The sequence below is a fragment of the Roseateles saccharophilus genome, assembly GCF_031458095.1.
Lineage (GTDB): Bacteria > Pseudomonadota > Gammaproteobacteria > Burkholderiales > Burkholderiaceae_C > Pelomonas > Pelomonas saccharophila_A.
The window spans coordinates 559291-669295 of record NZ_JAVDXU010000002.1 but is presented as its reverse complement, the minus strand read 5'-3'; the positions used below and the strand labels follow the sequence as shown (position 1 = coordinate 669295).

108 protein-coding genes and 1 riboswitch (1 of these 109 cut by a window edge) are annotated in these 110005 nt (G+C 69.1%); of the genes, 52 read left to right on the top strand and 56 right to left on the bottom strand.

Translation table 11 applies throughout. The features are described from left to right. The first annotated feature begins 127 nt into the window (after positions 1-127). The 4 genes from J2X20_RS15725 (at position 128) to J2X20_RS15710 (ending at position 5148) form a co-directional block, all read left to right on the top strand. Positions 128-1012 carry an AraC family transcriptional regulator gene (locus J2X20_RS15725; RefSeq protein ID WP_310266433.1) on the top strand — a complete coding sequence of 295 codons (885 nt, stop codon included), beginning with the start codon at positions 128-130 and terminating at the stop codon, positions 1010-1012. A 71-nt stretch (positions 1013-1083) separates the two neighbouring features. After that, entirely contained in the window at positions 1084-1506 is a 423-nt protein-coding gene (locus J2X20_RS15720; protein WP_310266432.1) for a CopG family transcriptional regulator, read from the top strand. A gap of 26 nt (positions 1507-1532) precedes the next feature. Continuing rightward, positions 1533-2588, top strand: coding sequence for an extracellular catalytic domain type 1 short-chain-length polyhydroxyalkanoate depolymerase (locus J2X20_RS15715; RefSeq protein WP_310266431.1), 1056 nt, complete (start codon positions 1533-1535; stop codon positions 2586-2588). Between the two features lie 160 nt (positions 2589-2748). Then, positions 2749-5148: a catalase gene (locus J2X20_RS15710; protein ID WP_310266430.1), complete on the top strand. Its 2400-nt coding sequence runs from the start codon at positions 2749-2751 to the stop codon at positions 5146-5148. 120 nt (positions 5149-5268) lie between these two features. Here J2X20_RS15710 and J2X20_RS15705 read toward each other — a convergent pair whose 3' ends face one another. From J2X20_RS15705 to J2X20_RS15690, 4 genes are all read right to left on the bottom strand, one after another. After that, positions 5269-5796, bottom strand: coding sequence for a hypothetical protein (locus tag J2X20_RS15705; RefSeq protein ID WP_310266428.1), 528 nt, complete (start codon positions 5794-5796; stop codon positions 5269-5271). A 78-nt stretch (positions 5797-5874) separates the two neighbouring features. Beyond that, complete coding sequence (locus tag J2X20_RS15700; RefSeq protein WP_409034166.1) at positions 5875-6438, bottom strand: low affinity iron permease family protein; 564 nt, start codon at positions 6436-6438, stop codon at positions 5875-5877. 98 nt (positions 6439-6536) lie between these two features. Continuing rightward, positions 6537-7136 (bottom strand): DNA-3-methyladenine glycosylase, encoded by a 600-nt coding sequence (locus J2X20_RS15695; protein ID WP_310266426.1) that lies wholly within the window; start codon positions 7134-7136, stop codon positions 6537-6539. Between the two features lie 72 nt (positions 7137-7208). Next, entirely contained in the window at positions 7209-7760 is a 552-nt protein-coding gene (locus tag J2X20_RS15690; RefSeq protein WP_310266424.1) for a hemerythrin domain-containing protein, read from the bottom strand. A 329-nt stretch (positions 7761-8089) separates the two neighbouring features. On the opposite strand from J2X20_RS15690, the gene J2X20_RS15685 reads away from it, so the two are divergent. From J2X20_RS15685 to J2X20_RS15670, 4 genes are all read left to right on the top strand, one after another. Next, the gene (locus J2X20_RS15685; RefSeq protein WP_310266422.1) at positions 8090-8824 is read left to right on the top strand and encodes a YciI family protein; all 735 of its coding nucleotides are present in this window, start codon (positions 8090-8092) and stop codon (positions 8822-8824) included. An 89-nt stretch (positions 8825-8913) separates the two neighbouring features. Continuing rightward, positions 8914-9558, top strand: a complete 645-nt coding sequence (locus tag J2X20_RS15680; protein ID WP_310266420.1) for an MBL fold metallo-hydrolase — start codon at positions 8914-8916, stop codon at positions 9556-9558. Positions 9559-9675: 117 nt separating this feature from the next. After that, a complete protein-coding gene (locus J2X20_RS15675) occupies positions 9676-10353 on the top strand; it encodes a helix-turn-helix transcriptional regulator (RefSeq protein ID WP_310266417.1) in 678 nt (225 codons plus the stop codon). Between the two features lie 263 nt (positions 10354-10616). After that, positions 10617-11249, top strand: a complete 633-nt coding sequence (locus tag J2X20_RS15670) for a Crp/Fnr family transcriptional regulator (protein WP_310266414.1) — start codon at positions 10617-10619, stop codon at positions 11247-11249. 91 nt (positions 11250-11340) lie between these two features. Here J2X20_RS15670 and J2X20_RS15665 read toward each other — a convergent pair whose 3' ends face one another. Further along, positions 11341-12309 (bottom strand): M48 family metallopeptidase, encoded by a 969-nt coding sequence (locus tag J2X20_RS15665; RefSeq protein ID WP_310266413.1) that lies wholly within the window; start codon positions 12307-12309, stop codon positions 11341-11343. A 71-nt stretch (positions 12310-12380) separates the two neighbouring features. On the opposite strand from J2X20_RS15665, the gene J2X20_RS15660 reads away from it, so the two are divergent. Then, positions 12381-12857: a flavin reductase family protein gene (locus J2X20_RS15660; RefSeq protein ID WP_310266410.1), complete on the top strand. Its 477-nt coding sequence runs from the start codon at positions 12381-12383 to the stop codon at positions 12855-12857. 75 nt (positions 12858-12932) lie between these two features. Next, positions 12933-13379 carry an SRPBCC family protein gene (locus tag J2X20_RS15655; protein WP_310267851.1) on the top strand — a complete coding sequence of 149 codons (447 nt, stop codon included), beginning with the start codon at positions 12933-12935 and terminating at the stop codon, positions 13377-13379. A 134-nt stretch (positions 13380-13513) separates the two neighbouring features. On the opposite strand, the gene J2X20_RS15650 is transcribed toward J2X20_RS15655, so the two are convergent. The 4 genes from J2X20_RS15650 to J2X20_RS15635 form a co-directional block, all read right to left on the bottom strand. Continuing rightward, the gene (locus tag J2X20_RS15650) at positions 13514-14350 is read right to left on the bottom strand and encodes a hypothetical protein (protein WP_310266408.1); all 837 of its coding nucleotides are present in this window, start codon (positions 14348-14350) and stop codon (positions 13514-13516) included. A gap of 94 nt (positions 14351-14444) precedes the next feature. Beyond that, positions 14445-14536: riboswitch (cyclic di-GMP riboswitch) on the bottom strand. A 131-nt stretch (positions 14537-14667) separates the two neighbouring features. After that, positions 14668-16125 (bottom strand): hypothetical protein, encoded by a 1458-nt coding sequence (locus J2X20_RS15645; protein WP_310266405.1) that lies wholly within the window; start codon positions 16123-16125, stop codon positions 14668-14670. Beyond that, the gene (locus tag J2X20_RS15640; RefSeq protein WP_310266400.1) at positions 16122-17009 is read right to left on the bottom strand and encodes an ABC transporter ATP-binding protein; all 888 of its coding nucleotides are present in this window, start codon (positions 17007-17009) and stop codon (positions 16122-16124) included. The genes J2X20_RS15645 and J2X20_RS15640 overlap by 4 nt, the downstream gene beginning before the upstream one ends. Then, entirely contained in the window at positions 17006-17401 is a 396-nt protein-coding gene (locus J2X20_RS15635; protein ID WP_310266397.1) for a GntR family transcriptional regulator, read from the bottom strand. Before J2X20_RS15635 ends, J2X20_RS15640 begins: the two co-directional genes overlap by 4 nt. A gap of 229 nt (positions 17402-17630) precedes the next feature. Here J2X20_RS15635 and J2X20_RS15630 point away from each other — a divergent pair, with 229 nt between their 5' ends. The 5 genes from J2X20_RS15630 to J2X20_RS15610 all read left to right on the top strand — a co-directional run bounded on the left by J2X20_RS15630 (position 17631) and on the right by J2X20_RS15610 (position 21522). After that, entirely contained in the window at positions 17631-17840 is a 210-nt protein-coding gene (locus J2X20_RS15630; protein ID WP_310266395.1) for a hypothetical protein, read from the top strand. 145 nt (positions 17841-17985) lie between these two features. Then, the gene (locus J2X20_RS15625; RefSeq protein ID WP_310266392.1) at positions 17986-20082 is read left to right on the top strand and encodes a TonB-dependent receptor plug domain-containing protein; all 2097 of its coding nucleotides are present in this window, start codon (positions 17986-17988) and stop codon (positions 20080-20082) included. A 68-nt stretch (positions 20083-20150) separates the two neighbouring features. After that, the gene (locus J2X20_RS15620; protein WP_310266391.1) at positions 20151-20564 is read left to right on the top strand and encodes a copper chaperone PCu(A)C; all 414 of its coding nucleotides are present in this window, start codon (positions 20151-20153) and stop codon (positions 20562-20564) included. Beyond that, positions 20564-20950 carry a DUF1801 domain-containing protein gene (locus J2X20_RS15615; protein WP_310266388.1) on the top strand — a complete coding sequence of 129 codons (387 nt, stop codon included), beginning with the start codon at positions 20564-20566 and terminating at the stop codon, positions 20948-20950. Before J2X20_RS15620 ends, J2X20_RS15615 begins: the two co-directional genes overlap by 1 nt. A gap of 71 nt (positions 20951-21021) precedes the next feature. Next, entirely contained in the window at positions 21022-21522 is a 501-nt protein-coding gene (locus J2X20_RS15610; RefSeq protein WP_310266386.1) for an EF-hand domain-containing protein, read from the top strand. A gap of 3 nt (positions 21523-21525) precedes the next feature. Here J2X20_RS15610 and J2X20_RS15605 read toward each other — a convergent pair whose 3' ends face one another. The 7 genes from J2X20_RS15605 to J2X20_RS15575 all read right to left on the bottom strand — a co-directional run bounded on the left by J2X20_RS15605 (position 21526) and on the right by J2X20_RS15575 (position 29838). Then, positions 21526-22422, bottom strand: a complete 897-nt coding sequence (locus J2X20_RS15605) for an alpha/beta fold hydrolase (RefSeq protein ID WP_310266384.1) — start codon at positions 22420-22422, stop codon at positions 21526-21528. 7 nt (positions 22423-22429) lie between these two features. Next, a complete protein-coding gene (locus tag J2X20_RS15600; protein WP_310266380.1) occupies positions 22430-23026 on the bottom strand; it encodes an ATP-dependent Clp protease proteolytic subunit in 597 nt (198 codons plus the stop codon). A 95-nt stretch (positions 23027-23121) separates the two neighbouring features. Further along, on the bottom strand, positions 23122-23958 hold the full coding sequence (locus J2X20_RS15595; RefSeq protein ID WP_310266377.1) for an esterase/lipase family protein: 837 nt from the start codon (positions 23956-23958) through the stop codon (positions 23122-23124). 130 nt (positions 23959-24088) lie between these two features. Next, positions 24089-25708 carry a wax ester/triacylglycerol synthase family O-acyltransferase gene (locus tag J2X20_RS15590; RefSeq protein WP_310266375.1) on the bottom strand — a complete coding sequence of 540 codons (1620 nt, stop codon included), beginning with the start codon at positions 25706-25708 and terminating at the stop codon, positions 24089-24091. Positions 25709-25802: 94 nt separating this feature from the next. Further along, positions 25803-26132 carry a PspC domain-containing protein gene (locus J2X20_RS15585; protein WP_310266374.1) on the bottom strand — a complete coding sequence of 110 codons (330 nt, stop codon included), beginning with the start codon at positions 26130-26132 and terminating at the stop codon, positions 25803-25805. Positions 26133-26236: 104 nt separating this feature from the next. Continuing rightward, positions 26237-28033, bottom strand: a complete 1797-nt coding sequence (locus tag J2X20_RS15580; protein WP_310266372.1) for an ABC transporter substrate-binding protein — start codon at positions 28031-28033, stop codon at positions 26237-26239. 8 nt (positions 28034-28041) lie between these two features. Beyond that, the gene (locus J2X20_RS15575) at positions 28042-29838 is read right to left on the bottom strand and encodes an ABC transporter substrate-binding protein (RefSeq protein WP_310266370.1); all 1797 of its coding nucleotides are present in this window, start codon (positions 29836-29838) and stop codon (positions 28042-28044) included. A gap of 142 nt (positions 29839-29980) precedes the next feature. Between J2X20_RS15575 and J2X20_RS15570 the strand changes: the two genes are divergently transcribed. The 9 genes from J2X20_RS15570 (at position 29981) to gshA (ending at position 43137) form a co-directional block, all read left to right on the top strand. Beyond that, complete coding sequence (locus J2X20_RS15570; RefSeq protein WP_310266368.1) at positions 29981-30919, top strand: ABC transporter permease; 939 nt, start codon at positions 29981-29983, stop codon at positions 30917-30919. Continuing rightward, complete coding sequence (locus J2X20_RS15565) at positions 30916-31971, top strand: ABC transporter permease (RefSeq protein WP_310266367.1); 1056 nt, start codon at positions 30916-30918, stop codon at positions 31969-31971. The genes J2X20_RS15570 and J2X20_RS15565 overlap by 4 nt, the downstream gene beginning before the upstream one ends. Then, positions 31968-33671, top strand: a complete 1704-nt coding sequence (locus J2X20_RS15560) for an ABC transporter ATP-binding protein (RefSeq protein WP_310266364.1) — start codon at positions 31968-31970, stop codon at positions 33669-33671. Before J2X20_RS15565 ends, J2X20_RS15560 begins: the two co-directional genes overlap by 4 nt. A gap of 123 nt (positions 33672-33794) precedes the next feature. Then, entirely contained in the window at positions 33795-35894 is a 2100-nt protein-coding gene (locus J2X20_RS15555) for a diguanylate cyclase (RefSeq protein WP_310266361.1), read from the top strand. Next, positions 35891-37924, top strand: coding sequence for a GGDEF domain-containing protein (locus J2X20_RS15550; RefSeq protein ID WP_310266360.1), 2034 nt, complete (start codon positions 35891-35893; stop codon positions 37922-37924). The genes J2X20_RS15555 and J2X20_RS15550 overlap by 4 nt, the downstream gene beginning before the upstream one ends. Positions 37925-37932: 8 nt before the next feature. Next, positions 37933-38925: a Bug family tripartite tricarboxylate transporter substrate binding protein gene (locus tag J2X20_RS15545; protein ID WP_310266358.1), complete on the top strand. Its 993-nt coding sequence runs from the start codon at positions 37933-37935 to the stop codon at positions 38923-38925. Positions 38926-38943: 18 nt separating this feature from the next. Beyond that, complete coding sequence (locus J2X20_RS15540; RefSeq protein ID WP_310266356.1) at positions 38944-39930, top strand: Bug family tripartite tricarboxylate transporter substrate binding protein; 987 nt, start codon at positions 38944-38946, stop codon at positions 39928-39930. Continuing rightward, entirely contained in the window at positions 39930-41597 is a 1668-nt protein-coding gene (locus tag J2X20_RS15535) for a SulP family inorganic anion transporter (RefSeq protein ID WP_310266352.1), read from the top strand. Before J2X20_RS15540 ends, J2X20_RS15535 begins: the two co-directional genes overlap by 1 nt. Positions 41598-41643: 46 nt before the next feature. Next, on the top strand, positions 41644-43137 hold the full coding sequence (gene gshA / locus J2X20_RS15530) for a glutamate--cysteine ligase (RefSeq protein WP_310266349.1): 1494 nt from the start codon (positions 41644-41646) through the stop codon (positions 43135-43137). Here the strand turns inward: gshA and J2X20_RS15525 are convergent. Next, a complete protein-coding gene (locus J2X20_RS15525; protein ID WP_310266346.1) occupies positions 43134-45290 on the bottom strand; it encodes a putative bifunctional diguanylate cyclase/phosphodiesterase in 2157 nt (718 codons plus the stop codon). The two genes, gshA and J2X20_RS15525, sit on opposite strands and share 4 nt — an antisense overlap. 427 nt (positions 45291-45717) lie before the next feature. On the opposite strand from J2X20_RS15525, the gene J2X20_RS15520 reads away from it, so the two are divergent. Beyond that, the gene (locus J2X20_RS15520) at positions 45718-46383 is read left to right on the top strand and encodes a YecA/YgfB family protein (RefSeq protein ID WP_310266342.1); all 666 of its coding nucleotides are present in this window, start codon (positions 45718-45720) and stop codon (positions 46381-46383) included. Here the strand turns inward: J2X20_RS15520 and J2X20_RS15515 are convergent. After that, positions 46307-47596 (bottom strand): Hsp70 family protein, encoded by a 1290-nt coding sequence (locus tag J2X20_RS15515; RefSeq protein WP_310266340.1) that lies wholly within the window; start codon positions 47594-47596, stop codon positions 46307-46309. The two genes, J2X20_RS15520 and J2X20_RS15515, sit on opposite strands and share 77 nt — an antisense overlap. Positions 47597-47690: 94 nt before the next feature. Between J2X20_RS15515 and prsT the strand changes: the two genes are divergently transcribed. Continuing rightward, positions 47691-50477: an XrtA/PEP-CTERM system TPR-repeat protein PrsT gene (gene prsT, locus J2X20_RS15510; protein WP_310266337.1), complete on the top strand. Its 2787-nt coding sequence runs from the start codon at positions 47691-47693 to the stop codon at positions 50475-50477. Positions 50478-50695: 218 nt separating this feature from the next. Here the strand turns inward: prsT and J2X20_RS15505 are convergent, their stop codons facing one another. Continuing rightward, a complete protein-coding gene (locus tag J2X20_RS15505; protein WP_310266336.1) occupies positions 50696-51964 on the bottom strand; it encodes a D-amino acid dehydrogenase in 1269 nt (422 codons plus the stop codon). Positions 51965-51981: 17 nt separating this feature from the next. Next, positions 51982-52620, bottom strand: coding sequence for a LysE/ArgO family amino acid transporter (locus J2X20_RS15500; protein ID WP_310266333.1), 639 nt, complete (start codon positions 52618-52620; stop codon positions 51982-51984). Positions 52621-52693: 73 nt separating this feature from the next. Here J2X20_RS15500 and J2X20_RS15495 point away from each other — a divergent pair, with 73 nt between their 5' ends. After that, on the top strand, positions 52694-53599 hold the full coding sequence (locus J2X20_RS15495) for a LysR family transcriptional regulator ArgP (RefSeq protein ID WP_310266330.1): 906 nt from the start codon (positions 52694-52696) through the stop codon (positions 53597-53599). Here the strand turns inward: J2X20_RS15495 and J2X20_RS15490 are convergent, their stop codons facing one another. Next, a complete protein-coding gene (locus J2X20_RS15490; RefSeq protein ID WP_310266329.1) occupies positions 53600-53773 on the bottom strand; it encodes a hypothetical protein in 174 nt (57 codons plus the stop codon). Between the two features lie 295 nt (positions 53774-54068). Here J2X20_RS15490 and J2X20_RS15485 point away from each other — a divergent pair, with 295 nt between their 5' ends. Then, a complete protein-coding gene (locus J2X20_RS15485) occupies positions 54069-54293 on the top strand; it encodes a hypothetical protein (RefSeq protein WP_310266326.1) in 225 nt (74 codons plus the stop codon). Here the strand turns inward: J2X20_RS15485 and pssA are convergent. From pssA to ypfJ, 6 genes are all read right to left on the bottom strand, one after another. Further along, positions 54290-54907 carry a CDP-diacylglycerol--serine O-phosphatidyltransferase gene (gene pssA / locus J2X20_RS15480; protein WP_310266323.1) on the bottom strand — a complete coding sequence of 206 codons (618 nt, stop codon included), beginning with the start codon at positions 54905-54907 and terminating at the stop codon, positions 54290-54292. The genes J2X20_RS15485 and pssA overlap by 4 nt on opposite strands. Positions 54908-54919: 12 nt before the next feature. Then, positions 54920-56035, bottom strand: coding sequence for a nucleotidyltransferase domain-containing protein (locus J2X20_RS15475; protein ID WP_310266321.1), 1116 nt, complete (start codon positions 56033-56035; stop codon positions 54920-54922). Beyond that, positions 56032-56937: an HprK-related kinase A gene (locus J2X20_RS15470; RefSeq protein WP_310266318.1), complete on the bottom strand. Its 906-nt coding sequence runs from the start codon at positions 56935-56937 to the stop codon at positions 56032-56034. The genes J2X20_RS15475 and J2X20_RS15470 overlap by 4 nt, the downstream gene beginning before the upstream one ends. After that, positions 56931-57206 (bottom strand): hypothetical protein, encoded by a 276-nt coding sequence (locus J2X20_RS15465; protein WP_310266315.1) that lies wholly within the window; start codon positions 57204-57206, stop codon positions 56931-56933. The genes J2X20_RS15470 and J2X20_RS15465 overlap by 7 nt, the downstream gene beginning before the upstream one ends. A 69-nt stretch (positions 57207-57275) precedes the next feature. Next, positions 57276-57977 (bottom strand): hypothetical protein, encoded by a 702-nt coding sequence (locus tag J2X20_RS15460; protein ID WP_310266313.1) that lies wholly within the window; start codon positions 57975-57977, stop codon positions 57276-57278. 173 nt (positions 57978-58150) lie between these two features. Further along, positions 58151-59023, bottom strand: coding sequence for a KPN_02809 family neutral zinc metallopeptidase (gene ypfJ, locus J2X20_RS15455; RefSeq protein WP_310266311.1), 873 nt, complete (start codon positions 59021-59023; stop codon positions 58151-58153). A gap of 130 nt (positions 59024-59153) precedes the next feature. On the opposite strand from ypfJ, the gene J2X20_RS15450 reads away from it, so the two are divergent. Together J2X20_RS15450 and J2X20_RS15445 are read left to right on the top strand one after the other, a co-directional pair. Further along, the gene (locus J2X20_RS15450; protein WP_310266308.1) at positions 59154-59948 is read left to right on the top strand and encodes a head GIN domain-containing protein; all 795 of its coding nucleotides are present in this window, start codon (positions 59154-59156) and stop codon (positions 59946-59948) included. A 24-nt stretch (positions 59949-59972) separates the two neighbouring features. Further along, entirely contained in the window at positions 59973-60614 is a 642-nt protein-coding gene (locus J2X20_RS15445) for a hypothetical protein (protein WP_310266305.1), read from the top strand. Here the strand turns inward: J2X20_RS15445 and J2X20_RS15440 are convergent. Beyond that, positions 60604-62256 (bottom strand): alkaline phosphatase family protein, encoded by a 1653-nt coding sequence (locus J2X20_RS15440; RefSeq protein ID WP_310266302.1) that lies wholly within the window; start codon positions 62254-62256, stop codon positions 60604-60606. The genes J2X20_RS15445 and J2X20_RS15440 overlap by 11 nt on opposite strands. A 61-nt stretch (positions 62257-62317) precedes the next feature. Here J2X20_RS15440 and J2X20_RS15435 point away from each other — a divergent pair, with 61 nt between their 5' ends. From J2X20_RS15435 to J2X20_RS15425, 3 genes are all read left to right on the top strand, one after another. Beyond that, complete coding sequence (locus tag J2X20_RS15435) at positions 62318-63808, top strand: hypothetical protein (RefSeq protein WP_310266300.1); 1491 nt, start codon at positions 62318-62320, stop codon at positions 63806-63808. Further along, positions 63805-64566: an enoyl-CoA hydratase/isomerase family protein gene (locus J2X20_RS15430; RefSeq protein ID WP_310266299.1), complete on the top strand. Its 762-nt coding sequence runs from the start codon at positions 63805-63807 to the stop codon at positions 64564-64566. Before J2X20_RS15435 ends, J2X20_RS15430 begins: the two co-directional genes overlap by 4 nt. A gap of 95 nt (positions 64567-64661) precedes the next feature. Beyond that, a complete protein-coding gene (locus J2X20_RS15425) occupies positions 64662-64898 on the top strand; it encodes a hypothetical protein (RefSeq protein ID WP_056266878.1) in 237 nt (78 codons plus the stop codon). Between the two features lie 80 nt (positions 64899-64978). Here J2X20_RS15425 and J2X20_RS15420 read toward each other — a convergent pair whose 3' ends face one another. Next, positions 64979-65539 carry a thymidine kinase gene (locus J2X20_RS15420; protein WP_310266295.1) on the bottom strand — a complete coding sequence of 187 codons (561 nt, stop codon included), beginning with the start codon at positions 65537-65539 and terminating at the stop codon, positions 64979-64981. Positions 65540-65707: 168 nt separating this feature from the next. On the opposite strand from J2X20_RS15420, the gene J2X20_RS15415 reads away from it, so the two are divergent. The 3 genes from J2X20_RS15415 to J2X20_RS15405 all read left to right on the top strand — a co-directional run bounded on the left by J2X20_RS15415 (position 65708) and on the right by J2X20_RS15405 (position 67169). Next, a complete protein-coding gene (locus J2X20_RS15415) occupies positions 65708-65911 on the top strand; it encodes a hypothetical protein (protein ID WP_056266871.1) in 204 nt (67 codons plus the stop codon). 110 nt (positions 65912-66021) lie between these two features. Next, positions 66022-66498 (top strand): MarR family winged helix-turn-helix transcriptional regulator, encoded by a 477-nt coding sequence (locus J2X20_RS15410; protein WP_310266292.1) that lies wholly within the window; start codon positions 66022-66024, stop codon positions 66496-66498. Continuing rightward, positions 66495-67169, top strand: a complete 675-nt coding sequence (locus tag J2X20_RS15405; RefSeq protein WP_310266290.1) for a GNAT family N-acetyltransferase — start codon at positions 66495-66497, stop codon at positions 67167-67169. The genes J2X20_RS15410 and J2X20_RS15405 overlap by 4 nt, the downstream gene beginning before the upstream one ends. Here the strand turns inward: J2X20_RS15405 and J2X20_RS15400 are convergent. The 4 genes from J2X20_RS15400 to J2X20_RS15385 form a co-directional block, all read right to left on the bottom strand. Continuing rightward, positions 67150-68535 (bottom strand): efflux transporter outer membrane subunit, encoded by a 1386-nt coding sequence (locus tag J2X20_RS15400; protein WP_310266289.1) that lies wholly within the window; start codon positions 68533-68535, stop codon positions 67150-67152. The genes J2X20_RS15405 and J2X20_RS15400 overlap by 20 nt on opposite strands. A gap of 2 nt (positions 68536-68537) precedes the next feature. Beyond that, a complete protein-coding gene (locus J2X20_RS15395; RefSeq protein WP_310266288.1) occupies positions 68538-71762 on the bottom strand; it encodes an efflux RND transporter permease subunit in 3225 nt (1074 codons plus the stop codon). Between the two features lie 75 nt (positions 71763-71837). Then, positions 71838-73046, bottom strand: a complete 1209-nt coding sequence (locus J2X20_RS15390; protein ID WP_310266286.1) for an efflux RND transporter periplasmic adaptor subunit — start codon at positions 73044-73046, stop codon at positions 71838-71840. A gap of 23 nt (positions 73047-73069) precedes the next feature. After that, positions 73070-73855: an alpha/beta hydrolase fold domain-containing protein gene (locus J2X20_RS15385; RefSeq protein WP_310266285.1), complete on the bottom strand. Its 786-nt coding sequence runs from the start codon at positions 73853-73855 to the stop codon at positions 73070-73072. An 83-nt stretch (positions 73856-73938) separates the two neighbouring features. Here J2X20_RS15385 and J2X20_RS15380 point away from each other — a divergent pair, with 83 nt between their 5' ends. Next, positions 73939-74874, top strand: a complete 936-nt coding sequence (locus J2X20_RS15380) for a LysR family transcriptional regulator (protein ID WP_310266283.1) — start codon at positions 73939-73941, stop codon at positions 74872-74874. On the opposite strand, the gene J2X20_RS15375 is transcribed toward J2X20_RS15380, so the two are convergent. The 8 genes from J2X20_RS15375 to trpE all read right to left on the bottom strand — a co-directional run bounded on the left by J2X20_RS15375 (position 74875) and on the right by trpE (position 81301). Next, positions 74875-75027 carry a hypothetical protein gene (locus J2X20_RS15375; protein WP_310266282.1) on the bottom strand — a complete coding sequence of 51 codons (153 nt, stop codon included), beginning with the start codon at positions 75025-75027 and terminating at the stop codon, positions 74875-74877. 144 nt (positions 75028-75171) lie between these two features. Beyond that, complete coding sequence (locus J2X20_RS15370) at positions 75172-75858, bottom strand: uracil-DNA glycosylase (RefSeq protein ID WP_310266281.1); 687 nt, start codon at positions 75856-75858, stop codon at positions 75172-75174. Next, complete coding sequence (gene trpC / locus J2X20_RS15365; protein WP_310266280.1) at positions 75855-76646, bottom strand: indole-3-glycerol phosphate synthase TrpC; 792 nt, start codon at positions 76644-76646, stop codon at positions 75855-75857. The genes J2X20_RS15370 and trpC overlap by 4 nt, the downstream gene beginning before the upstream one ends. Further along, complete coding sequence (gene trpD, locus J2X20_RS15360; protein ID WP_310266279.1) at positions 76646-77680, bottom strand: anthranilate phosphoribosyltransferase; 1035 nt, start codon at positions 77678-77680, stop codon at positions 76646-76648. The genes trpC and trpD overlap by 1 nt, the downstream gene beginning before the upstream one ends. A gap of 1 nt (position 77681) precedes the next feature. Next, on the bottom strand, positions 77682-78182 hold the full coding sequence (locus tag J2X20_RS15355; RefSeq protein ID WP_310266278.1) for a DinB family protein: 501 nt from the start codon (positions 78180-78182) through the stop codon (positions 77682-77684). A gap of 2 nt (positions 78183-78184) precedes the next feature. Beyond that, entirely contained in the window at positions 78185-79231 is a 1047-nt protein-coding gene (ltaE, locus tag J2X20_RS15350; protein ID WP_310266276.1) for a low-specificity L-threonine aldolase, read from the bottom strand. Beyond that, entirely contained in the window at positions 79228-79812 is a 585-nt protein-coding gene (locus J2X20_RS15345) for an anthranilate synthase component II (RefSeq protein ID WP_310266275.1), read from the bottom strand. Before J2X20_RS15345 ends, ltaE begins: the two co-directional genes overlap by 4 nt. Before the next feature lies 1 nt (position 79813). After that, a complete protein-coding gene (gene trpE / locus J2X20_RS15340; protein WP_310266273.1) occupies positions 79814-81301 on the bottom strand; it encodes an anthranilate synthase component I in 1488 nt (495 codons plus the stop codon). A 274-nt stretch (positions 81302-81575) separates the two neighbouring features. Between trpE and J2X20_RS15335 the strand changes: the two genes are divergently transcribed. Next, on the top strand, positions 81576-82184 hold the full coding sequence (locus J2X20_RS15335) for a chalcone isomerase family protein (protein ID WP_310266271.1): 609 nt from the start codon (positions 81576-81578) through the stop codon (positions 82182-82184). Positions 82185-82344: 160 nt separating this feature from the next. Here the strand turns inward: J2X20_RS15335 and gph are convergent, their stop codons facing one another. From gph to J2X20_RS15320, 3 genes are all read right to left on the bottom strand, one after another. Further along, positions 82345-83052 carry a phosphoglycolate phosphatase gene (gene gph / locus J2X20_RS15330; RefSeq protein WP_310266269.1) on the bottom strand — a complete coding sequence of 236 codons (708 nt, stop codon included), beginning with the start codon at positions 83050-83052 and terminating at the stop codon, positions 82345-82347. Between the two features lie 36 nt (positions 83053-83088). Then, positions 83089-84702, bottom strand: a complete 1614-nt coding sequence (locus J2X20_RS15325) for a DUF3455 domain-containing protein (protein WP_310266268.1) — start codon at positions 84700-84702, stop codon at positions 83089-83091. A gap of 72 nt (positions 84703-84774) precedes the next feature. Beyond that, positions 84775-85602: a class I SAM-dependent methyltransferase gene (locus J2X20_RS15320; protein WP_310266267.1), complete on the bottom strand. Its 828-nt coding sequence runs from the start codon at positions 85600-85602 to the stop codon at positions 84775-84777. 138 nt (positions 85603-85740) lie between these two features. Here J2X20_RS15320 and J2X20_RS15315 point away from each other — a divergent pair, with 138 nt between their 5' ends. Then, on the top strand, positions 85741-86751 hold the full coding sequence (locus tag J2X20_RS15315; RefSeq protein WP_310266266.1) for an AraC family transcriptional regulator: 1011 nt from the start codon (positions 85741-85743) through the stop codon (positions 86749-86751). On the opposite strand, the gene alaC is transcribed toward J2X20_RS15315, so the two are convergent. Then, positions 86748-87968 carry an alanine transaminase gene (gene alaC / locus J2X20_RS15310; RefSeq protein ID WP_310266264.1) on the bottom strand — a complete coding sequence of 407 codons (1221 nt, stop codon included), beginning with the start codon at positions 87966-87968 and terminating at the stop codon, positions 86748-86750. The two genes, J2X20_RS15315 and alaC, sit on opposite strands and share 4 nt — an antisense overlap. Before the next feature lie 91 nt (positions 87969-88059). Between alaC and J2X20_RS15305 the strand changes: the two genes are divergently transcribed. The 5 genes from J2X20_RS15305 (at position 88060) to J2X20_RS15285 (ending at position 95004) form a co-directional block, all read left to right on the top strand. Further along, positions 88060-88725, top strand: a complete 666-nt coding sequence (locus J2X20_RS15305) for an alpha/beta hydrolase family protein (protein ID WP_310266262.1) — start codon at positions 88060-88062, stop codon at positions 88723-88725. A gap of 46 nt (positions 88726-88771) precedes the next feature. Beyond that, the gene (locus tag J2X20_RS15300) at positions 88772-89680 is read left to right on the top strand and encodes a carbohydrate kinase family protein (RefSeq protein ID WP_310266260.1); all 909 of its coding nucleotides are present in this window, start codon (positions 88772-88774) and stop codon (positions 89678-89680) included. Positions 89681-89686: 6 nt separating this feature from the next. After that, the gene (locus tag J2X20_RS15295) at positions 89687-90595 is read left to right on the top strand and encodes a pseudouridine-5'-phosphate glycosidase (protein WP_310266258.1); all 909 of its coding nucleotides are present in this window, start codon (positions 89687-89689) and stop codon (positions 90593-90595) included. Positions 90596-90712: 117 nt separating this feature from the next. Next, positions 90713-91912 (top strand): efflux RND transporter periplasmic adaptor subunit, encoded by a 1200-nt coding sequence (locus tag J2X20_RS15290; protein WP_310266257.1) that lies wholly within the window; start codon positions 90713-90715, stop codon positions 91910-91912. Further along, a complete protein-coding gene (locus tag J2X20_RS15285; protein ID WP_310266255.1) occupies positions 91909-95004 on the top strand; it encodes an efflux RND transporter permease subunit in 3096 nt (1031 codons plus the stop codon). The genes J2X20_RS15290 and J2X20_RS15285 overlap by 4 nt, the downstream gene beginning before the upstream one ends. On the opposite strand, the gene J2X20_RS15280 is transcribed toward J2X20_RS15285, so the two are convergent. The 4 genes from J2X20_RS15280 to J2X20_RS15265 form a co-directional block, all read right to left on the bottom strand. After that, positions 95005-95478, bottom strand: a complete 474-nt coding sequence (locus tag J2X20_RS15280) for a low molecular weight protein-tyrosine-phosphatase (protein ID WP_310266252.1) — start codon at positions 95476-95478, stop codon at positions 95005-95007. A 2-nt stretch (positions 95479-95480) separates the two neighbouring features. Next, positions 95481-96173 (bottom strand): ribulose-phosphate 3-epimerase, encoded by a 693-nt coding sequence (gene rpe, locus J2X20_RS15275; protein ID WP_310266250.1) that lies wholly within the window; start codon positions 96171-96173, stop codon positions 95481-95483. A 48-nt stretch (positions 96174-96221) separates the two neighbouring features. Further along, on the bottom strand, positions 96222-96839 hold the full coding sequence (locus tag J2X20_RS15270) for a DNA-3-methyladenine glycosylase I (RefSeq protein ID WP_310266249.1): 618 nt from the start codon (positions 96837-96839) through the stop codon (positions 96222-96224). Between the two features lie 187 nt (positions 96840-97026). Further along, entirely contained in the window at positions 97027-97773 is a 747-nt protein-coding gene (locus J2X20_RS15265) for a substrate-binding periplasmic protein (protein WP_310266247.1), read from the bottom strand. 61 nt (positions 97774-97834) lie between these two features. Here J2X20_RS15265 and apaG point away from each other — a divergent pair, with 61 nt between their 5' ends. The 4 genes from apaG (at position 97835) to J2X20_RS15245 (ending at position 102420) form a co-directional block, all read left to right on the top strand. Continuing rightward, positions 97835-98209, top strand: a complete 375-nt coding sequence (apaG, locus tag J2X20_RS15260) for a Co2+/Mg2+ efflux protein ApaG (RefSeq protein ID WP_310266246.1) — start codon at positions 97835-97837, stop codon at positions 98207-98209. Then, positions 98206-100158, top strand: a complete 1953-nt coding sequence (locus J2X20_RS15255) for a site-specific recombinase (protein WP_310266244.1) — start codon at positions 98206-98208, stop codon at positions 100156-100158. The genes apaG and J2X20_RS15255 overlap by 4 nt, the downstream gene beginning before the upstream one ends. Before the next feature lie 196 nt (positions 100159-100354). Next, entirely contained in the window at positions 100355-101368 is a 1014-nt protein-coding gene (gene mltA / locus J2X20_RS15250) for a murein transglycosylase A (protein WP_310266242.1), read from the top strand. Positions 101369-101433: 65 nt separating this feature from the next. Further along, positions 101434-102420, top strand: a complete 987-nt coding sequence (locus tag J2X20_RS15245; protein WP_310266240.1) for a HEAT repeat domain-containing protein — start codon at positions 101434-101436, stop codon at positions 102418-102420. Positions 102421-102445: 25 nt separating this feature from the next. Here the strand turns inward: J2X20_RS15245 and J2X20_RS15240 are convergent, their stop codons facing one another. Further along, on the bottom strand, positions 102446-102727 hold the full coding sequence (locus tag J2X20_RS15240) for a DUF427 domain-containing protein (RefSeq protein WP_310266237.1): 282 nt from the start codon (positions 102725-102727) through the stop codon (positions 102446-102448). A 24-nt stretch (positions 102728-102751) separates the two neighbouring features. On the opposite strand from J2X20_RS15240, the gene J2X20_RS15235 reads away from it, so the two are divergent. Genes J2X20_RS15235 through J2X20_RS15225 form a run of 3 tightly spaced genes read left to right on the top strand, consistent with a single transcriptional unit; the run spans position 102752 to position 103846 of the window. Continuing rightward, a complete protein-coding gene (locus J2X20_RS15235; RefSeq protein WP_310266234.1) occupies positions 102752-102991 on the top strand; it encodes a hypothetical protein in 240 nt (79 codons plus the stop codon). After that, positions 102988-103626 (top strand): glutathione S-transferase family protein, encoded by a 639-nt coding sequence (locus J2X20_RS15230; RefSeq protein WP_310266232.1) that lies wholly within the window; start codon positions 102988-102990, stop codon positions 103624-103626. Before J2X20_RS15235 ends, J2X20_RS15230 begins: the two co-directional genes overlap by 4 nt. 1 nt (position 103627) lies before the next feature. Next, positions 103628-103846, top strand: coding sequence for a DUF7661 family protein (locus tag J2X20_RS15225; protein ID WP_310266229.1), 219 nt, complete (start codon positions 103628-103630; stop codon positions 103844-103846). On the opposite strand, the gene J2X20_RS15220 is transcribed toward J2X20_RS15225, so the two are convergent. The 4 genes from J2X20_RS15220 to J2X20_RS15205 form a co-directional block, all read right to left on the bottom strand. Beyond that, positions 103843-105555, bottom strand: coding sequence for an NAD(P)/FAD-dependent oxidoreductase (locus tag J2X20_RS15220; RefSeq protein ID WP_310266227.1), 1713 nt, complete (start codon positions 105553-105555; stop codon positions 103843-103845). The genes J2X20_RS15225 and J2X20_RS15220 overlap by 4 nt on opposite strands. A gap of 83 nt (positions 105556-105638) precedes the next feature. After that, complete coding sequence (locus J2X20_RS15215; RefSeq protein WP_310266225.1) at positions 105639-105803, bottom strand: hypothetical protein; 165 nt, start codon at positions 105801-105803, stop codon at positions 105639-105641. 68 nt (positions 105804-105871) lie between these two features. Then, positions 105872-107980, bottom strand: coding sequence for a putative bifunctional diguanylate cyclase/phosphodiesterase (locus tag J2X20_RS15210; protein ID WP_310266223.1), 2109 nt, complete (start codon positions 107978-107980; stop codon positions 105872-105874). Between the two features lie 22 nt (positions 107981-108002). Further along, positions 108003-108371, bottom strand: coding sequence for a methylglyoxal synthase (locus J2X20_RS15205; RefSeq protein ID WP_310266220.1), 369 nt, complete (start codon positions 108369-108371; stop codon positions 108003-108005). Between the two features lie 192 nt (positions 108372-108563). On the opposite strand from J2X20_RS15205, the gene J2X20_RS15200 reads away from it, so the two are divergent. Continuing rightward, positions 108564-109358, top strand: coding sequence for an isocitrate lyase/PEP mutase family protein (locus tag J2X20_RS15200; protein ID WP_310266217.1), 795 nt, complete (start codon positions 108564-108566; stop codon positions 109356-109358). Here the strand turns inward: J2X20_RS15200 and J2X20_RS15195 are convergent. Both J2X20_RS15195 and J2X20_RS15190 read right to left on the bottom strand, forming a co-directional pair. Continuing rightward, complete coding sequence (locus J2X20_RS15195; protein ID WP_310266216.1) at positions 109349-109972, bottom strand: hypothetical protein; 624 nt, start codon at positions 109970-109972, stop codon at positions 109349-109351. The genes J2X20_RS15200 and J2X20_RS15195 overlap by 10 nt on opposite strands. 11 nt (positions 109973-109983) lie before the next feature. Next, on the bottom strand, positions 109984-110005 hold the 3' end of the coding sequence (locus J2X20_RS15190) for an EamA family transporter (protein WP_476453986.1). Its footprint extends 878 nt past the window's final position; only the last 22 of its 900 coding nucleotides appear in the window; its start codon lies beyond the right edge, outside the window; the stop codon is at positions 109984-109986.

Here is a 110005-nt window from a genome sequence, read left to right as displayed (position 1 = left end):
CAGGCCCGGATATGCGACCCAGGGCCGATAGCCCAAAACCACCAGGCTCTTGCACGATTCAGTCATTTCGGACGAGTTCAAGCCGCAAGCCCTTGAGCCGGCCGGGCGCCGCAGTTACGGTGGCGGCATGAGCTCAGTTGAAGAATTGCAGGGCCTGATCAAGCGCCACGCCGCGCCCGCGGGCGAGCGCGGCCCGGGCTGCATGTTTGCGGTGTCGGCAGACGCCCCCACCGAGATCCAGCACCATGTGCTGGAGCCGACCTTCGTCGTGGTGGCCCAGGGCGCCAAGCGCGCCATGCTGGGCGACGAGGTGTTCGAGTACCGCCAGGGCCAGTTCCTCGTCGTGACCGTGGACCTGCCCATCGCCGGCTGCGTCATCCAGGCCAGCCCCGAGCTGCCCTATCTCGCCGCGGGCCTGAAGCTGCAGCCGGCGACGGTCTCCTCGCTGCTGCTGGAGATGGACCCAGCCGACGTGGCGGCGTCCGAGCCGGCGGGCTTCGCGGTCAGCGATGCGCCCGAGGCCCTGCTGGACACCGTGGTGCGCATGCTGAGGCTGAAGGACTCGCCGCGCGACGCCGCCGTGCTGGGCCCGCTGGTGGAGCGCGAGCTCGTGTGGCGGCTGCTGCACAGCGCGCAGGGTGCCATGGTGAGGCAGATCGGCCTGGCCGACAGCCGGCTGTCGCAGATCGGGCGGGCCATCCGCTTCATCCGCGACCACCACGCCGAGGCCATCTCCATTCCCATGCTGGCCGACATGGTGGCCATGAGCGAGTCGTCCTTCCACCGCCATTTCCGCGGCGCGACGACGATGAGTCCGCTGCAATACCAGAAGCTGATCCGGCTGCAGGAGGCGCGGGCACGCGTGATGGCCGACGCGGGCGACGTGGCCGCCATCGGCTACAGCGTCGGCTACGACAGCCCCTCGCAGTTCAGCCGCGAGTACAGCCGCCTGTTTGGCGCCCCGCCGGGGCGGGACAAGCTGCGCTTGGGCCAGCGGGCGGTGGGGGCCTGAGCGAAAGCGCGGCGCGTCTTGTTTACAAAATAAGGTTAGTGGAATCCAAGTGGATGCCGCATGATGGCGACATGCCAGCCACGCCCTTGCTCTCGCCGAAGACGGCCAAGCCCGTCGATGAAAAGCTGACCCTCAATATCGGCTGCGTCGACCTGGGCCAGATCGACCTGCTGGTGCAGGAAGGCTTCTATGCCAATCGCAGCGACCTGATACGCACGGCGATTCGCAACCAGATCGCGACCCACGCCGACGTGGTGCGCCAGGTCGTCACCCGCAAGAGCATCGTGCTGGGCATCCAGCAGTTCAGTGCGGCGGACCTGGAGCAGGTGCGCGATGCGGGCCAGAAGCTGCAGATCCGCGTGCTGGGCCTGGCCGTCATCGCGCCCGAGGTCACGCCCGAACTGGCACTGGCCAGCATCGAATCGCTGACTGTGCTCGGCGCCCTCCATGCAAGTCCCGCCGTGAAGTCGGCCCTCGTCGGGCGGCTGCTGTAGCAACGCCTCGGCTCCTGAAAGCTTTCATGCATCCCCAGTTCGGTCAGTTGATGGCGGAGGCGACCGCGCTCACACGCGCCGGTGACCTCCCGGCCGCCATGGCAGCCATCACCGCGGCGCTCAACGGCAGCCCCGTCGCGGCAGAGCGCGTCCAGGAAGCGCCGGGCCACAACGTCATCGACGTGGTCGCTCGTGTCGTCGAAGAAGCCGTGGCGCCACCAGTCGCCCGACCTGCGACAGCCCCGCAAGGCGAGCGCTTCCTTACCGGCCACTACGCCCATCACGCCGGCAAGCGCGACTACCGCCTTTTCATTCCTGCCACCCGCCACGACAAGCCGCGCGCCCTGGTCCTGATGCTGCATGGCTGCACGCAGAGCCCTGATGACTTCGCCCGGGGCACGCGCATGAACGCGCTGGGGGCCGAGCACAACACGCTGGTGCTCTACCCGGCGCAGACGCGCCATGCCAATTCCCAGGGTTGCTGGAACTGGTTCAAGCACAACCACCAGGGCCGCAACCGCGGCGAGCCGGCCCTGCTCGCCGACATGACGCGGCACATCGCCGAAAGCCACGGTGTCGACCCCGGGCACATCTATGTTGCCGGCCTGTCCGCGGGTGGGGCGATGGCCGCGATCCTGGCGACGACCCATCCTGACGTCTTTGCCGCGGCCGGTGTCCACTCCGGGCTGCCTGCGGGCGCGGCCCGCGATCTGCCGGGTGCGCTGGCGGCGATGCAGGGCCAAGCCGGCAGCGGCCTTGCCGGCACGGCCAAGTCCGAAGTGCGCATGATCGTCTTCCATGGCGATGCCGATGCGACGGTCCACCCCAGCAATGGCGAACGGGTGGTGGCCGCCCATGGCGGCACCGCGGTCAGCGTCGAGGAGCAGCACGGATTGCAGCACGGCAACCGCACCTGCACGCGGCGCCTGCACAAGGACGCCCAGGGCCAGGTCGTGACCGAGCAATGGCGGCTGCATGGCGCCGGCCATGCCTGGTCGGGCGGCGACCCGTCGGGGTCCTACACCGACGCCCGCGGTCCCGACGCCAGCGCGGAGATGATGCGGTTCTTCCTGCAAACCTGACCCATCCAGCGCCGCTTTGGCCGGACATCGGCGTCCACACCTACTCGACAGCCTCGAAAAGCTCTGCCTCGGGCCGCTGGCCCGGCAGCGCTGACCCCCTATCTCCACGCCGCGGGCATGCCGTCTGCCAGGGTGAGTTCCACCCTGAATCGAGACTCCCATGCCCAGTTCCCGCAAGACGCCCCCCGCCGCCAAGTCGGCCGCCCGCAACACCGACAGTGGGCCCGCCAACCCCGTCACGCCCGGCGACGACGCAGCCACTCGGAAGATGGCGCAGACCGGCGACCTGGCGGCCGCCATGCCCTTCAACGCCAACAAGGCCGCCGAGCATGGGCAGGACAACGGCCTCAACCCGCCGGCCGGTGCCCAGGTACCCCCGCCCTCGCGCCTGCCCACCGGCAGCACGCTGTCTGAAGTCAACGCGTCGGCCAAGACCGGGGGCGTGGCGGCCGATGGCAGCAATCCGGGCAACGGCCCGCTGGACCGCGTACGCGTGGACAGCGGCGGCCAGCGGCTCACCACCAACCAGGGCGTGCCGATTGCCGACAACCAGAACTCGCTGAAGTCCGGCCTGCGCGGCCCCGCGCTGCTGGAAGACTTCATCCTGCGCGACAAGCTCACCCACTTCGACCATGAGCGCATCCCGGAGCGCATCGTGCATGCGCGCGGCTCGGCCGCCCACGGCTTCTTCGAGTGCTACGACGCCGTGCCTCAGCTCACCAAGGCGGCGCCCTTCAAACAAGCCGGCAAGATCACACCGGTGTTCGTGCGCTTCTCCACCGTGGCGGGCGAGCGCGGCTCCAAGGATACGGCGCGCGACGTGCGCGGCTTTGCGGTCAAGTTCTACACCGATGAAGGCAACTGGGATCTGGTGGGCAACAACATGCCGGTGTTCTTCATCCAGGATGCGATGAAGTTCCCCGACCTCGTGCACGCCGTCAAGCCCGAGCCGCACCACGGCATGCCGCAGGCCGCCAGCGCCCACGACACCTTCTGGGACTTCGTCTCGCTGATGCCCGAGTCCACCCATATGCTGATGTGGGTGATGAGCGACCGCGCCATCCCGCGCAGCTTCGCCACCATGCAGGGCTTTGGCGTGCACACCTACCGCCTGGTCAACGAGGCGGGCGAGTCGTTTTTCGTGAAGTTCCACTGGAACCCGAAGTTCGGCACCCACTCGCTGTGCTGGGACGAGGCCGTCAAGATCTCCGGCGCCGACCCCGACTACCACCGCCGCGACCTGTGGGAGCGCATCGAGGCCGGCGCCTACCCCGAATGGGAGCTGGGCCTGCAGGTCTTCACCGAAGAGCAGGCGGACAAGTTCAGCTTCGACGTGCTGGACGCCACCAAGCTGGTGCCCGAGGAACTGGTGCCCATCCAGCCCGTGGGGCGCATGGTGCTGAACCGCAACCCCGACAACTTCTTCGCCGAGACCGAGCAGGTGGCCTTCTGTACGGCCAACATCATCCCGGGCCTGGACTTCTCCAACGACCCGCTGCTGGCCGGGCGCATCCACTCCTATGTGGACACGCAGATCAGCCGCCTGGGCGGGCCCAACTTCCACGAGATCCCGATCAACTCACCCATCGCGCCGGTGCACAACAACCAGCGTGACGGCATGCACCGCCAGGCCATCCCGCGCGGTCGCGTGGCCTACGAGCCCAACTCGCTGGGCGGCGGCTGCCCCTTCCAGGCCGGCGCCACGCAGGGCTTCACGTCGGTCGCCGCGCGCATCCGCGCCAAGGACGAGCAAGGCAAGGTGCGCGCCAAGCCCGAGCTGTTCGCCGAGCACTACAACCAGGCCGCGCTGTTCTTCAACAGCCAGACGCCCGCCGAGCAGGCCCACATCGCCGCGGCCTTCCGCTTCGAGCTGAGCAAGGTGCAGGTGCCGGCCATCCGCCAGCGCGTGGTGTCCATGCTGAGGAACGCGTCCGAGTCGCTGGCCGCCCAGGTGGCCGAAGGGCTGAACATGAACCCGCTGCCCGACGCCATGCCCCGTGCCCTGCCGCGCCGGCTCAAGCCCGAGGTCAACGTGTCGCCCGCGCTGTCGCTGACGGCCCGGCCCGGTGACGGCTCCATCGCCGGCCGCAAGGTGGCCCTGTTTGTGGCCGACGGCGTGCTGGGCCAGGGCGTGCTGGACGTGCAGGCCAGCCTCGTGGCGGCCGGCGCCGTGCCGCGCCTCATCGCGCCGCGCATCGGCCCGGTGGCCACCGGCGACGGCACGGCCCTGGAGGCGGATGCATCGCTGGAGAACGAACCCGCCTTCCTGTTCGACGCGCTGCTGCTGCCCGACGGCGCCGCCGCCATGGTGGCCCTGTCCGGCGACGGCAACGCCATGGCCGGCATCCGCGACCAGTACCGCCATTGCAAGACCGTGGTCGCCCTGGGCACAGGCGCCGAGCTGCTGGACGTGGCCGGCATCTCCCCCACGCTGCCCACTGGCGACCCCGACCCGGGCATCACCGTGGCATCGGATGCCGCCAGCGCCGCCGATGCCTTGGTCGACGGCCTCAGGCGCCACCGCCACCCGCAGCGCGAGACAGACCCGCCGATCGTGTGAGCGACCTGCGCCTTGCCCCTGACCGAGACCGAGCATCCGCTGCCGTAAGAGCAGCGGCAAGATCAACATCAAGGTCCGCAGCGCGCAGGGCGGCGCCGACACGGACGCGACCGGGCCGGCTCAGAAGGTCTCGACCCGGTCGCCGTGCAGCAGCAGCTGCGGGACCTGCAAGAACATCCATCGGTCGCCATCGGGGCGGATGGACCACGTCAGATCAAACCGCTCGGCGGGCCAAACCCGGGGCACGTCGCCAGCACCCAGGACGGCACGCGCCAGCGCGGGCAGGTAGTCATGCCGCCAGCACACCAGCACCGGCACGTCCAAGTTCCGGAGTGTTTGCGCGAACTGTTCAAGCGGATCTTCGTCTGACCAGCGCTCGTCCACGGCGATGCCCAAGGCGTCGGCCAACGGCGTGATGGTGTCGCGGGGACGCGTTGATGGGTGCAAGGGTGTCGCGCGGGCTGCAAAGATGTGTTCCGGCCTGCACACCAGCCGCGCGTGCATGCGGTCCGCCAACAAGGCGAAGTACGGAACCAGCGCGCCGGCGCGACGCCACCCGGCGACGCTCAGCGAGCGCTCGTCCAGGCGGCCGGCGTCGTCAACGCCGCTGCGCCCTTGGCCAGGCTTCTCGGCGTGTCGGATCAGCATGATGCACTTGGACATCTTCTTCCTTTGCGCCGCGGCAGCCGTGCTGCACGCCAGGCCGGTAGAGGTCAGCGATGGAACCTAGGCTTGCGAGACCCTGTTGTCGGATGGCGCGTCCGCACACAGGCTTGTCGGCATGCCTTCCTCGTCAATGGAGTGAATCTCCTTGGCGGGGCCGGCAGTCTTGGCGCGGTCCGCGAGCCGTGCATAGAACGCAGCCACCTCGCGCAGGTCCTGCTCGTCCAAGGTCTCGATGCCGATCATGCGGTTGCTCGCGCTGCGGTGAGCCGCCAGCAGTTCATTCAGCTTCAGATGCAGGGCGACGCTGTCCTTGTTCTGGCTTTGCTGGATCAGGAACACCATCAGGAAGGTCACGATGGTCGTTCCGGTGTTGACCACCAGCTGCCAGTTCTCGGAGTATCGATAGGCCGGGCCCAGCAGGCCCCACATGCCAATCAGCGCCAGCGCCGCGCAGAACGCCACGGGCGAACCGCACCAGCGTGTCACTGCCGAGGCGAAATGGTCGAAGTAGGTGAGCAGCTTCGATCGCGCGGCGTAGGCCGCCGTGTTCGTGCTGGGCATCGCGCCCAGGGCATCGACGCTTTCTTCCGCCGCGCGGGCGGGCTTTTCGGGTGCGATTTCCATGGGATCTCCTGGCGTACACCGCCGGCTCGCCTCAGACAGAGGTCGAGTCCGGTCAGGCCTGACTGATCCGAGCTTAGGCATTCGCAGGGCGGTGGCTATCAGACAAGATCCCGCGCTGCGCCATGGGCCGCCTCGCTGAATCGCTTGCTGAGGAATGGCGAATTGGCGATCCCGAACCGCCACGGCAAATGTCCGGCCTTGGTGATGCCGATGCGGACCCCGACCACCAGCTCGATTTCATCCCGCGGCGCCAGCAGCTCGAACGGCGGCTCATCGAACGCCAGACCGTTGAAGGAGCGGTCGATCGCCAGAGCCTGGCCGACACGCCCAGGACCGGATGCGAGCAGTTCCGCACGATGACAGCCACGACGTGCGCGCATCGCCTCCAAGCCGTGTGTGGGCTCCAGCGCACGGATCAGCACCGCCGCACCGTGCCCGGCCTCCTGGCAAACGACATTGAGGCACCAGTGAAGGCCGTAGCTGAGGTAGACATAGGCGCGCCCCGGCGGGCCGAACATGGGTGCATTGCGCAGCGTCGGACCTTTGAAGCTGTGAGACGCCTCATCGTCCATGTCGTAGGCCTCGGTCTCGACGATGACGCCGCCGATGCCGTCGACCAGCAGCGTCCAGCCGATCAGCTGGCGCGCTACGGTTTGGGGGCTCTGGGCGAAGTTCACAGGCGACCGCGTCAACGACATGGCCTGGCTGCCGGCGCAGCGCCCTGAGGGCAAGACCCGGCCGGGCCTTGCCGAGAGCGCCGAACCGGCCGCTCAGTGCGGTTCGTCCGCCTGACCCATCAGCTCTGCCTTGCGGGCAGCGATGTCTTCACCCAGGATGTCCAGGTCCAGATCGGACTTGCGAACCTTGGGGAACATCTCGCCTTCCTCTTCCTTGACGTGGTGATCGATGTATTCACCGAGCACCTTGACCTTGGCGTCATACAAGGGGTCATCCGGCGAGCCGTCCTCGATCTGCGCGATGAGTTCCTTCGCGCTGGCGTGCTCGACATCGGCCTCGTCGACGAGGTCTTCGTCTTCACCCAACACTTCACGGGCGCGCGGATAGAAGAGCTCCTCTTCGGCGGTCGCGTGAGCGGTCAGCATCACGCAGATCTGTGCGGCGACGACCTGTTTCTCGCCGGCATCGGCTTGCGCCTTCACCAGCTTGTCGTATTCCTTGAACAGCGCCTTCACCTCGCGGTGATCGGCGATCAGCAGGTCGATTGCATCGGGCGCGTCGTTGCCGCGCGCCTTCGAGGCGGCTGCGGGCTTGGTGGATGCGCCCTTGGACGCCTTGGCTGAGGTTTTCGTTGCGGTGGGCATGTGATTCCTACTGGCTGGTGGCAAAAACGCCGTGCCGTGACACCGGCGCGGCTCGAGACCTGCTCGGCAAACGCCATGCCAACTGCACCGCTGCACGCGAGCCGAGACGGTCATGACGAGATGGGGAGCGTCCGCCAGGCGACGTCGAGCGGGTGTCGGACAGAACCTCTGTTACGCCCGGCTGCCAAGACGGTTGGCGCGCGGGGCATCCGAAGGCGCTGGGTGTCCGAGGCGAACGGCGCGGCGCCTACATTTGCTTACAAGCGAATTTGGCGAAAGTGTCTCGGCATGCAGGCTCGATGCGTCGTGCCTGTGAAAGGAGCAATCACATGCAATTCATGATCATGCACAAGAACGACCCTCGTACCGAGGCGGGCCAGCCGCCACCGTTGGAGCTGGTCGCGCAGATGGGGGCCTTCATCGGCGAGTACGCGAGCACGGGCCGCTTCATCGATGGCGCCGGGCTCGCCGGCAGCAGCACCCGCACGCGCCTGCTGTTCCGCGATGGCCGGTGCAGCCTCCAGCCGGGTCCCTATGCCGGCGAGCGCGAACTGCCCAGCGTGCTGTGGCAGCTCAAGGTCGGCACGCGCGAGCAGGCCATCGCCTGGGCGCAGCGCTACGGCCAGATCCTCGGCGACGGCGAGATCGAGCTGGGCAAGGTCAACGAGCCCTGGGACATCGGCCTGATGCCCGTGCCCGACAACCCGCCGCTGCAATTCCTGCTCATCGACAAGGCCGATGCGGCCAGCGAGGCCGGTGGCCGCAGCGCGCAGCTGCTGGCCGCGCTGGCGCGCCTGCAGGCCGAGGCGACCGCCGCCGGCGTGCTGGTCAAGACGCTGATGCTCAAGCCCAGCAAGACAGCCAAGCGCCTGCGCTTCAGGAACAACGAGCTGGGCGTCATCGACGGCCCGTTCACCGAGACCAAGGAACTGATCGGCGGCTTCGCGGTGATGGAGCTGGCGGACATGGACGAGGCCATCGCCATGTGCCGCCGTTACGCGGCCATCCTCGGCGGCACACTGGAGATCGACATCCGCAGCGTCGACACGGGCGTGCCAGCCTGACAGCTGTCTGCATTCGGCGGGGCGCAAGGGGCGGTTTCGATACATTGACCTTCAGTTCGAAACTTTGTGATCAGCGCCCCATCCGTCCAATGGCCCTGCAATACCTGACCCTGCCCGTCACCCAGTTCCAGCAGAACTGCTCCCTCGTCTGGTGCGACGTCACCCAGGACGCCGCCCTCATCGACCCCGGTGGCGAGCTGCCTCGCCTGCTCGCGGCAGTGCGCGAGCGTGGCCTGAACCTGAAGGCCATCTGGCTCACGCATGCCCACATTGACCACGCCGGCGGCACCGGACAGCTGGCGCGCGAACAGGGCCTGCCCATCATCGGCCCGCATCCGGGCGACCAGTTCTGGATCGACGGCCTGGCCCAGCAGAGCAGGATGTTCGGCTTCCCGCCCGCCGAGGCCTTCACGCCCGACCGCTGGCTCGACGATGGCGACACGGTGCAGATCGGCCAGGAGACCCTGGCCGTGCGCCATTGCCCCGGCCATACGCCGGGCCATGTCGTCTTCCACTCGGCCTCGGCCAAGCGCGCCTTCGTCGGTGACGTGCTGTTTGCGGGCAGCATCGGCCGCACCGACTTTCCGGGCGGCAACCACCAGCAACTGCTCGACGCCATCCGCCAGCGCCTGTGGCCCATGGGTGACGACACCGTCTTCATTCCCGGCCATGGCCCGGAAAGCAGCATCGGAATTGAACGTCGCGGCAATCCCTATGTTGCAGATGGGGTTTGAGCGACGGCGCGCCGTAATTCGTTCACAAACACACCCAGCAACATTTACGCCCGACGCGAAACATGCTCTCCTACGCTTTGATGATGGCTCGCATGGTGTGGGCCAAGGAGTGCTTCCATGTGGTTGTCCGAGTTTGTGCAACCGGGCCAAGCGCCCGGCGCCCGTCCGCGTGAACGCCGGCAGGCGGCCTCACTGTCCAGTCAATGGTTGGGTTTGGTGCTGGAGGAGCTCGACCATGGCGTCGTCCTTCTCAACGGCGGCGGCCGCGTGCTTCACACCAATCTCGCCGCGCGAGCGTCGCTGGATGACAACCACCCGCTGGAGCTCGTCGGCCCGCATCTGCGCGCCCGCCTGCTGACCGACGCCGTGCCGCTGGCCGAGGCGCTGGAAGGCGCCGAGGCGAGCGGCCGGCGCTGCCTGCTGCGTCTGGGCGACGACCGCGCCGAGTGCGGCCGCGCCAATGTCGTCGTCGTGCCGCTGAACCGCGACGTCAGCCAGGCGGCCGTGCTGCTGATCCTGGAGCGCCGCCAGCTCTGTGGCGACCTGGCCGCACAATGGTTCGCCCTGCGCTACCAGCTGACGCCGGCCGAGACGGAAGTGCTCAAGGCCCTGTCCAACGGCGTCAAGCCGACCGAAGTGGCGCAGCGCCAGGGCGTGGCCATCTCGACGGTGCGCAGCCAGATCCAGAGCATCCGCGCCAAGAGCGGGGCCGACAGCATCGGCGAGCTGATGCGCCAGCTGGCCCTGCTGCCGCCTCTGGTGTCGTCGCTTCGCCCGGCCAAACTCGTCAACTGACGGCGCCCATGGCGGCTTTCCTGCGGGCCGAGCGCCGGGCCGCTCCCTAGCCGGCCCGCGCTGGGCGATGTGCTTGTGGCTCAATGCCACAAGCATCGTCGTCCCCGCGGGGGCTGAGGCCGGACACATGGCGCCCGGTGGGCGGCATGTGCCTGCCGAAGCTCTGCGGCCAGTGGCCGCAGAGTGGTCCCGGCCAAGGTACTCCGTGGACGAGGGGCTAACATTCCGGCGCGCTATGGGCCAAATGCCCCAGGCGCCGCCGGATGCCTGACGACACCTTCGATACCGAACTCCTGGCCCTGCCGCCCTCGCTGCGGCTGCTGGCCGCGCGCGGCATGGCGCGCAGCTATCGCAAGGGCATCGTGCTGATCGAGGAAGGCTCGGTCGGCGACAACCTCTACCTGATCCTGTCCGGCTCGCTGCGCGCCTTCAGCAGCGATGCGCGTGGCCGTGAGATCACTTATGGGGTCTACGGCCCCGGCGAATACGTCGGCGAGATGAGCCTGGACGGCGGGCCGCGTTCGGCCAGCGTCATCACCGAGGAGGCCTGCCGCCTGGTCATGGTGACGCGGGCCAGCCTGCTGACCCATATCAGCGAGCACCCCGAGTTCGCCTTCGAGCTGCTGACCAAGGTCATCCGCCGCGCTCGCGCGGCGACGCTGTCGACCAAGCAGCTGGCCCTCAACGATGTCTATGGCCGGCTCAAGAGCCTCGTGGACGAATCCACCGGCGACGGCCGCCACCTCGAGCTGACCCACCAGGGCATGGCCCAGCGCCTGGGCTGCTCGCGCGAGATGGTGTCCAAGCTCGTCAAGGACCTGGAGCTGGGCGGCTATCTGCGTCGCGTCGCCGCGGGCGAGTACCAGCGCCTCAAGAACCTGCCGGCGCGCTGGTGACCTGAGCCCAGGGCCGAGCGACGGGCCGCCCAAGCCGGCCCGCATCCCCTCGGGGGATCGGCTGGCGTACCCGCCAGCCGGGGGGCTCACTTCAGCGCGAGCGCACCGGCAGCGGTGGCGCGACCGGGAAGCGCTGGTCCGGCTTGGACGCGCGCTGGTAGAGGCCCTCGACCTTGGGCAGATTGGCCTGGATGTCGCGGATGCGCGTGGTGCTGGCCGGGTGGGTGGACAGCCACTGCGGCGGCGCGCCCTTGTTGGCCGTCATCATCTTTTCCCACAGCCGCACGGCGGCGGCCGGGTCGTAGCCGGCGCGGGCGGACAGCTCGATGCCGACCAGATCGGCCTCGCTCTCGTCATCGCGGCTGAAGCGCAGGTTCACCAGTTGGGCGCCCATGCCGGCCAGGCCGCGGCCGATATTGCCCAGGCCCAGCAGGGCCGAGCCCAGCTCGACGATGCCATTGGTGACGGCCGACTTGCCGACGCGCTCGCGGGCGTGTTCGCGCAGCGCGTGTGCGACCTCATGCCCCATGATGGCTGCGACCTCGTCGTCCTCGAGCTTGAGCTTCTCCAGGATGCCGTAGAAAAAGGCGATCTTGCCGCCCGGCATGCAGAAGGCATTGAGCTGCGTGCTGGCCAGCAGGTTGACCTCCCATTTCCACTGCCTCGCGCGATCGTTCCATTCATAGCTGAAGGGGATGATGCGCTGGGCGATGTAGCGCAGCCGCTGTGCCTGCGGGTGCTCCATGGGCGCCAGGGCGCGCTGCTGGCCGGCCTCCCGCATCATCTGCGCGTATTGCTGGCTGCCGGCCTGTTCGAGCTGATCGGCCGACACGAAGCCGGTGAACTTGCTCTTGGGGCCGACGTCGACGCCGTCGCGCGCCCAGGCCGGCAGCAGGGCGGCGGCACCGGCCGCACCGAGCAGGCCGGTGAACAGGCGCCGGCCGCGCCGGGTGGGTGGCGCACAGCGGCCCGCGGCGCAATCCGCGCAGTCGCCGAACAGGCGCGTCGGCGGGTGGGTGAGTTGCAGGTCGTCGCGGACCTGGAAGTCATCGGCATGCATGCCGGCATTGTGCTTCGACGGCAAAGCCTGTTCTCGTAGGACGGCAGCGCGGGACTGGCGACAATCGCGCCATGGACAGCCAGCAATTCCGCGCCGCCCTGGGCATGTTCGCCACCGGCGTGACCATCGTCACCGTGCGCTCACCCGAGGGAGGCCTGGTCGGCCTGACGGCCAATTCCTTCAACTCCGTGTCGCTGGACCCGCCGCTGGTGCTGTGGAGCCTGTCGCGGCGGGCCGGCTCCATGCCGGTGTTCACGCATGGCTCGCATTACGCGATCAACATCCTCGCGGCCGACCAGAAGGAGCTCGCCCAGCGCTTCGCCATGCGCGACATCGACCGCTTTGCCGGCGTGGCCTGGCGCGAGGGCGCGGGCGGCGCGCCGGTGCTGGACGGCGCCGTCGCGACTTTCGAATGCGCCAACCGCAGCCGCTACGAGGAAGGCGACCATGTCATCTTCGTCGGCGAGGTCGAGCGCTGCACGGCGCGGGTCGGCGCCCAGCCGCTGATCTTCCACGGCGGTCGGTACTTCACCGAGCTTCCGATCTAGCGGCTTGTCGATTCCACTGCGGGTCGCTCGTCGTAGCAGCAGAGGGTCGTCCTCTACCCAACTCAGTCAGGAAGCATCATGACCAACACCGTCACCCTGCACCGCGTGCTGCGCTGCCCGCCCGATCGCGTCTATCGCGCCTTCACGACGCCCGCCGCCATGGCCAAGTGGCTGCCGCCGCATGGCTTCACCGGCACTGTCCACGAGATGGATGCCAAGGTGGGCGGTACCTACAAGATGTCCTTCACCAACTTCACGACCGGTGGTGGCCACAGCTTTGGCGGCCGCTACCTGGAGCTGGAGCCGGGCAAGAAGCTGCGCTACACGGCCGCCTTCGACGACCCCAACCTGCCCGGCGAGATGACGACGACGGTCGAGCTCAAGGCCGTGTTCTGCGGCACCGAGGTGCACATCAAGCAGGAAGGCATTCCCGCCGTCATCCCGGCCGAGGCCTGCTATCTGGGCTGGCAGGAGTCGCTGACCCTGCTCGCCCAGTTGGCCGAGCCGGAAATCCCGCAGTAACCCAATGACTTATGCGGGCCGAGCGCCGGGCCGCTCCCTAGCCGGCCCGCGTTGGCCGATGTGCTTGCGGCTCAATGCCGCAAGCATCGGCGTCCCCTCGGGGTCCCGTCCAAGGTAGTCCTTGGACGAGGGCTTCACTTCTGGCCCGGTGTGGGGACGATGGCGGCCATCGCAGCTTTGAAAGCCGGGTCGGCCAGCAAGGCGTTCCAGGCCGCCATCAGCGAGGCGTACTCGCCGGTCGAGATCTTCTTGGCGTTGATCGCCGCGGTGAGCGAGGCATTGAGCTTGACCAGGGCGTCGTACTTCGCATAGCCCTTGCCCTTGAGCTGGGTCACCGCGTAGTTGCTGTAGCCCCAGGCGTTGTTCAGATTGTTCCAGTCGCCCGAGCCAGGCTGGATGTAGGTCACCGGCGCGGGGGCGGGCGACGGGGCCGGTGCGGGCGGCGCGGCCACGGGTGCGGGAGCCGGGGCGGTGGTGGGCTTGCCGCAGGTGCCGGTCACGTTGATGCGCACCCAGCCCGTGCTCGGCACGCCATCGACGTTGACGACGACCTTCACGTTGTTGGCACCGGCGAACAGATAGGGCTGGGTCCAGATGGTCTTGACGACCTTGGGCGTCAGCGCGATCTGGGTGTTCTGCGCGATCAGCGTGTCGTTGCTGTAGATGCGGTTGGTGCTGGTCGCTATCGCCGTGGCGCTGACCTCGTCGTACTTGAAGTTGAAGGCGCAGCGGCCCAGGCTGGAGATGAAGGCGTCCTTCTCGCTGACGGTGATCTGCGGCATCGCGCTCATGGCCGTGCCGTTGGCGGTGACGAGCATGGGCGCGGCCTGGGCGATGACGGTCTGGCCGTCGCTCTTGACGATGCGCACGAGGCCGGTGAGCTGGGCCGTGGGGTCGGCGGCGAAGCTGGCCTGGGCAAACAGGGCGAGGGCGGCAGAAACTGCGCTAAGTGCGGTGGCTTGGAACTTCATGGCGTGGTCTTTCGGGTTGATGCAAAGGGTGGGGCTACGAGGCAGTAGCCGGCACCTCCCCGTGTGCCACGCTGCGGACATGACCTTGTCCGCCCAGGGCGGCCCCGCTGTCTTTCGCGCCTGTTCAGCGCATGAAGACCGGTGGCTTTGCGTCCCCGCCTTTCGACGGGTTTGCCGACTGCATGGGACGCAGTGTGCGGATGTAAGCCGTGTTTTGTCCGTGCGTCAGTTCACGAACGTCAGACCCCGCCCGGCGAGCGGCAGGGGGCTCGCGACGAGCGGTTTTTGAAGCTTGCGGCCGGCTTGCGGCAGCGTTTTCAGCTCAAGCGGCCGGCCGGCAGGGCCGCCGGCGCGGCACTCAGTGCATGCCAGCGCCAGGTGCCAAGCCCGGTGCTGAGCGCGACGCTGGCGACGGCCAGCAGTATCAGCGGCGCCCGCAATTCCCTGTGCAGCAGATACAGGCCCCAACCCATCAGCATGAAGGCCAGGATGGGCACGACGGTCGCCCAGGCCGTGGGCGACTTCATGCGCGCAGGCACGCGCAGCAGCCAGCCTGTGCTGAGCGGCAGGGCGCCGAAGGCCAGGCACAGCAGCCCGGGCTCGTTGGCGGCCCAGGCCAGCAGGCCCAGGCCGGCGGTCGTCAGTGCCCAGGCCACCAGGACATGGCGCAACTGCATCCACGCGACCGCGCGGTTCAGCGCCTGGCCCTGGGGCAGGCCGGGCAGCAGCCGCAACAGGGCCTGTTCGCGGCGGCTGTGCCAGAGCATGTTGGGCAGGGTGAAGCAGGGGTTGAAGCCGATGCTCGCCAGGCCGATGGCCATGCCGTAGGCCCCCTTGGTCCAGTGGTCCTGCAGGCCCTGGCCGGCCAGCGCAAAGGCGACGACAAAGCTCAGCGCAGCGATGACCACGCCCACGACCGCGCCCAGGCTCTGATACAGCCAATGCTGGCGGCCATGCAGCACGATCTCGGCGCGGCTCATGGCGCTGCCAGCCGTTGGTTTGGCCTTCGCGACGACATGGCGCTGCCAGGTCGACGCGGCATGCGCGAAGGGCTGGCTCAGCCACTCTCCCACACGGCCAAAGGCGGCCGCGCCGGCGTACTTGCCTTGCATGCTGTCCTCGGCGGCGCGGCGCATCCGCTCGGTGCGGGCATAGGTGGCGCGGTGGGCCGTGTCGCCATGGCCGAACAGTCGCGCAACGAGCCAGCCCAGGGCCAGCAGGCATCCGGCGAGCACCGTTAGCGGCTGGCCCAGCCACAGCTCGCGCAGCGCCGCGCCGAGGGGAGCTAGCTTGCGGTCGAGGCCGGCGCCGAAGAACAGCACCGGGCCGATGGAGACAACCAGCCAGAGCTGCCATTCCCGCATCGCCCAGCCCATGAAGGCCAGCAGTGCCGCGGCGCCGAGCAGCAGCAGGGCGAAGGACGGCAGCATCGGCATGAACAGCCACAGCAGGACGGCGCTGGCCAGCGAGACGCCGGCCCAGGCCGCCAGCGCCGCCGTCAGCGTGCGGCGCAGATGGCCGGGCACGAAGCGCGCGACGTGGGGATGGTTCTGCTGCATCAGGCTGCCGATGACGGCCATCCACAGCGACATCAATGCCAGCGCCGCCGAGCCGGCGAGCAGGGGGCGCGCCATCTGGGGAACCAGATAGAGGCCCAGCGCCAGGCCGAGCAGCGTCAGCGCGAACAGTGCGCGCCGGCCCCAGGGGGCCTCGCGGTCGCGCTGGCGCCAGAAGGCCAGCAGCAGCTGGTTGCAGGGGTGGGCGGAATTCATCATGTCAGCTCCGCGAACAGGTCTTCGAGGTTCACCGCCTGGGCGTCCTGCGGCGCGCTGACGCCGGCCGGCAGGCGGGCCAGCACGCGCTCGCGGCCGGCCTCCAGCTGCGTGCGCTTGAGCGGCTGGGCATTCAAGCGCGCGAACAGGCCGGCCAGTTCGGTGACGGTGCCGGTGAAGGCGCGCACCTGCTCCAGCAGCTCGTCCAGCGGCGCCTGCAGCGCGATGCGGCCCTCGCTGAGGAAGGCGAGGTTGAAGGCCACGCGTTCCAGGTCGGACAGGATGTGGGTGGAGAACACAACGGTCGTGCCGCGGTCCAGCACCTGGTCGACCAGCTCGCGCAGGAAGTCGCGCCGGCCGACGGGGTCGAGGCTGGCGACGGGCTCGTCCAGCACCAGCAGGTCGGGCTCATGGGCCAGGGCACGGATGATGGACAGGCGCTGCTGCTGGCCGCCCGAGAGGCGGCGGATGGGCTTGTCGCGCGCGATGTCCCAGCGCGACAGCAGGCCCTCGACCCGGGACTCGTTCCAGCGCGGATAGAAGCTCCTGAAATAGGCCAGCAGCTGGGCGGCCGTGAAGTTCTCGAACAGGTCGCTGTGCTGGGGCACATAGCCGATGCGGGCGCGCGCCGCGTCGTCCAGCCGCGCGACGTCCTGGCCGAACAGCTGCACGCGGCCCTGCTGCGGCTCGCGCAGGCCCAGCAGCGTCTCCAGCAACGTGGTCTTGCCGCAGCCGTTGCGGCCCAGCAGGCCCACCACCTGGCCGGGCTGCAGCGTCCAGTCCAGCGCCTTCAGCACGGTCTCGCCCTTGGGGTAGCTGAGGCTGACGCCGGCGAGCTCGGCGGTGGCGGTCTCGGAGTGGGGGAAATGAGCGGAGGAGGCGGTCATGCTTGCGTCTCGTCGAGGATGGTCTTGAACAGCTGCAGGGTCTGGGTCTTGGGCAGCTCCAGCTGCCGCGCTTCGGCGGCTGCTTTTTCCAGCGTCGGGCGCAGCAGCTCGACGCGATCGGCGGTGGGCTGGGCGCGCTGGTGCTGGGCGGCCACCACCATGGACAGGCCGCGGCGGCGCTCCAGCACGCCTTCCATCTCCAGCATGGAATAGGCCTTGGAGATGGTCATGGGATGCACCGCCAGGGCTTGCGCCAGCTCGCGCACCGACGGGATCTCGTCGCCCGCCTTCAGCTGGCCGGCCGCGACGCGCCGCCTGACCTGCTCGATGAGCTGGCGGTAGATGGGCTCGGTCGAGCCGGTGTTGATGTGGACGAAATGGGTGGGATCCATCGTTAACTGCCTACGTGTATCAGTACGATAGTACACGTGGACAGTGGCTGTCAAGAAACAGCCGCGGCTTCGCCCCTCTTTTCACGCGCTGCCCGTGAAGGAGGTGTCGCATGCTGAGCCTCAGCCGTTCCCCGACGGGCGCCAGGCGCCTGCGCTGCGAGCGTGCCGGCCCACACGGCCCCGGCACCGGCAGCCCACCTTCCGCACCGCCCCCAGGAAGGAGACCGCCATGGCCACGTTTGCCGCACCCTGCGCACCGCACTTCGAATTGCGCTTCCAGTCCCTGTTCCAGCAAGGCCGCGCCTGGGTGTTCCCGTGCGACGCGTGCGGCCAGGTGGACCTGGACCACCTCGGCGAGCGTGCGCTCGCCAATTACCTCTATGCCCGGACCGTCATCGGTCGCGAAGTGATGCCGCCGCGCGTGTGCCGCCTGCCTTGAGCCTCAGCGTGGGCCGGGTCAGGCTGCGGCCTTGCGGGGATCGAACAGCCGCCTGCGCGCGCTTCTCGCCGGCCTGCCGAAACTTGCCGAAGCGGCGGGGTGCGGGCGTAGGATGGTCCGCAGTCTCGGCCTCGCGGAGACCTTCATGATGCAGACCCACCGTCGGCGCTGGCCGGTCATCGCGATGCTTGCGGGTGCGAGTGCGGGTGCCGGGGCCGAGCCCATCGACGAAGACCTGGCCCTGGCCTATGGCGACAAGGCCACCATCAGCATCGCTACCGGCAGCGCCCAGCCGCTGCGGCGCGCGCCGGCCGTGGCGACCGTCATCACGTCCCAGGACATCGCGGCCATGGGCGCGACCGATCTCGACGAGGCCCTGGCCAGCGTGCCGGGCCTGCATGTCAGCTACGGCCCCATCATGTACACGCCGCTCTACGGCATCCGCGGCCTGCTGGGCCAGCCGCTCAATATGCAGGTGCTGCTGATGGTCAACGGCCAGCCGATGAAGACCGCGTACACGGGCGACAAGGGCAATACCTGGGCCGGCCTGCCGCTGGAGAACGTCGCGCGCATCGAGGTCATCCGTGGCCCCGGATCGGCCCTCTACGGCGCCGACGCCTTCGCCGGCGTCATCAATATCGTGACCAAGGGCCCGGCCGATCTGCGCGGCACCGAGGCGGGCCTGCGTGGCGGCTCATTTCGCTCCCGCGATGCCTGGCTCCAGCATGGTGGCAAGCTCGGGCCGCTGGCTCTGGCCGCCTATCTGCGTATCGGCGCCACCGACGGCCATGGCGCGACCATCATGGCCGACGGCGCAACACGGCTGGACAACCTGTTCGGTACCCATGCGAGCCGTGCTCCCGGGCCGGCCCATCTCGGCCGCGATGCCCTGGATGCGGGCCTGGACCTCGGCTGGGACAAGTGGCGGCTGCGCGTCAACAAGGTCGTGCGTCGCAACGCTGGCACCGGCGCCGGCGTCAACTCGGCCCTCGATCCCGACAGTGTGCTCGACATGGACCGACTGATGGCCGACCTGGGCTGGACCGACGCGCAGCTCGCGCCCGGCTGGGCGGCCGGCTTCAGCGCAGCGCTGCACACGTATCACGAGCAATCGCCGCGCGGCCTGATCCTGTTTCCGGCTGGCGTGCGCATCGGGCCCAATCTCTTCCCCGACGGCATGATTGGCGGTCCGGCGCGCTGGGAGCGCATGTGGCGCCTCGATGCACACGCGGTCTATGCCGGTTTCCAGGGCCACAGCCTGCGCATCGGGGTCGGCCACGACGACACCGACCTCTACCGCGCCGACACGCACAAGAACTTCATCCTGACGCCGACCGGCGTGCCGGTGCCGACCGGGCCTGTCATCGACTACAACGCCATCCAGCCCCATATCCGGCCGGCGCGGCGCGACAGCAATTACGTCTACGGCCAGGACGAATGGCGCGTTGCGCCCGACTGGACCCTGACCGCCGGCGTGCGCCACGACCGCTACTCCGATTTCGGCGGCACGACCAATCCCCGTCTGGCCCTGGTCTGGGAGGCTGCCTATGACGTGACGGCCAAGCTCATGCACGGGCGGGCCTTCCGCGCGCCGGGCTTCAGCGAGCAACACACCATCAACCCGGTCAGCACCGGCAACCCGGACCTCAGGCCCGAGCGCATCAAGACGACCGAGTTCGCGCTCACCTGGGCGCCGCGGGCGGAGCTGCAGCTCAACCTGAGCCTGTACCGGCTCGATGCGACCGACATCGTGCGCGTGGTGGCGAACCCGGCGCCTGCCACCGGTGCGACCTACCGCAACGTCGGCCGGCTCAAGGGTCGCGGCGGCGAGCTCGAGCTGCGCTGGGATGCGCTGCGGCAGCTGAGCGTGACGGGTCATCTGGCCTTCCAGCGCGCCACTGACCTCGCCACCCAGGCCGACGCCGGCTACGCGCCGCATCAGCACCACTATCTGCGCGTCGACTGGCGCCTGCCGGCCGAATGGCTGGTCAGCGGCCAGGCCAACCACGTCGCCGACCGCAAGCGCGCGGCCGGTGACGCGCGGCCGTCGGTGGCCGATTACACGACCGTCGACCTGACAGTGCGGCGCCTGACCGCCACCCTGGGCTGGGAAGTCGCGGCCTCGCTGCGCAATGCCTTCAACGCCGATGCCCGCGAGCCCACTCTGCCCGGCGGCGTGCTGCCCAATGATCTGCCGCTGGCCGGGCGCTGGTTCTGGCTGCAGGCCCTGCACCGCTTCTAGCCCTTGCGGACATGAGCGGTTCTCGACATGCGCACAATGGCGGCTTTAGCGCCTTTTTGCCCCTCACCATGCGCCGTCTGCTGCTCGCCTCCGCCCTGTTTGCTTCGTTTGCCGCCCAGGCTCAAGTCAAGGTCGACGACCCCTGGGTGCGCGCCACGGTGGCGCCGCAGAAGGCCACCGGCGCCTTCATGCAGCTGACCTCGGCCAAGGCGGCCAAGGTGGTTTCGGCCAGTTCGCCCGTCGCAGCCATGGTCGAGATCCATGAGATGAAGATGGACGACGGCGTCATGAAGATGCGCGCTGTCGATGCGCTGCCCTTGCCGGCCGGCCAGGCCGTGGCGCTCAAGCCCGGCAGCTATCACGTCATGCTGATGGGCCTGAAGGCCCCGATCAAGGCCGGCGAGACCGTGCTGCTGACGCTGACCGTCGAGGGCGAGGACAAGCAGCGCACAACGGTCGAGGTCAAGGCGCAGGCGCGCTGATGTACCGGGTCGAGGCCACCGATCCCGATGGCTATGTCGCTGCGCTGAGCGGCTGGCAGCAGGCTCGGGTGGTGGCCTTGCGCGCGGCCGTGCTGGAGGCCGAACCGGGCCTGGACGAGCGCCTCAAATGGGGCCATCTCGTCTATTTCAGCAACGGGCCCGTGCTGCTGATCCGTGCCGAGCCCACCCGCGTGCTGTTCGGCTTCTGGCGCGGCAAGCGGCTGCTGCACCTCGAGCCGCGCATGCGCGGCGGTGGCAAGTTCGAGCTGCGCACGCTGGAGCTGCGCGAGGACACGCCCCTGGAGCGCGACACGGCGCTGGCCCTGGTGAGGGCGGCCGTCGCGCTGAACGCCGAACTCGGCAATCCGCAGCGGGCCAGCGTGTGAAGCCGGTGTAAAGCTGTTTCAGTCTTGACCGGGAAGGCCGAAAAGCCGGAACCACCTGCTGGGAGTCGCCCATGGTCACCGCCGTCATCAACCAAGCCCCGGCCAGTTCCCTGTCTGCCGCACGCGCCGAGGAGGCCGTCAAGGACGTGGACGCGGGCAACAAGGGCAATCCGGGCACCGAAGACCCGCAGGCCGTCGTCGTCAGGATCTCTACCGAAGGCGCCAGGCGAGCCGAAGTGGCGGCCCAGGCGGCGCCCGGCGCCCGGGATCTGGTCGTTCAGCCGGACGGCGACGGCAGCAGCCCGGTGACGGTGCAGGAATTCAAGGCCGCCGCGCCCGCCAGCGGCCAGGCGCCAGCCGCAGCGGCCAGCACCCCCAGCGCCAGCCAGACCTATGAGCTGGCCGACACCAACCAGGACGGTGAGGTGTCGCCCATGGAAGAGACGGCCTATGAGGCCAAGCTGGCGGCCGAAAAGCAGGCGAAGGCCCAGGCCAATGCCCCGCGCGCTGCCGAGGCCGAAGCAGCGGTCAAGACCTACGCGGCCGTCGAGCAGCTGGGCGCCGCGGGCTGAGGCTCAGGCCCGGGCCGCGACGGCGGCGATGCCGGTCGCCAGCTGAGGCCACAGCGCCTCGGGCAAGTCGTGTCCCCAGCCGGGGATGGTCTGCAGCTGGGCGCCGGGAATGCGCCTGGCGAGGTCGTGGGCCGCGCCGACCGGGATCAGTGCATCACCCTCGCCATGGATGACCAGCGTGGGGGCCGTGATGCGCGGCAGGCGCTCGGCGCGATGCGCATCGGCGGCGATGGCCACCATCTGGCGCGCGACGGCCTGGGGGCGGAAAGAGCGCTTCACGCCGCGCGCCAGTCGCTCGCGCAGGGCCTGCGGCTCGGGCGGGTAGCCGGGGCTGCCGATCAGGGTGTAGAGGCTGGCGTAGTGGTCGAGGAGGTTCTCGAACTTCTGCTCCGGCGTGGCGGCCGAACGCGGGCGGGCCAGCAGCGCACGGCGCACCCTCAGGCTCTCCTTGGGCACGCTGCGGTGGCCGCTGGTGGTCATCATCAGCGTCAGGCTCTTCAGGCGCTGCGCATGCGCAAAGCCCAGGTGTTGGGCCACCATGCCGCCCATGGAGGCGCCGCAGACATGGGCCTTGGCGATGCCCAGGGCGTCCAGCACGCCGACGGTGTCGCGGGCGAGGTCGGCGAGCTGGTAGGGCGCCTTCACCGGCAGGCGCAGCGTGTGCAGCAGGGCCGCCACCGGGATATTGGGCGTGCCGAGCTCGTCGAAGGCCTGGCTCAGGCCGATATCGCGGTTGTCGAAGCGGATGACGCGAAAGCCGCGCGCCACCAGTTCGTCGACAAAGCCCTCGGGCCAGGCGATGAGCTGCATGCCCAGGCCCATGATGAGGACCAGCGGCTCACCCTGCTCGGGGCCGCGGATGTCGACTTCGATCTGGACGCCGTTGGCCGAGACCCGCATCGCTCGATCAGCCGAGTTCGGTCTGGCGCTCGATGACGCGCGAGACCAGGCCGTACTCGATGGCCTCCCCGGTGCTCATCCAGAAGTCGCGCTCGATGTCGATGCGCACGCGCTCCAGCGGCTGGCCGGTCTCCTTGGCGATGACGGCGGCGATGCGTTCGCGGGTGCGGATGATTTCCTTGGCCTGGATGGCGATGTCGCTGGCCTGGCCGCCGGCGCCACCGGCCGGCTGGTGGATCATGAAGCGCGTGTTGGGCAGGGCGAAGCGGCGCTCCTTGGGCACGGACAGGTAGATGTGCGTGGCGGCGCTGGCGACCCAGCCGGTGCCGACGACGTTCACCGGCGCACGCACGAAGCGGATCATGTCGTGGATGGCGTCGCCGCTTTCCACATGGCCGCCGGGCGAGGAGATCAGCAGCGTGATCGGCGCGTCGGACTCCTGGCTCAGGGCCAGCAGGCGGCGGCAGGTGGCCTGGGCCATCTTGTCGTCGATCTCGCCAAAGATCATCACGAAGCGGCCCTTGAAGAGCAGCTGTTCCTCCATCTTCTCGGGGGCGTCTTTCTTGGCGGCCTTGTCGTCGGCGGCGAGGGTGTGGTGATGCATAGAAGTTTCCTTGTTCAGACCGCAACCATACAGGCTTGACCGGCCTTGGCCACCTGGGGGCGTCCGGCGCGAATCCAAGCCCGCCGGCAGACGGCTTATTCGGCGCCCTTGGGCGTGCGATAGAACCAGCGCCGCGCCCCCTTGGGCTCGAAAGGCTTCCACTCGCCGTCCGGCTGCGCCAGGCGGTCGGCCAGCGCGTACAGAGCGATGGGGTTCACGCCCAGGCCGATGTGGCTGGCCTGGACCTCGATGTTCTCGGCCAGCGGCGAGGGGTCGTTGACGCTGCAGCGCCAGGCCACGACGCCGTCGGTTTTGGAGTAGATGGACGTCGTGGGCACCGGCGGCGCCTGGCGGATCTGCTCCATCAGCTCGGGGTCGTTGGAGGCATGGCCGCTGACCATCTCGAAGAAGCGCCAGGCGTTGGTCGCGCGCGGATGGCCGGTGAAGGGCGTGCCCAGGGTGATGACGCAGCGCGCCAGCTCCGGGCATTCCTTGGCCAGCTCGCGGGCATAGATGCCGCCGAGGCTCCAGCCCAAGAGGCTGACCTTGCGGCCATGGCGGCGGTGCAGCTCGATCAGGTCGGCCTTGGTCTTTTCCAGCACGCCGGCACGCGGGCCGAAGTTGAAGCCCTGGCCCCAGCCCTGGGTCGCATAGCCCAGCGAGTCCAGCATCGCGCGCAGCGGTGCCGTGGTGAAGTCATGCGCACCGAGGCCGGGAAACACCAGCACCGGATGGCCGTCGCCGTGCGGCAGCTTCTTCATCCACGGCATGGTGGCCAGCAGGGCCGCGTATTCCCAGGGCGCACGGCCCTCCAGCATCAGCAGCCAGGCATTGGGTGCGCGCAAGTCGGACCAGTCGGGGTGAGGGGTGGTGGAGGTTTGATTCCAGCGCCCGAACAGAGGGGACAGGCGCGGCGAGCGGGAGGCGGGCATGCGGACAAAAGCGGGAGCGGGCAAAGCAGGGCGATGTTAGCCAGCTGTCGCCTGTTTTCGGGGCGTGCTTGCCCGGGGCTGGGTTGTCGCCTTGGTGACGGCGGTCGGCCGGGAGATGCCCCGTATGCGCTCAGGCCGCCGCCGCCGCGCGTCGCCTCGCCGGGGCCTTTTTTGCCACCATCTTCTTCGCCGCGACCTTCTTGGCCGGTGCCTTCTTCGCTGCCGCCTTCTTCACCACCGGCGCCGGCTCGGCTTCCACGACCTCGGCCACCGGCAGGGCCTGGAACTCCATGAAGGCCGCCTCGACATAGGCCGCGAACTCGGCCGTCTCGGGCATGGCTTCGCCGCAGGCCATCAGACCGATGTCCAGCGACTGGTTGTAGGTCTGCACCGTCACGTTCAGGGCCAGGCCGTGCACGGCGATGGAGGTGGGGTAGTTGGTCAGCATCTTCGCGCCGGCCAGGTACAGCGGAAGCTGCGGTCCCGGCACGTTGGAGATGACGACGTTGGCGACGACGGGCAGCTTCTCGGCCACCTTGGCGCGGCCGTACAGCATGGCGCCGGCCTGCATCAGCCAGGGGATGCCCAGGGACGGGAAGTCGGTCGGCATCAGGCTCTTGAGCTGGCTCATCTGCGCTTTCATGGCCTTGCTGGAGGCCATCACATGGGCCAGGCGCTCGCTCGGATCGCCCAGGTGCGTGCCCAGGCTCATGAAGGTCATGGTGGCCTGGTTGTTTGAAGTGGTGTCGCCGGCGGCGCGCGTGGACACGGGCACGGCGGCGATCAGGCTCTTGCGCGGCAGCGGGCCATGCTTGGTCAGGAAGCGTCGCAGCGCGCCGCCGATGACGAAGAGGACGGCATCGTTGACGCTGGCATGGTGGCGCTTGCGGGTGCGGTTGAGCTCGGCCAGCGGCAGGGTCACGCCCGAGAAGGAGCGCGTGTCCGACAGGCTGACGTTGAAGCGGGTGCGCGGTGCCGGGCCGAGACTGGAGACGGCGGTCTTGCCGCGCACGACGGCGGTGGTCTGCGAAGCGACGTCGGACAGCAGGTTGCGCAGCTTGTCGATGGAGGCGCCGGCGGCGGCGCCGCCGGCATAGCCCATGGCCATGCTGCCGAGGATGTTGGCGGCGCTGGGCAGGGAGCGGGCCAGCTTGACGGTCTGCTTCCACTGCTGGGAGACGGCGGCGCGCAGCATGCCGACGGTGCCGAGCTGGCCGCGCTTCTTGCCGCGCGCGGCGATGGCATCGATGGGGCGGGGCTCGGGACTCAGGTCGAGGATGACCTGGGCCAGGGCCACGGCGGCCTGGCCGTCCACGGCGGCGTGGTGGAGCTGGGTGTAGAGAGCGACGCGCTGCTGGCCCTCGGGGCTGGGCTCCAGGCCCGTGAAGACATGGAACTTCCACAGCGGCAGGCTGCGGTCCAGCAACACCGGATGCAGGGCACCGACCTGGGCCTCCAGCTCGGCCATGCCGCTGCCTTCGGGGAGGGGGATCTCGACGATGTGCTCCTCGAGATCGGGCTCGGCGTCCACCCAGCCCGGGTTGGACAGGCCCAGCGGCATGGCGACGAGGCGGCGGCGCAGGGCCGGCAGCAGCGGCATGCGGGCCCGCATGTGCTCGCGCAGGTCCTCGATGTAGTCGCCGTCGTAGCCGGCGGGCAGCTCCAGCAGGTGCAGGGCGCCGACATGCATCGGCATCTGCGGCGTTTCCAGGTAGAGGAAGCTGGCGTCGAGGCCGGCGAGCTGTTTCATCGGGGCGTCTCCTGGGCGGCTGTTTCAGCCCAGCATACCCGTGCCGCCGGCCTGGCGCGTCTCGGGGGCGACCCTTCCCGGGCCGCCCGGCTCGTCACTCTTCAGGAACGAAGATCCACAGCAGGATGTAGAGCAGGATGCCGCTGCCGAAGGCCAGGAAGAGCACCGTGAAGATCAGGCGCCAGACCCAGGAGTCCAGGCCGGTCACGCGGGCGATGCCGCCGCAGACGCCGCCGATCCAGCGGTCCATGCGGGCACGGCGCAGGCTGTTGACGGTGCCGACATTCGGGCCCGCGGTGCTGCCGTGGCTGGGCGCGGCCTGGCCGTTCAGCACGCGGGCCTTGGCCTTGGCGAATTCCTCGTCGCTCAGCACGCCACGTGCATGCAGGTCGGCCAGCTTGTTGAGTTCTTCTGCGTCGTTCATCTGGGACTCCTTTCGGTGTTGATGAAGCGAAGCCTAGCGGTCCTGCGCATGGGAGCCACGGGCTTGCGACAGTCGGTCGAATCGTCGGGATGCACCCGGCGTTTTCAATGGACAGGCTGCTTGGCGGGATCGATGTCGACGAACTGCCAGAAGTCCTGCCAGAACAGCGGGCGGCGAAAGCCGCTCATCCAGGGCTGCTCGATGTCGGTGTAGATGCGGTGGGCATGCACTTTGGCGGGCATATAGGTCACGGCGATGCGCTTGGCCTCCTTGAACAGGGCCTCGCGTTCGGGGCCGTCGGGCATGGCCTGCATGCGGTCGTAGATGGCGTCGAAGCGGGCGTCCTTGAAGCGCGCCAGGTTCTGCGTGCCGGCGGCCGGGCCGTAGAGGCGCTGCATGGCCTCCTGGCCGTCCGAGGAGGCCGCCGTCGAACCCACCGGCCACATCTGGAAGTTGCCGGCCTGGGCGGCCTTGAGGTTCTCAGGCCACTGCTGGATCTTGAGCTTGAGGCGGATGCCGATGGCGGCCAGGGCCTTGTCCCAGAGTTCGTCGATGGCGCGGCTCAGCGAGTTGGGCTCGGTGTTGCGCGTCAGGACCAGGGGGCTGCCATCGGGCAGGTCGCGCCAGCCGTCGCCGTCCTTGTCGACATAGCCATACATGTCGAGCAGGGCCTTGGCGCGGGCCGGGTCGTAGTCGCTCATTTCGCTCTTGAACTCGGGGTCGTAGCCGCTGGTGTTGGGCACGATGGGCGCCTGGGCTGGCATGCCCTGGCCGCGGCGGGCGCTCTTGATCTCCTTGCGCACGTCGTAGGCCAGCGAGATGGCGCGGCGCAGCGCGATCTTGTCGGGCGTCAGGCCGCCGATGACGGGATCCTCGAGGTTGAAGAAGGTCAGCGTCATGTCGGGTGCCAGCGTGAACACCGCCTGCATGCCGCGCTTGGCGAGGTTGGGCGCGATCTTGCCGCCGGGTGCTGCCTGGGTGATGAACTCCTCGGGCACGCGCTCGATGAAGTCGTGCTCGTTGTTCAGGAAGGCCAGCCAGCGCGGCTGGTTCTCGACGATGACGTCGATGACGACGCGGTCCACCATGGGGATGCGCCGGCCCTTGAACTTCGCGAGGATGGCCTGGGCTTCCTTGTCGTCCGCGGCGGGCTGGGCCTCGTAATGGCGCTCGCGGTAGTCGGGGTTGCGCTCGAACACCATCTGCGAGCTGCGCCGCCATTCCTTCAGCATGAAGGGGCCGGTGCCGACGGGGTGCTCCATGATCTGGTCGCCATAGAACTCGACGACCTCGCGCGCCACGGCGCCATAGAGGTCGTTGCCGGCAAAGATGGATTCGACCAGGCGCGGCCGCGGGCCATGGGTCTTGATCTGCAGCGTGTAGCGGTCCAGGGCGCGCAGGCCCTCGATGTCGCTGTCGTAGGAGAAGGGCTTCTTGGTCTTGAGGCTCTTCTCGCGCGCTTCGGTCAGGCCGACGATGGCCTGGTCCTCGTAGGCGACCCAGGCCTGGGCGTTGGTGGCGGGGTCGGCGAAGCGCTTGATGCTGTAGACGAAGTCGGCGGCCGTGACCTCGTGCTTCTTGCCCTTGAAGGCCGGGTCGTCGGCGAAGTAGATGCCGGGCCGGATCTTCATCGTGAAGGTCTTGAAGTCGGCGCTGACCTCGGGCTCGCCGGCGGCGAGCAGCGGCACCAGGCGGGTCGGCCGGGCCAGCGGATCGAAGGCGTAGAGGGTCTCGAAGATGTGGGCGGTGACGGTGCGCGAGTAGATGTCCGACAGCCGCGGCGGGTCGAAGCCCGTCTCGGCGATCTTGAAGGCATAGCGCAGCGTCTTGACGGGCTCGGCCGCATGGGCCGGGGTCACCAGGGACAGGCAGGCGGCGAGCGCGGCGAGCAGGTGTTTCATCGCTGGGTTTACTTGGCTTTCGGCAGCGCGTTCACATCGATGTCGATGTATTTCCAGAAGTCGCGCACGAAGAGGTTGCGGCTGTAGCCCCGGACCCAGGGCTGGGCCATGTCGGTCCAGATGCGGTGGACATGGAATTTATAGGGCGCGTAGGCGACCAGCAGGCGCTGGGCCTCGGTCATCAGGGCCAGGCGCTCGGGGCCGTCGGCCATGGCCTTCTGCTTGTCGTAGAGGGCCTCGAAGGCGGGCAGGTCAAAGCGCGGCTTGTTGGCATTGCCCTTGGACTTGCTGGAGCCCATGGCGAGGAAGGTGTCGCCGTCGGGCGTCGTGCCGACCCAGCCCACGGCCCACATCTGCAGCTTGCCGGCGTTGGCGGCCTTGAGCTGCTCGGGGAACTTGCCGATCTTGAAAGTCATGCGGATTCCCAGGGCCGCCATGTTCTTCTGCCACTGCTCGGCCAGCTGGCGGCGTTCGCCGTCGGCCAGCGTCGAGTACTCGATGAGCAGGGGCTGGCCGTTCGGCTGCTCGCGCCAACCGTCGCCGTCGCGGTCGACATAGCCATAGAGGTCGAGCAAGGCCTTGGCCTTGGGCAGGTTGAACTCGCTCATCTCCGACTTGAAGGCCGGGTCGTAGCCGAACACCGTCGTCGGCACCGGCCCCTGGCTCTTCAAGGCCTGGCCGCGGCGCACTAGGCGGATCTCCTTGTCCAGGTCGACGGCCAGGTTGATGGCGCGGCGCAGCGCAACCTTCTCGGGCGTGTAGCCGCCGACGACCGGGTCCTCCATGTTGAAGTAGCTGATGGAGACGTCGGCGCGCGGGTAGCGCGTCATCGTCAGGCCCTGCTTGGCGAGATTGGGCGCCAGATGGTTGCCGGGCATGGCGACTGACGCAAAGTCGATGGGCACCTCCTCGATGACGTCGGCCTCGCCGCGCAGGAAGGACAGCCAGCGCGGCTGCGACTCCTCGACGATGTCGATGACGACACGGTCCACCATGGGCAGCTTGCGGCCCTGCAGGGCGGCGACCTCGGCCTTGAGCTGGTCGCTTGCGTCGGGCGGTGCGATCTCGGCATAGCGGGCGTCGCGGAAATTGGGGTTCTTCTCGAGCACGACGCGCGAACTGCGCCGCCACTCCACCAGCCGGAAGGCATTGGTGCCGACGGGGTGCTCCATGATCTTGTCGCCATAGAACTCGACGACCTCGCGGGCCACGGCACCGAGGAAGCCGGCGTCGCTGAACTGGTAGACGAAGCGCGGGTCGCCGGCGCCCAGCTTGATCTGCAGCGTGTAGCGGTCCAGCACCTTCAGGCCGTCGACCTCGCGGTCGTAGTCGAAGGGCTTCTTCGCCTTCATCAGCTCGCGGCGCAATTCCGACAGCCCGAGGATCTTGGCGTTCTCCAGCAGATAGAGATTGCCGCTTTTCCAGCGCGGGTCGTAGTGGCGCTTGATGCTGTAGGCGTAGTCGGCCGCCGTCAGCTCGCGCTTGGCGCCCTTGAAAGCCGGGTCGTCCGAGAAATAGATGCCGGGCCTGACCTTCATCGTGATGGTCTTGAAGTCGGCACTGATCTCGGGCATTTCCGACAGCGTGGCCGGGCGCAGCTTGAAGGGGCGGGCGCCGAAGTCGTATTCCAGCGGCGCATCGAGGATGCCGCCGAGGATGTCCTTGGAGTATTTGTCGGTCACCTGGGCCGGGTCGAAACCGGTCTCGGCGACCTTGAAGGCATAGCGCAGCACCTTGTCCTGGGCTTGCGCAGCCAGGAGGGTCGAGGCCAGCACAAGGCCGGTCAGTAGGGCGTGGAGCTTCATCGGGAGGCGCAGCGGACGTCGGGAAAGTCGCGGAGTCTAGTGAAACCGTCAAGCCACGCGGCAAGTCGGCTCGCATAGACTCCGCCCCGTTTTCTGGTGTAACCCCGCGTCCCGGCGGGGTTTGTGGTTTCTAGGAGCCCCGATGGCGGCCTATCTCATCCGACGCCTGTGGCAGATGATCCCGACCCTGCTGGGTGTCGTGCTGCTGGTGTTCTTCCTGTTCAAGTATTTCGGCAGCGACCCGGCCATCATCCTCGGCGGCCTGAACGCCAGCCCGGAGCAGATCGAGTCCATCCGCGAGCAGCTCGGCCTGAACAAGCCGGTCTGGGAGCAGCTGTGGATCTTCATCAAGCAGATCGTCACCTTCGACTGGGGCAAGAGCTGGGCCACCAACGAGTCGGTGGCCAATCTGTTCGCCACCCGCCTGCCGGCCACGCTGACGGTGACGGTGCCCATCCTCATTCTCGAGATACTGCTGGCCATCCCCTTCGCCCTGGCCGTGGCCACCGTGCGCGGCAGCCTGACCGACCGCACCGTGATGGTGTGCACGACGGTGGCTGTGTCCATCTCCCTGCTGGTCTACGTCATCCTGGCGCAATACCTGTTCGCCTTTCGCCTTGGCTGGTTTCCCGTGCAGGGCTGGACGGGCAAGCACTGGACCAATCTGACGACCTATGCGCCGCTGCCGGTGCTGGTGGCCGTGGCGGTGTCGATGGCGCCCCAGATCCGCCTGTACCGCAGCTTCTTCCTCGACGAGATCGGCCACGACTATGTGCGCACCGCCCGCGCCAAGGGCATGACCGAGGGCACGGTGCTGCTCAAGCATGTGCTGCGCAACGCCATGATCCCCATCCTGACCAATGTCTCGGTGCTGCTGCCCGGCGTGCTGGTGGGCAGCTTCCTGATCGAGGTCTTCTTTTCGATCCCTGGCCTTGGCCGTGAACTGCTGCTGGCCGTCAACCGCGGCGACTATCCCGTCATCCAGGCCTTCGCCATCTATCTGGCCGCGCTGACCATGACCGTCAACCTCGTCGTCGACCTGCTCTACAAGGTCGTCGATCCGCGCGTGGTCTTCAAATGAGCACGATCTCGAACTCCTCCGGCCCGGTCCGGGCCGCAAAACCTTCGAGCGGCGGCGTCTGGGCCGCCGCGTGGCGCCGCCTCAAGACCGATCGCGTCGGCGTCGTGTCGATGTGGATCGTCGGCGCCTTCCTCGTCCTGGTGCTGCTGGCGGCCACCAAGCTCGTCGCCGCGGGCTGGCAGCAGGAGGTCGGCGTGCCCAATGCGCCGCCGACCCTGCTCGGCCCGCAGCCCCAGGAAGACACCGGCACCATCGCCGTGCCCAAGGGGCCCAATGTCGATCTGTCCGACATCGACCCGCTGGCGCCGCGCTATGCCGAATGGGCGGAGCGTGCCAAGGCCTTCAAGACCGAGGAAGCTGTCAAGGCCGAGACCCTGCCCCTGGGCGGCGACCGCCTGGGCCGCGACGTGCTGGCCAAGGTCGTCAAGGGCGCCGAGGTCTCCATCGTCGTGGGGCTGGCCGCGGCTGTCGTGGCGACGCTGATCGGCACCGTGCTGGGCGCCTTCTCGGGCTTTTTCGGCGGCAAGGTCGGCGACCTGCTGGAGTGGGTCTACAACGTCTTCACCGCCATTCCCAGCATCCTGCTGATCTTTGCCTTCGCCGCCATCTTCCCGCGCGGCGTGGGCGCCGTCGTGGCCATCCTGGCGCTGACGGGCTGGACGGGCATCTACCGGCTGATCCGGGCCGAGTTCATCAAGCACCGGGTGCGCGAGTACGTGCGCTCGGCCGAGGCCATCGGCGCCTCGCAGTGGTCGCGCATGTTCAAGCACATCCTGCCCAACGTCTCGCACGTCGCGCTGGTGCAGCTGTCCCTGCATGTGGTGAGCTTCATCAAGAGCGAGGTCATCCTCAGCTATCTCGGCCTGGGCGTCGGCGTGGACCAGGTCAGCTGGGGCACCATGCTGGCCGAAGCGCAGAACGAATTGATCCTTGGTTATTGGTGGCAGCTGGCCGCCGTGACCGCCTTCATGGCCGTCTTCGTCACCGCCTTTGCCCTCTTCACCGATGCGCTGCGCGATGCGCTCGACCCCAAGCTGCGAGGCCTCGAATGAGCATGCTTCTGAGCATCCAGGACCTCCAGGTCGCCTTCCGCATGGGCAAGGTCGACGGCGTCATGCAGCGCCAGCTCGCCGTCAAGGGCGTCAGCTTCGACGTGCCCGAGAACAGCACGGTCGCCCTGGTCGGCGAGTCAGGCTCGGGCAAGAGCGTGACGGCCATGTCCATCCTCAACCTGCTGCCCAGCAACGCCGAGCGCGAAGGCCGCATCCTCTTCCAGGGCCGCGACCTGCTGCAGACCGGCCTGCGTGAACTTCAGGCCATCCGCGGCCGCGACATCGCCTGCGTCTTCCAGGATCCGATGAGCTCGCTGAACCCGGTCTTCGACGTGGCCACGCAGATCTGCGAGCCGCTGATGAAGCATATGGGGATGAGCCGACGCCAGGCCCTGGTGCGCGCCGAGGAACTGCTGGGCGAGGTCGGCATCCCCGAGCCCAAGCGGCGCCTGTCGGCCTATCCGCACGAGATGTCGGGCGGCCAGCAGCAGCGCGTCATGATCGCCGTGGCCCTGGCCTGCAGCCCGAAGCTGCTGATCGCCGACGAGCCCACCACGGCCCTGGACGTGACCATCCAGCGCCAGGTCATGGAGCTGATGGCGCGGCTCAAGGAGTCGCACAAGATGAGCCTGCTCTTCATCTCCCACGACCTCGGCGTCGTCGGCGAGATCTCCGACCAGGTCGTCGTCATGCGCCATGGCCAGGTGCGCGAGAAGGCGCCGGTGGCGCAGATCTTCAACGACCCGCAGGACGCCTACACCAAGGCCCTGCTGGCCTGCCGGCCGTCCCTCACCGAGAACCCGGCGCGGCTGATGGTCATCGACGACCACATCGCCGGCCGCGCCGCCTCGACCGACGTCAAGGCCAAGGATGCCAACGCCCCCGTCGTGATGGAAGCCACCGGCCTGCGCAAGAGCTTCTGGCTGAAGGACGGCCTGTTCGGCAAGCGCGAGTTCGAGGCCGTCAAGGGCGTCAGCTTCAAGCTGCGCAAGGGCCACACCCTGGGCGTCGTCGGCGAATCCGGCTCGGGCAAGACGACCATGGGCCTCGCGCTGCTGCGCCTGCACGAGCAGACATCGGGAACGATGGGCGGCCAGGTGCTGTTCGAGGGCCAGGACCTGCTGAAGATGAGCGCAAGCGCCTGGCAGCAGATGCGCCGCCGCATCCAGGTGGTGTTCCAGAACCCCTATGCCTCGCTGAACCCGCGCTTCACGATTGGCCAGACCCTGCGCGAGCCGATGGAGATCCACGCCATCGGTGCCAACACCGCCGAGCGCGAGGCCCGCGCCGTGGCCCTGCTGCAGAAGGTGGGCCTGGATGAGAGTGCCATGGCCAAGTACCCGCACGAGTTCTCGGGCGGCCAGCGACAGCGCATCGCCATCGCGCGCTGCCTGACGCTGCAGCCCGAGGTGCTGGTACTGGACGAGGCGGTGTCGGCCCTGGACGTGTCGGTGCAGGCCCAGGTGCTGAATCTGCTGAAGGACCTGCAGGACGAATTCGGCCTCAGCTACATCTTCATCAGCCACGACCTGGCGGTCGTGAAGTTCATCTCCGACGAGGTGCTGGTCATGCAGAACGGCGACGTTGTCGAACAGGCTGCCACGCCCGAGCTCATCCGGGCGCCGCGTGAGGAATACACGCGCCGCCTGCTCGGCGCCGTGCCGCGCGGCTACCAGGGCGACGCCGCCCGGCCGGCCTAGCCGGGGCGATTCTTACGGTTGCGTGCAATTTCAACGGTCTCGGCCATGGTTACCGCGACAGCCCTGCCGAACCGCGCTGAAATCTGCGGGGCGCCCCGGCATGCCCGGCCGCCTACCGTTCCGATGCATCGACCCCTGGCTTCTCGATCGACGCTGTGCGCGGCCCTGGCCGCGCTGGCGCTGCTGTGCGCCTGCTCTCCCGGCGATGGCCCGGGGGCGCTCAACGCAGCCCCCTCGGCCGTGCAGGACGAGAACCTGGCCCGCGACCTGGAACGCATCGAGCGTGCCTCGCGCGCCAGGCCAGTGGCCCTGGAGCAGGAGCTGCGCGCGCGCGGCGAGAAGCTGGCGCCCGGCAGCGCCGCCGAACTTGAGGTGCTGGCCCTGCGCGGCCTGCTCGCGGCCTATGCGCGCGACCGCGCCCTGACCGATCAGATCACCCAGCGCCTGCGCGACTGGCCGGCCGGCGAGCTGCGCGCCGCGGCCGCCGTGGCCGCGGCCAGCGTCAGCGCCGAATACCTGCGCTCCCATGGCGACCTGCGCGAGGCGCGCAAGCTGCTGCTGGCCGTCGACAGCGCCCAGCTCAACGCCGCCGCGCCGGTGTTCCGCTGGCGCTATCACCACCAGCTCACCGCCATCGCCGGCGACTCCGGGGAGCTCGACCTGTCGCTGAACCAGGGCCATGCGGCCCAGCGCCTGGCCGAGCAGATGGGCCAGCCCTGGCGCGTTGCCCTGACGCTGGTGGACCTGGCCTTCACGTCCAGCCGCGCCGACACGCCGGCCCGCGCCCGCCAGCTCATCGGCCAGGCCCTGACCGAGGCCCAGAAGGACCCGGACCCGATGACGCTGAACCAGGTCTACACGATGCGCGGCATCGTCTATGCCGACGACAGCGATTCCAGCATCACGCTGCAGGCCAACTCCGATGCCCTGGAGCAAGCCACCCGCGCCGGCGCCGACTCGGTGCGCGCCCTGGGCCTGGCCAACTTCGCCGACTACCACCTGCGCCAGGGCCACCCGGCGCGCGCGCTGGAGCTCGCCGAGCAGGCCCTGCCGCTGGCCCGCTCGACCCGCAACATCAGCGCCGAGAGCGTGGCGCGCTCCAACATCGGCCTGGCCAAGATCGCCATGGGCCGCGTCGCCGAGGGCCGCGACGATGTGCGCGCCGGCATCACGCTGGACGAGCAGCAGGGCGCCCTGGCCTATGCCTCGGCCGGCTGGCAGGAACTGGCGGGTTATCTGGAGAAGGCCGGTGACCTGGCCGGCGCCATCGCCGCCTACCGCGAGCACCGCCGCATGGACGAGCGCGTGCTGCGCGACGAGACCCGCAAGCTGCTGCTGGAGGCCCAGGAGCGCCAGGACGCCGAGCAGCGCGCCCGCGACATCGAGCTGCTGAACCGCGACAACGCGCTGAAGGCCGAACAGGTCCACCAGCGCAACCTCGCGCTGACGCTGTGGTCGGCCATGGGCGGCTGCGTCCTCGTCTCCCTGGGCCTGCTGTACCAGGCCTTCCGCCGCGTGCGCCGCACCAACGAGCAGCTCGCCCACAGCAATGCCTCGCTGAAGCGCCAGAGCGAGACCGACCCGCTGACCGGCCTGGCCAACCGCCGCCATTTCCAGGCCGCCATCAAGAGCCTGGCCAGCGGCGGCGGCCTGGCCGCCAGCGTCTTCCTCATCGACATCGACCACTTCAAGCGCATCAACGACAGCTTCGGCCACGCGGCCGGCGATGCCGTCCTCATCGAGATCGCCGGCCGGCTGCGCCAGGCCGTACGCGACGACGACCTCATCGTGCGCTGGGGCGGGGAGGAATTCCTCATCGTCGCGCGCAGCCACGAGGGCGTGTTCGCACCCCAGCTGGCCCAGCGCCTGCTCGACCTCGTCGGTGGCAAGCCCGTTTTCTACGAGGGCCGCGAGGTGCCCGTCACGGCCTCCATCGGCTTCGTCAGCCTGCCCGTGCCCCCGCATGGGCTGCGCCTGTCCTGGGAGCGCGCCATCGACCTCGTCGACACCGTCATGTACCTGGCCAAGTCCCATGGCCGCAACAAGGCCTATGGCGTCGAGCGCATCCATGCCGAGGACGCGCTGGCCGCGGCCCAGCTGACGGCCCGCCTGGAGGCAGCCTGGGCCGAAGGCCAGGTCGGCCTGCAGGCCCTGAACGGCCCGGTCCGCGCCAGCGACAGCAGTTTCCACCCCGAAGCCGCCAGCCGGCCGGCCAGCGCATGAAGCGGGCCGTCCTGCTGCTGGCCCTGGCCTGCGTCGGCGCGGCGGCCGCACCGGTCACGGCCCCCGATCCGGTGGCCGAAGACACCCTGCTGGCCAACATCACCCGCCGTGCCTTTGACGCCCCGGAGGCCATGCTGGCCGAGCTGCAGCAGCGCTGGCCCACGCATGCCGAACCCGGCCAGCCCCGTGAAGCAGCCTGGCTGATGGCGCGTGGCCGCGTGCTGCTGGCGGCCGCCCGTGCCGAAGCGGCCGACGCCGTCGCCGCGCAGCTGATGGCTCGCGAGGATGGCGTCGACCGCAGCTGGCTGCTGCGCGCCCTGGCCCAGGAGAGGACAGGCAGGTCCGCCACGGCCCTGGCCACGCGGGCCATGGCGGGCCTGGACAAGCGCTGCCCGGCCGGGGACGAGGTGCGCGCCGTGCGCGAGCTGGGCTGCGACTTCCGCAGCGCCTGGGAGGCCCTGCGCATCCTGCAGCGCGAGCAGTTCGCGCAGGGCGCCTTTGCCGCTTCCGAGGCCAGCATCCGCCGAGCCCAGGCCCTGGCGACGGCTGGCGAGGACAGGCATCTGGCCGCCCTGACCCACGGCATGCTGGCCATCACGCTGCAGGCGATGGACAAGCTGGACGCCGCGCGGGTCGAACTGCGCGCCGGTGCGGCCGAAGCCGCTGGCGACCTGGTGGCCGGCGCCCGGGTGCGCAATTACGAAGCCGTGGTCGAGCGCCGGGCGCGGGACGTGGCGGCCTCGCGCAGTGCCGTCGAGGCCGCGCTGTTGCTGGCCGAGCAGGCCGATGCGCCGCATCTGGCCGCACAGCTGCGCTCCAACCTCGTCGATTCCTATATGCACATGGGCATGGTGAAAGAGGCGCTGCAGGCCGGCCAGCGGGCCATGCCGGTGCTGCAACGCTTCGGCGATCGCTACTACGAACGCAACCTGCACCACAACCTGGCCGTGGCCCACATCAAGCTGCGCCAGTTCGACCAGGCCCGCGCGGAGCTGGCCAAGGTCGGCGAGTTCGGCACCGATCCGGCCGACCTCGTACCGCGTGCCCGCGAGCTGCGCGAGCTGGCCGAGACCTGGACCGAGGCCGGCCAGTACAAGGAGGCCCTGACGGCCCTGCACGCCGAGCGCGACCTCAACAGCCGCGCCAACGAGCGCAACCGCGCCGCCGCCCTCGAAGAGCTGGGCCGCAAATACGACAGCGCCGCCAAGCAGCGCGACCTGGACCTGCTGGCCCGCGACGGCCAGCTCAAGGACCAGCAGATCGCCAACCAGCAGCTGGCCCAGCAGGTCGGCTTCGCCGTCGGCGCCCTGCTGCTGCTGTCGGTCGCCCTCATTGGCGTGACCCTGGTGCGCATGCGCCGCGCCCAGGCGCGCCTGACGGCCAACCAGAGCCTGTTGCGGGCCCAGAGCGAGCGCGACCCGCTGACCGATCTGTCCAACCGTCGCCACTTCCTGGCCGTCATGGACCAGGGCGCCCGCGAGGCCCAGGGCGAAGGCTTTGTCGGCGCGCTGATGATGATCGACATCGATCACTTCAAGAACGTCAACGACTGGCATGGCCATGCCGCCGGCGACGCCGTCATCGTCGAGGTGGCGCGGCGCATCAAGGCCGCCGTGCGCGACACCGATCTCGTCGTGCGCTGGGGCGGCGAGGAATTCCTCGTCTTCGCGCCCGAACTGCCCGCCGACGACCTGGCGCTGATGGCCGAGCGCATCCTGCGCAGCATCGGCGGCCAGCCCATCGAGACGCCCGAGGGCCCGCTGCGCGTCACCGCCTCCATGGGCTTCGCCAGTTTCCCTCTCGGCGGCGCGGCCGGCGCGGGCCTGCGGCTGCACTGGGAGCAGGCCGTCAACTGGGCCGATATGGTGCTCTACAAGGCCAAGGCCGAAGGCCGCAACCGCGGCGTCGGCATCAGCGCCGTCGAGGCGCCCGACGGCCATGCGCTCGCTGCCGTACTGCAGGATTTCGACGCGGCCTGCATGAACGGGCAGGTCAGGCTCAGGCAGTTGCCAGGACCCGCACAGCCATGAGCGCGCCGATGCAACGCCGCAGCCTGCTGGCCTGGCTGGCTGCCGCCGCGGCCCCTGTGGTGCACGGCCAGCCCAACGCCCCCTGGCCGACGCGGCCGCTGCGCATCGTCGTGCCTTATGCGGCCGGCGGCTCGGCCGACGTCGCCGCCCGGCTGCTGGCGCCCGAGCTGCAGAAGAGCCTGGGCCAGCCGGTCGGCGTCGACAACAAGCCCGGCGCCGACGGCAATATCGGCACGGCCGAGGTCGCTGCCGCCGGCGACGGCCACACCCTGCTGATGGGCAGCGTCGGCACCCATGTCATCAACCCGCTGCTGTGGCGCCGCCTGCCCTATGACGCGGTGAAGGACTTCGCCCCGGTCAGTCTCGTCGCGACGGTGCCGCTGGTGCTGGTCATGAATCCCGGCGTCGCCCAGACCCTGGGCGTGCGCAACGTCAACGACCTCGTGCATGTCGCCACGGCCCAGCCCGGCCGCCTGCACATCGCCTCGGGCGGCAACGGCAATCCGACGCATCTGTCCGGCGAGCTCTTCAAGCGCCTGACGCACACCTATATGCTGCACTTTCCCTACCGCAGCGCGGCATCGGCCCAGCAGGACGTCATCGCCGGCAATATGGACCTGATGTTCGACGCGCTGCCGACGGCCCTGCCGCAGATCAAGGCCGGCAAGCTGCTGGCCCTGGCCGTGTCCAGCGCCCGGCGCAGCCCCAGCCTGCCCGAGCTGCCGACCGTCGAGGAGGCCGGCGGCCCGGCGCTGAAGGGCTTTGAAGCCAGCGCCTGGATCGGCCTGTTCGCGCCCGGCAGCCAGCCGGCCGAGCAGCTCGCGCGCCTGCAGCGTGACAGCGTCGCCGCCCTCGCCGGGGCCGCGCTGCGCGAGCGTCTGAGCAACCGTGGCATGCTGGTGCACGGCAGCGGCGGCCCCGAGTTCGCCGCGCTGATCGCCGCCGAGACGGCCAAATGGGCGCGAGTGATGCAGATGTCCGGTGTCAAAGTAGACCGCTGACTTCAACGAGGAGACGTCATGAGTCTGAATCGCCGCCAGGTCACTGCCCTGGCAGGCAGCCTCGCGCTGCCTGCCTTCGCCCAAGCGCCGTGGCCGAGCAAGCCCATCCGCCTCGTCGTGCCCTTCACGCCCGGCGGCACGACCGACCTGCTGGCGCGCGCGATGGCGCCCGAGCTGCAGCAGCGCCTGGGCCAGGCCGTCGTCGTCGACAACAAGCCCGGCGCCGGCGGCAACATCGGCTCGGCCGAGGTCGCCAAGGCCACGGACGGCCACACGCTGCTGATGGGCACGGTCGGCACCCATGCCATCAATGCGGCCCTGTACCCCAAGCTGCCCTACGACCCGGTCAGGGACTTCGCGCCCATCACCCTGGTCGCGGCCGTGCCCAATGTGCTGGTGCTCAACCCGGCGAATGCCGAGCGCTATGGCATCAAGACGGTGGCCGATCTGATCCGGGTCGCGCGTGCCAACCCGGGCAAGCTCAACATGGCCTCCAGCGGCAATGGCACGTCCATCCACCTGGCCGGCGAACTCTTCAAGAGCATGACGGGCAGCTTCATGCTGCACTTCCCCTACCGCGGCTCGGGCCCGGCCCTGCTGGACCTGATCGCCGGCAATATGGACCTGATGTTCGACAACCTGCCCTCGGCCCTGCCGCAGATCAAGGCCGGCAAGCTGCTGGCCCTCGCCGTCACCAGCGCCCAGCGCAGCCCGGCCGTGCCCGACCTGCCCACGGTGGCCGAGGCCGGCGGCGCGGCGCTGAAGGGCTATGAGGCCAGCTCCTGGTTCGGGCTGCTGGCGCCCGCGCATCAGCCGGCCGAGCAGGTGGCGCGTCTGCAGCGCGAGGCCGCGGCCGCGCTGAACACGCCGGCCATCCGGGAGCGCATGGCGGGGCAGGGCGCGGCGGCCGGTGGCGGTTCGTCGGCCGAGTTCGCGGCGCTGATCACGGCCGAGACCGCCAAGTGGGCCAAGGTCGTGAAGGCGTCGGGCGCGAAGGTGGATTGATGCCGTTGTCGAGGACCTGGCGCGCCGACCTGATGGCCGGCGCCGTCGTCGCCGTGCTGCTGATCCCGCAGAGCCTGGCCTACGCCATGCTGGCCGGCCTGCCGCCGCAGGTGGGCCTGTATGCCAGCCTGCTGCCGCTGCTGGCCTATGCGGCCCTGGGCTCCAGCCCGGTGCTGGGCCTGGGGCCGGTGGCGGTGCTGGCGCTGATGATCGCCCAGGCCCTGGGCGCGCTGCCGGCCGGCGTCACCGCCACCGAGGGGGCCCTGGTGCTGGCGGCCGAGGTCGGGCTGGTGCTGGGCGTGGCGGCGCTGCTGAGGCTGGATGCCCTGTCCAGCCTGCTGTCGGTGCCGGCGCTGCGCGGTTTCGAGACCGGCGCGACGCTGATGATCGCGGCCGGCCAGTTGCCGGTGCTGCTGGGCAGCGCGGCGGCGGGTTTTACTTTGCCTGAGCTGGTCGCTGCGGCGCCGCAGGGCGGTTTGGGCCTGGCCAGCGCCGTCTGGGGCGGCGCGGGCATCGCCCTGCTGCTGCTGTCGCGGCGAGCCCGTTCGCGCATGCTGGCGCGCCTGGCGCCGCTGCTGCTGTTGATGGGGGCGATGCTGCTGTCGGCCTTCACGCCCGCGGCCGTCGGCGTGGCTCAGGTCGGCGCGCTGCCCTCGCTGACGCTGCCGCTGGGTCTGCCGCGGCTGGAGGCGGCGCTGTGGCTGCAGCTGCTGCCGTCAGCTGCCCTGGTGGGGCTGATGGGTTTTGTGTCCAGCCTGGCAGTGTCCGAATCGCTGGCCCAGCGACGCGGTGAGAAGCTGCTGCCGGCGGCCGAGATGCGCGGCCTGGCAGCGGCCAATCTGGTGGCCTCGATCAGCGGCGGCATGCCGGTGGCCGGCAGCTTCTCGCGCAGCATCCTGCTGCATGAGGCCGGCTCGGCCAGCCGCTGGAGCCTGGTGTTCGTCGCGGCCTTCATGTTCATCGCCATGCTGGCCCTGGCCGGCCCGCTGGCCCATCTGCCCAAGCCGGTGCTGGCGGCGACCATTGTCGTGGCCGTGCTCTCGGGCTTCTCGCTGCAGCCGTATCGCGAGGCCTGGCGCTATGCACGCGCCGAAGGGCTGCTGATGGTGGCGGTGACGGGGGCCGTGCTGTGCTGGAGCATCGCGGCGGCGCTGGCCATCGGTGTCGTCGGCTCCATCGCGCTGCTGATCCAGCGCACCGCCCAGCCCCATGTGGCCCGCATCGGCCGCGTGCCGGGCACGCAGCATTACCGCAACGTGGAGCGCTACGCGGTGGAATGCCAGCCCGAGGTCGTCGGCCTGCGCGTCGACGAGAGCCTGGTGTTCACCAATGCCCGCGGCCTGGTCGATGCGGTTTTGGCCCATGTGCGCGAGCATCGCGGCAAGGTCGGCGTACCCGCGCGGGTGCTGATGCTGATGGCGCCGGTCAACCATATCGACGTGTCCGGGCTGACGGCCCTGCAGGAGCTGCATGCGGCCCTGCAGGCCGAAGGCCTGAGGCTGGAGTTCTCCGAGGTCAAGGGCCCGGTGCTGGACAGGCTCAAGGCCGTGGGCTGGCTGGAGCGCTACGACGTGTCTCTCTACCTCAGCCACCACGACGGCATCCGGGCCGGCGAACATGCCCTGAGGCCGAGTCTGGCTGACATGGACGCCCCCGGGCAGCTGTAGCCGTGTTCTGCTACCGTTCCGGTCCAATTCCCGGTCCGCGGACGCCATGAACGACAAAGAGACATTGCTCGGCATCCGCCGTGGCATCGAGAAGGAAAGCCTGCGTGCCCTGCCCGGTGGCGGGCTGGCGCTCACGCCGCATCCGGTAGCCCTGGGCTCGGCCCTGACCCACCCCCACATCACGACGGACTACAGCGAGTCGCAGCTGGAGCTCATCACCGGCGTGCATGCCGGGGTGGACGACTGCCTGCGTGAACTGACCGAGATCCACCAGGTCGTCTACCGCGCCCTGGCCGACGAGCGCCTGTGGGTGGGCTCCATGCCCTGCGGGCTGCCGACCGACGAGACCATTCCCATCGGCCGCTATGGCAGCAGCAATGTCGGCCGCGCCAAGAGCGTCTACCGCATGGGCCTGGGCCAGCGCTATGGCCGGCGCATGCAGACCATCTCGGGCATCCACTACAACTGGTCGCTGCCCGGCGTGTCGACCGAGGGCTATTTCGGCACCATCCGCAACTTCCGCCGCGAGGGCTGGCTGCTGCTGTATCTCTTCGGCGCCAGCCCGGCCCTGTGCGACAGCTTCGTCGCCGGCCGCGAGCATGGCCTGCAGCGCCTGTCGGGGCACACCCTCTACCTGCCGCATGCGACCTCGCTGCGCATGGGGCGGCTGGGCTACCAGAGCGACGCCCAGTCCAGCATCGCCGTCACCTACAACTGCCTGGAAAGCTATGCGGCCTCGCTGCAGGAGGCGCTGAGCCGGCCCTACGCGCCCTATGAGGCCATCGGCGTGCAGACGCCCGGCGGCGACTACAACCAGCTCTCCACCAGCCTGCTGCAGATCGAGAACGAGTTCTACAGCACCATCCGCGCCAAGCGCGTGATCCGCTCCGGCGAGCGGCCCCTGCATGCGCTGCGCGAGCGCGGCGTCGAGTACATCGAAGTGAGGCTGATGGACCTCGACCCCTTCGAGCCGGTCGGCATCGGCGCCGACACCATCCGCGTGCTGGACGCCTTCCTGCTGCATTGCCTGAAGAGCGACAGCCCCGACGACACGCCGGACGAGATCGCCGCCAACAGCCGCAACCAGCACCGTGTCGCCGCCCGCGGCCGCGAGCCGGGCCTGATGCTGGAGCATTGGCGTGGTGGTGAACGCAGTCTGGCCGATTGGGCCTCCGAGATCCTGGCCGCCTGCGAGGTGCAGGCCCAGGCCCTGGACGCGGCCCATGGCGGCAATGCCTACCGCAGCGCGCTGCGCCGCGTCGCCGAACGGCTGCACCAACCCGAGCTGTGTCCGTCGGCCCGCGTGCTGACCGTCATGGCCCAGGACTTCGACGACAGCTATGTCGGCTTCATCCGCCGCCAGAGCGACGCCACGCGCGCGGCCCTGCTGGCCATGCCTTTCACGGACGAGCTGCAACGCCGCTTCGAGAAGCTGGCCGCCGAATCGCTGGCCGAGCAGGCCCGCATCGAGGCGGCGGACACGATGGACTTCGAGGAGTTCAGGCGCTTCTACGTCGCGCCCGAACGCATGGCGGTCTAGATCGTCGTGTCCAACGTCGCGTAGACCGACGCACTGAAGCGCAGCCGGTCATCGGGCACGCTGGTGGCCCAGCGCGTCAGCTCGTCGGCCGGCATGGGACGCGCGAACAAGAAGCCCTGCAGCTTGTCGCAGCGCTTGCCGCGCAGCACCTCGGCCTGGCCCTCGGTCTCGACGCCTTCGGCCACCACCTGCAGGCCCAGGGCATGGGCCAATTCGATGACGGCCTTGACGATGGCGCGGGCGTCGGCGCTGCTTTCCAGGTCCTGGATGAAGCTGCGGTCGATCTTCAGCTGCGACACCGGCAGGCGGCGCAGATAGGCCAGGCTGGAGTAGCCGGTGCCGAAGTCGTCGATGGACAGGGACAGGCCGAGCTCGGCCAGGCGCTGCAGCGAGCGCTCGGTGGCGCTGGCGTCGTCCATGGCGACGGACTCGGTGATCTCGCAGGTCAGGTAGCGGGCATCGACCCCATGTTGGGCCAGCGCGGTCTCGAAGCGGCGCACCAGGGCCTCGGGCTGGCGCAGCTGCTGCATGGACAGGTTGATGGCCACGCGCATCTGCAGGCCGGCTTCCCGCCAGACGGCGATCTGACGGCAGGACTCGGCGATGACCCAGTCGCCCAGCGGCATGATGAGGCCGAAGCGCTCAGCCACCGGGATGAAGACAACCGGGCTGATGGCGCCGCGCAGCGGGTGATTCCAGCGCAGCAGGGCCTCGACGCCGGTGACCTCGCCCTCGGCGGTGGCGATCTTGGGCTGGTAGTGCAGGGCCAGCCGGCCATTGCCGGCCTCACCGGCGAGCGCGGCGCGCAGATCGCGGGCCAGTTCGACCTGCTCGCGCACGCCGGCCTGCATATGGGCCTCGAAGAAGGCAAAGCCATTGCCGCCGGCGCGCTTGACCGACTGGGCGGCCGAATCGGCCTGGGCCACCAGGGCCTCGCCCGGGCCCTTGCCGTCATAGAGAGCGATGCCGACGGAGGCCGACAGCCGCAGCGGCTGGCTGCCGGCGCCGGGCACCCCCGTCATCGGCTCGGCCAGGGCATCGAGCAGGCGCTGGGCGATCTGGGCCAGCGTCGTCTCGCCGACCTCGCCCTCGACCATCAGCACGAATTCATCGGCGGCCAGCCGGGCCAGGGTGTCGTGGCCGCGGGCCAGGCCCTGCAGGCGGCGCGCCGTTTCGCGCAGCACCTGGTCGCCGGCGGCCAGGCCGAAGCTGTCGTTGATGGGCTTGAAGCCGTCCAGGTTGACGGCCAGCAGGGCCAGGTGGGCGCCCTCGCGCTGGCCACGGGCGGCGGCATGCTGCAGGCGGTCGTCCAGCAGCTGGCGGTTGGACAGGCCGGTCAGCGGGTCGCGCAGGGCCAGCTCCTGCAGCTCCGTCGTGGCGGCTTGCAGGGATTGCTGCAGCCGGTTGGTGCGGCGCTGGCTGCGGGCGTCCAGGGCCGAGGTGACCAGGGTCAGCAGCAGCAGGGCGAAGGTGGCGCCGGCGACGAGGTTGCCGAGGTTGTCGCCGCGCAGCCCATCGGCGCTGAGGCAGACCGCGCCCTCGGCAATGCCGGCGGCGGCCATGCCCGTGTAGTGCATGCCGGCCACGGCCGCGCCCATGACGAGGGCGGCGACGAGCTGGCACCAGCGGGCCCAGGCTCGCGGCAGCTGGCGCAGGCCGAAGAAGATGACGAGGGCCGCCGCAGCCGCGCCGGTGGCAACGGCGGCTGAAGCGGCCACCAGGCCCCAGTGCCACCGGATGCCGGGGGCCAGCACCAGGGCGGCCATGCCGGTGTAGTGCATGGCGCAGATGCCCGCGCCCATGCTGACGGCCCCGACCGCCAGCCGCAGCGGCGTCAGCGTCTCCTGGGCCGCGACCCGCAGCGCGATGGCCGACACGCCCACGGCGGCCAGCCAGCTCAGCAGGGTGACGGCGGTGTCATAGCCGACCAGGAAGGGCAGCTTCAGCGCCAGCATGCCGACGAAATGCATGGCCCAGATGCCGGTGCCCATGGACAGCGAACCGGCGATCCACCAGGTGCGCGCCACCAGTGAGTCGGGCGTGCGCACGCGTTGGGCCAGGTCCAGCGCCACATAGGACGCGAAGGCAGCGGTCAGATAGGACAGCACCACGACCGCCGGGTCGAAGCGCAGCGCGAGTACAGCGGCGGTCATGGCCGACAGTATGAAAGCTCAATGCAAGATTGATTCACCGCAGCCCGCGGCGGGTGTGAAGGGCTGCCGGAACTCTTCGCCGACAAACCCGCACCAGCCTCGCGCCCCACAGGCGTGCCTCGTGACCGACCTCGCGCTTCCATGGAGCGCGGACAGGCCTCGTGGCACTGGGCCGCAGGCCCGCGGCGCTTCAGCGCCGAGCAGCTCGCGCGAGCGAGGTGCAGGCCACGTGACTGACAAAAAAAGACCCGGTCAGCGTGCTGCCGGGTCGTGAAGCCCTCGGGTGAGGGCGTCGTTGGGATGGCTTCACTGTAGGCGGCCGCCCGGCGCCGCGGTGGGCAATATTCACTTGCGCCTGCCGCTTCCAGACAGCCGGGGACAGCGCTTCTCGCCGCGCTCCAAGGTCTGTCCCGCAAAATCACGCGCTATGTCCGCCCCCCAGCACCCCGCCGCCGACGCCTTCTCAGAAGCCGAACTGGAACGCCTGCAAGCCCTGCTCGATGCGCTGCCGGCGCCGCTGGAGCCGCTGGACGTCAGCATGCTCGACGGTTATCTCTGCGGCGTGCTGCTGCAGCCCGAGGCCGTGCCGCTGAACGCCTGGCTGCCGCCCATCCTGGACAGCGAAGGCCGGCCGACGCCGGCGCGCGTCGATGACGAACTGCTGGCCCTGCTGCGCCGCCGCCACAAGGAGCTCAACGTCGCCATTGCCGGCCGGCAATGGTTCGACCCCTGGATCTTCGAGCTCGACGAGGTCGACAACCCCAGCGAGACCGTGCTGCCCTGGGTGGCCGGGTTTGCCCATGCGCTGGACGCCCATCCCGCCCTGATGCGCCTGCCCGAGGAGCCGTTGCTGGAGCCGCTGGCGGCCATCTATCTGCACCTGGACCCCGACGACCTGGAAGACGCCGACGCCCTGCTCGAGGAGATCGAGTCGCTGGAGCCGCCGGTCGACCTGGAGGAGGCCGTCGAGGGCCTGGTCAGCGCGGTGCTGATGCTGGCCGACGTCTCCCGTCCCGTCAGGCCTCAGGCGCAAAAAGGCGCCGGGCGTGCAGGCCCAGCCCGGTCGCGACCGAAGCAAACCGGTCGCCGCTGACGCGCGCCGCCGCGGGGAAGCCGGCGGCCATGCCGTCCACCAGCAGGCGCAGCCCGGTCGAGCCGCCGGTGAAGTAGAGGGCGTCGATCTGCTGCGCCTTCAGGCCGGCCAGGGCCACGGTTTCATGGGCTGTGGCGATGATGCGGTCGAGGTCGGCGCGCAGCGCGTCCACGGCCGTCTTCTCGCTCAGCGCCAGCACCAGGCCGGGCTCCACGTGGCTGAGGTCCACCGTCGTGTCCTCGCCGCCGGAGACGGCGATCTTGGCGCCCTCGGCGCGCGCAGCCAGCTCGTGGCCCAGTCGCTCCTCCAGCACCGTCATCAGCCGCGCATGCTGGCGCACGTCGTTGAACCAGCTCTTCATGCCGCGCCACTCGGCCACGCGCAGCGGCGAGTAGCAGGTGTTGATGAGATGCCAGGTCGCCAGGTCGAAATAGATGCCGCTGGGCACTTCGCGGCCGCTCGGCCCCGTGGCGCGGTAGCCGAATTCCTGCAGCAGGCCGGCGAGTTCGATGTGGCGGTCGAAGTCGGTGCCGGCGATGTGGATGCCGTGGCTGGCGAGGATGTCGTCGCGGCGCGCCAGGCGCTGCATGCGCTCGGGGCCGACGCGCACGATGGAGAAGTCGCTGGTGCCGCCGCCGATGTCGGCGACGAGCACCACCTGCTCGCCCTTGCCTTCACGGATGGCCTGCTGCTCGAAGTCGAAGGCCGCCGCGATGGGCTCGTACTGGAACTGCACCTCGCGAAAGCCCACGGCTCGGGCGCAAGCCTCCAGCTGGGCCTGGGCGGAGGCGTCGCGCTCCGGCTCGCCGTCGACGAAGAAGACCGGCCGCCCCAGCACAACGCGCTCGGGTTCGCCGGCCAGGCGGCGCAGCCGCTTCAGGTAGCCGGCGACGATGTCCGCATATTTGGCGCCGCGGCCCCCCCCGACATCGGTGGTCTGGTCGATCAGCGGCGAACCCAGGATGCTCTTCATTGACCGCATCAGCCGGCCGTCGTGGCCGTCCACATAGGCAGCCACGGCGGCACGGCCGAAGGCGCGCGGCGGGCCATCGGCATCGTGCGGCCCTTCGGCGTAGTAGAAGACGGCCGTGGGCATGGTGCGCTGACCGGGCTCCAGCTCGATGAGGCGCATGCCGGCGCCCGCCTGGGGCACGGCGACGGCGGAATTGGACGTGCCGAAGTCGATGGCACAGAAATTGGAAGACATGTTCATGACGTCACACCGGAGCAAATCTACCCCTGGGGGCATCACTGACGAGGGGCGCGGATTCTAGGAACACAATCGCGCGCCTGATTTGGGAGATTCAATGAAGACGCGTCATTTCGCCCCCCTGCTGCTGGTCGCTGCGCTGGCCGCCTGCGGACAACGCTCGGAGCAGGACCTGCTTGCCGCCGCCCAAAAGCGCCTGGAGCAGAAGGACGCGAGCGGTGCCGCCATCGAGCTGAAGAATCTGCTGCAGCAGAACCCGGAGAACGCCTCGGGCCGGCATCTGCTGGGCAAGGCTTTGCTGGAGGCCGGCGACTTGGCCGGCGCGGAGGTCGAGTTGCGCAAGGCCTGGGAGCTGGGCGCGCCGCGCGACCAGCTGGCACCGCTGCTGGCCCAGACCCTGCTGCAGTCGGGCCAGTCGCGCAAGGTCATCGGCGAGTTTTCCGACCAGAGCTTCTCCGACCCGGTGGCCATGTCCTCGGTGCAGCAGTCGCTGGCCCTGGCCTTCCTGGCCCAGGGCAATCTGACCGAGGCCAAGGCCGCCGCCGGGCGCGCCCTGGCGCTGCAGCCCGAGTCGGTGGATGCCGTCGTCGTCAGCGCCCGCACCAAGCTCGCGGCCGGCTTCCCCGACGAAGCCCTGGCGGCACTGGACCAGCTCATCCTGAAGAATCCCAAGGCGGTCAAGGCCCTGATGCTGAAGGCCGAGGTGCTGCTGACGCGCGGCAAGATGGAGGAGGCCGAGCCGCTGCTGCGCGAGGTGCTGACGCTGGATCCGAACTCCTACGACGCGCGCTCCCTGCTGCTGCGCATGGCCTTCGGCAACCAGAAGCTCGATGTCGCCACCAAGCTGGTCGAAGAGATGCCGCCCGCCGTGGCCAAGAAGCCGCAAGGCCGCTTCATGCAGGGCCAGCTGGCCCTGGCCAAGGGCGATGCCGCCAAGGCCAAGGAGCTGGCCGTCCCCCTGCTCAAGGTGATGCCCAATTACCTGCCGCTGCTGCGCCTGGCCGCGGGCGCGCACCAGCAGCTCGGCGAGATCGCCGATGCCGAGAACCTGCTGAACCAGGCGATCAAGCTGGCGCCCGACGACCTGGCCCTGCGCCGCCAGTTCGCCGGCCTGCAGCTGCAGCGCCGCGCGCCGGCCAAGACGCTGGAGACGCTGCGCCCGCTGATCGAGAGCGGCAAGGCCGATGCCGAGTCGTTGCTGCTGGCCGGCAAGGCCCAGTTGATGCAGGGCAATTTCGAGGCCGCCGACCAGGCCTTCGGCGCCGCCGCCAAGCTGCGTCCCGACGACGCCAAGACCAGCGCCGCCCTGGCCCTGTCGGCCATCGTGCGCGACAGCGCCGCACCCGGCGCCGCCAATCGCGCCAAGGCCGATGCGGCCATCGCCCAGCTGCGCGACATCGCCGCCAAGGACAGCGGCAGCAACTACGACCTGATGCTGATCAATGCGCTGCTGCGGCGCAATGAACTGCCCGCCGCCCTGACGGCCCTGGACAAGCTGGCGCCCAAGATGAAGGGCAGCCCCGTGCCGGACGGCCTGCGCGGCCGCATCCACCTGGTCCGCAAGGACAACGCCGCGGCCCAGGCCGCCTTCGAGGCGGCACTGAAGGCCGATGCCGGTTATCTGCCGGCCGTGCTGGGCCTGGTCACGCTGGACATGCAGGCCAACCGCCCCGAGCCGGCGATCAAGCGCCTGGAGGCCTTCGTCGCGGCCCAGCAGCATTCACCGCAGGCCCGCCTGGCCCTGGCCGACCTGCTGGCGCAGACACGCGCGCCGCTCGACAAGGTCACCGAGGTGCTGGCCGCTGGCGTGCGCGAGGAGCCAACCGAGCCCGCCCTGCGCATGGCCCTGATCGACCACCAGCTGCGCGCGGGCGACGTGGCCAAGGCCGCCCAATCCGCCCAGGAAGCCGCGGCGGCCCTGCCGCAGAACCCCGACCTGCTGGAGCGCCTGGCGCGCACCCAGCTGGCGTCGGGAGACAAGGCCCAGTCCGCCAAGACCTACACGCGGCTGACCGTGCTGGCGCCCACGCGCGCCCAGGGCTGGCTGGGCCTGGCCCAGTTGCGCTTCATGGAGAAGGACGACGCCGGCGCCGAGCGCGAGGTCAAGCGTGCGCTGGAAGCCGAGCCCGGCTCGATGGCGGCCCAGCGCCTGCAGATCCAGCTGGCCGCGCGCCAGGGCCGTGTCGACGAGGCCCTGGCTTCCCTGCGCGAGCGCCAGAAGAAATATCCCCAGGAAGCCTTTGCGCTGATCGCCGAAGCAGAGATCGAGGCCGGTCGCCAGCACGCCGACGCTTCCGTCGCGGCGCTGCGCAAGGCCGTGGTCCTGCGCGAGCCGGCCGATGCGCCGGCGCGCCTGTTCGCGATGCTGATGGTGGCCAAGAAGCGTGACGAGGCCCTGGCCTTCGAGACGCAGTGGATGGCTTCCCATCCCCAGGACCTGGGCTTCCCGGCCGCCGTGGCCGACGTGCTGCTGGGCCGTGGCGACATGGACGCCGCGCTGACCCGCTACGAGGCCCTGCTCAAGCGCAGCCCCGATGCGCTGGCCGTCATCAACAACGTCGCGTGGCTGCGCAGCAAGACCGGCAAGCCGGAGGCGCGAGCGCTGGCCGAACGCGGCCTCAAGCTCAATCCCGACTACGCGCCGCTGCGCGATACCTATGCCACCGTGCTGGCCAACGAGAAGGACTTCAGCAAGGCCATCAGCACGCAGCGCCAGCTGATCAGCGACCAGCCCGACCAGCCGGCCTACAAGCTCAATCTGGCGCAGATCCTGATCCAGTCCGGCGACAAGCCCGCCGCCAAGGCCGAGCTCGAGGGCCTGGCCAAGCTGGGCAAGAAGTTCCCTCAGCAGGCCCAGGTCGAGGCGCTGCTGAAGACGCTGTAGGTCGGTTCAGGCTGAGGTGTTGGGCCGAGCGCTGGGCCGCTCCCGAGCCGGCCCGTTGGGCGATGTGCTTGCCAGTCGACCTGGCAAGCATCGCCGTCCCCGCGGGGGCTGAGGCCGGACACATGGCGCCCTGTGGGCGGCATGTGCCTGCCGAAGGGCTGCGGCTCATGCCGCAGCGCGGTCTGCAAGACCGGCCAAGGTACTCCTTGGACGAGGGGTCAATAGAACGTGAAAGCCATTTCGGGCTTGCGGCCGGCGATCAGTTCGGCCATGGCATGGCCCGAGCCGGCGCCATGGGTCCAGCCCAGGGTGCCGTGGCCGGCGTTGATCCACAGATTGCGCGCCTTGCGGCTGCGGCCGATATAGGGGATGTTGGTCGGCGTGCTGGGGCGCAGGCCGGTCCAGTAATTGGGCTCGCTGGTGTCGGCCACGCCGGGGAAGAGTTCCTCATAGCGCCGCACCAGGGCCGCGCAGCGCACCTTGGCCGTCGGTGAATCCAGGTTGAGGTCGAAGCCCGACAGCTCGGCCGTGCCGGCGATGCGGATGTGGTCGCCCAGGCGCGAGATGGCGATCTTGCGGGTGTCGTCCAGCAGGCTGACGACGCTGGCCGCCGCGGGCTTCTTCAGGCGCAGCGTCGCCGAATAGCCCTTGGCCGGATAGATGTTGAGGTGCTCGCCCAGGGGCTGGACCAGGGCCGGCGTGTAGGAACCCATGGCCGCGACGAAGGCGTCGGCCTTCAAGACCTTGCGCTCGCCGCTGCGCGTGTGGGCGATCTGCGCGGACTCGATGCCGTCGCCGCTGCGCTGCAAGCCCAGGATGTCGTGCTCATACAGGAATTGCGCGCCGCGCTCGGCGCACAGGCGGGCGAGCTTCTGCGTGAAGACCTTGGCGTCGCCGCTCTCGTCGCTGGGCGTGAAGGTGCCGCCGAAGATGCAGCTGCCAAAGGCCGCCAGGGCCGGTTCGACCTTGAGGACCTCCTCGCGGTTCAGCACGCGGCGGTCCACGCCGTGGCGGCGCATGATCTCGGCACCCGAGGCACCGTTGTCGAAGTCGGCCTGGCTGGAGAAGAAGTGCAGGATGCCGCGCTCCAGGCGGTCGTACTCGATGCCGGTGCGGGCGACCAGTTCCTTCAGCGAGGCGTGCGAGTAGCGACCCAGCTGCACCAGCTCCTCGACATTGCGTTCGAAGGCCGCCGTCGTGCACTGCATCAGGAAGGCCAGGCCCCAACGCCACTGGTTGGGGTCCAGGCGCGGCCGGAACAGCAGCGGCGAGTCGTCGCGCAGCAGCCATTTGGCGACCTTGAAGGGCGCGCCGGCATTGGCCCAGGGTTCGCAGAAGCTGACCGAGATCTGGGCGCCGTTGGCGAAGCTGGTTTCCAGCGCCGCGTCCGGCTGGCGGTCGACGACGATGACCTCATGCCCCTCGTCGAGCAGATACCAGGCGGTGGCGATGCCGATGATGCCGGCGCCGAGAACGACGATCTTCATGGCGATCCTTCGAGTTCTTAGAGGGGTTGCAGGAGGAGTTGTAGACCCAGCGCCGTCATCAGCAAAGCGACGAGGGCATCGATGACGCGCCAGGTGTGGGCGCTGCGCAACCGTGGTGCGGCCGCGGCGGCACCGAAGCCCAGCAGGCCGAACCACATGGCTGACGCAACACCGGCACCGAGCGCAAAGGCCGCGCGCAGTTCGGCCGGCTGGCGCGCACCCAGGCCACCGAGCAGCACCACGGTGTCCAGGTAGACGTGGGGATTCAGATAGGTGAAGGCGAAGGCGGCCGACAACGTCGCGCCCAGGCTGGAGGCGGTGCCGGCGCCTTCCAGGCCGGTCGTTGGCCGCCAGGCTCGGCGCGCCGCCAGCACGGCATAGCCGAGCAGGAAGGCCGCGCCGCCGAAGCGGAAGATTTCCAGCAGCAGCGGCTGGCCCTGGATCAGCGCGCCCAGGCCGAAGACGCCCAGCGCGATCAGCAGCCAGTCCGACAGCGTGCAGACGGCGACGACGGCGCCGACATGCTCGCGCTTGAGCCCCTGGCGCAGCACCAGCGCGTTCTGCGCGCCTATGGCCAGGATGAGGCCCGCGCCCATGGCCCAGCCCTGCGCAAAAACGGCGGGCGCGGTTGCTGAGGCCAGGGTGGAAGCGGGCATCGGCGGATTCTCCGCAGGGACGGCCGATTCAAGAAGATTCATTCATATTCTTCGCCGTACATTAGCAATGCTTATGAATGAGTTCGATCCCGCCGCGCTGGATTGCCTGGCCGCTCTGGCCGATGAGCAGGGATTCGAGCGCGCCGCCCAGAGGCTGTCGATCACGCAGAGCGCCGTCTCCCAGCGCCTGCGCTCGCTGGAAGCCCAGGTCGGCCAACCCCTGGTGGTGCGCTCGCGGCCGCTGCGGCTGACCGAGGCCGGCAAGGTGATGCTGCGCTTCGCCCGTCAGCTGCAGGCCCTGCGCGTTGACGTCGCCCGGGAGCTGGGCGAGCGCGTCGCGCCGCAGTCGCGCCTGGCCATTGCGGTCAACGCCGACAGCCTGGCGACCTGGGTACCGGCGGCCCTGGACGCCCTCGTGCAGCGCGGGCTGCGCGAAGGCTACGGGCTGGAGCTCATCGTCGACGACCAGGACTTCACCCACGACAGCCTGCGCCAAGGCGCCGTGCTGGGCTGCATGTCGACGGTGGCCGAGGCCTTGCAGGGCTGCCGCGTGCAGGCCCTGGGCGTCATGCGCTATGTGGCGGTGGCCAGCCCAGGCTTCCTGGCGGCCCAGCTGCCGGAGGGCCTGCACGCCGGCAATTTCGCCGACACGCCCTTCCTGGTCTTCAACCGCAAGGACGACACCCAGGCGCAGTGGGTGTCACAGGCCTTCGGCGTGCGGTCACCTCGGCTGCGCGAACGCTTCGTGCCGTCCAGCGAGGCCTATGTGCGGGCCGCCGCCATGGGCTGGGGTGTGGGCGTGGCGCCCGAGATCCAGGTACGTCCGCTGGTCGAGGCGGGGCAGCTCGTCATGCTCAGGCCGGAAATCGGTGTCGATGTGGCGCTCTACTGGCATCAATGGCAGTTGCAGGGGCGGGGCGCCCTGCTCGACCAGATCGGAGAGGCGCTGGCCGAAGGTGCCCGCTTGGCACTGGCCTGATCAGCGCGTGGCCGTGGCCGGTGCCGAGGCGGCAGTCGCAGGCGCGGCGACCTGGGCCAGCAGCAGGCTGGCGCCACCCTGCTCGGGGTGCACGGCGTGGGCCATCCAGAGCGTGCTGACCAGCACGGCGGCAATCAGGCCGCTGGCGACCCACTTCAACAGTTCTGAACTCATGCAGTAAGCCGGGGGGCTTGGAGGAGGCGCAGCTTAAGCGCCGGAGCCTGCGAACCTATCCTGAGGTCTAGGGAGCTGCAGAAAAGAATTGCAAAAGCGCAACGCCCCCCTCGGATTGGGGGCGCCGGCTCGAAAGGCCCGTCGCTACTGGGAAAAACAGGCCTTGCCGCCGTGCGGTAATGCCAGTAGAGGCAATATTTACTCACAGATAAGGGGTTCGGTTGTCACATGAATCCCGCACACTGGGCTCACGGTGCTGATGTTGTTGTCAGCCCGTCAAGCGAGTGAGGCTGTCATGCGATTCGTTCCAGCGCTGCGTTTCTTCCGCCGTGACGTCGCTGCGCGCAGCGAACCCGATCCGGCCGACCTCGGCACTGCCTTCGGCCTGGATGCCTGCCTGGATGGCGTGGGCGTCAGCGAATACCGTCACCAGCCGCCCAACGATTTCCTCGAGTCGCAGTCTTCACAGGCGACCCAGGAATCGCCGCTGAGCTGGCTGTCGCGTCGAACGGCCGCTTAAAGCTTGGGAATCCGGATCCGGCTGACCATCAGCGAGCCGGACAGCAGGAACAGCAGCACCAGCGGGTGCAGGCGGAATCCGCCGAGCCACAGCACGCCACCCCACAGCGACTCGCCGACGGCCCCTTGAGCCGCGGCCACCCAGAGCAGCGCGACGAGCAGCATGGACGTCGGGATGGGCGTCCCTTCGAAATACGCGACCTTGTCCGAGCCGGCACTGAGCTTCTCGGCTGTCACGTTGTAGCGCGCCAGCCGGCTGACGCCGCAGGCCACGAAGAACACCAGCACGATGCGGTCGTACAGGCCCTGCATGCCGCAGCCGTAGGCGATGGCCGCCGGCGCGACGCCGAAGGAGATGACGTCGGCCAGGGAATCGAGTTCACGTCCCAGGGCCGAGCTTTTCTGGCGCCAGCGCGCGATGCGGCCGTCCAGCACGTCGAAGGCCAGGGCCAGTGGGATCAGCGCGCAGGCGTAGTGCAGGTGGCGCACCTCGCCGCTTTGCAGATAGGTCATCACCGCGAACAGCGCGCCCATGCCGGCGCAGGCATTGCCCAGGGTGAACCAGTCGGCGAGATGGAACTCGCGGATCATCGAAAAGGGCTTGGGCTTGTCCATGGGTGTTCCGGATCAGCGCTGTTCCACCGGGCCGGCATCTTCGCGCTCGGTGGAGCTCGGTGCGGGCCGGCTGACCGCCTTGACGATGAGGTGAGGCAGCAGCAGGTGCAATGGCATTCGAAGGTAGTGGCTCCGCACATAGAGTGCAAATTCGGCAAGGCGTGTGCCTGGAGCCGTCGAGCCGCGATGGGCGCTGGTCAGGGCCCGCCGCAGCAGGCCTGACATCAGCCGCCGCAGCAGCGGCCCGGGCCGGGAGGGGCAGCGCTGCAGCACATCGTCCGGCACGGGCGTGTGCAGATAGTGCCGGCATAGGCTCAGGCCGTAGAACAGCGGCCGGCCCAGCGACAGCGCCTCTGCGCGGGCCAGCAAACCCTCCCAGAAACCCGGCTGGACGGCATGGCTGCGCAGCAAGCTGTCGAGGTCGACCAGGTCGCGCAGGCCGTGGCCCCATTCGCCTTCGTGCATCAGATGAGTCGCGCTGTGCAGGATCTGGTCGGCCGGCGACGGCACACTGAAGCGTGGGAACTCCGCGACGGGCTGTGCCGCGGCCAGCAGCGGCGCGCTGTGGGTCTTGATGCGCGCGGTCAGCGGCAGGATGTTGTGATGCAGGTCCAGGTTGGTCTGGCGGCGCAGATGCACCATGGGTGGCAGTTCATGCATCCACTGCCGGTAGTAGCGCTCGTCATAGGCCGTCCCGGCGTCGCTGGCCCAGCCGCCCAGCATCAGCGCCGCCTCGGCCTCGTCCAGCTGCTCGCGGGCCACGAGGATGTCGATGTCCGAGAACAGGCGGCCCGGCGCCGGCGGCAGGTCGCCGGCGACATAGGCCGCCCCCTTGAGCAACAGCACGGGCCCAGGCAGGGCGGCAAGATCCCGGCTCAGCATGACCAGCTCCCAGCGCACCGCGCGACGCTGCTGCTCGGCCACGGCCAGCAGCGCGCGCATCTGGCGCCGCACCGGTGGCGGCAGGGCGGGCTCGACACCGGCTTGACCGGCCAGCGCTCCCAGCCGCGCCAGCAGGCCGGCCGACAGGGCTTGCCGCAGCAGCAGGTCCCAGGTCGCTTCGTCGTGGCTCGCCATGCTGGCAGGCTCGCGCAGCGACAGCAGCAGGGCGGTCCAGAGCGGTGTCATGACTTGAGCCCCTCCAGCGCGGCCAGGCCGTCGGCGAGGTCGGAATAGCTGAAATCCCAGCAATGGCTGGCGTCGATCAGCGAGGCCGTCAGCTCGAAGCCCAGCCGGCCCAGCAGGCTGTAGTTGAAGGCATGGCCGGCCAGCCTTTCAAAAGCCTGGGCCTTGGGTACCGCCGTCAGCTGGGTCGGCGCGCCGGCGCGCCAGCGCGGAAAGATGAGTTGTGTCGGCCGAGCCGGCCGCGCGCGACCGGCGACGCTGGCCGCCGAAGGCCGCAGATGCGAGACCGTGCCCTTGTGCGTGTCCCGGGCGGCCTCGCCCAGCACCGCCTGAGGCGCAAAGCCGCGGATCACGTCGATGGACTGGTTCTTCAGGCTGACGGGCCGGGCCAGCGGCGTGACCCGGCCATCGTCGCGGTCGACCATGGCCATTTCATCGGACAGCAGGCGCCAGCCCGACAGCATCAGCGCGGCTGTCAGCGTGCTCTTGCCCGCGCCGGGGTCGCCGGGCATGACCAGGCATTGGCCGTCCTTCTCGAGCACGGCGGCATGGAAGAGCAGGTAATGATTGGCCTGGCTGGCCAGGCACCAGTTCATGCCCCATTCCAGCAGGGCGAAGGCATGGTCGGCCGGCAAGGGCAGGAAGGGGCTGTGCTGATCAAGCCGGAACTCCACCTGCGCGCCCAGCCAGCGGCGCAGTCCCTTGACGGGTTGGACATGCACATGGAAGTCGGCAATGCCGCCCTCGGGCTCCAGTTGGAAATCCGCGTACAGCGTTGCCAGGCCCGCCGCGACGGACGGGAAAGTGCTGTGGATTCGGTAGGCGAAAGGGCCTGTCTTGAGCGTCAGTCCGCCGTGCAGCCTCTGGCTCAGCTCGGCCGGGGACAGCAGGCCTACGGTCAGCATCGTTGCACGAGCAGCAGCTGTTCCAGCTGCTGCAGGACATCGGTGGCGGTCTCCGGGTCGGCTTCCATCAGCGTCGCGAGTTCATCGAGCGCGGCCGGCGGCGCTTCAGCGAGGCGTTTCAAAGCCGGCACGAGCCAGGCGGCCAGGCGATGGGTGTCGTTGGACAGCCCGTGATGCACCATGCAGTCATCACCCCAGACACGGATCGACAGATCGGCCCCATAGGTGAGCGCCCATCGAGGCGTTGGCACTGGATCGGTGGTGGTCACGGAATGGCTTCAGAAAAGACTTCGGGCGTCGCAACGGACGCCCGAAGTGTCACACCGATGGTTCGGCGCTCAGGAGTACAGGCTCTGGAAGTAAGCCATGACCTGGTCGGCGTCCCAGAAAACCGTCGTGTTGACCTGGTATTTGCCACCCACCGGGGCGACCGCATTGAACATCTTGATCGCCTGGGCGACGGTGATCGGGTAGTCGGTGCCGACGCTGAGGGAATTCAGGATGGTTGCCACGGTGGCGCGACCCAGCGCGTAGATCATCGTGTCGTTCAGGCCGCCGGGGGAATTCAGCACCTGCAGCAGGGTGGCCTTGCTGCCGCAGGAAGCGAAATTCGAGTCGCGCAGGCCATAGCAGACGCAGGCCGAGGATTCGGCCCTGTAGCGGAAGGCGTCGATCAGCGTCTGGCCGCCGCTGGCAAAACCGCCGAAGACGGTGCCCTTGTTGCCGCTGAAGCTGCAGCTGGAGGTGGGCGAATTGCCCTTCAGCGTGCCGGCCGGCCAGCTGCTGGCGTTCTTCCAGTAGCCGGGCGACTTGCCAAGCGACTTGCAATTGACCTGGTTGGGGTGGCTCGACGTATTGCCCGACATCTGCCCCGAAATGGTGCAGTTGTAGGGCTGAGTCGCCAGCGCCGGCTTGCTCAGCAGGCTGCCCAGCACGACCGGGGTCGCCGCACCCGCTTTGGCGAAGCGCCGACGAGACGCATCGACGGGGGCCGGCGCCTGGGGCGTCGACTGCGGGTCGGGGATCTGGCGTTCGCTCATGACAGTGGGCCTCGTATCGTTTTTCGGTTGCACCAGACTAGGGAGCAACTCCCCTGGCCTCAGGGCGGGCCGATGCTATGGAAGGGCTCGGCGGTTTGGATGGGAGTGTTTCACACAAAGCCTTTTGGGGGTCATCTGGCGCCCCCTTGATTGGGTGGGCCTGAATCGGGGACTTAGAGGGCGGCTGACGAAAACGTGTCACATGCCTTCAGGTCGCCCGCCTGCAAGCCGGTCTTGAACCAGCGCACCCGCTGGGCACTGCTGCCGTGGGTGAAGCTTTCTGGCACGACGGTGCCGCGGGCACGCTTTTGCAGGGTGTCATCGCCGATCTGGCTGGCCGCGTTCAGCGCCTCCTCGATATCGCCCTGTTCCAGCCAGCCCTTGCTGCGCTGCGACAGATTGGCCCAGACACCGGCAAAGCAGTCGGCCTGGAGCTCCAGCTTGACGCTCAGGGCATTGGCTTCCCGCTCCGAGACCCGGCCGCGGGCTCGGTCCAGCTTCTCGGTCGTGCCCATCAGGTTTTGTAAGTGGTGGCCAACTTCGTGGGCGATCACGTAGGCCTGGGCGAAGTCGCCGGGCGCCCCCAGGCGCTGGCGCATGACCTCGTAGAAGCCGAGGTCGATATATACCTTGCGGTCGGCCGGGCAGTAAAAGGGGCCCATGGCGGCCTCGCCAGCGCCGCAGGCGGTGGGCCAGCGGTCGCGGAAGATGACGAGCTTGGGCGCGGGGTATTGCTGACCCGAACGCTGGAAGTAGCCACCCCAGACGTCCTCGGTGTCGGCCAGCACCCGGCTGACGAAAACGGCGCCCGGGTCTTTCGGGTGGTGTTCGGCGGGTGCGCCGGACTGCACAGCCGGCGCGCCGCCGCCGCCATCCAGCAGGCCGAGCACCGTCAGCGGATTGATGCCAAAAGCCCAGGAGGCCAGCAGGGCGACGACGATGCCGCCCACTCCCAGGCCGCGTCCGCCGATCGGCAGGCCACCGCCGCCGCCGCTGCCTCGCACGTCCTCGACGTTCTCGCTCTCGCGCTGGCCATCCATCTTCATGTCGGGTCTCCTGCAGATCGGCCCATCCTACGGCCCATGCCCGCAGAAATGCAGTCTGTCGCCCGAGGGCGGCGCCGCATCGGCCTGTCGGACAGACTGCCGCCATTCATCCGACACCGGGAGCCCCTGCATGAAACGCCTCGCCTTCCTGATCCTGATCGCCGCCGCCTGCGGCACGGTCGCCGCCGGCGACAACGATTGGCGCCTGCGCATCAAGAAGGAGTCCGACGGCTGGACGGCCCATTTCAGCGGGCCGATGGACTACGGCAGCGGCAAGAATCGCATCAAGGGCTCTGGCGTCAAGGTCGAGAAGGCGCGGGCGCTGGGGGCGTTCAGCAAGCTGCGCATCGATGGGCCTTTCGATGTCAGGCTGGCCCAGGCGGGCAGCGACCAAGCCACCGTCGTGGCCGACGACAACATCGAGCCCCTGGTCGAGACCGTTGTCGAGGGCGATACCCTGGTGGTGCGCATGAAGCGCGAGGCGGGCTTCACGACGCGCTCAGCGCCGGTCTTGCGTGTCGACGCCCGCGCCCTGCAGGCCATCGCCATCAACGGCTCGGGCGACCTCAGCGCTGAGCGCTTCAAGGCCGACAGCCTCAGCCTGAGCATCGTCGGCTCGGGCGATGTGCATTTCGGCGTCGTCGAGCTGAAGGATCTGAACGTCAGCATCAGCGGCTCGGGCGATGTGCGCCTGGCCGGCCGTGCCGATCAGCAGAGCTGGTCGGTCAGCGGCTCGGGCGATGTCGATGCCCGCGCCCTGGCGGGTCGTGCGGCCAAGGTCAACATCAACGGTTCGGGCGATGTGTCGATCGGCGTCACCGAACAGCTGGACGTCCAACTGAGCGGTTCCGGTGATCTGAGCTATGCAGGCCGGCCGCAGTTGCGCCAAAGCGTCAGCGGTTCGGGCGAGATCAGCCGCAGATAAGCCTGGCCGGCCCAGAATCGGGCCGTGAACCCCAATGATCTCTGGTGGCAAACGCTGGCCGATGGCCCGCTGCTGCTGGCCCTCTTTGATGCCGGCGACCGCCTGCAGCAGGCCAATGCCGCCTATCGCCAGGCCTGGGGCCTCGATGCGACGGCCTTGCCGGGCTGGATCGAGATGGTCGAGGCCGCCGGCCAGGCGGGCGTCGGGCCTGTCGATGCCCCGGAGCGGCGCAGCCGCATCGCGCAACGAGGCTATGAGCAGGCCTGGCGCGACGGCCGGCGCCTGTGGTGGCTGGAGCAGCGCACGGCGGACGGCGGGCTGGCCTTGACGGGCGTCGACATCAGCGCACTCGCCGGCCCGCGGCCGTTGACGGGGCAGCTGTTGTCGGCCCAGGCCGGCCGCGAACTGCTGCAGGCCTTGCTGGCCGATCCGCGCGCCTGGCCCCTGTCCGTGGCCACGCTGGCGGCGGACGCCGACCCCGCCGAGCTGCTGGGCCGCATCCGCGGCGAGGATGGCTGCATGCGGCTGGAGGATGGGCGGCTGCTCGTCATGCTGCCGTCCACCGGCCCGGCCCAGGCCGTGGCCCTGGGCGAAAGGCTGGGCGCGCTGACGCTGACCGAGGCCGTCTGGGGCGAGACGGCCGCGGCCCTGCTCTCTAGGGCCTGAGCTTCAGGTCCCGCCCCTGGGCCTGGGCGGGTGCCGCCAGACCGGCAATGCCGGCCAGCGTCGGCGCCAGGTCGGCCACCTCGACGCGCTCCTTCATCTCGCCCTGGCCGACATAGCCCGGGCCCCAGAACAGCAGGGGCACATGGGTGTCGTAGTCATGCGGGCTGCCATGGGTGCTGCCGCCGGGGCGGTAGCTGAAGATCCAGCCGCGCTTCAGCACGATCTGCAGCTGGGCGGCGCGCGTCGGGTCGTAGGACTTGCGCATGGCCTCCAGATACGGCGTCGTGGTGTCGCTGCCCAAGAGCTGCTCGCGCGTGAAGACGGCCTCCACGCCCGGCAGCTTCAGCAGCTCCTCGCGGGCGGCGGTCTGCACGTCGGCGAACTTCAGGCCTTTGTCGGCCACGAGCTTCTCGTTCAGCAGCAGGCCGGAGGCGGAGAAGGCCCAGGCCAGCTTGTCGACGCCGAACCTGGCGACCAGCGCGGTATTCACCGCGGCCAGCGCCGGGCCGTTGGTGAAGCGGCCGGCATCGCGGCCCTGGGTGGCGGCCCATTCCGGCGTGTCGGTGAAGCCGTGGTCGGCCGTCAGCGCCAGCACATAGTTGCCGGCGCCGACTTCCTTGTCCAGGAACTGGAAGAAGGCCTGCAGATGGCGGTCCAGGTGCAGGGTGTGGTCATGCGAAAGCCGCGACTCGGGTCCGAAGGCATGGTTGATGTAGTCGTGGCTGGACAGGCTGACCGACAGGATGTCCTGCACGCCGCGCTGGCCCAGCTTCTCGTTCTTCACCGCGGCGCGGGCGAAGGCCAGTGTCAGCTCGTCGCCGAAGGGTGAGGCCAGCAGGCCGCCGTAGAAACGCGGGCCGGGGCCGTCCATCTTGTCGCCGATGACGGCCGGCAGCCTGTTGCCATTGCCGCTGGCGATCTGCCAGGACTGGCCGTCCGGCACCGAGCGGGCATAGGCCGATTCAGGCAAGAGCGGCGCCCAGGTCTTCTTGAAGAAGGCATCGGCCGGCTTGGCGGCATTGAAGTCCGTCACCCATTGCGGATGGGCCTGCATGTAATAGGTGCTGGAGGCGAAGCGGCCCGTCTCCGTCATATACATATACGCCGTCCCCTTGTGCCCGGCCGGCAGGATGGCGCCGCGGTCCTTGCCCGAGATGCCGATGACCTTGGATGCGGGCGATCCCGTGCGCAGCACATCGCCCAGGGTCTCGACCTTGAGATTGCGCGGGCTGGTGCCGGACAAGGGCGCGGTCGGGCTGTCGATGTACTGGTAGTCCGGGTCGCCGGTGTTGTAGACCTGCTCGCCCGTGACCGGGTTGCGCCACTCGTTGCTGATGATGCCGCTGCGCTGCGGATAGGCGCCGGACAGCATCACCGAGTGGCCAGCCGCCGTGACCGTGTGGCCGTGACCATAGTGGGCGTTGGCAAACCAGCGGCCATGGTCGAGGAAGCGGGCGAAGCCGTCGGCGCTGAGCTGGTCGCGGTAGCCGGTCACCTGACGCATTGGCAGCCCGTCGATGACGACGAGGACGAGGAGCTTGGGCTTGTTCTGCGGCGCCGCGGCGGGCGGTGCCGTCGTCGTGCAGGCGGACAGTGCGGTGGCGAGGGCCAGGCTCAGCAGGCGGCGACGAGTGTGCAACATGACGTTTTTGTGACAGTGAACCCGCGAGCTTACGTCGTCACAATGTCTGGCTTGTAAAGCCATGCCCGAGCCGGACGCCTTCGACCCCACCCATGCACTGGACGGCTGGCGTCCGCCCGCGCCCGCCCCCCTGCCCGAGTTGGCGCTCGGCGCGCTGCTGGTGGGCGACGGTGCCGCCAGGCCGCTGGCCCTCGGCGTCTCGCCGGGGAGTTTCGATCCCACTCATCTGCTGGACGACTGGCGCCCGCCCGTGCCCGCGCCGTTGGACCTGGAACTCAAGTCCCTGCTGCGTACCGGTTCGGGGCCGGACGAAGCGACGCTGGCGCGGTTGAAGGCGAGGGGTTACGAGATGCTGGATGTCGAGGACATCGAGGTGGTCGAAGCGTCTGCGCCGCGCGTCGTGACCGTGGAGGCCTGGGTGCAGGAGATTCCGCCCGCGCCGTCAGTCGCCGAGGCCGATCTCGCACCCACGTCGTTGTTGGAGGAGGTCGAGCAACCCGAGGCGGCCGTAGACGTGCCGCTGCCGGATGAGCCTGCTTGGCCGCTCTTCATGGCAGAGGCCCAGGTGCTGGAGGTCGGGGCGCCGTTGATCGAGCCGCAGGCAGCCGCGGCCGAATTCGTGTCGCTCGATGTAGCGGCGGCGCCCGCCGGGCTCGGTGCAGTTGTCGAGGACAGCGGAGCGACGAAGCCGGTGCAGCCTGCCGTCGTCGAGGCTTGCGAGTCCGATGGCGAGGTCGAACCACCACGGATCGACCGTGATGCTGCCCCGCTGGTCGAAGCGGTAGATCTGGTCGAAGCCATGGAGCCTGCCGCCGACCCCCTGCCGCACGTTGCCATCGTGGAAGCGCCGGCATTGGACCTTCATGTCCCGCCGGTGGAGTTGCCCTCCTTTATCGGTGACATTCATCTGCCCCCCGCTGCGCCTCCCGTCGAGGTCGAAGCGACGGTGCTGGACTTCCATGCCGCACCGCCACCGCCCGAGCCTGATCCGTTGTCGGTCATCGCGAGCATCGAGCTGCCCAAGGTGGCTCCGCCGCCGGCCGTCGTCGAGATGCCGGAGGTGGACATCGCCGCCCTCATGCCACATCCGCCGGCGCCCGATCCGCGCCTGATGGCGCGCTGGCAGGCCGGGGCCTGGACGGCGCTGGCCCGGCAGGTTGCCGGCGCGAGCGCAGAGCTGTCACAGACGCTGGGCGGGCCGCGTGTCGAGACCCATGCGCCGCAGTGGCTGTGCGCGATCTGGCCGCCACAGGCCGCCGAAGCGCCGCTGGGCCGCTGGCCCGAGCTGGCAGCCCTCGTGGTGGCCGAAACCCGGGTCAGCGCCTTGCAGCAGCTGCTCGCCGAATTGCCGGACGAGGCGCCGCTGTGGTCGGCGGATCTGGAGGGCGACTGGGATCTGGTCGCCGAACTCGTGCTGCACCAGGACACCCAGCTGAGGCCGACCCAGGTCCGGGCACTTCGCGAGCTGGCCGAGGCGGAGCGTCATGCCCGCCAGATCAGGATCGGCGAGGGTTATGCGCTGCAGGGCCGCCTGGCGAGGCGGCGCGCGTGACCAGCGGACAGGCGCCATTGCTGGAAATCGACGCGGGCGTGGCCCGCATCACGCTGCGCCGCCCGCGCCAGGCCAACCGCCTGGCCGTCGATGACCTCGGCCGCCTGCGCGGCCTCATCGACGAGGTGAATAGTGCCGAGGCGGTCCGCGTCCTCGTGCTGGCCGGCGAGGGCAAACACTTCTGCAGCGGCTTCGACCTCAGCGCCCTGGGCGCCATCGACGCCGGCGCGCGCTTCGGCGAACTGGCCGAAGCGCTGGAGGCGGCACGGCCCATCACCATCGCCCGCTTGCATGGCGGCGTCTATGGCGGCGCGGCCGACCTGGCCCTGGCCTGCGATTTCCGCCTCGGCGCGCCGGCCTGCGAGATGTTCGTCCCGGCGGCCCGCATCGGCCTGCACTTCTATGCCGGTGGCCTGCAGCGCTTCGTCAATCGCCTGGGCTTGCCCACGGCCAAGCAGGTGCTGCTGGCCGGGCGCACGCTGGACGCAGCGGCCCTGTTCGGCTGCGGCTATCTGGACCAGTTGCTGCCCGACGTCCAAACCCTGGACGCGGCACTGGTCGCCCTGACGGACGAACTGCTCGCCATGGCGCCGCTGGCCCTGCTGCCGATGAAGCAGCATCTGAACGCCATTGCCGCCGGCCGTCTCGATAAAAAACAGCTCGCCGCCGACATCCTCAAGGCTCGCGATTCGGCCGATCTGATCGAAGGTCAGGCGGCCTGGGCGGGCAAAAGACCTGCGCGATTCAAGGGGGGTTGAAAGCCCTAGGAAGGGGCTTTCGCCACATCGTGGAAAATACGGGGCCTGCGCCTCTACCCGGCGCCCCCTTTTAAACACTCTTCGACAGGACCAGCGTGGCCAAAGAAACCACCAAGACCACCATCGAAGCGGATGGTCTGCGCTACCGCTCCAAAGCTCCCGGTTCGCCCTTCGCGGCAACCTCTTCCTTCGGCGCCGCGACGATGTCTTGCTTCCTCTGCGGCAAGCACCGCCCACGCGCGATGCTCAAGTCCAAGAAGCTGCTGGGCAAGTCCCAGCCCGTCTGCTCGCCGTCCTGCAAGGAACTGGACGCCCAGATCGCCGCCAAATAAGGCTTTATTGCCTCGCCTTGCGCGAGGCGCATGAAAGAGCAGCGCCGCCACGGGCCAATGCCCGTGGCGGCGTTTTGCTTTCAACCCTGGCGAAAGCAGCGGCCGCAAACCGAGCGGTAACGGGCATTGCCGCCGATCTCGACCTGGGCGCCTTCAGTGACCTTGCGGTTGTTGGCATCGACGCGCATGTTCATCGTCGCCTTGCGGCCGCAGTCGCAAATGGTCTTCATCTCGTCCATCTCGTCGGCCAGGGCCAATAGCGCGGCGGAGCCGGGGAAGAGTTCGCCCTGGAAATCGGTGCGCAGGCCGTAGCAGATGGCCGGCAAGTTGCGCAGATGGGCCATCTCGTGCAGCTGCTGCACCTGGCGCTTGGACAGGAACTGGGCCTCGTCGACGAGGATGCAGGCGATGCCGGGCGTCTCGTCCATCAGCGCGATGAAGTCGGTCTCGGCATCGAACTGCTCGACCTCGCGTTGCGGGCCCAGGCGCGAGGTGACAAAGCCGCGGCCATAGCGGTCGTCCAGCCGGGCCGTGAAGATGCGCACCTTGTGGCCGCGTTCCTCGTAGTTGTGCGCCACCTGCAGCAGGGCGGTGGATTTGCCGGCATTCATCGCGGCATAGCGGAAAAAGAGCTTGGCCATGGGGTGTTCTGGAGCGGAGCGGCATTGTCCCCGCTGGCCGACCCCGCGGATCGGGGTGGGGAAAGCCCGCGGTTTCGCACTCTTTAGTCAAGAACCTGGGGCTTGCGAGATGGCGCTGTCATCTTCGGCGTGCGTCAATTCACGTTTCGTCCCGACCTGTGCCGAAGAATGAGCAAAGACACCGTCACCGCGGTCCGCCAGGATGGCTTGCGCTACCAGTCGAAAATCGGCGGTTCGCCCTTCCTCGGCAGCGGCCACACCCGCTCCTGCTTCAAATGCGGCAAGCACCGTGCGCCGGCCAGCCTGCAGTCCATCCGGCTGCTTGGCCGCAACGAGGTGGTCTGCAAGCCCAACTGCAAGACCCTCCCCTGAGTTTTCCTGATCCGTCGACGGTTCGCGTCTGACGCGCCCTTTGACCTGGCATTGACGATGCCCGACTTAATGCATAGCATGGTATGCATATCGGTTGAGCAGGAGCTATCGTGGTCGAGGACGTCGTCAAGGAGTTGGGCCACCTGAGCCTGGGCACGCGGCTCAAGCGCATCGGCGAGACCCTGCAGGCTCAGACACAAGCGGTGTTGGCTGCGCATGGCTTCGAGCAGCCGGCGGCCTGGTTTCCGCTGCTGGCGGCCCTGGATCGCCTCGGCCCACTGAGCGTCGGCGAACTGAGCCAGGCGGTGGGTGTCAGCCAGCCCGTGGTCACGCGATCGCTGAAGGGCCTGGAGGACGAAGGCCTGGTCAGCTCAGAGGCTTCGGACGCCGACCGGCGCGTGCGCCGCATAGCCCTCAGCAGCAAGGGACAGACCCTGGTGGAGCGTTCCCAAGGCGAGGCCTGGCCCGCCATCGAGGCGGCCGTTGCCCAGGCCTGTGCCGGCCTGGACGGCGATCTGCTGGCCCAGTTGGCGGCGCTGGAAGACGCGCTGGTCGAAACGCCGCTGATGCAAAGGGTGCCATCGTGAGCGGCCTCGACCGTCCCGTCTGGGCCAGCCTGCAGCACCAGCCGCAGTGGGGCATGGGCGACGCGCGCGCGCGGCGCTTCAAGGCCGACATCAACCGCTTCGCGGCCACGCCCGACGAGAGCCCCACCAGCCTGGCCGCCCTTGCGGCCCTCGTTCAGCCCGGCGACGACGCCGTCTTCCTGGCCCAGGTGCCGCCCATCGTTGTGCCGCCGGACCTGATGGCCGTGAAGGAGGCGCTCGGCGTGCAGATGATGGCCATGCGCCCCCTCGAAGTCGATGAGGGCCTGGACGTGCTGACCGACGTCGATGCCGCCGAGATGCTGGCCCTGGCGACGTTGACCGAGCCGGGGCCCTTCCTGCCGCGAACGCACACGATGGGCCGCTTTATCGGCATCCGCATCGAGGGGCGGCTGGCGGCGATGGCCGGCGAGCGCATGCGCTTCCCCGGTCATGTCGAGGTCAGCGGCGTCTGCACCCACCCCGACTTCCGCGGCCGGGGCCTGGCGCGGCGGCTGTCGGCCGCGGTGACGGCTGACATCCAGCGCCGCGGCGAGCAGGCCTTCCTGCACGCCTGGACGACGAACACCGCCGCGATCGCGCTCTACGAAAGCCTGGGCTTCGTCACGCGCACGACGGTGAACATCGCCGTGCTCAAACGCCAGCCACTTTGACGGAAGCTTCGCTCCAGCCGCCGCCCAGGGCCCGGATCAGGCCGACGGTGGCCTGGTACTGGGCCGAGCGCACCTGCAGCGCGGCCCGCTTGTTGGCGAGCTCGCTGCGGCGCGCGTCCAGCAGTTCGAGCTGGCTGACCAGGCCGTTGCGGTAGCGCGTGTCCGACAGTTTCAGCGCCTGACTGGCCGCGCTGACAGCGCGGGCATTGGCCTCGCCCTGCTGCTGCAGCAGCGTCAGCGCGCCGAGTTGGTCTTCCACATCCTTCAGCGCCAGCAGGAACTGTTCGCGGAAAGCGATGGCCGAACCATCCAGCTGGGCCTTGGCCGTGTTGACGCCGGCCTCGCGGCGGCCGCCATCGAAGATCGGCAGCGCGGCGAGCAGGCCGATGCCCCAGGTGCTGGCACCGCTCTTCAGCAGGTTGGCGACCTCGCTGGACACGCCACCGCCCTGGGCCGTCAGTGACAGGCTGGGCCACCAGGCCGCCTGGGCGACGCCGACGCGAGCCTGCGCGGCCTGCAGCTGGCTGCGCGCAGCGGCGAGGTCGGGGCGGCGCTGCAGCAGTTCGCTGGGCAGGCCGGCGGGCACGACGGGCAGGGCAGTCGACCATGCGGTGGGTGCGAGGCGGAAGTTGGAGGCCGGTTCGCCCAGCAGCACAGCCAGGGCCGTTTCCAGCTCCAGGCGGCGGCGGTCCAGGGCCAGGGCCTCGGCCTCGTTGGCGGCCAGCTCGGCGCGCACGCGGGCCAGGTCCAGATCGGCTACATCGCCGGCACGAGCACGCTTCTCGGTCAGCGACAAGGTCTCGCCATAAGCGGCGACGGTGCCCCGGACGATCTCGCGCTCGGCATCCAGCGCCCGCAGCGCCAGGTAGCCGCGGGCGACATTGGCCTGCACCAGCAGGCGGGCGTCGGCCAGCAACTGCTCGCGCGCCAGCACGTCCAGCGCGCTGGCATTGCGCTCATGCAGCAGGCGGCCGCCCAGGTCCAGCTCATAGGCCAGGTTCAGGCCGGCGTTGTACTGCGTGAGGCCTCGCGCACCGGGGTCGGCGGCGCGGCCGGCACCGGCGGCCACGCCGAGTTGCGGCAGGCGTGCCGCCTCGGCGCCGCCCAGGGCCGCACGGGCCTGGGCCAGGCGGTTGGCTGCCGCCTGCACGCTGGTGTTGGCGGTCATCGCACGGGCGACGAGATCGTCCAGCACCGGGTCGGCAAAGGGCTGCCACCAGCTGGCGGTCAGCGCGGCTGCGCCGTTCGCGGATTGAGCCTTGTAGGCGGTGGGGGCCTGCGGCAGTTGGGACGGATCAACCGTGCCCACCGAGGCGCAGCCAGCCAGCAGCAGCGCGGCGAAGAGTGAAGTCAGTTGGAATTTCATGATTACTTTCCTCGTTGCGGCAGGGCGTCGATCACAGGGGCGACGGGCTGCGCGGGAGCCGCAGGTGCCGCCACCTGGCCACCGTGATGGCGCAGCGGCGCATTGCCGGTGACGCGGCGCACGATGACGTAGAACAGCGGCGTCAGGAACAGGCCGAACAGCGTCACGCCGATCATTCCGGCGAACACCGCGATGCCCATGGCCTGGCGCATCTCGGCGCCGGCGCCGGTGGACAGCACCAGGGGCAGCACGCCCATGACAAAGGCCATCGACGTCATCAGGATGGGCCGCAGCCGCAGCCGCGCCGCCTCCAGTGCCGCCTGCATCGGCGTGCGGCCTGCGAACTCCAGCTCGCGGGCGAACTCGACGATCAGGATGGCGTTCTTCGCGCTCAATCCCACCAGCACGATGAGTCCGATCTGCGTGAAGACGTTGTTGTCGCCATGGCTCAGGTAGACGCCCGTCATCGCCGCCAGCAGGCCCATGGGCACGATGAGCAGGATGGCGATGGGCAGGGTCAGGCTTTCGTACTGTGCGGCCAGCACCAGGAAGACCAGCAGGATGGCCAGCGGGAAGACCCAGGCGGCCGAGTTGCCGGCAATCTTTTCCTGGTAGGTCAGGTCGGTCCACTCATAGCCGATGCCGGGGGGCAGGGTCTCGGCGGCGATGCGCTCGACGGCGGCCTGGGCCTGGCCCGACGAGAAGCCGGGCGCGGCGCCGCCGTTGATGTCGGCGGACAGGAAGCCGTTGTAGCGCAGCGCGCGCTCGGGGCCGAAGCTGGGCGTGACCTTCATCAGCGCGGACAGCGGCACCATCTCGCCGGTGGACGAGCGCACCTTCAGCGCGCCGATGTCCTCGGCGCGGGCGCGGTAGGCGGCATCCGCCTGCACGCGGACCGAGTAGGTGCGGCCGAACTTGTTGAAGTCGTTCACGTACAGGCTGCCGAGGTAGATCTGCATGGTGTCGAACACGTCCGTCACGGCCACGCCGAGCTGGCGGGCCTTGGTGCGGTCGAGGTCGGCGAACAGCTGCGGCACATTGACCTGGTAGCTCGAGAACAGGCCGGCCAGTTCGGGCGTCTTGTAGGCCTTGGCCATGAAGGCCTTGAGCGCCTGGTCCATGGCCTCGTAGCCGAGGCCGCCGCGGTCCTGCAGCTGCAGCTTGAAGCCACCCGTGGTGCCCAGGCCCTGCACGGGCGGGGGCGGGAACATGACGATGAAGGCGTCTTCAATCGCGCCGTACTGCGCGTTCAGCTTGCCCGCGATGGCGCCGGCCGACAGATCCTTGCTCTTGCGCTCGTCAAAGGGCTTGAGGGTCGCGAAGACGATGCCCGAACTGGAGCTGTTGGTGAAGCCGTTGATGGACAGGCCGGGGAAGGCCACTGCGTGCTCGACACCCGGCGTCTTCAGCGTGATGTCGGTCATGCGGCGGATGACGTCCTCGGTGCGGTCCAGCGTGGCGCCGTCGGGCAGCTGGGCGAAGCCGATCAGGTACTGCTTGTCCTGGCCGGGCACGAAGCCGCCGGGCACGGCCTTGAACAGGCCGGCCGTGGCCGCGACGAGCGCCAGGTAGACGACCATCATGACGGTCTTGCGCGACATCAGCGTCTTCACGCCGCTGCCGTACTTGGCGGAGCCACTCGAGAACAGCTTGTTGAAGCCGCCGAAGAAGCCACCCAGCACACGGTCCATGCCGCGGGTCAGCGCGTCCTTGGGCGCGTGGTGGTCCTTCAGCAGCATGGCGGCCAGGGCCGGCGACAGGGTCAGCGAGTTGATGGCCGAGATCACCGTCGAGATGGCGATGGTCAGCGCGAACTGCTTGTAGAACTGGCCCGTCAGGCCGGTGATGAAGGCCAGCGGCACGAAGACCGAGATCAGCGTCAGCGCGATGGCGATGATGGGGCCCGACACCTCGCGCATGGCCTGGTAGGTCGCGTCGCGCGGGGAGAGGCCGTTGGCGATGTTGCGCTCCACGTTCTCCACCACCACGATGGCGTCGTCCACGACGATACCGATGGTCAGCACCAGACCGAAGAGGCTCAGTGCATTGATCGAGAAGCCGAAGCCGTGCATGACGGCGAAGGTGCCGATGATGGACACCGGCACGGCCAGCAGCGGGATGATGGAAGCGCGCCAGGTCTGCAGGAAGAGGATGACGACCAGCACCACCAGGGCCACGGCTTCCAGCAGGGTGTGGATGACGGACTCGATGGAGGCGCGCACGAACTGCGTCGGGTCGTAGACGATGGTGTAGTCCACACCTTCAGGCATGGCCGTCTTCAGGTCTTCCATCGCGGCGCGCACATTGGCCGAGATGTCCAGGGCATTGCCGCCCGGGGCCTGGAAGATGGGCACGGCGACGGCTTGCTTGTTGTCCAGCAGTGAGCGCAGCGCGTATTCGCTGGCGCCGAGCTCGACGCGGCCGAGGTCGCGCAGGCGTGTCACGGCACCGTTCGCACCGCTTTTGACGATGATGTCGCCGAACTCCTCGGCCGTCTGCAGGCGGCCCTGGGCATTGACGGACAGCTGCAGGTCCACGCCTTGCAAGCCGGGCGAAGCGCCGACGACGCCGGCTGCGGCCTGCACATTCTGGCCGCGGATGGCGGTCACCACATCGCTGGCCGACAGGCCGTGCTCGGCCACCTTCTGCGGGTCCAGCCAGACGCGCATCGCGTAGTCGCCCGAGCCGAACATCAGCACCTGCCCGACGCCCGGGATGCGCGCGAGACGGTCCTTGACGTTGAGCAGCGCATAGTTGCGCAAGTACGTCATGTCGTAGCGGCCGTTGGGCGAGGTCAGGTGCACGACCATGGTCAGGTCGGGGCTGCTCTTGACCGTCGTCACGCCCAGGCGCTTGACCTCTTCGGGCAGGCGCGCCTCGGCCTGGCTGACGCGGTTCTGCACCAGCTGCTGGGCCTTGTCGGGGTCGGTGCCGAGCTTGAAGCTGACGGTCAGCGTCATCAGGCCGTCGGTGGTCGCCTGGCTGCTCATGTAGAGCATGTCCTCGACGCCGTTGATGGCTTCCTCGAGAGGCGTGGCCACCGTCTCGGCGATGACCTTGGGGTTGGCGCCCGGGTACTGGGCGCGCACGACGACCGAGGGCGGCACGACGTCGGGGTATTCCGAGATCGGCAGCGCGCGGATCGACAGCAGGCCGCCGATGAAGATCAGCAGCGACAGCACGCCCGCAAAGATGGGGCGGTCGATGAAGAATTTGGAGAGATTCATGAGGTGCTCCGGCAGCACACCGCCCGCAGGCCGGCTGAACCGGCCCGCTGTGCGGGGTTTCTGTGAGGGAAGGGCTTAGGAGTTCTTCGGGGCGGCCTGCTGGGCCGCCAGCTCGGGCTTGGCATCCATGGCGACGTCCTTGGGTGCGAGCAGCGCCCCCGGTCTGACGCGCTGCACGCCACCGACGACGATGCGCTCGCCACCCTTGAGGCCGCTGGTCACGACGCGCAAGCCGTTGACGTTGGCGCCCAGGGTCACGCCGCGCCATTCGGCCTGGTTGCCCTCGCCGACGACGATGACATAGCGCTTGTCCTGGTCGGTGCCGACGGCGCGCTCGTTCACCAGCAGCGCCGGCTCGTTCCGGGCCTGGCCCATGCGCAGCTTGGCGAACTGGCCCGGCAGCAGGCGGCCGTCCTTGTTGTCGAAGACGGCGCGCACGCGCAGGGTGCCGCTCTTGGCGTCCACCTGGTTGTCGACCAGCTGCAGGCGGCCGGTCAGCGCATCGGCACCGCCGTTGGCCATCTCGACCGGAATCTTCTCCAGTCCACGGCGGTCGGCCGGCAGGGTGGCCAGGGCGTTGCCGACAATCTTCTCGTCGGCGTCGAAGCTGGCGTAGATGGGGCTGACCGAGACCAGCGTCGTCAACACCGGCGCACCGGCACCGGCGGCGACGAGGTTGCCCGTCGTTACCTCGATCCTGCCGACGCGGCCGGCCACCGGGGCGCGCACTTGCGTGTAGCTGAGGTTGAGCTGGGCCGTCTGCAGCGCGGCCTGGGCAGCGCGCAGATTGGCGGCGCCTTCACGAGCGGCGTTGTCGCGTTCGTCGAAGTCACGCTTGGCGACGGCGCGCTCCTCCAGCAGGGCCTTGGAGCGAGCCAGCTCGCTTTGCGTGTAGTTCACGCGGGCCTGGGCGGCGGCCACCTGGGCTTCGACACGGGCGACTTCGGCCTGGTAGGGCGCCGGGTCGATGGTGACGAGCAGGTCACCCGCCTTCACCAGGCTGCCCTCGCGGAAGTGCACGGCCTGCACGGCGCCCGACACACGGGCCCGCACATCGACGCGCTCCACCGCTTCCAGGCGGCCGGAGAACTCGTTCCAGGCCGAGACTTCCTGGCTGACGACCTGGGCGACCGAGACCGGCGTGGCCTGGGGCGCGGCCGGGCCGGAGTTGGCCTGGGCCGGGCCCGAGCCGAACTGGGCGAAGCCGACGGCACCCAGGGCGACGAGGGCGGCGGCGCCGGCGATCAGGCCGGCACGACGGTTGAAACGAGGGGTGGACTGCATTTTGATTTCTCTCCGAAGGTCAATCAGGCGGGAAGCGACAACGCGCGGCGGGCCGCCTCGCGCAGGAACTCGTGGATGGGATTCAGCGCATAGCCAGGCGCAACGGCCGGCAGGGTCAGGTCCTTGGCGTTGCCGCCGTGCTCGCGCAGGGCGGCGGCGTAGCGGCGCGATTCGTCGTTCAGCGGATGGCCGGCCGCGCTGAGGATCAGGGCGGGCGCCAGGCCGCTCAAGCGGCTGGCGTTCAACGGCGCGGCATAGGGGTGGTCGGCGCGTGCGCTGCCGCCGAGGTAAGCCTGCCAACCCTTGGCATAGATGCATTCGCAGCCGCCGCATTCGCCTTCGCGCATGGAGGCGCTGCCGAGCTGGGGGTCCAGCATGGGCGAGATCAGCAGCTGCCCGGCGAGCCGGGGGGCGTGCTGGTCGCGCGCCATCAGGGCCAGGGCAGCAGCGAGGTTGCCGCCGGCTTCCTCACCGGCGACGAACAGGGCTGTGTGGGCGCTACCCGTCAGCTTCGCCGGCTTGGCGGCCAGGGCCTGCAGGGCCTCGAAGGCGGCGCTCAGGCCCGCGGGGAAGGGGTGCTCGGGGGCGAGGGGGTAGTCCAGGGCGACGACGTCGGCGCCGGCCTGAGCCAGCATCTCGCCGCGGGCCTGGGTTGCATCCAGGGAGCCATCGGTGAAGCTGCCGCCATGCAGCCACAGCAGCAGAGCGCGGTCGCCGCCTTCCAGCGGCCGGCGCGCCGAGTAGACCTGGGCCACCAGGCCTGGCGCGGGGCCGAGGCGCAAAGTGGCAGGGGAGGCGATCTTGTCCATGGACCGAAAGATAGTGATCAATGCTTTGGGGATAAACGGGCTGGAAAGTGACTCACTTTTCCTCGCCGTGGAACAATGAAGTCATGGACCGACTCTCCGCGATGCAAGCCTATGTCCGGGTCGTCGAGGCTGGCACCTTCACCAAGGCGGCCGACTCCCTCGACCTGCCCAAGGCCACCGTCACCCGCCTGATCCAGACGCTGGAAAGCCATCTGCGCACCAAGCTGCTGAACCGCACGACGCGCCGCGTCACGGTGACGCCCGATGGCGCCGCCTATTACGAGCGCGCCATGCGCCTGCTGTCCGATCTGGACGAGCTGGAAGGCAGCATGAGCCAGGCGCGCATGACGCCGCGTGGCCGCATCCGCATCGATGTGCCGGGCGTCGTGGGCCGCGAGATGATCATTCCGCATCTGCCGGACTTCTATGCCAAGTACCCGGACATCCAGATCGAACTGGGCGTCAGCGACCGCACGGTGGACCTGATCAGCGACAACATCGATTGCGTCATCCGCGGCGGCGAGCTGACCGACCAGAGCCTGGTGGCGCGGCGCATCGGCGAGTTCCGCTTCATCACCTGCGCGACGCCCGAATACCTGCGCCGCCACGGCACGCCGGCCCATCCGCTGGAACTGACGCAGCCGCCGCATCGCATGGTGGGTTATTTCTCGGCGCGCACCGGCAAGGTCATGTCCGACACCTTCCGGCGCGGCGATGACGAGGTGGAGGTGGCCGGCAACCACATCATTGCGGTGAACGATGCCAATGCCTATCTGAATGCCGGCCTGGCCCATCTGGGCGTGGTGCAGGTGACCTGCTTCATGGCCGGGCCGCTGCTCAAGAGCGGCGAGCTGGTGCGGGTGCTGGAGGAGTGGGACGCCGACCCGGTGCCCGTCTATGTGGTCTATCCGCCCAATCGCCACCTCAGCAGCAAGCTGAGGGTGTTTGTCGACTGGGTCGTGGACCTGATCGGCCGCGAGGCGATGGGCGGGCTGAAGCTGCGCTGTACGGCTTCCTGATCAGCTCTTGTCGGCCGTGGCGGCGACTGCCACGGCCTGGCCGAAGTCCGCGGCTGCGGGCGCCGGTGCGCTGATCGCCAGCAACATGCCCGCCGCCAGCGCCCCGACAGCCGTCGCGGCGGTGATCAGCGTGGAAAAGGATCGGGTGTTCATGGTGACTCTCCTGGCCGGCCACCTCTTGTTGGAATGGGGTGTGCCGATAGGTTGTCACTGTAGGAATTGAGCGCCGCGAGAAAAAGCGGGCGCAATAGAACGGCGAGTTGCTGTCAGCGGAACAATCCGCCTCTTGAAGCCGAATTAGCCCTTGCGGGGCACCCCGCGGCCGCGTTCTTCCAGCCAGGCCTTGGCCGTCGAGAAATGCCCGCAGCCAATGAAGGGCCGCGGCGGCTTGAGCGCCGACAGCGGCGAGGGGTGGTTGGCCTTCAGCACCAGATGGCCCTGGTGTGCCGCCTCGATCAACGGTGCTTTGGCCTGGGCATAGCTGCCCCAGAGCATGAAGACCTTGGGAGCGGCGTCCTCGGCGGCGGCCTTGATGAGGGCGTCAGTCAGCACTTCCCAGCCGCGGTTGGCGTGGCTGGCAGGCTGGCCGTCTTCCACCGTCAGCACGGCATTCAGCAGCAGGGTGCCGCCCTCGGCCCAGCGCACCAGGCTGCCATTGGGCGGGAAGGGCTTGCCCAGGTCGCGCTGGATCTCCTTGAAGATATTGCGCAGGCTGGGCGGCAGCGGTACGCCGGGCGGCACGCTGAAGCTCAGCCCTTCGGCCTGGCCGGGGCCGTGGTACGGGTCCTGGCCGAGGATGACGACGCGGGTGGCGCTGAGCGGCGTCAGCGTCAGTGCGCGCAGCGGCTCGGGCGGATAGATGGTGGCGCCGGCGGCGGCGCGCTCTTCCAGGAAGGCTTCCAGCTTCTGGCCAACGGGCGAGACGGCCCAGGCTTCGACGACGGGGCGCCAGTCGGTGTCGGGAAGTTCGAGAGGCAGCTTCATCCGAACAATGTTGCCAGCGCCTGGCCCGGGTCCGGCGCGCGCATGAAGGCCTCGCCGACGAGGAAGGCGTTGACGTTGGCCTCGCGCATGCGCTTCACGTCGGCCGCGCCGAGGATGCCGGACTCGGTCACCAGCAGGCGGTCGGCCGGCACGCGCGGCAGCAGGGACAGCGTGGTGTCCAGCGTCACGTCAAAGGTGCGCAGATTGCGGTTGTTGATGCCGACCAATGGCGTCTTCAGCTGCAGCGCACGGTCCAGTTCCTCGCCGTCGTGCACTTCAACGAGCACGTCCAGGCCGATGGCCTGGGCGGCGGCCTCGAGGTCGGCCATCTGCGAATCGGCCAGGCAGGCGGCGATCAGCAGGATGCAGTCGGCACCCATGGCACCGGCTTCCATGACCTGGTATTCGTCGACCATGAAGTCCTTGCGCAGCACCGGCAGCTCGCAGGCCGTGCGGGCCTCGCGCAGATAGGCGGCCGAGCCCTGGAAGAAGCGCTCGTCGGTCAGCACACTGAGGCAGGCCGCGCCATTGCGGGCATAGCTCTCGGCGATGAGCCCCGGCTGGAAGTCCTCGCGCAGCACGCCCTTGCTGGGGCTGGCCTTCTTGATCTCGGCGATGACGGCCGCATGGCCAGCGGCGATGGTGGCGCGCAGCGAGCGCTCGAAGCCCAGTTGCTCGCCCTTGCGGGCCTCGGCTTCTTCACGCTGGGAGGCCAGCGACCGCCTGGCCTTGGCCGCCGCGATCTCTTCCCACTTGACTTCGACGATGCGGTTCAGGATGTCGCTCATCACTTCGCCCCAAGGCCTTGAGTCTGCTTCACAAACGCGTCCAGTTTGGCGCGCGCCGCACCGCTGTCCAGGGCCGCGCGCGCACGCTCGATGCCATCGGCCAGCGTCGGCGCCACATTGGCGGCATACAGCGTCGCGCCGGCGTTCAGCAGCACGATGTCGCGCGCCGGGCCGGGGTTGCCGTCGAGCACGCCGATCAGCATCTGGCGCGACTGCTCGGGATTGTCGACCTTGAGGCTGCGGTTGCTGGCCATGGCCATGCCGAAGTCCTCGGGGTGGATCTCGTACTCGCGCACCGCGCCGTCCTTCAGCTCGCCGACGAGGGTCGTCGCGCCGAGGGAAATCTCGTCCATGCCGTCCTTGCCATAGACGACCAGGGCATGCTCCGCGCCCAGGCGCTGCAGCACCCGCACCTGGATGCCGACGAGATCGGGGTGGAAGACGCCCATCAGGATATTGGGCGCGCCGGCCGGGTTGGTCAGCGGGCCCAGGATGTTGAAGATGGTGCGCACGCCGAGTTCGCGGCGCACCGGGGCGATGTTCTTCATCGCCGGATGGTGGTTGGGCGCGAACATGAAGCCGATGCCGCATTCGTCCAGGCAGGCGGCCACGGCGCGCGGCGCGAGCTGGATGTTGGCGCCCAGGGCCTCCAGCACGTCGGCGCTGCCGGTCTTGCTGCTGACGCTGCGGTTGCCATGCTTGGCCACCTGGGCGCCGGCCGCCGCGGCGACGAACATCGAGCAGGTCGAGATGTTGAAGCTGTGGGCGCCATCGCCGCCGGTGCCGACGACGTCGACGAGGTGGGGCAGAGGGCCCAGCGGCACCTTGTTGCTCAGCTCGCGCATGACCTGGGCCGCGGCGGTGATCTCGCCGATGGTTTCCTTCTTCACGCGCAGGCCGGTCAGCAGGGCCGAGGCGATGACGGGCGACATCTCGCCGGCCATGATGCGGCGCATCAGCGTCAGCATCTCGTCGTGGAAGATCTCGCGGTGCTCGATGACGCGGGTCAGGGCTTCGGTGTCGGTGATCGGCATGTCAAACCTCGCGGCGCTGGGGTTCTTGCTGGTGCAGGTGGCGGGTGAGCAGGTCGCGTGGCGGCGCTTGGTCGACCTGCTTCATCAGCATGCCGACATTGCCGCGATGGTGGCTGCCATGGTGGATGACATGGGCCAGGATTTCCTCGCGACTCATGCGGCCGGCGTCGCCGTCGGTGAAGCGAAAGCTCAGCACTTCCTCGAACTGTTCGGGCCTCAGCCCGCGCACATAGTCGACGTACCAGCCGTCCACCTGCTGGACGGACGCGCTTAGCGCTTCCAGCGTCGGCGTGGCTTCGGTGTTGCTGGCCTTGAAGCCGTGGGGCTCGCCGCGCAGATGGGCCGCAAAGATGCGGTCCACCGTGTGGATGTGGTTCAAGGTGCGGATGGCGATGTGGCGGTTCTCGGCAGACAGGGGCGCACCGGCCAGCGCCGCGAAAAACTCGCGGTCGATGGCGGCCTTCTGCTCGTAGAGCGAGATCAGCAGCGTCGATGTGGACACGATCAGGCCTCCAGAAACTCACGCGCCGCGGCGATGGCATGGTCGACGCCGGCCGCATCGACGTCCAGATGGGTCACGAAGCGCAGGCCGATCAGGCCGGTGGCCAGCACGCCGCGCGACTTCAGGTGTTTCAGCAGGGCCGGCGTGCGGCCGCCCTCGACCTGGGCGAAGACGATATTGGTCTGCGGTGGCGTGACCGTGACACCCGGCAGCGCGGCCAGGCCGTCGGCGAGGCGCTTGGCGAGCGCATGGTCTTGCGCCAGGCGCTCGACGTGATGAGTCAGTGCGTAGTCCGCAGCCGCGGCCAGCAGGCCCACTTGGCGCAGGCCGCCGCCGACCATCTTGCGCACGCGGTGGGCGCGGGCGATCAGCTCCTTGGTGCCGACCAGCATCGAGCCTATGGGCGCGCCCAGGCCTTTGCTGAAGCAGATGGAGACGGAGTCGAAATGGCGCGCCAGCTCGCCGACGGTGCGGCCGGAGGCGACCGCGGCATTGAAGAGCCGGGCGCCGTCCAGATGGGTGAAGAGGCCGCGCGAATGGGCCAGCTCGCAGGCCTCGGTCACATAGCTGGCCGGCAGCACATTGCCGCTCCAGGTGTTCTCCAGGGCCAGCAGCCGCGTGCGGGCGAAATGCGGGTCGTCGGGCTTGATGGCGGCGGCGATGTCCTCCAGCCGGATCGTGCCATCGGCCTGGTTGGGCAGGGGCTGGGGCTGGATGCTGCCCAGCACCGCCGCACCGCCGCCTTCGTAGCGGTAGGTGTGGGCGAGCTGGCCGACGATGTATTCGTCGCCGCGGCCGCAATGGGCCAGCAGGCCGCAGAGGTTGCTCTGCGTGCCGCTGCTCATGAAGAGGGCGGCTTCCTTGCCCAGCAGCGCCGCGACGCGCTCCTGCAGTGCGTTGACGGTGGGATCGTCGCCGAAAACGTCGTCGCCGACCTTGGCGGCCTTGATCGCCTCCAGCATGGCCGGCGTTGGCTTGGTGACGGTGTCGCTGCGCAGGTCGACGATGGCGTCGCCACCGCCTCCCGAGGACGGGGCGTAATCGCTCATGGTCTCAATTCCAGGAAGTTGCGCAGCATCGCGTGCCCATGTTCGCTGAGGATGGACTCGGGGTGGAACTGCACGCCCTCCATCGGCGTGGTCGTGCCGGCCAGCTCGCGGTGGCGCACACCCATGATCTCGCCGTCGTCGCTGCGCGAGGTGATCTCCAGCAACTCCGGGCAGGTCGCCTCCTCGATGACGAGGGAGTGGTAGCGGATGACCGAGAAGTCTTTCGGCAGGCCGGTGTAGACGCCGCGGCCGTCGGTCGTGATGGTGCTGGCCTTGCCATGCATCTGGCGTTTCGCCCGGATGATCTTGCCGCCCAGGGCCTGGCCCATGGACTGGTGGCCCAGGCAGACGCCCAGCAGCGGCTTCTTGCCGAGGAAATGCTGGATGGCCTCCACGCAGACGCCCGCTTCGTTGGGCGTGCAGGGGCCGGGCGAGAAGACGATGTGGTCGGGGTTGAGCGCTGCCATCTCGGCCACGCTGATCTCGTCGTTGCGCGCCACCTTCACGTCGGCGCCCAGTTCACCGAAGTACTGGACGATGTTGAAGGTGAAGCTGTCGTAGTTGTCGATCATCAGCAGCATGTCAGAAGCCCTCCTCGACGAGTTCGGCGGCGCGCAGCAGCGCACGTGCTTTCGCCTCGGTCTCTTGCCACTCCAGTTCCGGAACTGAATCTGCGACGACACCCGCCGCCGCCTGCACATACAGCATGCCGTTCTTGATGATGCCGGTGCGGATGGCGATGGCCAGGTCCATGTCCCCGGCAAAGCTCAGATAGCCGCAGGCGCCGCCATAGATGCCGCGCTGCACGGGCTCCAGCTCGTCGATCAGCTCCATGGCCCTGACCTTGGGCGCGCCGGTTAGCGTGCCGGCGGGGAAGGTGGCCTTCAGCACGTCGAGCTGGCCGACCTCGGGGCGCAGCACACCTTCGACGTTGGAGACGATGTGCATGACGTGCGAGTAGCGCTCGACGACGAAGGCCTGGGTCACCTTGACGCTGCCGGTGCGGGCGATGCGGCCGATGTCGTTGCGCGCCAGGTCGATCAGCATCAGGTGCTCGGCGCGCTCCTTGGGGTCGGCCTGCAGTTCGGCTTCCAGCTCCAGGTCGCGCTCGGTCGTCGCGCCGCGCGGGCGGGTGCCGGCGAGCGGCCGGATGGTGACCTTGCGGCTGCCGTCACCCGAATGCTCCTCGCGCACCAGGATCTCGGGGCTGGCGCCGACGATCTGGAAGTCGCCCAGGTCGTAGAAATACATATAGGGGCTGGGGTTCAGCGCCCTGAGCGCCCGGTACAGCGCGATCGGCTCGGCCTTGTAGGGCTTGGAGATGCGCTGGCCCACCTGCACCTGCATCAGGTCGCCGGCGGCGATGTATTCCTTGGCCTTGGCGACGGCCGCCAGGTAGTCGGCCTTGGCAAAGCCGCGCGTGACGGTATGAGCCTCGGTGCGCTGCACGCGGGGCACGCTGACCGAGTAGCTCAGCTTGTCGCGCAGCAGGGACAGGCGCTTCTTGGCGCGGAAATAGGCCTCGGGCTGGCGCGGGTCGGCCCAGACGATGAGATAGAGCCGCCCCGACAGGTTGTCGATGACGGCGATCTCCTCGGACAGCAGCAGCACGATGTCCGGCGTGCCCAGGCCCTCGCCCTTGTGGGCATGGTCCAGCTTTTTCTCGATGGCCCGTACGGCTTCATAGCCGAAATAGCCGGCCAGGCCGCCACAGAAGCGCGGCAGGCCGGCGGGGATCCTGGGCTTGATGCGCTCCTGGTAGGCGGCGATGAAGTCCAGCGGGTTGCCCTCATGCGTCTCGACGACGGCGCCGTCGGTGACGACCTCGCTGAGATGGCCGGTGGCCCGGATCAGCGTGCGGGCCGGCAGGCCGATGAAGGAGTAGCGCCCGAAGCGCTCGCCGCCGACGACGGACTCCAGCAGGAAGCTGTTGCGCCCCTGGCCGGAGCCGGCGCAGAGCTTGAGGTAGAGGGACAGCGGGGTTTCAAGATCCGCAAAGGCCTCGCTGATCAGCGGGATGCGGTTGTAGCCCTCGGCGGCGAGGCTCTGGAATTCGAGTTCGGTGATCACGTCTCAAACCTTGAAAAGACAAGTTTCAGGGCTTGGCGTGCAGCCCGGTGGAACACGGGCAACGCGGAAAACGAGCGCGTCAGGGCGCGCCAAGCAGCATCAGTCGGCAGTGAACCAGCGACGCCAGGGCCAGGCTCCCCGGTCGCTCGACCCCGTGATGTACTTCCGCGTGATGAACATGATCGGGCCAGTGTATCAGCGGGTTTTCGGGCATGGCAGGCCATACTTCGGCTCACGAAGATGCCGCCATCGCGGCAAAACAATGGAGCGAGACATGCGCGCATTCATCGTCGCGGCCCTGGTGGCCGCCGGCAGCCTGGGGGGAGCGGCGGCGGCCTGGGCGGACACGGTCGACGTGGCCAATGTGAAGTACGAGACGGCCATGGACCTGGCCGGCCAGAAGCTGGTGCTCAACGGCGCCGGCATCCGCTACAAGTTCGTCGTCAAGGTCTACACGGCCGGCCTCTACCTGACCCACAAGGCCGGCACGACCCAGGAAGTGCTGACGGCGCCCGGCCCCAAGCGCATCCACATCTCGATGCTGCGCGAAATCGACGGCAACGAATTGGGCAAGCTCTTCACCAAGGGCATGGAAGCCAATGCCCCGCGCGATGAGTTCGTCAAGTCCATCAATGGCGTGCTCAAGCTCAGCGAGGTCTTCGCCAGCCGCAAGCAGCTCAACACCGGCGACAGCTTCTCCGTCGACTATGTGCCCGGCATCGGCTCGACACTGCTGCTCAACGGCAAGCCGCTGATGGCCGAGCCCATCAAGGAGCCCGAGTTCTTCACCGCCCTGCTGCGCATCTGGCTGGGCGACAAGCCGGCCGACGACGCGCTGAAGGATGCCCTGCTGGGTGTCAAGAAGGCACGCCGGGGATCTTGACCACCCCTCGTCCAGTCGCGCCACGCTGAACGCGGGCGCGCCTGACCGGTCCCCCGAGGGGACGGCGATGCTTGCGGCATCGAGCCGCAATCACATCGCCAGACGGGCCGGCTAGGTGAACTGGAGTCGGACACAAGCAGTCCCTGCGGACTGCTTGTGCCTACGGAAGGCCATGGACCTCTGGCCCATGGCAGGCCCGGCGCTCGGCCCGCAAAAACGGGATCTCGTCGAGTCGGCCGACATGCTGCAGGGCCGGCACGGCGCGGATGTCCTCGCCGTGGTTGTAGCCATAGGTCACCAGCACCAGGGGGCAGCCCGCCGCGCGGGCGGCCTCGGCGTCGTTGCGTGAGTCGCCCACCATCCAGGTCGCTGAAGGCGGCTGGCCCAGCGCCTCGCAGGTCTTGAGCAGGGGTAGCGGGTCGGGCTTCTTGCGCTCGAAGGCGTCACCGCCGAAGACATGGGTGAAATACCCGTCCAGTCCCTTGCGCCGCAGCAGTTCCCGCGCCGGTGCACCGGGCTTGTTGGTCAAGACGGCCAGCGGCAGCCCCAGGCCCTTCAGCGCGTCCAGCCCTTCGAAGACGCCCGGGTAGACGGCTGCATGCTCGCCGTTCAAGGCCGCGTAGTGCTGCTGGTAGAGCGGCCAGGCGCGGTCGAACAGTTCGGGCGCGCCACCCACCTCGGCCAGCGTCGTGCGCACCAGGTGCTCGCTGCCGCGGCCTATGGTGTGCTCGATGAAGTCGCGCGTGACCGGCGCCAGGCCGAGGTCGGCCAACACCCGGCCCAGCACGGCGACGAAGTCGCCCAGGGTGTCGATCAGCGTGCCGTCGAGGTCGAGGATGCAGGCCTGGGGCGGGAGGAGTGTGGGCATGGCGGGCAATGGCGGGGTGGGCCGCCATTGTCCGGTTCAGGACGCCAGCATCAGATAGTCGGCCGTGTAGGGCACCTTCTCCACCTGGCCGGCTTCGGCGGCCGCGCAGCTGCGTTGAGGCGCCGCGCCGCCCAGGGTGTTGACGCGCTGGATGGCGGTCACGCCGGCGAAGCGGCCCGCCGGGCCGACGGAGTTGGCGCTCAGCAGCAGCCATGGAATGGCGCCCGCCTGTGTGGCATCGACCTTGGCTTGCACCGCACCGCGCACCCGGCTGCCATCGGTCGCCAGCCAGTGCGGGCCGGCGTCATGCGTGCCGATCGGCCTGCCGCTGGCGTCGAACAGCGTGGCCTGGGGCGCCACGAACTGCCAGGCATCGGCGCGGCACTCATAGATCTGCACACCCCGGGCGCTGATGCGCTCCAGGACCTTGGCAGCGCTGCCCGCCGCGATGCCTGCAGGCAGGCCGGCATCGGCGGGCGCCGTGGCCACGCGCTGCGCCGCCAGCGCACCGACGCGCCGTCCCATGGCCAGGCCGACCTGGGTCGACGTGCGGTAGTGGATGCCCGCCCAGATGCGCGCCAGGGACACCTCCTCGGTGAAGGCCTCCACGGAGGTCCAGCGGTGCGTCGCGCCATGGGCCGTGGGGCTGCTGGTCCACAGCTCGGGCAGGCCCTTGTCGCCCGCGTCGGCCTTCAGCACCTCACCCAGAGAAGCGGCCAGCACGCTGTGGGCACTGGGGTACTCGGGGTGCATGGGCGTGTCGATCAGCGGTGCCCAACCGGCTTCCAGGGCGGTGTCTTCGCGGCCGTCGCGATCGGCGTTGCGCACGGCCGTCACAGGGCGCCAGAAACCGTAGTGGTATTTGGCGTCCATGATGGCGATGAGGCCGTCATCCATGGCCTGAGCCGCTGCGGCGAACAGCTTGGCGTTCTGCACCACGCTGCGGCCGGGCGCGTCGGCCACCGAGCGCAGCACGCCGAAGTAGATGGGCGGCAGCGAGAACTCCCAGAACTTCGCCACCTCGGTCTGGGCGGGCGTGCGCTGGCTGCTGGTCTTGCCACCCAGGGCCTTGACCTCGTTGAAGTCGCGCATCCAGGCCTCGCTGTCCAGGGCCGGCGGTGGACCCGGGCGGAACTGGGCGCCGTCGCTCATCAACCAGGGCTTGCGCTGGCCCCACTGGGGAGTGGCGACCGGTGCCGTCGGCACGTACTGGCCGGAGGCCGCGTGAGGCCGGTAGACGTCCTTGGCCGCGGCGCCATCGCCGGCGCGCCAGGCCAGCACGCGGCGGGCGGCGTGTTCGCCGGCGGCGGCGCCCTCAAGCACCGCAGGGGCATCGCCGAGCTTGTCCATGGCCTTGCGATAGGCCGCGCTGATGTCGGCCTCCTGCTGAGGCAGCAGCCGCAGCAGCGCGGTGCGGTTGGCGGCAGCCACGGCGGCGTCGGTGCTGGCCTGCAGGCGCTGCGCGTCGGCGACAGCCTCGTGCACGGCGGTTTGCACGATGGCCATGGCGCGCACGGCCGGTGGCGTGCCCATGCGGGACTGGATCAGCAGCTCGCCGGCGGTGATGTTCCAGGTGGTCACGACATCGGCGTGCGCCGGCAGGGCTGCTGCGAGAGCCGCAAGGGTGGAGATCGAGAAATAGGTTTTCATGGTGGGAGGTTGTTGGGCCATGCGGCGGCCGAGCCCTCGGGGCCCGGGCCGCATGGCTGTTCAAAGGGAAGATCAGGCGAGCGTGACGACGATCTCGGCGTATTCGCTGGGCACGACCAGGCCGCGTCCGCCACCGATGTCGTGCTCCTTCGTCAGCGCCAGGATGTCGCGCTCCAGCGCAGCGCCGGCCTCGTCGCCGAGGGCGGCAAAGGCCTTGTGCGTGGGACCGTAGTAGGTCTTGAACACTTGCAGGAAATGCTCGGCCGAGCGATAGCGGAAGTTGAAGTGCTTGCGCTCGACGCGCAGGTCGCTGGCCGAAGGGCCGAACAAGGCGGTGATGTGGGCTTCGGAGCCCCACAGCGCCGGCGAGCGCAGGCCCGCGGGCGGCGGCAGATGCTTGCCCAGGGTCTTGAACAGCTGGCCGATGAAGCCTTCGGGCGTCCAGTTGGCCAGGGCGATGCGTCCGCCGGGCCGCACGACGCGCAGCATCTCGCGCGCCGAGGTCGCGTGGTCGGGAGCGAACATGACGCCGAAGGTCGACAGGACGACGTCAAAGCTGCCGGCCTCGAAGGGCAGGGCTTCGACATCGGCGACCTCGAAGTGCACGGCCAGACCCTCGGCCTCGGCGCGCTGGCGGCCCTTGTCGAGCAGGGCTCCGACGTAGTCGGTGGAGGTGACGCGGGCATAGCGACACGCTGCGGCCAGGGTGGCGTTGCCGTTGCCGGCGGCGACGTCGAGCACGAGTTCGTCGGCGCGCACATCGGCGGCCTCGACGAGCTGCTCGCCGACGATCTGCAGCGTGGTGCCGACGACGGCATAGTCGCCGCTGGCCCAGGTGGCCTGCTGGCGCTGCTTGATGGCGGCATAGTCAGGGCTTGCCGTGATGGGGGTGGTGTTCATGACAGATTCCTTGGTGGTGAAGAGAGCCCGATTTCGTTTGCATCGGTGCCGCCAGTTTTCTTTTTTGCGGCTTTTCGCGCTTCACCCGGCGTCGCCCGCGCTTGCTCCAGCGTCCGTGCAAATTCCCCGGAGCGGGGTATGACCAGCGCGGACCCGCTGTCCGATGTGCTGCGCAGCGTGAGGCTGCGCGGCGGCGTGTTCTTCCACGTCAGCTGCCGGGACGAATGGTCGGCCCAGGCCGCATCGGCCCGCGAGCTCGGCCCGATGGTGATGCCGGGCGCCGAGCACGTCATCGAGTACCACCTGTTCGTCAAGGGCGCCGGCTGGGTGGCCGTGGACGGCGAGCCGCCCATGCGCCTGGAACCCGGCGACCTCATCATGCTGCCGCATGGCGACGCGCATGTGGTGTCGAGCGCGCCCGGGCTCAAGCCCGTCGAGGATGACGGCGGTTGGCTGCTCGAGGCGCGCGATGCCCCCAAGCCGATTCCCATCACCTACCGCGGCGGCATGTTCCTGCCGGGCCAGGGGCTGCCGAGCGAGGAGGCCTCCACGGTGCTGCTGTGCGGCTTCGTGGCCTGCGACCTCAAGCCCTTCAATCCGCTGATCGATGCTCTGCCCCGGCTGCTGCGGTTGCGGGCGGCCGATGTCGGGGCCTGGGTCGCGCCCATCATGGAGCAGGCGGTGGCCGAGTGGGACAGCCCGCGCGCCGGCGGCGGCGCGCTGCTGCAGCGGGTCAGCGAAATGGTGTTCGCGGACGCCACGCGCCGCTATCTGGACGCACTGCCGGCGCAGGCCCAGGGCTGGCTGGGTGCGCTGCGCGACCGCCAGGTCGGTCGGGCCATCGGCCTGATGCACGCGGAGCCCGGTCGGCCCTGGACGATGGACGAGCTGGGCCGGCGCGCCGGCCTGTCGCGCTCGGCCCTGCACGAGCGCTTTGTTGCCTTCACCGGCCTGCCGCCCATGCAATACCTGACCCACTGGCGCATCCAGTGCGGCGCGCGCCTGCTGCGTGAGAGCCAGGCCAATGTCGCCGACGTGGCCCAGCAGGTCGGCTACGACTCGGAGGCAGCCTTCTCGCGCGCCTTCAAGCGCGCGACCGGCCTGCCGCCGGCGACTTGGCGGCGCGAGCAGTCCGCCGCCGCGAACTAGGCCTTCAACAGCCCATCGGCCTTGAACATGGCCTTGATGCCGCGCACCGCCTGACGGATGCGTGACTCGTTCTCGATCAGCGCGAAGCGCACATGGCCGTCGCCATGGTCGCCGAAGCCGATGCCGGGCGACACGCAGACCTTGGCCTTTTCCAGCAGCTGGCGCGCGAACTCCAGCGAGCCCAGCTCGCGGTAGGCCTCGGGAATCGGCGCCCAGATGTACATGCTGGCCTTGGGGCAGTCGACCTGCCAGCCGGCCTCGATCAGCCCTTTGTAGAGCACGTCGCGGCGGCGCTGGTAGCTGGCGGCGATGTCCAGCACGCATTGCTGGTCGCCCTCCAGCGCGGCGATGGCCGCGACCTGCAGCGGCGTGAAGGTGCCGTAGTCGTGATAGCTCTTGATGCGGGCCAGGGCGGCGACGAGATCGGGGTTGCCGACCATGAAGCCGACACGCCATCCGGCCATGTTGTAGCTCTTGCTCAGGGTGAAGAACTCGACCGCCACGTCCTTGGCGCCGGGCACCTGCATGATGGACGGCGCCACATAGCCGTCGTAGACGATGTCGGCATAGGCCAGGTCGTGCACGACGAGGATGTCGTGCTTCTTGGCCAGGGCGATGACCCGCTCGAAGAAGCCGAGGTCCACGCATTGCGCCGTCGGGTTGGACGGGAAGCCGAAGACCATCATCTTGGGCTTGGGATAGCTGCCGCGGATGGTCTTCTCCAGCTCGGCGAAGAAGTCCACTTCACTCGACACCGGGATGGCGCGGATGTCGGCGCCGGCAATCACCGCGCCGTAGATATGGATGGGATAGCTGGGGTCGGGCACCAGCACGGTGTCGCCGCGGTCCAGCGTCGCCAGCATCAGGTGGGCCAGTCCCTCCTTGGAGCCTATGGTGACGATGGCTTCGCTGTCGGGGTTGATGTCGACGCCGTAGCGGCGCTGGTACCAGTGCGAGATGGCGCGGCGCAGGCGCGGGATGCCCTTGCTGGCCGAGTAGCCGTGGGTGTCGGGCCGTTGCGCGACCTCGGTGAGCTTGGCGACGATGTGCGGCGGCGTGGCCCCGTCGGGGTTGCCCATGCTCATGTCGATGATGTCCTCGCCACGCCGGCGGGCCGCGAGCTTGAGCTCGGCCGTGATGTTGAAGACGTAGGGCGGGAGGCGATCGATGCGCGCGAAACGGCGCTTGCCGCTGGAAGCGGAAGAAGAGGAAGTCATTGGCGGTGTACGTAAGCGCCCGGAACCGTCCGAGCGACGTGGGCGGCTTGGCGCCGCGCCGCGGTCGACTCTAGCGCACTAAGCTTGCTCCATGAGCGAACTCGAGCCCCTCAAGCTGAAGGTCGATGCAGAGACCACCGTGTCGGCCCTGTGGCTGCAGCCGCCGCAGCCGCAGGCGACCTATGTGTTCGCCCACGGGGCCGGTGCCGGCATGCATCACAGCTTCATGGCCGAGCTGTCCCAGGCCTTGTTCGACCAGTCGGTGGCGACGCTGCGCTTCCAGTTTCCCTATATGGAGCGCGGCTCCAAGCGACCGGACACACCTGCGGTGGCCCACGCGGCCGTGCGCGCCGCGGTGGCGGCGGCGCGCAAGCGCCTGCCCGACACGGCGCTGTTCGCCGGCGGCAAGTCCTTTGGCGGCCGCATGACGTCCCAGGCCCAGGCGGGCGAGGCCATGCCCGGCGTGCGCGGGCTGGTGTTCGTCGGTTTTCCTCTGCATCCGGCGGGCAAGCCGGGCATCGAGAGGGCTGCTCACCTGGCCGAAGTCGGCGTGCCGATGCTTTTCTTGCAGGGCACACGCGACGAACTGGCCGAGTTGGCGCTGTTGAAGGGGGTGATCCAGGGCCTGGGCGACAAGGCCAGCCTGCATCTGGAAGACGATGCCGACCACGCCTTCCACGTCAGGGCGCGCAGCGGGCGCAACGACAAGCAGGTGGTGCTGGCACTGGCGGCGGCGATGGCGGCCTGGTTTCCTTAGCGCAAGCCCGGGGCGACGCGGTCGCCCGGCTTCCTAGAATCGGGCGATGAATACCACCGCCGCCCCAATCGTCTGCATCGGCGGCCTCAACATCGACCGCAAGCTCAAGCTGCTGGCGCGCGCCCTGGGCGGGTCGTCCAACCCCTGCGAATCGCATGAGACGCCCGGCGGCGTCGTGCGCAATGTGGCCGAGAACCTGGCGCGCCTGGGCCTGCCCGTGGCCCTGGTGGCGGCCGTGGGCGACGACGCCGGCGGCCGCATGCTGCTGGAGCAGGCCGCCGCCGTCGGCATGGACACCCGCGCCGTCATCCGGCTGCGCCGCCACGCCAGCGACAGCTACACGGCCGTGCTGGCGCCCGACGGCAGCCTGGAGCTGGGCCTGGCGGCCATGCCCCTGGTCGAGAGCCTGAACCCCTGGGCCCTGGAAGCCAGCAAGGCCTTGCGTGCCACGGCGGCCCTGGTTGTCGCTGACGGCAATCTGCCGACCGATGCCTGGCCGCTGCTGCTGGGCGAGGCGCGCGCCAACGGCATCCCGCTGGTGGGCGTCGCGGTGTCCGAGGCCAAGATGGAAAGGCTGCCCGAACGCCTGGACGGCCTGCACCTGCTGGTCATGAACGCGGGCGAGCTGGCCACTGTCGCCGCCGAGGCGAACCAGGCCTTCGACATCCTGCATGCGCGCGGCGTGGGCTGCGTGCTGGTGTCCAAGGGCGAGGAGGGCCTGCTGCTCAGCACGCCGGGCCGCGCGCCGCGCCACTGGCCGGCGCCGCAGGTGCATGTGGTGGATGTGACCGGGGCCGGCGATGCGCTGTCCGCGGGCGTCTGCGCATCGCTGCTGAGGTCGCCCGACGACTTCGACGCCGCCGCCCGCCTGGGCCTGGACCTGGCCGCGCTGACGCTGCAGACCGAGGACAGCGTCCACCCCGAACTGAACCCCCGTTTCCTTGAAGAACGCTAGAAGAAGATGAACGAACTGATCCAGCTCTCGCCCGAAGTCGCCGCAGCCAAGACGGAGGGCCGGCCCGTCGTCGCCCTCGAGTCGACCATCATTGCCCACGGCATGCCCTGGCCGCAGAACCTGGAGACGGCGCGCGAGGTCGAGGACGTCATCCGCGCCGAAGGCGCCGTGCCGGCCACCATCGCCGTCATCGGAGGCCGCATCCGCATCGGCCTGACGAACGACGAACTGCAGCAACTGGCGCAATCGCCCGACGCCATGAAGCTCAGCCGCCGCGACCTGCCCTTTGCCATCGCCACGGGCCGCCTGGGCGCCACGACGGTGGCCGCCACCATGATCTGTGCCCATCTGGCCGGCATCGAGGTCTTTGTCACCGGGGGCATCGGCGGCGTGCATCGTGGCGGCCAAGAGAGCTTCGACATCTCGGCCGACCTGCAGGAGCTGGCGCGCACGCCCGTGGCCGTGGTCTGCGCCGGTGCCAAGTCCATCCTCGACCTCGGCCTGACGCTGGAATACCTGGAGACCCACGGCGTGCCGGTGCTGTCGGTCGGCCAGGACAATTTCGCGGCCTTCTTCACGCCGGACAGCGGGCTCAGGGCGGACTTCCGCATGGATGGCGCCGACGAACAGGCCCGTTTCATCCGCGCCAAGTGGGCGCTCGGCTTGGACGGCGGCGTCGTCGTCAGCAACCCGGTGCCGGCCGCCCAGGCCATGCCGCGCGAGGAGATCGACGCCATCACGGCCCAGGCCCTTGCCGAGGCCGATGCCCAGGGCATTGCCGGCAAGGCCATCACGCCCTTCCTGCTGGCGCGCATCAAGGCGCTGACGGGCGGCCGCAGCCTGGCCACCAATATCGCCCTCGTCAAGCACAACGCCGTCGTCGGTGCGCGGCTGGCACGCGCATTGAAAAACTAAAGAAGAAAAACGCGCAAGCGAGGCCGGGCCAGCAATCTGCGAGCAAAACGGTCCAGGTAAGCTGATTCGTTTTTGCCGTCAATCCCCATTACTTTTGGCAGGCCCAGCCTCATGCGCGTGACCTCTCCCCTGAACCTTTGTGGCCTCGTGGTGGCCGTCGCGGCCCTGCTGGCGGGCTGCGGGCGCAAGGCCGATGCCGAGGGTGGTGCCCAGGCTGCATCGGCCCCGGGCGGGGGCGCGAGCGCGCCGGCGCAGATGGTAGGCGTCGTCAAGGTTCAGCAGGCCGATGTGCCCATCACCGTGGAGGCCAGCGGCACCGTCACGGCTCTGCAGAGCGTGGACCTGCGCTCCCAGACCACGTCGATCGTCGCCCAGGTCCTGGTCAAGGACGGCCAGAACGTCAAAAAGGGCGAGCTGCTGTTCCGCTTCGACGACCGTGCCGACCGCGCCGCGCTGGAGAAGGCCCGCGCCCAGCTCGCGCGCGACCGCGCCAGCCTGGCGGACCTGGAGCGCCAGCTGAACCGCGCCAAGGAGCTGAAGGCGCAGAACTTCATCGCCCAGAACGCCGTCGATACGGCGCAAGCCAACTTCGATTCGGGCCTGGCCCTGATCCGCAGCGACGAGGCCGCCGTGCAGGCCGCCCAGGTCACCGTGGGCTACAACGAGTTGCGTGCCCCCATCAGCGGCCGCGTCGGCATCGTCAGCGTCTTCCCGGGCAGCCTGGTGCAGGCCAACGCGACGGCCCTGCCCCTGGTCAACATCGCCCAGCTCGACCCCATCAGCATCGCATTCAACCTGCCCGAGACGCAGCTGGGCACGCTGCTGGAAGCCACGCGCGCGGGCCGCCTCGAGGTGGAGGCGCTGCCGCCGCCTGGGTCGGCGCGCGGCGCCACGTCCGTGAAGGGCCATATCACCGTCGTCGACAACCTCGTCGACACGACGACCGGCACCATCAAGGTCAAGGCCGAGTTCGACAACAAGGCCCAGGCGCTGTGGCCGGGCCAGTACCTGCGCGTGCGCGTGACGCTGCGCACCCTCAAGGGCGCCACCGTCATCCCGCAGGTCGCCGTCATCCTGCGCGGCAACGAGCGCTTCGTCTATGTCGTGAGCGCCGACAACACGGCCAAGCTGCTGCCGGTGCAACTGCGCCAGGGCATGGGTGAGCAGGTCGTCGTCGAGGGCCTGCAGGCCGGCCAGCAGGTCGTCGTGGACGGCAAGCAGAACCTGCGCCCCGGCACGCCGGTGAAAGTGCAGGCGCCGGTCGTCAAGCCCGCGAGCCTGCCGGCGTCGGGCGCCGCCTCCGGAGCTGCCCCATGAGGCTGACGGAGCCTTTCATCCGCAGGCCGGTCATGACCGTCCTGCTGAACCTCTCGCTGGTCATCGCCGGCCTGGCGGCCTGGAGCCGCATTCCGGTGGCGGCTCTGCCGTCCTACAACACGCCCATCATCAACGTGGGCGCCTCGCTGCCCGGCGCCTCGCCGGAGACCATGGCGTCGTCCGTGGCCCTGCCGCTGGAGAAGCAGTTCTCAACAATAGCCGGCCTGCAGACCATCTCGTCCACCAACACGCTGGGCAACACCTCCCTCACGCTGGAGTTCGATCCGTCGCGCGACATCGACGCCGCCGCGGTCGACGTGCAGGCGGCGCTGTTCCGTTCCCTGCGCGCCCTGCCGGCCGAGATGACCTCGCCACCGAGCTATCGCAAGGTCAACCCGGCTGACGCGCCGGTGCTGCTGGTGGCGCTGACTTCGCCGTCCATCAACCTGTCCGACCTGAACGACTATGCGGAAAACCTGCTGTCGCCGGGCCTGTCGACAATCGACGGCGTGGCCCAGGTGTCCATCTTTGGCCAGAAGCGCTTCGCGGTGCGGATCAAGGTCAGGAACGAGCTGCTGAACCAGCGCAACATCACGCTGGAGGAGCTGCAGAACGCCATCCGCGGCGCCAATGCCAACACGCCTGTCGGCGTGCTGGATGGTGCGCGCCAGACGCTGACCATCCAGGCCAACAAGCAGCTCAAGAACGCCCGCGAGTTCGGCGCCGTCGTCGTCGCCTCGCGCAACGGCGCACCGGTCTATCTGCGCGACGTGGCCGACGTGCAGGACAGCTTCGAGACCGTCAAGAGCTTCGGCAGCTTCCAGGGCGAGCGCTCCATCGTGCTGGCCATCCAGCGCCAGCCCGACGCCAACACCGTCAAGGTGGTCGATGCCGTCAAGGCGATGCTGCCGCGCTTCGCGGCGCAGATGCCGGCCTCCATCAAGATGGACACGCTGAACGACCGCTCGGTGTCCATCCGCGAGTCGCTGCACGACGTCTACTTCACGCTGGCCCTGACCGTCGTGCTGGTCGTCATGGTCATCTTCATCTTCCTGCGCCGCGCCATCGCGACGCTGATCCCGACGCTGTCACTGCCCATCTCGCTGATCGGTGCGCTGACCCTGCTGTTCGCGCTCGGCTATTCGCTGGACAACATCTCGCTGCTGGGCATCACGCTGGCCGTGGGCCTGGTGGTGGACGACGCCATCGTCATGCTGGAGAACATCCACCGCCACATCGAGGATGGCATGGCGCCGTTCGAGGCGTCGATACGCGGCGCGCGCGAGATGGCCTTCACCATCCTGTCGATCTCGATCTCGCTGGTGGCGGTGCTGATCCCGATCTTCTTCATGCCTGGCGTCATCGGCCTGCTCTTCCACGAGTTCGCCGTCGTCGTGTCGCTTTCCATCCTGGTCTCGGCCGTGGTGTCGCTGACCCTGGTGCCCATGCTGTGCAGCCGCCTGCTCAAGCACCATGAGCACACCGAGGAAGGCTGGCTGGGCCGCCATTTCGAGCGCGGCTTCAACTGGGTGCTGGACGGCTACACGCGCACGCTGGACATCGCGCTACGCCACCGCTGGTGGGTCATAGGCCTGGCCGTCGTCAGCTTCGCGGCCACGGTCTGGTTCTACATCGTCATCCCCAAGGGTTTCTTCCCCGAGGAGGACATCGGCCAGATCCAGGGCAGCACCGAGGCGGCCGAGGACATCTCCTTCACGGCCATGACGCTGCTGCAGGAGCGCGTCGCGGCCATCGTGCAGAACGACCCGGCCGTGGCCAGCGTGTCGGCCGGCATCGGCGGCGGCGGCAACGCCACCAACACGGGCCGCCTCTTCATCAACCTCAAGCCCCGCAAGGACCGCCCGGCCATGCCCCAGGTGCTGGAAGGCCTGCGCAAGAAGCTGCGTGCCGTGCCCGGCATGGCCGTCTACCTGCGCCCGGTGCAGAACCTGCAGCTCGGCGGCCGCCAGAGCAAGAGCCGCTACCAGTACACCCTGCAGTCGGTCTCGGCCGGTGAGCTGAACTCCTGGTCGGTGAAGCTGCAGGACAGGCTGCGCGAGGACAAGCGCTTCCGCGACGTCACGAGCGACTCGCAGCTGCGCGGCCTGCAGGCCAACCTCATCATCGACCGCGAGCGCGCCTCCGTGCTGGGTGTGCAGATGGGCGACCTGCGCAATGCCCTCTACGACGCCTTCGGCGAGCGCCAGGTGTCCAGCATCTATGCCGAGAGCAACACCTACCAGGTCATCATGGAGGCCAGCGACCCCGACCGCGCCAGCGAGGACGCCTTCGACAAGATCTATCTGCGCGGCAAGAACGGCGCCCAGGTGCCGCTGAGCGCTTTCGCCACCGTGCAGCGCGGCCTGGGCCCCACGGCCGTCAACCACCAGGGCCAGCTGCAGGCCATCACCATCAGCTTCAACCTCGCGCCCAACGTGCCGCTGGGTGATGCCACCGGTGCGCTGGAGGGCTATGCGCGCGAGATCCAGCTGCCGGCCAGCGTCATCACCAGCTACGGCGGCGACGCGGCGGTGTTCAAGGACTCCCAGGGCGGCCAGCTGCTGCTGATCGGCCTGGCGCTGGCGGTCATCTATGTGCTGCTGGGCGTGCTCTACGAGAGCTACATCCACCCCATCACCATCCTGGCCGGCCTGCCGTCGGCCGCGGTGGGCGCGCTGATCACGCTGCAGCTCGCCGGCATGGAGCTGACCATCATCGCCACCATCGGCATCGTCATGCTGATCGGCATCGTCAAGAAGAACGCGATCATGATGATCGACTTCGCACTGGATGCGCAGCGCAGCCAGAACCTGACGCCGGCCCAGGCCATCCGCGAGGCCTGCGTGCTGCGCTTCCGGCCCATCATGATGACGACGTTCGCCGCGCTGATGGGCGCCCTGCCCATCGCCCTGGGCCTGGGTGCCGGTGCCGAGCTGCGCCAGCCTCTCGGCCTGGCCGTGGTGGGCGGCCTGATCCTGTCGCAGGCCGTGACGCTCTACATCACGCCGGTCATCTTCCTGGCCCTGGACCGCTTCAGCGGCACCGGACCGGACGTCCGCGAGGTGGCTGAGTTCGCGTCGAAAGCCGCTTGATCAGCTGAACTTCAGGCGGCCTTCGCGGCTCTCGGTGAGCAGCCGCTGGGCCGCGCGTTCGATCATGCCGATGACGGCGTCAAAGCCCGCGACCGGGCCGAAGTAGGGGTCGGGGATGTCCTCGCCGGCCATCTCCGGCACGAAATCTGTCAGCAGCAGGATGCGGGCCTGATGCTCGGGTGCGGCCTTCTTGCGCAGGGCGTCCACATGCTCGGACTCCATGGCCAGCACAAGGTCGTACTGGCCTAGTTGCTCGGGGTCGACACGGCGTGAGCGCCATTTGCGATCCAGGCTGTACTTGTGCCGCTCCAGTGCGGCGGCGGCACGCGCATCCACCGGGCCGCCGCGCGGATCGGCATGCACGCCGGCGGAGGCGATGGTCTTGAACACATCGCCGAGACGAGCCTTGAAGATGGCCTCGGCCATGGGTGAGCGGCAGATGTTGGCGGTGCAGACGAGCAGGATGGCAGCCATGTTCAGACCTTGGTCAGCTCGCCGCGCATCGCATCGATGACGGCCTTGTAGTCGGGCTTGCCGAAGATGGCCGAGCCGGCCACGAAGGTGTCGGCGCCCGCCGCGGCGATCTCGCGGATGTTGTCGACCTTGACGCCGCCGTCGATCTCCAGGCGGATGTCGCGGCCGCTGTTGGCGATGATCTCGCGCGCCTTCTGCAGCTTCTTCAGCGCCGACGGAATGAAGCTCTGGCCGCCGAAGCCGGGATTGACGCTCATCAGCAGGATCACGTCGACCTTGTCGATGACCCACTCCAGCACGTCCAGCGGCGTGCCGGGGTTGAACACCAGACCGGCCTGCTTGCCCTCGGCCTTGATCAGCTGCAGGGTGCGGTCCACATGGGCGCTGGCCTCGGGGTGGAAGGTCACCACGTCGGCACCGGCGCGGCAGAAGGCCTGGGCCAGGCTGTCGACCGGCTGCACCATCAGGTGCACGTCGATGACGGCCGGGCTGCCATCGGGCTTCACTGCATGCTTGCGCAGCGCCTCGCAGACCATGGGTCCGAAGGTCAGATTGGGCACGTAATGGTTGTCCATCACGTCGAAATGGATCCAGTCAGCGCCGGCAGCCAGCACGTTCTTCACTTCCTCGCCCAGGCGGGCGAAGTCGGCGGACAGCAGGCTGGGGGCGATGCGGTATTGAGGTGCGGCGGGCATAGAGCCGCGGATTCTAGGTTCCAGGCCGTATCGGGCTTTCTGCGTCCTTCAAGAAGGCCGCGTGAAACCATCCCGCGCCTGCTGGGCCGCCTTCCAGTGGTGGCAGCCGGGCTGGTGGTCGTTGATGAGGCCCATGGCCTGCATCAGCGCATGCATGGTGGTCGGGCCGACGAACTTCCAGCCGCGCTTCTTCAGGTCCTTGGACAGGGCCTCGGAAGGTTCCGACGTGGCCAGGTTGTGGGCCACCGAGTTCTTGGGCGGCTCGAAGCGCCAGAGGTAGGCGGCCAGCGACCCTTCCGTGGCGACCAGCTCCACGCAGCGCCCGGCGTTGTGGATGGCTGCCTCGATCTTGCCGCGGTGGCGCACGATGCCGGCGTCCGCCAGCAGGCGGTTCACGTCCTTCTCGCCGAACCTGGCCACCTTGTTGTAGTCAAAGCCTGCGAAGGCCGCACGGAAGGCCTCGCGCTTGTTCAGGATGGTCCGCCACGACAGGCCGCTCTGGAAGCCTTCCAGACAGAGCTTCTCGAACAGCCGGAAATCGTCGGCCACCGGCCGGCCCCATTCCTCGTCGTGATAGCGCAGGTATTGCTCGTCGCCGGGTGCGGCGGCGCACCAGGCGCAGCGCGGGCGACCGTCAGGGGGTAGGTAGAGGGGGCGGGGCGGCATGGGGAAGCTGTTCCTTGCGAAGTGCCGAGTGTCGATGTCGGCGAGCGCTGGCTTGTCAGCTGGCCTCCGCATTTTGCGGGCCGAGCGCCGGGCCGCCCCCAGCCGGCCCGCTATGGCGCTGCCGTAGCGCGGTCTGCAAGACCGACCAGGCGCGCCCGCGTTCAGCAGGGCGAGATTGGGCGAGGGGCTAACGATATTTGTCGGCCAGCTGGCGCAGTGTGCCGTCCCGCTCCAGTTTGCGCAGGGCCTGGGTCAGGCGCTCTTCATGGGCGGCGGGCAGGTCGGCGCGCAGGGCCAGCCATTGCGGCTCTTCCTGGAAGACGGTGCGGCCGAACTTGAACTTGTCGCCGAGCTTGCTCTCGGTGATATGGCGCTGCAGATTGATGTCCTGGCCGTAGATGGCATCGGCCCGGCCCAGGCTCAGCATCTGCAGGGCCTCGCGCTCGGAGCCCACCTCGGTGACGGCGACGTCGGCGCCCACCAGGCGGCGCGCCAGCGCCGTGCCGCGCATCACCAGCACCGGCTTGCGTTTGCTCCAGGCGGCCAGCTCGGCCAGCGTGTTGGGGTTGCGTGGGTCATCGACGCGCTGCACGACGACATGGCGGATGGTGTACAGCGGCACCGCGGCATAGCGCCACTGCTTTTCGCGCTCGGGCGACTTCAGCAGGCAGAAGAAGGCGTCGACCAGGCCGTCCGCCAGCAGGCGTTCGACGCGCTTGAGCGGCGCCTGCTGATCCAGCCCGGTGAAATGCAGTCCGGGATCCTGGCGCTCGACGGCGCGCAGGATCTCCAGGCAGAGTCCTGGCCTGTGCAGGCCACCCTCGGGGTCGTACTTGACCGTCGAGTTGGCCTGCTGGACCGTGCGCAGCGTCAGCTCCTGGGCCGGCGCCGCCAGGCTCAGCAGCGCACCCAGCAGGCAGAGCCAGCGCAGCACTTAGGATCACGCATCCACACAAACATGCGGCGAGCATAGCCCCCGGACCGAGAATCACCTGATGGCGAACCCACGTTTCAGTTGCAGTGTCACCGTGCAGGCCCTGCCCGAGCAGACCCATCTCGAGCAAGGGCTGTATGCCTTCAGCTACACCATCACCATCGAGAACAGCGGCGACGTGCTGGCCCAGCTGATCGGCCGGCATTGGGAAATCACCGACGCCCGCGGCCAGGTGCAGATCGTTGATGGCCTGGCCGTCGTCGGCCACCAGCCGGTGCTGGCGCCGGGCCAGAGCTTCCAATACAGCTCCTGGGCCCAGATCGGCACGCCGCAAGGCACGATGCGCGGTCGCTTCCTGTGCGTGACCGAGGCCTGCGAGATCTTCCATACCGAGGTCGACGAGTTTCTTCTCGCGGATTCCGCCAGCCTGCATTGACCTGGGACCTTACCGCCCTGCTGAACGCGGCCGACCCGCAGGCCGCGCTCGCCGAGCGCAATCTGTGGCTGGTGCGCCTGCTCGAATGGCTGCGCCACGCGCCGCGCGAGGCGGGTACGCCGCGGCCCATCGTCAGGCTCAAGCATCTGCTCAATGTGCTGGAGCGCCACCCCGAGCATGCCTACACGTTCGCCGGCGTCATTGCCGGCGTGTGGAACGATGTCGATGCCGTCGCGCTGTTCGCCGAGGTGGGCTTTGCGCCGCGCATGGCGCTGTGGCACGAGTTCCTGGCCCGCCTGCGCCGCCGCCTGCTGCCGGCCACGGCTGACACGCGCGACCTGGCGGCGCTGTTCGAGCTGCTCTTTGGCGATGAGGCCGACGAGGACTGGATCGCCGCCATCGACGACGAGCTGCTGGGGCGGCTGCGCCTGCTTTTCGTCGCGGCGCCGGACGGGGGCTGGCGCGTGGAGATGCAGGCGGCCATCACCGTGCTCATCAGCAGCGTGCATGCGGCCGGCCTGGCCGGGCCGCTGCGCGTGCGCATGGACGAGCTGCTGCTGCAGGACCGGCCCTTCCATCAGTTGCCCACGGCCTGGGAGGCCGTCGAGCGTGCGCTGCAGCAGCGCGAGGACGAGGTGCTGAACCCGTCCCTGCAATACCTGCATGCGCTGCTGGACCGCTGCCGCGCCGCCGCGCTGACGGTGCCCGAGCACCTGGAAGCCCATGGCGTGTCGGTGGACCTGATGTTCTCCGTCGAGCAGCTCACCGCGCGGCTGGACCGCATCGAGGCCTTGCTGGCCTCCCTGGTGTCCAGGGAACCGCAGCGCGAGCTGCTGCGCCTGGTGGCCGGCCTGGTGCGCGTGGTGCACGAGAGGCGCAGCCTGCGCACGCTGTTCGCGCGCCACTACTCGCTGCTGGCGCGCAAGGTGGCCGAGCGCAGCGCCGAGACCGGCGAGCACTACATCACCCGCAGCCGCGACGAATATCGAGACATGCTGGCCCGCGCGGCCGGCGGCGGCGCGGTGCTGGCGGGCACCACCTTCCTCAAGTTCGGCATCGCCCTGCTCGGCTTCACGGCCTTCTGGGGCGGGTTCTGGGCCGGCGTCAACTACGCGGCCTGTTTCGTCCTCATCCATCTGCTGCACTGGACGGTGGCGACCAAGCAGCCGGCGATGACGGCGCCGGCCATGGCGGAAAAGCTGCTGCACATCGATCGCGACGAGGGTCTGCAGGGATTCGTCGACGAGGTGACCCACCTCGTGAGATCCCAGGTGGCCGGCGTCATCGGCAACCTCAGCGTCGTCGCGCCGCTGGTGCTGGCGGTGCAGGGCCTGTGCTGGGCGGCCTTCGACGCGCCGCTGGTGGGGGTGAAGGACGCGAACTACGTGCTGCACTCGTTGAACCTGCTCGGCCCCTCGCTGCTGTTTGCCGCCTTTACGGGCACGCTGCTGTTTGCGTCCAGCCTCATCGCCGGCTGGGTGGAGAACTGGTTCGTCTTCCACCGGCTGGACAGCGCCATCGCCTGGAACCCGCGCATCATCGCGACCCTGGGTGCGGCGCGCGCCCAGCGCTGGTCGCGCTGGTGGCGGGCCAATATCTCGGGCCTGACGGCCAATGTCAGCCTGGGCCTGATGCTGGGCCTGGTGCCGGCGCTGTTCGGCTTCGTCGGCCTGGGGCTGGAGGTGCGCCACGTGACGCTGTCCACCGGCCAGCTCGCCGCCGCCGTGGGTGCCCTCGGTTTCGGCGTCATGGGAACCTGGGCTTTCTGGTCCTGCGTGCTGTGCATTGCCGGCATCGGCATGCTCAATGTCGGCGTCAGCTTCCTCTGCGCCTTCAAGGTGGCCATGCGTTCGCGCGGCGTGCGCCTGGCGGACCGCCAGCGCGTCTACGCCGCCATCCGCGCGCGGCTGCGGCGCGAGCCGCTGAGTTTCCTCGTGCCCCCGCGCTGATCAATCCTCTTTGCGCTCGCCCTTGTTGCGACCGGCGAACATGGTCCACCAGATGATGAAGACGAAGATCAGCAGCGCGCCGAGGGCTTCGAGGGCGAGGAGCAGCATGGGGTGGTGGGCGCGTGGAGGGCTGGCCGTCATTCTAGGAAGCCTGGCCGCCTGCTCCTCGCCACCGCTGCAGCCACCGTCCGAGCCGGTGCCGACCGTGCCGGCCACGCCGCGGCCCGCGCCGCCGCGCTGGGTGGCCGTGGACTGGAACGATCTGCCGGGCTGGGGCAACGACGACCTGTTGGCCGCCTGGCCGGCCCTGCTGGCCAGCTGCCAACGCCCCGCGCCCGGCTGGGCCGAGTTCTGCGCCCGCGCCGCCCTGCAGGCCCCGGCCGACCCGCTCGAGGCCACCGTCTTCCTGATGAAGCATCTGCGCCCCTGGCAACTGGCCGGCGACGGGGGGCAGACGACGGGCCTGCTGACCGGCTATTTCGAGCCCCAGCTGGCCGCCAGCCGCAGCCGCCAGGGCGCCTTCCAGTGGCCCCTGCATGCCTTGCCGAGCGACCCGGTCTTGCGCCGCACGCCGCGCCGCGACATCGACGCCAACCCGCGTTTTACCGCCCTGGAGCTGGCCTATGTCGACGATCCCTTCGCCCTGCTGCAATTGCAGATCCAGGGCTCGGGCCGACTCGTCATGCGCGACGCCAGCGGCGCCGAGCGCATCAGCCGCGTCGCCTATGCCGGCCACAACGACCAGCCCTTCCAGTCCGTCGTGCGCGCCCTGCTGGACCGAGGCGAGATCAGCGACGCGACGCCGCGCACGCTGAGCGACTGGGCGCGCCGCAATCCGGCCAAGGTGCGCGACGCGCTGGCGGTCAATCCGCGCGTCGTCTATTTCCGTGAGGAAGCCCTGCCCAAGGCAACCCAAGGCCCGCGCGGCGCTCAGGGCGTGCCGCTGACGCCGGGCCGCTCCGTCGCCATCGACCGGGCCTATATCGCGCTGGGCACACCGCTGTGGCTGGACAGCAGCGAGCCGCTTTCCACCACGCCGATGCGCCGCCTGGTGCTGGCTCAGGACACCGGCAGCGCCATCCAGGGCGCCGTGCGGGCTGACTTCTTCTGGGGGTGGGGCGACGAGGCGGCGCAGCTGGCCGGCCGCACCAAGCAGGCGCTGCGGCTGTGGGCGCTGTGGCCCGTGGAAACCTTGGGTCCGGCGCCCTGAAGCCTCGCTACCATGCGGCGCCCCGCGCCCGTCGCGGGGACCATCAGAAACCTTCAGGAGGATCCATGCTGAATATCGTCCGCGGGCTGCGCCTTGCCGCCCTCGTCTCCGTCGCCGCGGCCCTCAGTGCCTGCGCGCCCGCCAGCTATCTCGTCAAGAAGCCGGCTCCGTCCAATATCGCCGGCACGGCCGCCTCGACCACGCCCGCCGCCTGGGTCATCGAGGACCAGCGCCGTGGTGCCGAGCGCGACTTCAGCACCGGCGTGCTGACCGCCGGCCTGCGCACCGAGGCCGGCCCCATCCAGCCCGTGCCCTTCCTCGCCGAGCACCTGCAGGCCGAACTGGCCTCGCGCGGCCTGCCCGTGCAGGTGCGCGAAGCCGGCGCCGGCGCCACGCCCAGCCTGTTCCTGCAGACCTTCCGGATGCAGAACCACCGCAGCAACGGCTTTGCCCCCTTCATCACCTTCACCTACCTGAGCGCCGACATCGATACGCCCGCCGGCAAGAAGCGCGTCGCAGCCTTCGTGAAGCGCGGCAAGGTGCCGGTGTGGAGCTTCGAGGAGGTCATCGAGCCGACGCTGAACCAGCCGCTCAGCCTGGCCGTCAAGGAGCTGGCCACCAAGATCGCCGCCCAGGCCTATGGCTGGCGCGCCAGCGATGCGCAGCTGAACACGCTGCTGGCCAAGCTCGCCACGCCGGCCAAGCTCGACGGCGACGCCCACCTGGACGTCTATGCGCTGGGCTTCACCAACCACCCCGGTGCCAAGGAGCGCCTGCTGCAGCTGGCCCAGCATTCCGACGAATACGTGCGCCTGGCCGCCATCTCGTCGCTGGGCACGATTGGCGCCAAGGACCAGTACGGCTGGCTGAAGGCCCTGTATGAGCGCCGCGACACCCTCTGGCAGGACCGCGCCATGGCCCTGAAGGCCATCGGCGACCTCGGCACGCCGGAATCGCGCGCCCTGCTGACCGAGGAACTGAAGCGCTGGGAAGCCGCCAAGACCGACAAGGAATCGCTCTGGACCGCCCAGGTCATCCGCCTCTACATCTGAGGCCTGTCGGGCCGGGCGTGAAGCCTCATTCGATGACCTTCACGCCCTTCCAGAACGCATAGCGGCCCTTGATTTCAGCGGCCGCCGGCAGCGGGTCGGGGTAGTACCAGACCGCATCCGTGTTCATCTCGCCATTGACGAGCAGGCTCAGGTACTTGGCCTCGCCCTTCCAGGCGCAGCGCGACACATGGTTGCTGAAGGTCGTGTACTGCCTGTTCAGCGACTCGGCCGGGAAATAGTGGTTGCCTTCGACGACGACGGTGTCGTCGCTCTCGGCCAGGGTGATGCCGTTCCAGACTGCTTTCATGCGGTCTCCGTGAGAATGGGTTGGATGAGACGCTACCACTCCCATCTCGGCCGCGACATCGTCGTCACCAGCGGCAGCGCCCGGGACCTCGAGCCCGGCCAGTTCGGCGTCCTCGCCATCGATGGCGGCGCGGGCGGCTGGTCGGTCGTCCACAAGGGGCCGGATGGCGAAGTCGTCGACCTCAATAACGAGATGCACTTCGAGCTGCCGGAAGAAGCGCTGGCGTTTGCGAAGGAGCTGATCGAGATGATGGCGGCGCCATGACGGCCCCGCTGACTCTTTATGGCGCCGCCGGCTCGGGCTCGGTGGCCGTCGAGGCCACGCTGACGCTGCTGGGCCTGCCTTACCAACTGATCGAAGGCGCCACCTGGGCGGAGGCTGCCGCGCGGGATCGCGTTGCGCCGACCAACCCGATGCGCCAGATCCCGACGCTGCTGCTGCCGGGCGGCGAGGTCATGACCGAGAGCGCGGCCCTCCTGATCTATCTGGCCGACCTGCATCCCGAGGCGCGGCTGGCGCCGTGTCCCACCGACCCGTTGCGGCGGCCCTTCCTGCGCTGGATGCTGTATGTGTCGTCGGCCATCTATTCGCTGCACTGGATCAAGCCCGACGTGAAGCGCATTGGCGCGCCCGAGAGTGCCCGCGACGCCGTGGTGGACGCCGTGCATGAGCGCATTGCCTTCTGCTGGGCCAATATGGATGCCCGGCTGAAGCCGGGACGCTGGCTGCTGGGCGATGAGTTGAGCGTGCTGGATCTCTACGTCGCCGTCATCTCCCGCTTCGGGCCTTGGCGCAAGCGCTTCTACGCGGTGGCGCCGCGCATGGCCGAGGTGATCCGGCGGGTGGATGAGGAGCCGCGGCTGGCGGCGCTGTGGCGCGAGCGGTTTCCGGAGGACTGAGTTGGCGCAGCGCTTCAACGTCTTCGGGCGCCTCTTCGACATCGAGCGCCGCGGCGAGCAATGGTTAGCGCTGTACGTTGGCAACGACGGCAAACGGGCGCCGGCCGGCTTCGTCATTCCCGAATTCGTGACCGACGGTGAGCTGGAGCAGTTCCTGTTCGACCTGTTTCACGAACAGGCTGCCTACAAGAAGGGCAGCATCTCGCGCGTGGCGCGCTAGACCTGCCCACCCGCCTTGGCTCCCTTGCCCTGCAGCACCGGCGCGTCCGGCATGCCCAGCAGATCCGCCGCCAGCGCCTCGGCCACTTCGATGCCGTCCACGCCCGCACTCATGATGCCGCCGGCATAGCCAGCGCCCTCGCCAGCCGGGAACAGCCCACGCACATTGAGGCTCTGGTAGTCGCGGCCGCGGTTGATGCGCAGTGGTGACGACGTACGCGTCTCCACGCCCGTCAGCACCGCATCCGGCCTGTCGAAGCCGCGGATCTGGCGGGCAAAGGCCGGCAGGGCCTCGCGGATGGCTTCCAGGCAATAGGTCGGCAGCGAGCCGTTGCCCTTCTGCTGCAGGTCGGTCAGGGTGACGCCCGGCTTGTAGCTCGGCGCCACGTCACCAAACTCCTTGCTGACCTGGCGCTTGATGAAGTCGCCCACCAGCGAGCCCGGCGCCAGATAGCCGCCGCCGCCCAGCTCATAGGCGCGGCTCTCCCAAAGGCGCTGGAAGGCCATGCCGTCCAGCGGGTTCACCGGACTGCCATCGCGCTTGCCGTCCTGGCGGTAGTCCTCGGGCGTCAGGCCGACGACGATGCCGGCATTGGCGTTGCGCTCGTTGCGCGAGTACTGGCTCATGCCGTTGGTGACGACGCGATCCGGCTCGCTGGTGGCCGCGACTACCGTGCCGCCCGGGCACATGCAGAAGCTGTAGACCGAGCGGCCGTTCTTGGCGTGGTGGACCAGCTTGTAGTCGGCCGCGCCGAGGATCTCGTTGCCGGCGTTCGGGCCGAAGCGGGCCGCGTCGATCAGCGACTGCGGATGCTCGATGCGGTAGCCGATGGAGAAGGGCTTGGCTTCCATCTGCACGCCGCGGGCATGCAGCATCTGGAAGGTGTCGCGGGCGCTGTGGCCCAGGGCGATCACCACATGGGTCGTGTTGATCTGCTCACCCGACTCCAGCTGCAGCCCACGCACGGCGCCGTCCTCGATCAGCAGATCCGTCATCTTCTGCTGGAAGCGGATCTCGCCGCCCAGGGCCTCGATGTCGGCCCGCATCTTGATGATCATGCTGACCAGGCGGAAGGTGCCGATATGGGGCTTGCTGACGAACAGGATCTCGTCGGGCGCGCCGGCCTTGACGAACTCGGTCAGCACCTTGCGCGTCAGGTGGCGCGGGTCGGAGATCTGGCTGTAGAGCTTGCCGTCGGAGAAGGTGCCGGCACCGCCCTCGCCGAACTGCACATTGCTCTCGGGATGCAGCTTGCGCTCGCGCCACAGGCCCCAGGTGTCCTGGGTGCGTTCGCGCACGGCCTTGCCGCGTTCCAGCACGACGGGGCGCAGGCCCATCTGCGCCAGGATCAGCGCGGCGAACAGGCCGCAGGGGCCGAAGCCGACGACGACGGGGCGGGGGCCGGTGTAGTCACCCCGACCTTGTCCAAATTGGGCCAGGAAGTGATAGCCGGTGTCGGGCGTGGCGCGGATCTGGTGGTCGCCGGCGAAGCGGGCCAGCACGGCGGCCTCGTCGACACCTTCAGCCAGCGTGCAGTCCAGCGTGTAGACGAGCTGGATGTCGCTGCGCTTGCGGGCGTCATAGCCGCGGCGCGCGATGTGGATGGCGGCCAGCTCGTTGTCGGCCAGCTTCAACCGGGCCAGCGCTGCCGGGCGCAGGGCCTCCTCGGCGTGGTTCAGCGGCAGGCGGAGTTCGTTGATGCGGATCATGGTTTGGTCGATAGCTAGCCGACAAAAACAAACAGGCCCCGCGGGGCCTGTGTGAGGGAATCTTCAGGGCTTGAGCCCGCCGATCAACCCGAATGGGGGCGCTTGCCCGGGTTCTTCTTGGAGCGGGTGTGCGAACCGCGCTCCAGGCTGCGCAGCTGGCCCTTGCCGGCGGTGAAGGTCACGCCCTTGGGGGCGGCGGGACGGGGAGAGGCGCGGCGGTCCGCTTCGGTAACGATCTTGTTGCCCATGATGGCTCCGGTAAACAAAAGCCCACAGCAGGGGCGAAACGCAAAAACAGCGACGAAAAGCGCGCATTTTAGCCTGTCCGGCCCAGCCAGGTCTGGAAGTCCGGCAGGTCCATGGGTTTGGCCAGCAGATAGCCCTGGATGAGGTCGCAGCCGCAGGCGGCGATGCAGTCCAGTTCGGCCTGGTTCTCCACGCCCTCGGCCGTCACCGTCAGGCCCAGGCCCTGGCCGACGCCGACGATGGATTTCAGCAGGGCCTGGCGGCGCGGGTCGGCGTTGACGTCCTGCACGAAGCTGCGGTCGATTTTGAGCTCGTCCACCGGCAGGTGCTGCAGATAGGCCAGCGACGACTGGCCGGTGCCGAAGTCGTCGATGGCCAGCTTCACGCCCCAGGCCTTCAGCGCATTCAGCACGGCGATGGGGTCGGTGCCGCTGGACATCAGGCCGGTCTCGGTCACCTCCAGCTGCAGCTGGCCCGGGTCGACGCGGTATTCGGCCAGCAGGGCGGCCAGGCGGGCCGGCAGGGTCTGGTCCTGGATGTCCAGCGTCGAGATGTTGACGGCGATGCTCATCGGCTCGCGGCCCTCGACCTCCCATGCAGCCAGGGTGCGCACCGCGCGGGCCAGCATCCAGTCGGTGATCTGGCGGATGCGGCCGCTGCGCTCGGCAAAGGGCACGAAGTCGCCCGGCGGCAGCCAGCCGCGCTGCGGATGCTGCCAGCGCACCAGGGCCTCGGCGCCGGTGATGCGGCCGGTCTTCAGGCAGCGCTTGGGCTGCAGGAACTGGCGCAGCTGGTCCTGCTGGATGGCGGTGGCCAGGTCGGACAGCAGGCTCAGGTGCAGGGCGCGGGCGGCCTCGGCGCTGGGGTTGAAGACGGCGACGTCCTGGCGCAGCCGCTTGGCCTCGAACATGGCCTGCTCGGCGCGGCGCAGCAGGGCCTCGGTGTCGGCCGCATGCTCGGGCCAGTGGGCCACACCCAGGGATACCGACAGGTCCAGGGACTGACCCTGCCAGCTCAGCTTGTGCTCGACCTCCTCGCGCAACTGGGCGGCCAGCGCCGCGCCATGGTCCAGCTGGGCCACGGGCGCCAGGGCGGCGAAGGTGCCGCCGGCCAGGCGGCCGTAGGCGGCCACACCCTCGAACAGGCCTTCCAGCTTGGCGGCGGCGCCCCTCAGCAGAGCGTCGCCGGCATCGAAGCCCAGCACGCTGTTGACGGCCTTGAGGCGGTCGACGTCGATGCAGATCAGCACGGCCTGCTGCTCGCGCTCGGGCAGGCTGGCCAGCAGGCGGTCGCCGTCGGCGATGAAGCGGGCGCGCTGGGGCAGGCCGGTCAGCAGGTCGACGTCGGCCAGGCGGCGCAGCTCGGCCTCGCGCTCGCCGACGGCCGCCGCCATGGTGTTCATGGCGGCGGCCATATGGCCGAGCTCGTCGGCCGAGTCCACGGTGATGCGGTGGCCGTACTGGCCCTGGGCGATCAGTTCGGCGCCGTCCTCGGCCTGCTTCAGCGGGTTGATGATGGAACGAGTGACGCCCACGGCCAGCAGGGCGCCGGCAATCAGGGCGCCTATGCACAGGGCCAGCACGCCGGTGCGGTCGGCGTCGATCTGGTCGCGCAGCTCGCGGGCCTGGGCCGTGCCGGCGCGCTCCTCGCTGGCCGCCAGCTGGTGGATGGCGCTGACGAACAGGGACAGGGCCGATTCGGTGTCGCTGCCCAGCAGGGCGCGGGCGGCCTGGAAATCGTCGCGCTCGATGAGGCCACGCACGTCGACATAGCTGGTGCGGTAGTCGGCCAGGCGCTGGCGCACGTCGGCCAGTCTCTCGGTGCGCGGGCCAGCGGGCAGCACCATGGCCAGGCGCTGCATGGCGTCGTCGAGCCGGTTGTTGGCGGAGTTGATCTCGGGGTAGGCGGCCACGCGCAACTCGGCGTCGGGGCTCATCAGCACCAGCAGCTTGCGCGCGACGGCCTCGGCGTTGCGGTTGATCTCGTTGACCGAGTCGCGGATGACGGCCTGGTCATCGACGATGCGGTTCAGGGCTTCCGACAGCCCGGTCAGGCGGTATACCGACAGGGCCGCCAGGCCCATCAGCAGCAGCAGCAGCAACCCGAAGGCCAGGCCCAGGCGGGTGCGGATGCGCAGCCGCCGCGACCACCTGCTGATGGGCCGCTGCATGCCGCTCATGCCTGGGGCTGCCCCTGCAGGGTCATTCAGCGCTCCAGCGCGTCAGCAGCAGCCGCGCCGTGGCCACATTGGTGGCGCAAGGCACGTCGTGCACGTCGCAGGCGCGCACCAGGGCGTTGATGTCGGGTTCATGGGGCTGGGGCGTCATGGGGTCGCGCAGGAAGATGACGCCGTCCAGGTCGCCCACCGCCAGGCGGGCGCCGATCTGCAGGTCGCCCCCCATCGGGCCGCTGAGCATGCGCTCGATGGTGAGGCCATGGGCTGCATGAAGCCGGGTGCCTGTCGTGCCGGTGGCCATCAGCTGGCAGCGCCGCAGCAGCGGCAGGAAGTCGCCAGCCAGGGCGATCATGGCGTCCTTCTTGCCGTCATGGGCGATCAGGGCAAGCTTCATGGGCGAAGAGGCGGGAAGTTCTGCAAAGGATTGACGTTACACGCAAGACGTGAACATAAACGCGCAAGACTTGGCACATTGCGACGCCGGCAGCGCCTGTTACTTGATGTACCGGTCCACCGCATTGCTGCCAACCCCTGGCAGCTGGCCCGGGCAGCATCGCCAATCTATCTCGCCAACCTCTGCAACGCCATGAACTTCCGCCAGCTCCACCAGGGCCCCGAGCTCCTGAAGATCGCCAACGTCTGGGACGCCGGCAGCGCCGTCCTCGTGCAGGCGCAGGGCGTGCCCGCCCTGGCCACCACCAGCGCCGGCCTGGCCTGGGCCCTGGGCTACCCGGATGGCAACCACCTGCCCATCGACGAGCATGCCGACGCGCTGCGCCGCATAGCGCGCATCGCCCGCGTGCCGCTGTCGGCCGACAGCGAAGCCGGCTACAGCGACGACCCGACCACGGTGGCCGACAACATCATGAAGTTCGCCGCGGCCGGCGTGGCCGGCATCAACATCGAGGACGGCGCCGGTGCGCCCGCCCTGCTGTGCCGCAAGATCGAGGCCATCAAGACGGCCGCCGCCAGGGCGGGGCTCGACATCTTCATCAACGCCCGCTGCGACGTCTGGCTGAAGAACCTGGCGCCCGGCCGGGCGGTCGACGAAGTGCTGCTGCGGGCACGCGACTACGCGGCCGCCGGCGCCGACGGCCTGTTCGCCGCCGGCGTGACGGCCGTCGCCGATATCGAGGCCCTGGTGGGCGGTCAGCCGCTGCCGCTGAACGTGATGGCGCGACCGACCCTGCCCAGCCTGACCGAGTTGCAGCGCCTGGGCGTGCGCCGCATCTCGGCCGGCAGCGCCATTGCCGAGGCGGCCTGGGGGCGGGCGCAGCGGGCGGCCGTGGGTTTTCTGGCCGAAGGTGCCGGCAGCGAGCTGTTCGAGGGTGCCGCGCCCTATCCGCAGATCAACGGTGCCGTGGCTGCGGCTCAGGGCTGAATCGAGACCCGCAACTGCAGTTCGCGCTCCGGCTGGCCGGCCGCGTCGCGGCTGCTGAACGTGCCGCGCGGCGCCGGCTGCGTGGTGGCGCCGCCGCTGCGGGCGACGGTCTGCCAGCGCTCCAGCGGCAGTTGCAGCGTCGACTGCAGGGCCTGGTCGTCGAGGTCGATGTCGAACTCGACGCGCACCAGGGCCTTGCCGCCGGGCCAGGTCGGCGTCACGGCAAAGCTCTGCGTCGTGCGCCGCTCACCGCTGCGCGGGCTGGCATAGACGCGCTGCGGCGTGCGGGTGGCGGGGTCGAGCTGGACGACGGCGTCCACCCATTGCAGGGGCTCGCGCGTCGTCAGCCGCAGGGCGGCGCGCTGGCCGTTCTGCACCAGCATGCGCTGGACCGTCTGGGGAAGGGCTTGCGCCGTCGACGTGACGACGCCGGGACCGCGGGGCGACACCGTGCCCGCGGTGCCGACGACGACTGCGCCGTCGCGGACGCCGGCCTGGGCGGCGGGCGGCAGGTTGCTGTCCACCCAGCGCAACTCGACGACGAAGGCGACCGGCGGCGGTGCCGCCAGGACCGATGGCGGCAGCAGGGTCAGCAGGACGGCACGGCGCTTCATGGGCCCCAAGCTTAGGACTTCGCCGCTGCGGAC

What these genes read in the sequence shown, in the direction of transcription:
- J2X20_RS15295 (WP_310266258.1), top strand. Translation starts at nt 89,687, where the DNA reads ATGAACGAACTGATCCAGCTCTCGCCCGAAGTCGCCGCAGCCAAGACG.
- J2X20_RS15520 (WP_310266342.1), top strand. Translation starts at nt 45,718, where the DNA reads ATGTCCGCCCCCCAGCACCCCGCCGCCGACGCCTTCTCAGAAGCCGAA.
- trpC (WP_310266280.1), bottom strand. Translation starts at nt 76,646, where the DNA reads ATGAGCGACATCCTGAACCGCATCGTCGAAGTCAAGTGGGAAGAGATC.
- J2X20_RS15460 (WP_310266313.1), bottom strand. Translation starts at nt 57,977, where the DNA reads ATGAGCGAACGCCAGATCCCCGACCCGCAGTCGACGCCCCAGGCGCCG.
- J2X20_RS15645 (WP_310266405.1), bottom strand. Translation starts at nt 16,125, where the DNA reads ATGATGAATTCCGCCCACCCCTGCAACCAGCTGCTGCTGGCCTTCTGG.
- J2X20_RS15235 (WP_310266234.1), top strand. Translation starts at nt 102,752, where the DNA reads ATGAGACGCTACCACTCCCATCTCGGCCGCGACATCGTCGTCACCAGC.
- J2X20_RS15400 (WP_310266289.1), bottom strand. Translation starts at nt 68,535, where the DNA reads ATGAAATTCCAACTGACTTCACTCTTCGCCGCGCTGCTGCTGGCTGGC.
- J2X20_RS15475 (WP_310266321.1), bottom strand. Translation starts at nt 56,035, where the DNA reads ATGACACCGCTCTGGACCGCCCTGCTGCTGTCGCTGCGCGAGCCTGCC.
- J2X20_RS15660 (WP_310266410.1), top strand. Translation starts at nt 12,381, where the DNA reads ATGGACAGCCAGCAATTCCGCGCCGCCCTGGGCATGTTCGCCACCGGC.
- ypfJ (WP_310266311.1), bottom strand. Translation starts at nt 59,023, where the DNA reads ATGAAGATGGATGGCCAGCGCGAGAGCGAGAACGTCGAGGACGTGCGA.
- J2X20_RS15540 (WP_310266356.1), top strand. Translation starts at nt 38,944, where the DNA reads ATGAGTCTGAATCGCCGCCAGGTCACTGCCCTGGCAGGCAGCCTCGCG.
- J2X20_RS15345 (WP_310266275.1), bottom strand. Translation starts at nt 79,812, where the DNA reads ATGCTGCTGATGATCGACAACTACGACAGCTTCACCTTCAACATCGTC.
- J2X20_RS15690 (WP_310266424.1), bottom strand. Translation starts at nt 7,760, where the DNA reads ATGCCCACCGCAACGAAAACCTCAGCCAAGGCGTCCAAGGGCGCATCC.
- J2X20_RS15450 (WP_310266308.1), top strand. Translation starts at nt 59,154, where the DNA reads ATGAAACGCCTCGCCTTCCTGATCCTGATCGCCGCCGCCTGCGGCACG.
- J2X20_RS15240 (WP_310266237.1), bottom strand. Translation starts at nt 102,727, where the DNA reads ATGAAAGCAGTCTGGAACGGCATCACCCTGGCCGAGAGCGACGACACC.
- J2X20_RS15370 (WP_310266281.1), bottom strand. Translation starts at nt 75,858, where the DNA reads ATGAAGCTGCCTCTCGAACTTCCCGACACCGACTGGCGCCCCGTCGTC.
- J2X20_RS15650 (WP_310266408.1), bottom strand. Translation starts at nt 14,350, where the DNA reads ATGAAGTTCCAAGCCACCGCACTTAGCGCAGTTTCTGCCGCCCTCGCC.
- J2X20_RS15610 (WP_310266386.1), top strand. Translation starts at nt 21,022, where the DNA reads ATGGTCACCGCCGTCATCAACCAAGCCCCGGCCAGTTCCCTGTCTGCC.
- J2X20_RS15335 (WP_310266271.1), top strand. Translation starts at nt 81,576, where the DNA reads ATGCGCGCATTCATCGTCGCGGCCCTGGTGGCCGCCGGCAGCCTGGGG.
- J2X20_RS15245 (WP_310266240.1), top strand. Translation starts at nt 101,434, where the DNA reads ATGCTGAATATCGTCCGCGGGCTGCGCCTTGCCGCCCTCGTCTCCGTC.
- J2X20_RS15560 (WP_310266364.1), top strand. Translation starts at nt 31,968, where the DNA reads ATGAGCATGCTTCTGAGCATCCAGGACCTCCAGGTCGCCTTCCGCATG.
- apaG (WP_310266246.1), top strand. Translation starts at nt 97,835, where the DNA reads ATGGCGAACCCACGTTTCAGTTGCAGTGTCACCGTGCAGGCCCTGCCC.
- J2X20_RS15630 (WP_310266395.1), top strand. Translation starts at nt 17,631, where the DNA reads ATGGCCACGTTTGCCGCACCCTGCGCACCGCACTTCGAATTGCGCTTC.
- J2X20_RS15555 (WP_310266361.1), top strand. Translation starts at nt 33,795, where the DNA reads ATGCATCGACCCCTGGCTTCTCGATCGACGCTGTGCGCGGCCCTGGCC.
- J2X20_RS15590 (WP_310266375.1), bottom strand. Translation starts at nt 25,708, where the DNA reads ATGAAACAGCTCGCCGGCCTCGACGCCAGCTTCCTCTACCTGGAAACG.
- J2X20_RS15380 (WP_310266283.1), top strand. Translation starts at nt 73,939, where the DNA reads ATGGACCGACTCTCCGCGATGCAAGCCTATGTCCGGGTCGTCGAGGCT.
- J2X20_RS15525 (WP_310266346.1), bottom strand. Translation starts at nt 45,290, where the DNA reads ATGACCGCCGCTGTACTCGCGCTGCGCTTCGACCCGGCGGTCGTGGTG.
- J2X20_RS15320 (WP_310266267.1), bottom strand. Translation starts at nt 85,602, where the DNA reads ATGAACACCACCCCCATCACGGCAAGCCCTGACTATGCCGCCATCAAG.
- rpe (WP_310266250.1), bottom strand. Translation starts at nt 96,173, where the DNA reads ATGCCCGCCGCACCTCAATACCGCATCGCCCCCAGCCTGCTGTCCGCC.
- J2X20_RS15635 (WP_310266397.1), bottom strand. Translation starts at nt 17,401, where the DNA reads ATGGATCCCACCCATTTCGTCCACATCAACACCGGCTCGACCGAGCCC.
- J2X20_RS15420 (WP_310266295.1), bottom strand. Translation starts at nt 65,539, where the DNA reads ATGGCCAAGCTCTTTTTCCGCTATGCCGCGATGAATGCCGGCAAATCC.
- trpD (WP_310266279.1), bottom strand. Translation starts at nt 77,680, where the DNA reads ATGCCGATCACCGACACCGAAGCCCTGACCCGCGTCATCGAGCACCGC.
- J2X20_RS15375 (WP_310266282.1), bottom strand. Translation starts at nt 75,027, where the DNA reads ATGAACACCCGATCCTTTTCCACGCTGATCACCGCCGCGACGGCTGTC.
- J2X20_RS15670 (WP_310266414.1), top strand. Translation starts at nt 10,617, where the DNA reads ATGCCTGACGACACCTTCGATACCGAACTCCTGGCCCTGCCGCCCTCG.
- J2X20_RS15390 (WP_310266286.1), bottom strand. Translation starts at nt 73,046, where the DNA reads ATGCAGTCCACCCCTCGTTTCAACCGTCGTGCCGGCCTGATCGCCGGC.
- J2X20_RS15505 (WP_310266336.1), bottom strand. Translation starts at nt 51,964, where the DNA reads ATGAAGATCGTCGTTCTCGGCGCCGGCATCATCGGCATCGCCACCGCC.
- J2X20_RS15515 (WP_310266340.1), bottom strand. Translation starts at nt 47,596, where the DNA reads ATGAACATGTCTTCCAATTTCTGTGCCATCGACTTCGGCACGTCCAAT.
- J2X20_RS15500 (WP_310266333.1), bottom strand. Translation starts at nt 52,620, where the DNA reads ATGCCCGCTTCCACCCTGGCCTCAGCAACCGCGCCCGCCGTTTTTGCG.
- J2X20_RS15550 (WP_310266360.1), top strand. Translation starts at nt 35,891, where the DNA reads ATGAAGCGGGCCGTCCTGCTGCTGGCCCTGGCCTGCGTCGGCGCGGCG.
- J2X20_RS15395 (WP_310266288.1), bottom strand. Translation starts at nt 71,762, where the DNA reads ATGAATCTCTCCAAATTCTTCATCGACCGCCCCATCTTTGCGGGCGTG.
- J2X20_RS15435 (WP_310266300.1), top strand. Translation starts at nt 62,318, where the DNA reads ATGCCCGAGCCGGACGCCTTCGACCCCACCCATGCACTGGACGGCTGG.
- J2X20_RS15710 (WP_310266430.1), top strand. Translation starts at nt 2,749, where the DNA reads ATGCCCAGTTCCCGCAAGACGCCCCCCGCCGCCAAGTCGGCCGCCCGC.
- J2X20_RS15720 (WP_310266432.1), top strand. Translation starts at nt 1,084, where the DNA reads ATGCCAGCCACGCCCTTGCTCTCGCCGAAGACGGCCAAGCCCGTCGAT.
- J2X20_RS15195 (WP_310266216.1), bottom strand. Translation starts at nt 109,972, where the DNA reads ATGAAGCGCCGTGCCGTCCTGCTGACCCTGCTGCCGCCATCGGTCCTG.
- J2X20_RS15230 (WP_310266232.1), top strand. Translation starts at nt 102,988, where the DNA reads ATGACGGCCCCGCTGACTCTTTATGGCGCCGCCGGCTCGGGCTCGGTG.
- J2X20_RS15205 (WP_310266220.1), bottom strand. Translation starts at nt 108,371, where the DNA reads ATGAAGCTTGCCCTGATCGCCCATGACGGCAAGAAGGACGCCATGATC.
- J2X20_RS15280 (WP_310266252.1), bottom strand. Translation starts at nt 95,478, where the DNA reads ATGGCTGCCATCCTGCTCGTCTGCACCGCCAACATCTGCCGCTCACCC.
- J2X20_RS15620 (WP_310266391.1), top strand. Translation starts at nt 20,151, where the DNA reads ATGCGCCGTCTGCTGCTCGCCTCCGCCCTGTTTGCTTCGTTTGCCGCC.
- J2X20_RS15565 (WP_310266367.1), top strand. Translation starts at nt 30,916, where the DNA reads ATGAGCACGATCTCGAACTCCTCCGGCCCGGTCCGGGCCGCAAAACCT.
- pssA (WP_310266323.1), bottom strand. Translation starts at nt 54,907, where the DNA reads ATGGACAAGCCCAAGCCCTTTTCGATGATCCGCGAGTTCCATCTCGCC.
- J2X20_RS15485 (WP_310266326.1), top strand. Translation starts at nt 54,069, where the DNA reads ATGCGATTCGTTCCAGCGCTGCGTTTCTTCCGCCGTGACGTCGCTGCG.
- J2X20_RS15300 (WP_310266260.1), top strand. Translation starts at nt 88,772, where the DNA reads ATGAATACCACCGCCGCCCCAATCGTCTGCATCGGCGGCCTCAACATC.
- J2X20_RS15695 (WP_310266426.1), bottom strand. Translation starts at nt 7,136, where the DNA reads ATGTCGTTGACGCGGTCGCCTGTGAACTTCGCCCAGAGCCCCCAAACC.
- gph (WP_310266269.1), bottom strand. Translation starts at nt 83,052, where the DNA reads ATGCCCACACTCCTCCCGCCCCAGGCCTGCATCCTCGACCTCGACGGC.
- J2X20_RS15270 (WP_310266249.1), bottom strand. Translation starts at nt 96,839, where the DNA reads ATGCCGCCCCGCCCCCTCTACCTACCCCCTGACGGTCGCCCGCGCTGC.
- J2X20_RS15665 (WP_310266413.1), bottom strand. Translation starts at nt 12,309, where the DNA reads ATGCATGCCGATGACTTCCAGGTCCGCGACGACCTGCAACTCACCCAC.
- J2X20_RS15675 (WP_310266417.1), top strand. Translation starts at nt 9,676, where the DNA reads ATGTGGTTGTCCGAGTTTGTGCAACCGGGCCAAGCGCCCGGCGCCCGT.
- J2X20_RS15585 (WP_310266374.1), bottom strand. Translation starts at nt 26,132, where the DNA reads ATGAACGACGCAGAAGAACTCAACAAGCTGGCCGACCTGCATGCACGT.
- J2X20_RS15535 (WP_310266352.1), top strand. Translation starts at nt 39,930, where the DNA reads ATGCCGTTGTCGAGGACCTGGCGCGCCGACCTGATGGCCGGCGCCGTC.
- J2X20_RS15315 (WP_310266266.1), top strand. Translation starts at nt 85,741, where the DNA reads ATGACCAGCGCGGACCCGCTGTCCGATGTGCTGCGCAGCGTGAGGCTG.
- J2X20_RS15700 (WP_409034166.1), bottom strand. Translation starts at nt 6,438, where the DNA reads ATGGAAATCGCACCCGAAAAGCCCGCCCGCGCGGCGGAAGAAAGCGTC.
- J2X20_RS15605 (WP_310266384.1), bottom strand. Translation starts at nt 22,422, where the DNA reads ATGCGGGTCTCGGCCAACGGCGTCCAGATCGAAGTCGACATCCGCGGC.
- J2X20_RS15545 (WP_310266358.1), top strand. Translation starts at nt 37,933, where the DNA reads ATGCAACGCCGCAGCCTGCTGGCCTGGCTGGCTGCCGCCGCGGCCCCT.
- gshA (WP_310266349.1), top strand. Translation starts at nt 41,644, where the DNA reads ATGAACGACAAAGAGACATTGCTCGGCATCCGCCGTGGCATCGAGAAG.
- J2X20_RS15285 (WP_310266255.1), top strand. Translation starts at nt 91,909, where the DNA reads ATGAGGCTGACGGAGCCTTTCATCCGCAGGCCGGTCATGACCGTCCTG.
- J2X20_RS15215 (WP_310266225.1), bottom strand. Translation starts at nt 105,803, where the DNA reads ATGGGCAACAAGATCGTTACCGAAGCGGACCGCCGCGCCTCTCCCCGT.
- J2X20_RS15490 (WP_310266329.1), bottom strand. Translation starts at nt 53,773, where the DNA reads ATGAGTTCAGAACTGTTGAAGTGGGTCGCCAGCGGCCTGATTGCCGCC.
- J2X20_RS15200 (WP_310266217.1), top strand. Translation starts at nt 108,564, where the DNA reads ATGAACTTCCGCCAGCTCCACCAGGGCCCCGAGCTCCTGAAGATCGCC.
- J2X20_RS15600 (WP_310266380.1), bottom strand. Translation starts at nt 23,026, where the DNA reads ATGCATCACCACACCCTCGCCGCCGACGACAAGGCCGCCAAGAAAGAC.
- J2X20_RS15625 (WP_310266392.1), top strand. Translation starts at nt 17,986, where the DNA reads ATGATGCAGACCCACCGTCGGCGCTGGCCGGTCATCGCGATGCTTGCG.
- J2X20_RS15685 (WP_310266422.1), top strand. Translation starts at nt 8,090, where the DNA reads ATGCAATTCATGATCATGCACAAGAACGACCCTCGTACCGAGGCGGGC.
- J2X20_RS15570 (WP_310266368.1), top strand. Translation starts at nt 29,981, where the DNA reads ATGGCGGCCTATCTCATCCGACGCCTGTGGCAGATGATCCCGACCCTG.
- J2X20_RS15440 (WP_310266302.1), bottom strand. Translation starts at nt 62,256, where the DNA reads ATGTTGCACACTCGTCGCCGCCTGCTGAGCCTGGCCCTCGCCACCGCA.
- J2X20_RS15705 (WP_310266428.1), bottom strand. Translation starts at nt 5,796, where the DNA reads ATGCTGATCCGACACGCCGAGAAGCCTGGCCAAGGGCGCAGCGGCGTT.
- ltaE (WP_310266276.1), bottom strand. Translation starts at nt 79,231, where the DNA reads ATGAGCGATTACGCCCCGTCCTCGGGAGGCGGTGGCGACGCCATCGTC.
- J2X20_RS15575 (WP_310266370.1), bottom strand. Translation starts at nt 29,838, where the DNA reads ATGAAGCTCCACGCCCTACTGACCGGCCTTGTGCTGGCCTCGACCCTC.
- J2X20_RS15305 (WP_310266262.1), top strand. Translation starts at nt 88,060, where the DNA reads ATGAGCGAACTCGAGCCCCTCAAGCTGAAGGTCGATGCAGAGACCACC.
- J2X20_RS15715 (WP_310266431.1), top strand. Translation starts at nt 1,533, where the DNA reads ATGCATCCCCAGTTCGGTCAGTTGATGGCGGAGGCGACCGCGCTCACA.
- J2X20_RS15220 (WP_310266227.1), bottom strand. Translation starts at nt 105,555, where the DNA reads ATGATCCGCATCAACGAACTCCGCCTGCCGCTGAACCACGCCGAGGAG.
- J2X20_RS15680 (WP_310266420.1), top strand. Translation starts at nt 8,914, where the DNA reads ATGGCCCTGCAATACCTGACCCTGCCCGTCACCCAGTTCCAGCAGAAC.
- alaC (WP_310266264.1), bottom strand. Translation starts at nt 87,968, where the DNA reads ATGACTTCCTCTTCTTCCGCTTCCAGCGGCAAGCGCCGTTTCGCGCGC.
- J2X20_RS15725 (WP_310266433.1), top strand. Translation starts at nt 128, where the DNA reads ATGAGCTCAGTTGAAGAATTGCAGGGCCTGATCAAGCGCCACGCCGCG.
- J2X20_RS15470 (WP_310266318.1), bottom strand. Translation starts at nt 56,937, where the DNA reads ATGCTGACCGTAGGCCTGCTGTCCCCGGCCGAGCTGAGCCAGAGGCTG.
- J2X20_RS15415 (WP_056266871.1), top strand. Translation starts at nt 65,708, where the DNA reads ATGAGCAAAGACACCGTCACCGCGGTCCGCCAGGATGGCTTGCGCTAC.
- J2X20_RS15595 (WP_310266377.1), bottom strand. Translation starts at nt 23,958, where the DNA reads ATGCCCGCCTCCCGCTCGCCGCGCCTGTCCCCTCTGTTCGGGCGCTGG.
- J2X20_RS15580 (WP_310266372.1), bottom strand. Translation starts at nt 28,033, where the DNA reads ATGAAACACCTGCTCGCCGCGCTCGCCGCCTGCCTGTCCCTGGTGACC.
- J2X20_RS15640 (WP_310266400.1), bottom strand. Translation starts at nt 17,009, where the DNA reads ATGACCGCCTCCTCCGCTCATTTCCCCCACTCCGAGACCGCCACCGCC.
- J2X20_RS15385 (WP_310266285.1), bottom strand. Translation starts at nt 73,855, where the DNA reads ATGGACAAGATCGCCTCCCCTGCCACTTTGCGCCTCGGCCCCGCGCCA.
- prsT (WP_310266337.1), top strand. Translation starts at nt 47,691, where the DNA reads ATGAAGACGCGTCATTTCGCCCCCCTGCTGCTGGTCGCTGCGCTGGCC.
- J2X20_RS15210 (WP_310266223.1), bottom strand. Translation starts at nt 107,980, where the DNA reads ATGAGCGGCATGCAGCGGCCCATCAGCAGGTGGTCGCGGCGGCTGCGC.
- J2X20_RS15495 (WP_310266330.1), top strand. Translation starts at nt 52,694, where the DNA reads ATGAATGAGTTCGATCCCGCCGCGCTGGATTGCCTGGCCGCTCTGGCC.
- J2X20_RS15615 (WP_310266388.1), top strand. Translation starts at nt 20,564, where the DNA reads ATGTACCGGGTCGAGGCCACCGATCCCGATGGCTATGTCGCTGCGCTG.
- J2X20_RS15325 (WP_310266268.1), bottom strand. Translation starts at nt 84,702, where the DNA reads ATGAAAACCTATTTCTCGATCTCCACCCTTGCGGCTCTCGCAGCAGCC.